This window comes from Bradyrhizobium sp. URHC0002, assembly GCF_054059515.1.
The window spans coordinates 5,718,666-5,830,215 of record NZ_JBSSCF010000001.1 but is presented as its reverse complement, the minus strand read 5'-3'; the positions used below and the strand labels follow the sequence as shown (position 1 = coordinate 5,830,215).

109 protein-coding genes, 1 tRNA gene and 6 pseudogenes (2 of these 116 only partly in view) are annotated in these 111,550 nt (G+C 62.5%); 32 read left to right on the top strand and 84 right to left on the bottom strand.

The window, feature by feature from the left end:
• Positions 1 to 118, top strand: a pseudogene (locus ACVWVY_RS28505) (hypothetical protein); its annotated part reaches 158 nt to the left of the window's first position; the annotation flags it as partial.
• Between the two features lie 49 nt (positions 119 to 167).
• Positions 168 to 599: a hypothetical protein gene (locus tag ACVWVY_RS28500; protein ID WP_456632498.1), complete on the top strand. Its 432-nt coding sequence runs from the start codon at positions 168 to 170 to the stop codon at positions 597 to 599.
• Between the two features lie 16 nt (positions 600 to 615).
• Here ACVWVY_RS28500 and ACVWVY_RS28495 read toward each other — a convergent pair whose 3' ends face one another.
• The 3 genes from ACVWVY_RS28495 to ACVWVY_RS28485 all read right to left on the bottom strand — a co-directional run bounded on the left by ACVWVY_RS28495 (position 616) and on the right by ACVWVY_RS28485 (position 2,156).
• Complete coding sequence (locus ACVWVY_RS28495) at positions 616 to 1,248, bottom strand: antibiotic biosynthesis monooxygenase family protein (protein WP_456629487.1); 633 nt, start codon at positions 1,246 to 1,248, stop codon at positions 616 to 618.
• Between the two features lie 160 nt (positions 1,249 to 1,408).
• On the bottom strand, positions 1,409 to 1,648 hold the full coding sequence (locus ACVWVY_RS28490) for a helix-turn-helix domain-containing protein (RefSeq protein WP_456629486.1): 240 nt from the start codon (positions 1,646 to 1,648) through the stop codon (positions 1,409 to 1,411).
• Between the two features lie 10 nt (positions 1,649 to 1,658).
• Complete coding sequence (locus ACVWVY_RS28485; RefSeq protein WP_456629485.1) at positions 1,659 to 2,156, bottom strand: DUF2975 domain-containing protein; 498 nt, start codon at positions 2,154 to 2,156, stop codon at positions 1,659 to 1,661.
• A gap of 195 nt (positions 2,157 to 2,351) precedes the next feature.
• On the opposite strand from ACVWVY_RS28485, the gene ACVWVY_RS28480 reads away from it, so the two are divergent.
• Complete coding sequence (locus ACVWVY_RS28480; RefSeq protein WP_456629484.1) at positions 2,352 to 2,876, top strand: hypothetical protein; 525 nt, start codon at positions 2,352 to 2,354, stop codon at positions 2,874 to 2,876.
• Here the strand turns inward: ACVWVY_RS28480 and ACVWVY_RS28475 are convergent.
• From ACVWVY_RS28475 to ACVWVY_RS28450, 6 genes are read right to left on the bottom strand one after another with little or no spacing between them, the layout of a single operon-like run.
• Positions 2,873 to 3,670 carry an MBL fold metallo-hydrolase gene (locus ACVWVY_RS28475; protein ID WP_456629483.1) on the bottom strand — a complete coding sequence of 266 codons (798 nt, stop codon included), beginning with the start codon at positions 3,668 to 3,670 and terminating at the stop codon, positions 2,873 to 2,875. The two genes, ACVWVY_RS28480 and ACVWVY_RS28475, sit on opposite strands and share 4 nt — an antisense overlap.
• Complete coding sequence (locus tag ACVWVY_RS28470; RefSeq protein ID WP_456632329.1) at positions 3,667 to 4,458, bottom strand: TatD family hydrolase; 792 nt, start codon at positions 4,456 to 4,458, stop codon at positions 3,667 to 3,669. Before ACVWVY_RS28470 ends, ACVWVY_RS28475 begins: the two co-directional genes overlap by 4 nt.
• Before the next feature lie 14 nt (positions 4,459 to 4,472).
• A complete protein-coding gene (gene metG / locus ACVWVY_RS28465) occupies positions 4,473 to 6,419 on the bottom strand; it encodes a methionine--tRNA ligase (protein ID WP_456629482.1) in 1,947 nt (648 codons plus the stop codon).
• A 52-nt stretch (positions 6,420 to 6,471) separates the two neighbouring features.
• Positions 6,472 to 7,512 carry a DNA polymerase III subunit delta' gene (locus ACVWVY_RS28460; RefSeq protein ID WP_456629481.1) on the bottom strand — a complete coding sequence of 347 codons (1,041 nt, stop codon included), beginning with the start codon at positions 7,510 to 7,512 and terminating at the stop codon, positions 6,472 to 6,474.
• Complete coding sequence (tmk, locus tag ACVWVY_RS28455) at positions 7,509 to 8,195, bottom strand: dTMP kinase (protein WP_456629480.1); 687 nt, start codon at positions 8,193 to 8,195, stop codon at positions 7,509 to 7,511. The genes ACVWVY_RS28460 and tmk overlap by 4 nt, the downstream gene beginning before the upstream one ends.
• Before the next feature lie 2 nt (positions 8,196 to 8,197).
• Positions 8,198 to 9,394 (bottom strand): D-alanyl-D-alanine carboxypeptidase family protein, encoded by a 1,197-nt coding sequence (locus tag ACVWVY_RS28450; RefSeq protein ID WP_456632328.1) that lies wholly within the window; start codon positions 9,392 to 9,394, stop codon positions 8,198 to 8,200.
• Between the two features lie 322 nt (positions 9,395 to 9,716).
• Here ACVWVY_RS28450 and ACVWVY_RS28445 point away from each other — a divergent pair, with 322 nt between their 5' ends.
• Positions 9,717 to 10,661 (top strand): alpha/beta fold hydrolase, encoded by a 945-nt coding sequence (locus ACVWVY_RS28445; protein ID WP_456629479.1) that lies wholly within the window; start codon positions 9,717 to 9,719, stop codon positions 10,659 to 10,661.
• Here the strand turns inward: ACVWVY_RS28445 and ACVWVY_RS28440 are convergent.
• Entirely contained in the window at positions 10,658 to 11,581 is a 924-nt protein-coding gene (locus ACVWVY_RS28440; RefSeq protein ID WP_456629478.1) for a septal ring lytic transglycosylase RlpA family protein, read from the bottom strand. The genes ACVWVY_RS28445 and ACVWVY_RS28440 overlap by 4 nt on opposite strands.
• A 792-nt stretch (positions 11,582 to 12,373) precedes the next feature.
• Positions 12,374 to 13,002, bottom strand: a pseudogene (locus tag ACVWVY_RS28435) (acetyl-CoA C-acyltransferase); the annotation flags it as partial.
• Between ACVWVY_RS28435 and ACVWVY_RS28430 the strand changes: the two are divergent.
• Together ACVWVY_RS28430 and ACVWVY_RS28425 are read left to right on the top strand one after the other, a co-directional pair.
• Positions 13,002 to 13,304: pseudogene (locus tag ACVWVY_RS28430) on the top strand (LysR substrate-binding domain-containing protein); the annotation flags it as partial. The pseudogenes ACVWVY_RS28435 and ACVWVY_RS28430 overlap by 1 nt on opposite strands.
• Before the next feature lie 182 nt (positions 13,305 to 13,486).
• A pseudogene (locus ACVWVY_RS28425) lies at positions 13,487 to 14,314 on the top strand (LysR substrate-binding domain-containing protein); the annotation flags it as partial.
• A 90-nt stretch (positions 14,315 to 14,404) separates the two neighbouring features.
• Here ACVWVY_RS28425 and ACVWVY_RS28420 read toward each other — a convergent pair.
• From ACVWVY_RS28420 to ACVWVY_RS28385, 8 genes are all read right to left on the bottom strand, one after another.
• On the bottom strand, positions 14,405 to 15,862 hold the full coding sequence (locus tag ACVWVY_RS28420) for an amidase (protein ID WP_456629477.1): 1,458 nt from the start codon (positions 15,860 to 15,862) through the stop codon (positions 14,405 to 14,407).
• 8 nt (positions 15,863 to 15,870) lie between these two features.
• Positions 15,871 to 16,674 carry an FAD binding domain-containing protein gene (locus ACVWVY_RS28415; RefSeq protein ID WP_456629476.1) on the bottom strand — a complete coding sequence of 268 codons (804 nt, stop codon included), beginning with the start codon at positions 16,672 to 16,674 and terminating at the stop codon, positions 15,871 to 15,873.
• Positions 16,675 to 16,686: 12 nt separating this feature from the next.
• The gene (locus ACVWVY_RS28410; protein WP_456629475.1) at positions 16,687 to 19,074 is read right to left on the bottom strand and encodes a xanthine dehydrogenase family protein molybdopterin-binding subunit; all 2,388 of its coding nucleotides are present in this window, start codon (positions 19,072 to 19,074) and stop codon (positions 16,687 to 16,689) included.
• Between the two features lie 2 nt (positions 19,075 to 19,076).
• Positions 19,077 to 19,565, bottom strand: coding sequence for a (2Fe-2S)-binding protein (locus ACVWVY_RS28405; RefSeq protein WP_456629474.1), 489 nt, complete (start codon positions 19,563 to 19,565; stop codon positions 19,077 to 19,079).
• A 25-nt stretch (positions 19,566 to 19,590) separates the two neighbouring features.
• The gene (locus ACVWVY_RS28400) at positions 19,591 to 20,697 is read right to left on the bottom strand and encodes an ABC transporter ATP-binding protein (protein WP_456629473.1); all 1,107 of its coding nucleotides are present in this window, start codon (positions 20,695 to 20,697) and stop codon (positions 19,591 to 19,593) included.
• A gap of 10 nt (positions 20,698 to 20,707) precedes the next feature.
• Positions 20,708 to 21,574: an ABC transporter permease gene (locus ACVWVY_RS28395; RefSeq protein ID WP_456632327.1), complete on the bottom strand. Its 867-nt coding sequence runs from the start codon at positions 21,572 to 21,574 to the stop codon at positions 20,708 to 20,710.
• A gap of 23 nt (positions 21,575 to 21,597) precedes the next feature.
• Positions 21,598 to 22,458, bottom strand: coding sequence for an ABC transporter permease (locus tag ACVWVY_RS28390; protein WP_456629472.1), 861 nt, complete (start codon positions 22,456 to 22,458; stop codon positions 21,598 to 21,600).
• Positions 22,459 to 22,549: 91 nt separating this feature from the next.
• Positions 22,550 to 23,896, bottom strand: coding sequence for an ABC transporter substrate-binding protein (locus ACVWVY_RS28385; RefSeq protein WP_456629471.1), 1,347 nt, complete (start codon positions 23,894 to 23,896; stop codon positions 22,550 to 22,552).
• Between the two features lie 401 nt (positions 23,897 to 24,297).
• Between ACVWVY_RS28385 and ACVWVY_RS28380 the strand changes: the two genes are divergently transcribed.
• Positions 24,298 to 25,158 (top strand): alpha/beta hydrolase, encoded by an 861-nt coding sequence (locus ACVWVY_RS28380; RefSeq protein WP_456629470.1) that lies wholly within the window; start codon positions 24,298 to 24,300, stop codon positions 25,156 to 25,158.
• A 12-nt stretch (positions 25,159 to 25,170) separates the two neighbouring features.
• Here ACVWVY_RS28380 and ACVWVY_RS28375 read toward each other — a convergent pair whose 3' ends face one another.
• From ACVWVY_RS28375 to ACVWVY_RS28330, 10 genes are all read right to left on the bottom strand, one after another.
• Complete coding sequence (locus ACVWVY_RS28375; RefSeq protein WP_456629469.1) at positions 25,171 to 25,536, bottom strand: Rieske (2Fe-2S) protein; 366 nt, start codon at positions 25,534 to 25,536, stop codon at positions 25,171 to 25,173.
• Positions 25,526 to 26,230 carry an ABC transporter ATP-binding protein gene (locus ACVWVY_RS28370; RefSeq protein WP_456629468.1) on the bottom strand — a complete coding sequence of 235 codons (705 nt, stop codon included), beginning with the start codon at positions 26,228 to 26,230 and terminating at the stop codon, positions 25,526 to 25,528. The genes ACVWVY_RS28375 and ACVWVY_RS28370 overlap by 11 nt, the downstream gene beginning before the upstream one ends.
• Positions 26,223 to 26,999, bottom strand: a complete 777-nt coding sequence (locus ACVWVY_RS28365; RefSeq protein WP_456629467.1) for an ABC transporter ATP-binding protein — start codon at positions 26,997 to 26,999, stop codon at positions 26,223 to 26,225. Before ACVWVY_RS28365 ends, ACVWVY_RS28370 begins: the two co-directional genes overlap by 8 nt.
• A complete protein-coding gene (locus tag ACVWVY_RS28360) occupies positions 26,999 to 28,045 on the bottom strand; it encodes a branched-chain amino acid ABC transporter permease (protein ID WP_456629466.1) in 1,047 nt (348 codons plus the stop codon). Before ACVWVY_RS28360 ends, ACVWVY_RS28365 begins: the two co-directional genes overlap by 1 nt.
• Positions 28,042 to 28,914 carry a branched-chain amino acid ABC transporter permease gene (locus tag ACVWVY_RS28355; protein ID WP_456629465.1) on the bottom strand — a complete coding sequence of 291 codons (873 nt, stop codon included), beginning with the start codon at positions 28,912 to 28,914 and terminating at the stop codon, positions 28,042 to 28,044. The genes ACVWVY_RS28360 and ACVWVY_RS28355 overlap by 4 nt, the downstream gene beginning before the upstream one ends.
• 74 nt (positions 28,915 to 28,988) lie before the next feature.
• Positions 28,989 to 30,143, bottom strand: coding sequence for an ABC transporter substrate-binding protein (locus tag ACVWVY_RS28350; protein WP_456629464.1), 1,155 nt, complete (start codon positions 30,141 to 30,143; stop codon positions 28,989 to 28,991).
• A gap of 80 nt (positions 30,144 to 30,223) precedes the next feature.
• Entirely contained in the window at positions 30,224 to 31,429 is a 1,206-nt protein-coding gene (locus ACVWVY_RS28345; protein WP_456629463.1) for a xanthine dehydrogenase family Fe-S subunit, read from the bottom strand.
• Positions 31,426 to 32,262, bottom strand: coding sequence for an FAD binding domain-containing protein (locus ACVWVY_RS28340; RefSeq protein ID WP_456629462.1), 837 nt, complete (start codon positions 32,260 to 32,262; stop codon positions 31,426 to 31,428). Before ACVWVY_RS28340 ends, ACVWVY_RS28345 begins: the two co-directional genes overlap by 4 nt.
• Positions 32,259 to 34,550, bottom strand: a complete 2,292-nt coding sequence (locus ACVWVY_RS28335) for a xanthine dehydrogenase family protein molybdopterin-binding subunit (RefSeq protein ID WP_456632326.1) — start codon at positions 34,548 to 34,550, stop codon at positions 32,259 to 32,261. The genes ACVWVY_RS28340 and ACVWVY_RS28335 overlap by 4 nt, the downstream gene beginning before the upstream one ends.
• Before the next feature lie 127 nt (positions 34,551 to 34,677).
• Positions 34,678 to 35,955 (bottom strand): amidohydrolase/deacetylase family metallohydrolase, encoded by a 1,278-nt coding sequence (locus ACVWVY_RS28330; protein ID WP_456629461.1) that lies wholly within the window; start codon positions 35,953 to 35,955, stop codon positions 34,678 to 34,680.
• Between ACVWVY_RS28330 and ACVWVY_RS28325 the strand changes: the two genes are divergently transcribed.
• Positions 35,939 to 36,613: a MarR family winged helix-turn-helix transcriptional regulator gene (locus tag ACVWVY_RS28325; RefSeq protein WP_456629460.1), complete on the top strand. Its 675-nt coding sequence runs from the start codon at positions 35,939 to 35,941 to the stop codon at positions 36,611 to 36,613. The genes ACVWVY_RS28330 and ACVWVY_RS28325 overlap by 17 nt on opposite strands.
• A 132-nt stretch (positions 36,614 to 36,745) precedes the next feature.
• Here the strand turns inward: ACVWVY_RS28325 and nikE are convergent, their stop codons facing one another.
• The 8 genes from nikE to hydA all read right to left on the bottom strand — a co-directional run bounded on the left by nikE (position 36,746) and on the right by hydA (position 46,724).
• Entirely contained in the window at positions 36,746 to 38,413 is a 1,668-nt protein-coding gene (gene nikE / locus ACVWVY_RS28320) for a nickel ABC transporter ATP-binding protein NikE (RefSeq protein WP_456629459.1), read from the bottom strand.
• Positions 38,410 to 39,258: an ABC transporter permease gene (locus tag ACVWVY_RS28315; protein ID WP_456629458.1), complete on the bottom strand. Its 849-nt coding sequence runs from the start codon at positions 39,256 to 39,258 to the stop codon at positions 38,410 to 38,412. The genes nikE and ACVWVY_RS28315 overlap by 4 nt, the downstream gene beginning before the upstream one ends.
• Positions 39,255 to 40,286: an ABC transporter permease gene (locus ACVWVY_RS28310; protein WP_456629457.1), complete on the bottom strand. Its 1,032-nt coding sequence runs from the start codon at positions 40,284 to 40,286 to the stop codon at positions 39,255 to 39,257. Before ACVWVY_RS28310 ends, ACVWVY_RS28315 begins: the two co-directional genes overlap by 4 nt.
• A gap of 12 nt (positions 40,287 to 40,298) precedes the next feature.
• Positions 40,299 to 41,885, bottom strand: a complete 1,587-nt coding sequence (locus ACVWVY_RS28305; RefSeq protein WP_456632325.1) for an ABC transporter substrate-binding protein — start codon at positions 41,883 to 41,885, stop codon at positions 40,299 to 40,301.
• A 167-nt stretch (positions 41,886 to 42,052) separates the two neighbouring features.
• Positions 42,053 to 43,489, bottom strand: coding sequence for an NAD(P)-binding domain-containing protein (locus ACVWVY_RS28300; protein ID WP_456629456.1), 1,437 nt, complete (start codon positions 43,487 to 43,489; stop codon positions 42,053 to 42,055).
• Positions 43,486 to 44,247, bottom strand: coding sequence for an SDR family oxidoreductase (locus ACVWVY_RS28295; RefSeq protein WP_456629455.1), 762 nt, complete (start codon positions 44,245 to 44,247; stop codon positions 43,486 to 43,488). Before ACVWVY_RS28295 ends, ACVWVY_RS28300 begins: the two co-directional genes overlap by 4 nt.
• A gap of 1 nt (position 44,248) precedes the next feature.
• Entirely contained in the window at positions 44,249 to 45,226 is a 978-nt protein-coding gene (locus ACVWVY_RS28290) for an NAD-dependent epimerase/dehydratase family protein (RefSeq protein WP_456629454.1), read from the bottom strand.
• Positions 45,227 to 45,254: 28 nt separating this feature from the next.
• Positions 45,255 to 46,724: a dihydropyrimidinase gene (gene hydA, locus ACVWVY_RS28285; protein ID WP_456629453.1), complete on the bottom strand. Its 1,470-nt coding sequence runs from the start codon at positions 46,722 to 46,724 to the stop codon at positions 45,255 to 45,257.
• Positions 46,725 to 46,947: 223 nt separating this feature from the next.
• On the opposite strand from hydA, the gene ACVWVY_RS28280 reads away from it, so the two are divergent.
• Positions 46,948 to 47,610: an aspartate/glutamate racemase family protein gene (locus ACVWVY_RS28280; RefSeq protein WP_456629452.1), complete on the top strand. Its 663-nt coding sequence runs from the start codon at positions 46,948 to 46,950 to the stop codon at positions 47,608 to 47,610.
• Here ACVWVY_RS28280 and ACVWVY_RS28275 read toward each other — a convergent pair.
• The 16 genes and pseudogenes from ACVWVY_RS28275 to ACVWVY_RS28200 all read right to left on the bottom strand — a co-directional run bounded on the left by ACVWVY_RS28275 (position 47,604) and on the right by ACVWVY_RS28200 (position 64,346).
• Positions 47,604 to 48,263, bottom strand: coding sequence for a flavin reductase family protein (locus ACVWVY_RS28275; protein ID WP_456629451.1), 660 nt, complete (start codon positions 48,261 to 48,263; stop codon positions 47,604 to 47,606). The two genes, ACVWVY_RS28280 and ACVWVY_RS28275, sit on opposite strands and share 7 nt — an antisense overlap.
• Positions 48,264 to 49,196 carry an N-carbamoyl-D-amino-acid hydrolase gene (locus ACVWVY_RS28270; RefSeq protein ID WP_456629450.1) on the bottom strand — a complete coding sequence of 311 codons (933 nt, stop codon included), beginning with the start codon at positions 49,194 to 49,196 and terminating at the stop codon, positions 48,264 to 48,266. It abuts the gene before it with no gap.
• Between the two features lie 153 nt (positions 49,197 to 49,349).
• Positions 49,350 to 50,336, bottom strand: a complete 987-nt coding sequence (locus ACVWVY_RS28265; RefSeq protein ID WP_456629449.1) for an ABC transporter ATP-binding protein — start codon at positions 50,334 to 50,336, stop codon at positions 49,350 to 49,352.
• Positions 50,333 to 51,322, bottom strand: a complete 990-nt coding sequence (locus ACVWVY_RS28260; RefSeq protein ID WP_456629448.1) for an ABC transporter ATP-binding protein — start codon at positions 51,320 to 51,322, stop codon at positions 50,333 to 50,335. The genes ACVWVY_RS28265 and ACVWVY_RS28260 overlap by 4 nt, the downstream gene beginning before the upstream one ends.
• 4 nt (positions 51,323 to 51,326) lie before the next feature.
• Positions 51,327 to 52,178: an ABC transporter permease gene (locus tag ACVWVY_RS28255; protein ID WP_456632324.1), complete on the bottom strand. Its 852-nt coding sequence runs from the start codon at positions 52,176 to 52,178 to the stop codon at positions 51,327 to 51,329.
• Between the two features lie 68 nt (positions 52,179 to 52,246).
• Positions 52,247 to 53,188 carry an ABC transporter permease gene (locus ACVWVY_RS28250; RefSeq protein ID WP_456629447.1) on the bottom strand — a complete coding sequence of 314 codons (942 nt, stop codon included), beginning with the start codon at positions 53,186 to 53,188 and terminating at the stop codon, positions 52,247 to 52,249.
• 17 nt (positions 53,189 to 53,205) lie between these two features.
• The gene (locus tag ACVWVY_RS28245) at positions 53,206 to 54,810 is read right to left on the bottom strand and encodes an ABC transporter substrate-binding protein (protein ID WP_456629446.1); all 1,605 of its coding nucleotides are present in this window, start codon (positions 54,808 to 54,810) and stop codon (positions 53,206 to 53,208) included.
• Between the two features lie 158 nt (positions 54,811 to 54,968).
• Entirely contained in the window at positions 54,969 to 56,138 is a 1,170-nt protein-coding gene (locus ACVWVY_RS28240; RefSeq protein WP_456629445.1) for an amidohydrolase/deacetylase family metallohydrolase, read from the bottom strand.
• A gap of 75 nt (positions 56,139 to 56,213) precedes the next feature.
• A complete protein-coding gene (locus ACVWVY_RS28235) occupies positions 56,214 to 57,587 on the bottom strand; it encodes an amidohydrolase family protein (protein WP_456629444.1) in 1,374 nt (457 codons plus the stop codon).
• The gene (locus ACVWVY_RS28230) at positions 57,584 to 59,167 is read right to left on the bottom strand and encodes an ABC transporter substrate-binding protein (RefSeq protein WP_456629443.1); all 1,584 of its coding nucleotides are present in this window, start codon (positions 59,165 to 59,167) and stop codon (positions 57,584 to 57,586) included. The genes ACVWVY_RS28235 and ACVWVY_RS28230 overlap by 4 nt, the downstream gene beginning before the upstream one ends.
• Before the next feature lie 37 nt (positions 59,168 to 59,204).
• A pseudogene (locus tag ACVWVY_RS28225) lies at positions 59,205 to 60,090 on the bottom strand (polysaccharide deacetylase family protein).
• Positions 60,077 to 60,892 carry an ABC transporter substrate-binding protein gene (locus ACVWVY_RS28220; protein ID WP_456629442.1) on the bottom strand — a complete coding sequence of 272 codons (816 nt, stop codon included), beginning with the start codon at positions 60,890 to 60,892 and terminating at the stop codon, positions 60,077 to 60,079. The pseudogene ACVWVY_RS28225 and the gene ACVWVY_RS28220 overlap by 14 nt, the downstream one beginning before the upstream one ends.
• A gap of 13 nt (positions 60,893 to 60,905) precedes the next feature.
• Positions 60,906 to 61,670 carry an amino acid ABC transporter ATP-binding protein gene (locus tag ACVWVY_RS28215; protein WP_456629441.1) on the bottom strand — a complete coding sequence of 255 codons (765 nt, stop codon included), beginning with the start codon at positions 61,668 to 61,670 and terminating at the stop codon, positions 60,906 to 60,908.
• Positions 61,667 to 62,524, bottom strand: coding sequence for an amino acid ABC transporter permease (locus ACVWVY_RS28210; protein WP_456629440.1), 858 nt, complete (start codon positions 62,522 to 62,524; stop codon positions 61,667 to 61,669). The genes ACVWVY_RS28215 and ACVWVY_RS28210 overlap by 4 nt, the downstream gene beginning before the upstream one ends.
• Positions 62,521 to 63,345 carry an ABC transporter substrate-binding protein gene (locus ACVWVY_RS28205; protein WP_456629439.1) on the bottom strand — a complete coding sequence of 275 codons (825 nt, stop codon included), beginning with the start codon at positions 63,343 to 63,345 and terminating at the stop codon, positions 62,521 to 62,523. The genes ACVWVY_RS28210 and ACVWVY_RS28205 overlap by 4 nt, the downstream gene beginning before the upstream one ends.
• Positions 63,342 to 64,346: an N-carbamoyl-D-amino-acid hydrolase gene (locus ACVWVY_RS28200; RefSeq protein WP_456629438.1), complete on the bottom strand. Its 1,005-nt coding sequence runs from the start codon at positions 64,344 to 64,346 to the stop codon at positions 63,342 to 63,344. The genes ACVWVY_RS28205 and ACVWVY_RS28200 overlap by 4 nt, the downstream gene beginning before the upstream one ends.
• Before the next feature lie 149 nt (positions 64,347 to 64,495).
• Here ACVWVY_RS28200 and ACVWVY_RS28195 point away from each other — a divergent pair, with 149 nt between their 5' ends.
• Positions 64,496 to 65,395: a LysR family transcriptional regulator gene (locus ACVWVY_RS28195; protein WP_456629437.1), complete on the top strand. Its 900-nt coding sequence runs from the start codon at positions 64,496 to 64,498 to the stop codon at positions 65,393 to 65,395.
• 74 nt (positions 65,396 to 65,469) lie between these two features.
• Here the strand turns inward: ACVWVY_RS28195 and ACVWVY_RS28190 are convergent.
• A pseudogene (locus ACVWVY_RS28190) lies at positions 65,470 to 65,637 on the bottom strand (GMC oxidoreductase); the annotation flags it as partial.
• Positions 65,638 to 65,751: 114 nt separating this feature from the next.
• On the opposite strand from ACVWVY_RS28190, the gene ACVWVY_RS28185 reads away from it, so the two are divergent.
• Positions 65,752 to 66,327, top strand: a complete 576-nt coding sequence (locus ACVWVY_RS28185; protein ID WP_456629436.1) for a hypothetical protein — start codon at positions 65,752 to 65,754, stop codon at positions 66,325 to 66,327.
• 115 nt (positions 66,328 to 66,442) lie between these two features.
• A tRNA-Ser gene (locus ACVWVY_RS28180) sits at positions 66,443 to 66,532 on the top strand.
• A 174-nt stretch (positions 66,533 to 66,706) separates the two neighbouring features.
• On the opposite strand, the gene ACVWVY_RS28175 is transcribed toward ACVWVY_RS28180, so the two are convergent.
• The 12 genes from ACVWVY_RS28175 to ACVWVY_RS28120 all read right to left on the bottom strand — a co-directional run bounded on the left by ACVWVY_RS28175 (position 66,707) and on the right by ACVWVY_RS28120 (position 78,377).
• Positions 66,707 to 66,988 carry a hypothetical protein gene (locus ACVWVY_RS28175; protein WP_456629435.1) on the bottom strand — a complete coding sequence of 94 codons (282 nt, stop codon included), beginning with the start codon at positions 66,986 to 66,988 and terminating at the stop codon, positions 66,707 to 66,709.
• A 430-nt stretch (positions 66,989 to 67,418) separates the two neighbouring features.
• Positions 67,419 to 67,583, bottom strand: coding sequence for a cbb3-type cytochrome oxidase assembly protein CcoS (gene ccoS, locus ACVWVY_RS28170; RefSeq protein WP_456629434.1), 165 nt, complete (start codon positions 67,581 to 67,583; stop codon positions 67,419 to 67,421).
• Positions 67,583 to 69,775 (bottom strand): heavy metal translocating P-type ATPase, encoded by a 2,193-nt coding sequence (locus ACVWVY_RS28165; RefSeq protein WP_456629433.1) that lies wholly within the window; start codon positions 69,773 to 69,775, stop codon positions 67,583 to 67,585. The genes ccoS and ACVWVY_RS28165 overlap by 1 nt, the downstream gene beginning before the upstream one ends.
• A gap of 89 nt (positions 69,776 to 69,864) precedes the next feature.
• Positions 69,865 to 70,365: a FixH family protein gene (locus ACVWVY_RS28160; protein ID WP_456629432.1), complete on the bottom strand. Its 501-nt coding sequence runs from the start codon at positions 70,363 to 70,365 to the stop codon at positions 69,865 to 69,867.
• 19 nt (positions 70,366 to 70,384) lie between these two features.
• Complete coding sequence (gene ccoG / locus ACVWVY_RS28155) at positions 70,385 to 71,848, bottom strand: cytochrome c oxidase accessory protein CcoG (protein ID WP_456629431.1); 1,464 nt, start codon at positions 71,846 to 71,848, stop codon at positions 70,385 to 70,387.
• A 99-nt stretch (positions 71,849 to 71,947) separates the two neighbouring features.
• Positions 71,948 to 72,820, bottom strand: a complete 873-nt coding sequence (ccoP, locus tag ACVWVY_RS28150; RefSeq protein ID WP_456629430.1) for a cytochrome-c oxidase, cbb3-type subunit III — start codon at positions 72,818 to 72,820, stop codon at positions 71,948 to 71,950.
• 7 nt (positions 72,821 to 72,827) lie between these two features.
• The gene (locus ACVWVY_RS28145; RefSeq protein WP_456629429.1) at positions 72,828 to 72,992 is read right to left on the bottom strand and encodes a cbb3-type cytochrome oxidase subunit 3; all 165 of its coding nucleotides are present in this window, start codon (positions 72,990 to 72,992) and stop codon (positions 72,828 to 72,830) included.
• A gap of 12 nt (positions 72,993 to 73,004) precedes the next feature.
• Positions 73,005 to 73,739, bottom strand: coding sequence for a cytochrome-c oxidase, cbb3-type subunit II (ccoO, locus tag ACVWVY_RS28140; protein WP_456629428.1), 735 nt, complete (start codon positions 73,737 to 73,739; stop codon positions 73,005 to 73,007).
• A gap of 10 nt (positions 73,740 to 73,749) precedes the next feature.
• Positions 73,750 to 75,399: a cytochrome-c oxidase, cbb3-type subunit I gene (gene ccoN, locus ACVWVY_RS28135; protein ID WP_456629427.1), complete on the bottom strand. Its 1,650-nt coding sequence runs from the start codon at positions 75,397 to 75,399 to the stop codon at positions 73,750 to 73,752.
• 642 nt (positions 75,400 to 76,041) lie between these two features.
• Complete coding sequence (hemN, locus tag ACVWVY_RS28130; RefSeq protein ID WP_456629426.1) at positions 76,042 to 77,376, bottom strand: oxygen-independent coproporphyrinogen III oxidase; 1,335 nt, start codon at positions 77,374 to 77,376, stop codon at positions 76,042 to 76,044.
• Between the two features lie 48 nt (positions 77,377 to 77,424).
• A complete protein-coding gene (locus ACVWVY_RS28125; protein ID WP_456629425.1) occupies positions 77,425 to 77,565 on the bottom strand; it encodes a hypothetical protein in 141 nt (46 codons plus the stop codon).
• Between the two features lie 92 nt (positions 77,566 to 77,657).
• Positions 77,658 to 78,377 (bottom strand): Crp/Fnr family transcriptional regulator, encoded by a 720-nt coding sequence (locus ACVWVY_RS28120; RefSeq protein WP_456629424.1) that lies wholly within the window; start codon positions 78,375 to 78,377, stop codon positions 77,658 to 77,660.
• Positions 78,378 to 78,585: 208 nt separating this feature from the next.
• Between ACVWVY_RS28120 and ACVWVY_RS28115 the strand changes: the two genes are divergently transcribed.
• Positions 78,586 to 78,885 (top strand): c-type cytochrome, encoded by a 300-nt coding sequence (locus ACVWVY_RS28115; protein WP_456629423.1) that lies wholly within the window; start codon positions 78,586 to 78,588, stop codon positions 78,883 to 78,885.
• Positions 78,886 to 78,901: 16 nt separating this feature from the next.
• Here the strand turns inward: ACVWVY_RS28115 and ACVWVY_RS28110 are convergent, their stop codons facing one another.
• Genes ACVWVY_RS28110 through ACVWVY_RS28100 form a run of 3 tightly spaced genes read right to left on the bottom strand, consistent with a single transcriptional unit; the run spans position 78,902 to position 81,921 of the window.
• Positions 78,902 to 80,005, bottom strand: coding sequence for an ABC-type transport auxiliary lipoprotein family protein (locus ACVWVY_RS28110; protein WP_456629422.1), 1,104 nt, complete (start codon positions 80,003 to 80,005; stop codon positions 78,902 to 78,904).
• Positions 80,006 to 80,008: 3 nt separating this feature from the next.
• A complete protein-coding gene (locus tag ACVWVY_RS28105) occupies positions 80,009 to 80,782 on the bottom strand; it encodes an ABC transporter ATP-binding protein (protein ID WP_456629421.1) in 774 nt (257 codons plus the stop codon).
• A 2-nt stretch (positions 80,783 to 80,784) separates the two neighbouring features.
• On the bottom strand, positions 80,785 to 81,921 hold the full coding sequence (locus tag ACVWVY_RS28100) for an ABC transporter permease (RefSeq protein WP_456629420.1): 1,137 nt from the start codon (positions 81,919 to 81,921) through the stop codon (positions 80,785 to 80,787).
• A 167-nt stretch (positions 81,922 to 82,088) separates the two neighbouring features.
• Here ACVWVY_RS28100 and ACVWVY_RS28095 point away from each other — a divergent pair, with 167 nt between their 5' ends.
• The 6 genes from ACVWVY_RS28095 (at position 82,089) to ACVWVY_RS28070 (ending at position 87,421) form a co-directional block, all read left to right on the top strand.
• The gene (locus ACVWVY_RS28095; protein ID WP_456629419.1) at positions 82,089 to 82,364 is read left to right on the top strand and encodes a hypothetical protein; all 276 of its coding nucleotides are present in this window, start codon (positions 82,089 to 82,091) and stop codon (positions 82,362 to 82,364) included.
• 1 nt (position 82,365) lies between these two features.
• A complete protein-coding gene (locus ACVWVY_RS28090) occupies positions 82,366 to 82,851 on the top strand; it encodes a phage holin family protein (protein WP_456629418.1) in 486 nt (161 codons plus the stop codon).
• 57 nt (positions 82,852 to 82,908) lie between these two features.
• Positions 82,909 to 83,334 carry a hypothetical protein gene (locus ACVWVY_RS28085; RefSeq protein ID WP_456629417.1) on the top strand — a complete coding sequence of 142 codons (426 nt, stop codon included), beginning with the start codon at positions 82,909 to 82,911 and terminating at the stop codon, positions 83,332 to 83,334.
• Positions 83,335 to 83,482: 148 nt separating this feature from the next.
• A complete protein-coding gene (locus ACVWVY_RS28080) occupies positions 83,483 to 86,038 on the top strand; it encodes a cation-translocating P-type ATPase (protein ID WP_456629416.1) in 2,556 nt (851 codons plus the stop codon).
• Between the two features lie 83 nt (positions 86,039 to 86,121).
• Complete coding sequence (locus ACVWVY_RS28075) at positions 86,122 to 86,961, top strand: universal stress protein (protein ID WP_456629415.1); 840 nt, start codon at positions 86,122 to 86,124, stop codon at positions 86,959 to 86,961.
• Positions 86,962 to 87,214: 253 nt separating this feature from the next.
• Positions 87,215 to 87,421, top strand: coding sequence for a YgaP family membrane protein (locus ACVWVY_RS28070; RefSeq protein WP_456629414.1), 207 nt, complete (start codon positions 87,215 to 87,217; stop codon positions 87,419 to 87,421).
• Between the two features lie 22 nt (positions 87,422 to 87,443).
• Here the strand turns inward: ACVWVY_RS28070 and ACVWVY_RS28065 are convergent, their stop codons facing one another.
• The 5 genes from ACVWVY_RS28065 to ACVWVY_RS28045 all read right to left on the bottom strand — a co-directional run bounded on the left by ACVWVY_RS28065 (position 87,444) and on the right by ACVWVY_RS28045 (position 93,513).
• The gene (locus tag ACVWVY_RS28065; RefSeq protein WP_456629413.1) at positions 87,444 to 89,300 is read right to left on the bottom strand and encodes a PHA/PHB synthase family protein; all 1,857 of its coding nucleotides are present in this window, start codon (positions 89,298 to 89,300) and stop codon (positions 87,444 to 87,446) included.
• A gap of 18 nt (positions 89,301 to 89,318) precedes the next feature.
• Positions 89,319 to 89,681, bottom strand: coding sequence for a hypothetical protein (locus ACVWVY_RS28060; protein ID WP_456629412.1), 363 nt, complete (start codon positions 89,679 to 89,681; stop codon positions 89,319 to 89,321).
• Between the two features lie 158 nt (positions 89,682 to 89,839).
• Complete coding sequence (locus tag ACVWVY_RS28055; RefSeq protein WP_456629411.1) at positions 89,840 to 90,673, bottom strand: universal stress protein; 834 nt, start codon at positions 90,671 to 90,673, stop codon at positions 89,840 to 89,842.
• 285 nt (positions 90,674 to 90,958) lie between these two features.
• Positions 90,959 to 92,533, bottom strand: a complete 1,575-nt coding sequence (locus tag ACVWVY_RS28050) for a bifunctional aminoglycoside phosphotransferase/ATP-binding protein (RefSeq protein WP_456629410.1) — start codon at positions 92,531 to 92,533, stop codon at positions 90,959 to 90,961.
• Entirely contained in the window at positions 92,530 to 93,513 is a 984-nt protein-coding gene (locus ACVWVY_RS28045; protein WP_456629409.1) for a zinc-dependent alcohol dehydrogenase family protein, read from the bottom strand. The genes ACVWVY_RS28050 and ACVWVY_RS28045 overlap by 4 nt, the downstream gene beginning before the upstream one ends.
• A 134-nt stretch (positions 93,514 to 93,647) precedes the next feature.
• Here ACVWVY_RS28045 and ACVWVY_RS28040 point away from each other — a divergent pair, with 134 nt between their 5' ends.
• On the top strand, positions 93,648 to 94,118 hold the full coding sequence (locus ACVWVY_RS28040; RefSeq protein WP_456629408.1) for an Hsp20/alpha crystallin family protein: 471 nt from the start codon (positions 93,648 to 93,650) through the stop codon (positions 94,116 to 94,118).
• Between the two features lie 72 nt (positions 94,119 to 94,190).
• Positions 94,191 to 94,919, top strand: coding sequence for a CBS domain-containing protein (locus ACVWVY_RS28035; RefSeq protein WP_456629407.1), 729 nt, complete (start codon positions 94,191 to 94,193; stop codon positions 94,917 to 94,919).
• A 42-nt stretch (positions 94,920 to 94,961) separates the two neighbouring features.
• On the opposite strand, the gene ACVWVY_RS28030 is transcribed toward ACVWVY_RS28035, so the two are convergent.
• Positions 94,962 to 95,387: a CBS domain-containing protein gene (locus ACVWVY_RS28030; RefSeq protein ID WP_456629406.1), complete on the bottom strand. Its 426-nt coding sequence runs from the start codon at positions 95,385 to 95,387 to the stop codon at positions 94,962 to 94,964.
• A gap of 28 nt (positions 95,388 to 95,415) precedes the next feature.
• Positions 95,416 to 96,243, bottom strand: coding sequence for a universal stress protein (locus ACVWVY_RS28025; protein WP_456632323.1), 828 nt, complete (start codon positions 96,241 to 96,243; stop codon positions 95,416 to 95,418).
• Positions 96,244 to 96,515: 272 nt separating this feature from the next.
• Between ACVWVY_RS28025 and fixL the strand changes: the two genes are divergently transcribed.
• The 5 genes from fixL (at position 96,516) to ACVWVY_RS28000 (ending at position 100,266) form a co-directional block, all read left to right on the top strand.
• Positions 96,516 to 98,051: a sensor protein FixL gene (gene fixL / locus ACVWVY_RS28020; RefSeq protein WP_456629405.1), complete on the top strand. Its 1,536-nt coding sequence runs from the start codon at positions 96,516 to 96,518 to the stop codon at positions 98,049 to 98,051.
• A complete protein-coding gene (gene fixJ / locus ACVWVY_RS28015; protein ID WP_456629404.1) occupies positions 98,038 to 98,655 on the top strand; it encodes a response regulator FixJ in 618 nt (205 codons plus the stop codon). Before fixL ends, fixJ begins: the two co-directional genes overlap by 14 nt.
• A 43-nt stretch (positions 98,656 to 98,698) precedes the next feature.
• The gene (locus ACVWVY_RS28010; protein WP_456629403.1) at positions 98,699 to 99,136 is read left to right on the top strand and encodes a response regulator transcription factor; all 438 of its coding nucleotides are present in this window, start codon (positions 98,699 to 98,701) and stop codon (positions 99,134 to 99,136) included.
• 120 nt (positions 99,137 to 99,256) lie between these two features.
• Positions 99,257 to 99,961: a helix-turn-helix domain-containing protein gene (locus ACVWVY_RS28005; RefSeq protein WP_456629402.1), complete on the top strand. Its 705-nt coding sequence runs from the start codon at positions 99,257 to 99,259 to the stop codon at positions 99,959 to 99,961.
• A gap of 92 nt (positions 99,962 to 100,053) precedes the next feature.
• The gene (locus ACVWVY_RS28000) at positions 100,054 to 100,266 is read left to right on the top strand and encodes a hypothetical protein (protein ID WP_456629401.1); all 213 of its coding nucleotides are present in this window, start codon (positions 100,054 to 100,056) and stop codon (positions 100,264 to 100,266) included.
• Between the two features lie 190 nt (positions 100,267 to 100,456).
• Here ACVWVY_RS28000 and ACVWVY_RS27995 read toward each other — a convergent pair whose 3' ends face one another.
• Positions 100,457 to 101,632, bottom strand: a complete 1,176-nt coding sequence (locus ACVWVY_RS27995; RefSeq protein ID WP_456629400.1) for an NnrS family protein — start codon at positions 101,630 to 101,632, stop codon at positions 100,457 to 100,459.
• A 143-nt stretch (positions 101,633 to 101,775) separates the two neighbouring features.
• On the opposite strand from ACVWVY_RS27995, the gene ACVWVY_RS27990 reads away from it, so the two are divergent.
• Positions 101,776 to 101,967, top strand: coding sequence for a hypothetical protein (locus ACVWVY_RS27990; protein WP_456629399.1), 192 nt, complete (start codon positions 101,776 to 101,778; stop codon positions 101,965 to 101,967).
• A gap of 54 nt (positions 101,968 to 102,021) precedes the next feature.
• On the opposite strand, the gene ACVWVY_RS27985 is transcribed toward ACVWVY_RS27990, so the two are convergent.
• Complete coding sequence (locus ACVWVY_RS27985; protein ID WP_456629398.1) at positions 102,022 to 102,477, bottom strand: pseudoazurin; 456 nt, start codon at positions 102,475 to 102,477, stop codon at positions 102,022 to 102,024.
• Between the two features lie 181 nt (positions 102,478 to 102,658).
• On the opposite strand from ACVWVY_RS27985, the gene ACVWVY_RS27980 reads away from it, so the two are divergent.
• The gene (locus ACVWVY_RS27980) at positions 102,659 to 103,360 is read left to right on the top strand and encodes a Crp/Fnr family transcriptional regulator (protein ID WP_456629397.1); all 702 of its coding nucleotides are present in this window, start codon (positions 102,659 to 102,661) and stop codon (positions 103,358 to 103,360) included.
• Positions 103,361 to 103,456: 96 nt separating this feature from the next.
• Here the strand turns inward: ACVWVY_RS27980 and ACVWVY_RS27975 are convergent, their stop codons facing one another.
• The gene (locus tag ACVWVY_RS27975; RefSeq protein WP_456629396.1) at positions 103,457 to 103,660 is read right to left on the bottom strand and encodes a DUF1858 domain-containing protein; all 204 of its coding nucleotides are present in this window, start codon (positions 103,658 to 103,660) and stop codon (positions 103,457 to 103,459) included.
• Positions 103,661 to 103,823: 163 nt separating this feature from the next.
• Between ACVWVY_RS27975 and nirK the strand changes: the two genes are divergently transcribed.
• The 3 genes from nirK to ACVWVY_RS27960 all read left to right on the top strand — a co-directional run bounded on the left by nirK (position 103,824) and on the right by ACVWVY_RS27960 (position 106,532).
• Positions 103,824 to 104,945: a copper-containing nitrite reductase gene (gene nirK / locus ACVWVY_RS27970; protein ID WP_456629395.1), complete on the top strand. Its 1,122-nt coding sequence runs from the start codon at positions 103,824 to 103,826 to the stop codon at positions 104,943 to 104,945.
• A 54-nt stretch (positions 104,946 to 104,999) separates the two neighbouring features.
• On the top strand, positions 105,000 to 105,881 hold the full coding sequence (locus tag ACVWVY_RS27965; protein ID WP_456629394.1) for an SUMF1/EgtB/PvdO family nonheme iron enzyme: 882 nt from the start codon (positions 105,000 to 105,002) through the stop codon (positions 105,879 to 105,881).
• A 447-nt stretch (positions 105,882 to 106,328) separates the two neighbouring features.
• Complete coding sequence (locus tag ACVWVY_RS27960; protein ID WP_334387317.1) at positions 106,329 to 106,532, top strand: cold-shock protein; 204 nt, start codon at positions 106,329 to 106,331, stop codon at positions 106,530 to 106,532.
• 16 nt (positions 106,533 to 106,548) lie between these two features.
• Here ACVWVY_RS27960 and ACVWVY_RS27955 read toward each other — a convergent pair whose 3' ends face one another.
• A complete protein-coding gene (locus ACVWVY_RS27955; RefSeq protein WP_456629393.1) occupies positions 106,549 to 106,731 on the bottom strand; it encodes a hypothetical protein in 183 nt (60 codons plus the stop codon).
• A gap of 154 nt (positions 106,732 to 106,885) precedes the next feature.
• On the opposite strand from ACVWVY_RS27955, the gene ACVWVY_RS27950 reads away from it, so the two are divergent.
• Entirely contained in the window at positions 106,886 to 107,119 is a 234-nt protein-coding gene (locus tag ACVWVY_RS27950; RefSeq protein WP_456629392.1) for a hypothetical protein, read from the top strand.
• Between the two features lie 217 nt (positions 107,120 to 107,336).
• Here the strand turns inward: ACVWVY_RS27950 and ACVWVY_RS27945 are convergent, their stop codons facing one another.
• The 4 genes from ACVWVY_RS27945 to pflB form a co-directional block, all read right to left on the bottom strand.
• Positions 107,337 to 108,218, bottom strand: coding sequence for a formate/nitrite transporter family protein (locus tag ACVWVY_RS27945; RefSeq protein ID WP_456629391.1), 882 nt, complete (start codon positions 108,216 to 108,218; stop codon positions 107,337 to 107,339).
• A 144-nt stretch (positions 108,219 to 108,362) separates the two neighbouring features.
• Positions 108,363 to 109,964 (bottom strand): aspartate:alanine exchanger family transporter, encoded by a 1,602-nt coding sequence (locus ACVWVY_RS27940; RefSeq protein ID WP_456629390.1) that lies wholly within the window; start codon positions 109,962 to 109,964, stop codon positions 108,363 to 108,365.
• Between the two features lie 25 nt (positions 109,965 to 109,989).
• Complete coding sequence (gene pflA, locus ACVWVY_RS27935) at positions 109,990 to 110,817, bottom strand: pyruvate formate-lyase-activating protein (protein WP_456629389.1); 828 nt, start codon at positions 110,815 to 110,817, stop codon at positions 109,990 to 109,992.
• A 13-nt stretch (positions 110,818 to 110,830) separates the two neighbouring features.
• A protein-coding gene (gene pflB, locus ACVWVY_RS27930) for a formate C-acetyltransferase (RefSeq protein WP_456629388.1) crosses the window boundary here: on the bottom strand, positions 110,831 to 111,550 show its 3' portion. It continues 1,551 nt past the right edge of the window; only the last 720 of its 2,271 coding nucleotides appear in the window; its start codon lies off the right edge, out of view — the gene reads right to left on this strand; its stop codon occupies positions 110,831 to 110,833.

Here is a 111,550-nt window from a genome sequence, read left to right as displayed (position 1 = left end):
CGGCGTGCTGCTGTCGATCAACCGCGTCGTTCGCATCATCGGCTATGGCTGGGTGGCGCCACTGGCGCGCACCTATGGTTCGAACGTCCTGACGGCGGCAGCCTGTGCGGCAGGAGCCCTATCCACCCTCGCCTACGGCCTGCTCAGCGGCTTCGTGCTGCTGTTCAGTGGCATCGGCGATCATCAGCGCCGCGGCGCTCTTGGCATTGCAGCGCGTGGTGATCATCGTGCTGGCGCTGTTCAGCGGGCCGCTGACCGATCGCCTCGGAGCGGAACGATTGCTGCTGCCGTGCAGTCTGGCGGTCGCAGCAGGTCTGGCGACCATTGCAACCGGACACGTCTATTTCGGAACCATCGTCGTGATCGTTTCGCGCGCACTGCTGGCGACGGTGGGGCCAGTCCTCGCCGCACAAAAATCGACCGACCGCATCGCGGCGCTCGCCTCCTTCGCGACCTGGACCGATGTCGGCCTCGCCGCCGGCGCCTTCTTCGGTGTGGTCGGCATCGTCGAGATCGGCTACGCGACGAGCTATTGGCTGCTCGCGGTTTTGTCGGCGGCGGCCGTGCTCTGGTATTCGCGAAGCGTGAAGCCCGTCTGAATGGTGGGCACGGCGCTTACGCGCCCACACTGCTGACCGGCGGATAGTACTGCGGCGCTTCGGTCCGCTCGTACATTCCGTAATCGCGCATGACCTCGAAGATGCGAAAGTACTGGGTTGTCGGATCGGCAAACAGGCGTGCGCCGAATTCGATACCGGCTCGATCGTCCGGTAAATCGACCAAATGCGCAAAATGCTCCTCGCGATAGACGCTTGCGAAAGCGTCACGGCGCCAATCGGTCTCTGCCGCCAGCGTGGCATGCTTCGATTCCGAGGCGAGGATATAGGTCGGCTTGCGCCTTGCGGGGTCGTTATAGGGCGTGCGCCGCTCGGGCTGCCAGACCGGCTGTCCGGGCCTTTGTTCATGAATGACCTGGGCGACGCGGATGCGATAGTCGGAAAAGACCCTCTCGCGGCCGATGGTCTGAACATCATGATGGCGCGCGTGGGCCCGCCACGCCGTCAAAACTCCCTCGTCCTGCCAGATCTGGTAGGACAGCAGCAGGTTCTCCCGCGTCAAACTCCTGAAGCGATCGATGAAGCGGCAGCCGCCCATCGCCTCGAGATCTGGCTTCAGCGACGCCGCGAGATCGAGATATTGATTGCGGTGCCCGGGCCTTGTCTGAACTTCAAAGAACAGGCCAATCATCAAACTCCTCCGCGGCCTGCGATCGTGTTTGGATGCGCGACCTTCTCTGTCTGAGTTCTCAAGCGCCAGCTTCATTCCGTCATAGGCCGGTATGACGCCAGGCGAAAGGGCCTGCCGGGGTGTCATTTAGTCTAGAATGTGTGTCGGCGAGGACGGCGCGTTAGCCGCGCGCGCGACGGGCGGGCTCGGTGCCCGCGGCATCGCGATATTCCAGTATGTCGCCGGGCTGGCAGTCCAGCGCCTCGCAGATCAGCGCGAGCGTGTCGAAGCGCACGCCCTTGACCTTGCCCGACTTCAGCAGCGAGACGTTCTGTTCAGTGATTCCAATGCGTTCGGCGAGCTCCTTCGAGCGCATCTTCCGCCGCGCCAGCATGACGTCGAGATTGACGGTGATCGGCATCGCTATCCCCTCAGACGAAGGACGCATTTTCATCAGCGATACGGGTTGCTTCCACCATGACCCAGGCGACCGCCAGCAGCACGCCGCCGACAATCAGCGCCAGATAGTCGTGCACCGACAGGGCGATAACAAGCTGGCGGCTGCCCGGCGGATTGTTCAATGTGAGCGCGATTGACAACGCCGTCGACGAGATCGGTCCAAGGACGGCTTGCGCCAGCACGGCCCCGGCAAAATCACGCAGCAGGCGGGCGCTCGCCAGCGTGAATACTTGACCATTGGCGAAATTCAGGAAGAGCGCGCGGACCTGCCACAGCCCGAACAGCAAGACACCGACCGGAACGGCGGTGATGGCTGCAGCGGCGATCAGGTGCCCCGGCGACAATGAAAGGTCGTGCCCTGCCTGGCCCAGTCGCGCCAACAGGAGGTTTCGCGTCCAGTCGGGAACGAGAAATACCAGGATCATGGCGACGGCGATCAGCAACATGCCAAGCGTGGTCAGCATCGCCATAGCCTTGGAGAAGCGTCGGAGTCGATCCGAGTGGTTGAATGGGGTCATTGGGCCAATCCTATTGACGCGAGACATAATTATCGTATTACGATAAATTATCATCGTCAATATGGTTGCTCCCAATGAACTCCAGATTTCTGCTGCACCGTCTCCCGCGCGTTCTGTCGATATTGGCGATGGCTGGCTGCAGCCCATATGCCTGTCACCTCGATGGTCAGGCTCGCCCGCGTCGACTTCGAGACCTCGGACCCCGTGCAACTGCGCGCCGCGATCAAATTGCCGCGCACCCTGCGGCCCCGGCCAAATGGTGTTGCGTTGCGGATTGCGGTGCAGGTCGGGCGCACGCCTGAGGAAGCGCGCGACTTCATACTGCGTGAGATACCCGAACCAGCCGAGCTGACGCGTGAGGCCAGCGCCGATAGCCACATCTTCGCCTATCGCATCGACGATTCCGATCTCGCCCGCCTCGCGGCCTTTCGCGCTGAGCTGATTGCCAGGAAAAGTTCGGCCCAAAGCTCGGGCCAGAAAGGCTCGATCTCGATTTCGGTACGGCCGCAAGCATGCAAGGCGGGCGAGCTGCCGGACGGCGCGATCTACTTCACCACCTATCTGAGAACAGCGGAGACGAAAGACTATGTGGCGCTTGCCCGCGACGTCGATCTGCGCTCGATCGTACCGAACGCCGCCGTAGTCGCCGAGATCCCGCGCTGTGTGTCCTAGCCGAGCTCCAGCCGCATTCCGTCATAGGCCGGGATCACGCCGGCCGGCAGGCTCTGGCGCAGCACCTCGTAATCGAGATCGGAATGCATGTTGGTGATGACGGCGCGCTTCGGCTTGAAGCGATCGATCCATGACAGCGCGTCGCTGACGCTGAAATGGCTGGGATGGCCGGCATAGCGCAGCCCGTCGACGATCCAGAGATCGAGGTTCTCCAGCGCCGGCCAGCTCTCCGCAGGGATGTCGTGGAGGTCGGGCGTGTAGGCGGCGGCCCCGACACGGAAGCCCAACGCGGGAATCCTGCCGTGATGAACCAGGAAGGCGGAGAGTTTCACCGGTCCGCCCTTCCCTTCGACCTCATGACTCTCGCCCGCTTCGATCGAATGCCGCGTCAGGATCGGCGGATAGTCGCTGCCCTCGGGCGCGATGAAGCAATATGAGAACCGCGCCATGATGTCTTTGGCGGTCGACTGGTTGAAATAGACCGGAATGCGCCGGCGCTGGTGCAGCACGACCGAACGCAGATCGTCGATGCCGTGGGTCTGGTCGGCATGTTCATGTGTCAGGTACACCGCGTCGATGTGATCGACATTGGCGTCGATCAACTGCTCGCGCAGGTCGGGCGAGGTGTCGATGACGATCCGTGTGGTGCCGTGCGCGCCGGTACGCTCGACTAGCAGCGAGCAGCGGCGACGGCGGTTTTTTGGATTGTTGGGATCGCAGGCGCCCCAGCCGAGGGCCGGACGCGGCACGCCTGCCGAAGAACCGCAGCCGAGGATTGTCAGCGTCACCGTCATGCCGCGGCCTTTCGTGCCGGCACTTTTGAAAATAGCCGGAAGAAGTTTTCAGTGGTCTGCCGCGAGATTTCTTCCAGCGAGACGCCGCGCGTTTCTGCCAGCACTTTTGCGACTTCGACGACGTAGGACGGCTCGTTGCGCTTGCCGCGAAACTTGCCGGGCGCCAGATACGGCGAGTCGGTTTCGACCATGATGCGATCAGCCGGGAGCTCGGCGGCGAGCTCGCGCAAGGCTTCGGACTTCTTGAACGTCAAAATGCCCGTGAACGAAATCGACAGGCCGAGACCAATCGCCTTCATCGCCAGTTCGCGCCCGCCGGTGTAGCAATGCAGTACCGCGCGGAACGCTCCCTTGGCCACTTCCTCCTCGAGAATGCGGCCGCAATCTTCGTCCGCCTCGCGGGTGTGGATCACGAGCGGCAGTCCGGTGGCGCGGGCGGCTGCGATATGCGCACGAAAACCGCGCTCCTGCGCTTCGCGGGAGCCATGCTCATAGAAATAATCCAATCCCGCCTCGCCCAGCGCCACGACCTTCGGGTGCCTGGTTAGCTCGATCAGCTCGCTCGCTGGAATGCCGTCTTCCTCATCGGCGTGATGCGGGTGGGTGCCGACCGAGCAATAGACGTTCGGAAATCGCTCGGCGATAGCCAGCAGCCCGCCGAGCCGCTTCACCCGGGTCGAGATGGTGACGATGCGGCCGATCCCGGCGGTCTCGGCGCGCGCAACGATGCCGTCGAGATCTTCGGCAAAATCCGGAAAGTCGAGATGGCAGTGGCTGTCGACGAGCATGGCTTGCAAACGGTTCAATCCGCCTTTGGTTCGACGTAGCGCGGAAACACGCCGACCGGCGGCGGCAGGGTTGCGCCGGCTTTGATCCGCGTGCTGAGCGCTGCGAAGTCTCGCGCGTCCTGGGGAACGGCGAGGCTGTCGAGCAGCTTGCTCGAGGCATCCGGCATCACCGGCTGGGTCAGGATGGCGACCTGCCGCACGACTTCTGCCGTCACATACAATACGGTTTTCTGTCGTGCCGGATCGGTCTTGGCCAGCGCCCACGGCGCTTCGCCCGCGAAATAGCGGTTGGCTTCGGCGACCACGGACCACACCACGTTCAGCCATTGATGGATCTGCTGGCTGGCCATCGCGGTCCGCGATGCCGCCAGCATGGCGTCTGCCTCCGCCAGGATCTCCTTGTCGTTGTCGGTGAATTCGCCGGGCTCCGGCAGCACGCCGCCAAGTTGCTTTGCGATCATCGACAGCGAGCGCTGCGCCAGGTTGCCGAGATCGTTGGCGAGGTCGGCATTGATGCGCGCAACGATGGCCTCATGGTTGTAGTTGCCGTCCTGTCCGAACGGCACCTCGCGCAGGAAGAAATAGCGCATCTGGTCGACGCCGTACTGATCGGCCAGATTGAAGGGATCGACGACGTTGCCGACCGACTTCGACATCTTCTCGCCCCTGTTGAACAGGAAGCCGTGCGCATAGACCCGCTTCTGTACGGGAATGCCGGCCGAAATCAGAAACGCCGGCCAATACACCGCGTGGAAGCGGATGATGTCCTTGCCGATGATGTGCACATCCGCCGGCCAGTATCGCCAGTTCGAAGCGCTCTCGTCGGGGAAGCCGACCCCGGTGATGTAGTTGGTCAGCGCATCGACCCAGACATACATCACGTGCTCGGGATCATCAGGCACCTTGACGCCCCAATCGAAGGTGGTGCGCGAGATCGAGAGGTCTTTCAAGCCACCCTTCACGAAACTGATGACCTCGTTGCGGCGCGAATCCGGTCCGATGAAGTCCGGCTGGCTCTCGTATAGCGCCAGCAGGCGGTCCTGATAGGCGGACAGCTTGAAGAAGTAGCTCTTCTCCTCGACCCATTCGACCGGCGAGCCCTGCGGGCCGCGGCGCACCTGGTCCTCACCGAGGACGGTTTCCTCTTCGGCGTAATAGGCTTCGTCGCGCACCGAATACCAGCCGGCATAGGTGTCGATGTAGATGTCGCCGTTCTGCTGCATCCGGCTCCAGACCACCTGGACCGAACGATGGTGCTCGGGCTCCGTGGTGCGGATGAAGCGGTCGAACGACACATTGAGCCGCTCGTCCATTTCCTTGAACCGCCCGGCATTACGTGCGGCGAGTTCGGCGACGCCAAGCCCCTCGCTCTCGGCGGTCTGCACCATCTTCAGGCCGTGCTCGTCGGTGCCGGTGAGGAAGAACACATCCTTGCCGTTGAGCCGCTGAAACCGCGCCAGCGCATCGGTCGCGATCGCCTCGTAGGCGTGGCCGATATGCGGAATGCCGTTGGGATAGGCAATCGCGGTGGTGATGAAATAGGTGTCGCGCTCGGCAGCCACCGCCGGTTGGGCGGCGGCAGCCGGCTTCGCGCGCGGCGTGGTTGGTTTTGCACGTTTAGCTACGGGGGCCGCCGGTACGACGGGATTCGTTTCTTGCGCCGCTACCGCGCCCGTCTTCGTCGTCTTGTCCGCGGATTTCTTTGCCGATTTTTTGGCAGGCTTCTTGGCAGACTTCGTGACTGTTTTCTTCGCAGCCTTTTTGGGTGACTTCGGCGCGGCTTTCTTTGCAGCCTTCTTCGACGCCTTGCCGGACTTCTTCACGACGCGCTTGCTCTTCGTCGCACCCTTCTTGGCGGCACGCTTTTTCGCCGCGGCCTTCTTGCTGGCGCGGGCGGGCAGCGCTTTACGAGTCTTCTTCGCCTTGCCCTTTTTCGAAGCTTTCTTTCCAGCCTTCGCCACCACGAATTCCTTTTCAACTCAACGATATCAGGGATTATTGTTGGACGGAGCGTTACCGCGTCGCTTCCGCGAGCATCCCAAACACCGAGAAAACCAGCGGTTTTCGCTCCAGATTATAGGATTCGGTGTCGCGCGCGGCGCGGACGATCTTTTCCCATACCTCAGCCAGCCGTGCAAGGCGGGGCAGATTCGCGTTGGCGTCGCCAGTGCGCAGCTTTTCGCCGATCCAGCGATCGATGCCGTCAATGAAAGCCGCCAGCGCCACCCGGTCGCTGGTGCCAAGCGCGTCGCCCAGCGCGTGCAGCTCGCGCGGGTCGACCTGCGGCAGCGTCGCCAGCAGCGCTGCGGTCCGCTGCTGCAGCTTCAGCGCATCGCCGCCGAGCAGCGTCAGCGCGCGCGACACGCTCCCCTCCGAGGCATCGGCCGCCTCCGATAGCGCCGGATCGTCGGGTGCAATGTCAGCGGCCCGCACCGCCGCGCGAATGACGTCGTCGGTCGCGAGCGGCCTCAGTGGCAACTTCCGGCAACGGGACAGGATCGTCGGCAAGGCCCGCGCCGGCGAATGGCTGACAAGCAGGAACAGCGATCGTTGCGGCGGCTCTTCGAGGATCTTGAGCAGCGCGTTGGCGGCGTTCGGATTGAGCTCGTCGACGGTGTCGACAATGCAGACCCGCCAGCCGTCCACCGCCGCGGTCGAGCCGAAGAACGAGATCGTCTCCCGCGTCTCGTCGACGGTAATCACGGTCCGCATCACGCCGCGATCGTTGAGGCCGCGTTCCAGCACCAGCAGTCCGCCATGCGCACCAGCCCTGATCTGACGCGCGACGGGATCATTCGGATCGAGCGCGAGCGTCTCGGCCTGTTGCACCGAAGGCGCCATGGGCCTGGAATTCGCGAGCACGAAGCGGGCCATGCGATAGGCCAGCGTCGCCTTGCCGATGCCCTGCGGACCGCCGATCAGCCAGGCATGCGGAATGCGCCCACTGCGATAGGCATTGAGCAATGCCATCTCGGCCTCGTGATGGCCGAACAGATCGGCGGTTACGCGGGGATGCCTGACCGCCACTTCCTGCTCGGTCTTGCGCGCGCTCATGCTGTGTCCGCCGGGCTCGGGGCCGCGAACACATGATCGCGCAGTGCAGTCCAGACGCGGGCAGCGACCGTGCCGGCATCGGCGTTGGCGTCGATCAGCACGCAGCGCTGCGGGTCTTCGGCGGCGATCTGCCGGTAGGCGTCGCGAAGATCCTGATGAAACTGGAGGTCTTCCGACTCGAAACGGTCAGGCACGCCGCTGCCGCGGCGCGCGGCCGCGCGCTGTAGACCTACTTCAACCGGGATATCCAGAATGATGGTCAGGTCCGGCTTGAGATCGCCGATGGTGACGCGCTGCATGGCGTTGAGCACGCCCGGCGCTACCTGCCCCAGGCGGCCCTGATAGGCGCGGGTCGAATCCGAGAAGCGGTCGCACAGCACCCACGTTCCCTGCCCGAGCGCCGGCTGGATGACGGTGCGAACGTGATCGTCGCGGGCGGCTGCGAACAGCAACGTCTCTGCGTCCGGTCCAAGCAGCTTGCCCATTCCCGACAGCACGAGATGCCGCATGATTTCCGCGCCCGGCGAGCCTCCGGGCTCCCGGGTAACGATGGCGCGCAGCTTTTCCGCCCCGAGACGCTCGGCGAGCTTCTTGATCTGCGTAGACTTTCCGGAGCCCTCGCCGCCTTCAAACGTGATGAACTTCCCGCGTCCGGAGGGCCGCTGCAGCGTTGCCTGGGTCATGCTCAGAGCTTCTCTGCGCTCGCGCGGAACATCCCGATGACGAGCTCGCTGGCGCCGTCGATCGCGCGGCGCATGGTCGAACCGGTGCCGACCGCTTCCGCGGCATAGACCGGCGCCTCCACCGCGATATTGGCGCCGCGCCATACCTTGACGACACCGACCGGCTGGCCAGCCTTCACCGGCGCCCGCACCGGGCCACTATAGACGATGCGCGCGATCAGCTTCTCGCTGCCGTTCTTCGGCACCATCACCTTGATCGGCTCCGGGCTTGCAAGCTTCACCGAGCGGCTTTCGCCGCCGAATACTTTGGCAAAGCCGACCTGCTGGTTGGCCGCGAACAGCGTGCGCGTCTCGAAACTGCGAAAACCCCATTCCAGCATCTTCTTGGCCTCGGAGGCCCGATCGTCGGGATCCTCGAGCCCGTTGATCACGACGATCAGCCGCGTGTCGTTCTGCACGGCGGAGCCGACCATGCCGTAGCCGCCCTCCTTGGTGTAACCGGTCTTCAGCCCGTCGGCGCCGTTGAGCGTGTTCAGCAGCGGGTTGCGGTTCTGCTGCCGGATCTTGTTCCAGGTGAACTCCTTCTCGCCGAACAATTTGTACATGTCGGGATAGGTCAGGATCAGGTGGCGGGCCAGTTTTCCCAGCTCCCGCACCGTCATCTTGTTGGCGGGATCGGGCAGGCCGTTGGAGTTTCCGAAGGTCGACTTCGTCAAGCCGAGTTCGCGGGCGCGCTTCGTCAGGAAGTCGGCGGCAAAGATCCGCTCGTTGCCGGCCATGCCCTCGGCCAGCGCAATGCAGGAATCATTGCCGCTCTGGATGATCGCGCCATGCAGCAGGTCGTCCACCGACACCTTGCTGTTGAGAATGGCAAACATCGTCGAGCCGCCGGCCGGCGCACCGCCCTTGCGCCAGGCGTTCTCGCTGATCCGGTATTCATCCGTCAGCTTGACCTTGCCTTCCTTGAGGGCGTTGAAGACGACCTCGACCGTCATCAACTTCATCATGCTGGACGGCGCCCGCAATTCATCGGCGCTCTTCTCGAACAGCACGCTGCCGCTGGACGCCTCGATCAGGATCGCGGTCGGCGCGTCGCCGTCAAAGCCGCCCTCTTCCTTCTTCGGCGCGCCCTGCACGCTGTTGTTGGCGGCGTACACGATCCCGCCCCAACCGACCGCAAGCGCTACGACGGCGGCCATCAGGCCGCGCCACGGGACGGCAGCCGCGGCGTCGGCTTTGCGGGAAACGAAGGTCTCGATTGCCATCGGCGATGTCCTGAATCCCTGCGTTCTCCAGCGCGATGGCGCCGCCATCGCGCTCTCGTTCATATCTGGAGCATGACCTGATCGGAAAACTGGCGTCCACTTTTCCGGGTCATGCTCTACCAGTTGGAAGTATCGCAAACAACACAGGCGTTGGATTGTCCCGCCGTGCCGATCCGATTGCGGCGCCGGACGAAGGAACGTATCGTGGCGATGCTGCAACTTCCCGACAAGATACGAAAAACAGGGCGGAAACGCGATGCCATCCTCACGCACCATTTCCGCCAATGGGCTGGACTTCTTTGTTGTCGAGGAAGGACAGGGTCCGCTGGTGCTGCTCTGCCATGGCTGGCCCGAACTATCCTATTCCTGGCGGCACCAGATCGGAGCCATCGCGGAAGCCGGATTCCACGTCGTCGCCCCGGATATGCGCGGGTTCGGCCGGACCAGCGCGCCAGCCGATGTCGGCGCCTACACCATCTTGCATAATGTCGGCGACATGGTCGGGCTGGTGGCGGCGCTTGGCGAAAGGCAGGCCGTCATTGTCGGCCATGACTGGGGTGCGCCGGTTGCCTGGCACGCGGCGATGTTCCGGCCCGACGTCTTCACCAGGGTTGCGGGCCTCAGCGTTCCACCCCCCTCCCGCGGACGCGGCCTGCCGCTCGAAACCTTGCGGCAGAACGGCATCACCAATTTCTACTGGCAATATTTTCAGCCGCCTGGCGTGGCTGAAGCCGAGTTCGAGCGCGATGTCGCTGCGACAATGCGAATCGTGCTGGCCGGGCGCGGGTTCTCCGATCCGGCGGCCCACCAATATGTTCAGGAAGGCAAGGGATTCCTCGCCGGCGCCGATCCGAATCGGCCTTTACCGAATTGGCTGACCGAGGCCGACCTCGCCTATTTCGCGGCCGTCTACCGGGACTCCGGCTTTCGCGGCGGGCTCAACTGGTATCGCAACATCGACCGCAATTGGGAACTGACCGCGCCGTGGCAGGGCGCGCAAATCCATCAGCCCTCCCTGTTCATCGCGGGATCGAAGGATGGCGTCATTACCGGGTTGATCGGCGCCAAGCTGGTCAAGGAGATGGAGCGCGTGCTGCCGAACTTGCGGCAAAAACTGATTCTCGACGGGGCCGGTCACTGGATCCAGCAGGAGCGGCCCGACGAGGTCAACGCCGCCCTGATCGACTTCCTGAAGGGTTAGTACAGCCCCCGCCCGCTCAGCACTTCGCTTGGGCCCCGCGGATCGACCGCTAGGTAAGCCTGGCTCGGCGCCGCATAGCTGGCATCATTCTCGTAGGACACGGCGCGCGGGTTTTCCACGGCACGGCCCCGGGAACGGCTGGAGGCCGACATTTCGGAAGTCGCATTGATCGAGGCGTAGTCGGCCGAGCTATTGCCGAGGCTATAGGGCCGCCCCTCCGGCATCGGAACTTCGCCCCGGATGCGGCCCGCGGACGACGATACCTCGGGCACAAACGGACGGGCCGAAGCGACCCGGACCGTGGACGGGGACGGCGCGGGCTCGCCGGTCCGGAGCGTTGCCAGCAACTGGCGGTCGTCGGAACCCTCCAGCGGCGCCCGGCCGACATATTCAACGCGGACCTGAGCGACGCCATTTGCTTTGAATTCAAGGAGTTCCGCGGCCTTGTTCGAGACGTCGATGAGGCGGTTGCCGTGGTAGGGGCCGCGGTCGTTGACCCGCACGATCAGCGATTTGCCGTTCCGGACATTGGTGACGCGGGCGTAGCTTGGGATCGGCAGCGTCGGATGGGCTGCCGTCAGCGAGGTCATGTCAAAAACCTCACCATTGGCTGTCAGCCGGCCGTGGAAGTCGTCGCCATACCAGGAAGCCATTCCCTCGGCGCGATAGTTCGGATCCTCTTCCGGCACGTAGACCCGGCCTGCGACGGTGTAGGGCTTGCCGACGCGGTAGGTTCCCCCGCCCTTCGGAACGGTTTCCCCGAGCGCCACCACGCGAGGGCTCGAGGAGACGCCATATTTGGGATCGACGCGGCTGGCGAATTTGCTGGATGAGGCGCAGTTGGCAAGGAGCAGGCACGTTGCCACGGCAACAGTACCACGCGCCGCCAGGACGATCGCTTTTGGCCGTCGAATCCCCATCGCCCCAATTACCATTTTCAGCGGCCGACTGCCTACGTTGAAGCGGTTGCGGCCATTCCCCACGATGCGGCCCACCTCCGCATCACGACGTGAAGATATCGCAACCGGAACACGGCGGAAATGGGGTCCGCTCCCGCGTAGTAAATGAATGGTTGATTTGCGTATCCGTTGATTTACGGGAACAGCGCCTCGATTCACTGTGTATGCGCCCTCGTCGCATCCGTCCTTGTGCCGCTTTCAGACAATCTGTTGCAGCAAATCATCACTCATGACCGATCTGCAATTCCAGCCCGTGAATCTTTTTGACTGTGCAACGGTGGAGTCGTTTTGTGGATTGCAGGGGCGCAAAGGATTTGTGCGATGATCGAGACGGTTACAACGTTGATGGGCCTGGTGAGCGCAGGCATTTTTCTTGCCCATGCATTTGAAGGCTATCGTTCCAGAGCTTGAGGTTTGAACACTTGGCGGTTCTGGGGGACCGCCGGCTTCAGACAGAGAAATATCCTGGTAGTTGCGACCAGGGATTCGGAAAGCTTTAATAAATTCGAGCGAGCATCTGAGTGGTAGGTGTAACATGCGCAACCACGACATCGTCTCCAACGGATTTCTTGCCCTGACCACGGCAAGCTTCGTCCTCCTGTGCTCGAGCCTGCTGGCTGTCGCTTTCGGCTAAGCAAAACGTCCGAACCGATTGCGGCAACGGTACCGGGGACGGTGCCTCCCCAGCCAGAACCAGCGTCCGACCGACCGTAGGCGAAGGCGTTGCGGCCGAAATGGCGCGCAATGGCGTCTCTAGACCCGCTCAATTATTATCGCTGGGGCCATGCCGCCGGCCGCGCACATTGTCACCAGGCCGCGCTGCAAGCCCCTTCGCTCCAGCTCATCCAGAATGGTGCCGATCAGGATAACGCCGGTTGCCCCGATCGGATGACCAAGCGCAATCGACCCGCCATTCACGTTGACTTCGCGCGGTCGACGCCGAGATCTCGAATGAATTTCTCGACGACCACGGCGAAAGCCTCGTTGACCTCGAAGAGGTCGATGTCGTCGATGGTCAGGCCCGCCTTGGCTAGCACCTTGCGCGTCGCGGGCACCGGCGCGTTCATCATCAGCGTCGGCGAATCCCCCATGTTCGCCATCGCGACGACGCGGGCGCGCGGCTTCAGGCCGTGCGCGTTGGCGTAGGCCGGCGACGCCAGCAGAATCGCGGCCGAACCGTCGACCACGCCGGACGAGTTGCCGGCATGGTGGACGAAGTTGATATCGAGGTCGGGGTATCGCTGCAAAATCAGGCTGCGATAGGTCGTGCCCTTGTCGTCGAGCGGATAGTCGGCGAGTGCGGGAAACGCAGGCTTCAGTGCCGCCAGGGCTTCGAGCGTGGTCTGCGGCCGCGGATATTCCTCGCGGTCGAGGGCAAGGCTTGATCGACCAGGCCTTCAATCGCGATGACGTCCGCCGGGTGCTTCGGGTCGAGACCAGCCTGTCTGAAATCATGTGCGGGTTAGTGTCATCCGGGCTAGGCGTCGCAATCTGCGATCCCTTCACGGCGCGCGAATTCGAGAGCCGAGGCGTCGTAGCGCGTCCTTTCTCACCGCGGATCGATTTCGAGTTCGCCGCCGTTTTTCCACCGCAGCGCAGCCCTTCGCCGGTGGCCCTGGATTTGGTGGAGGTCATGCGGCGGGAGCTTGATGAATTGAACGGACTGCCGATCGCTCAAATCTAACGGCGATCGGCAGGTAAACTTCCCGCGCGAACACCGTGCTATAACTGATTGAAAATATTGAACTCTCGCCCCATCCATCCGATCGCAGACGCTGCGCCTCTTTTACTGGCACTGGTGTCGTGCCGGCGTTTCCAAGCACGAAAATTGCATGGAAGTGTCCTGCCTGCACAGCGAGTACCGCCATGAACCTGATCAATCTGGACATACGCATGCTGCGCTCGCTGATGTCGGTCGTTGAAACCGGCAGCATCACCGAGACCGCGCGGCGGCTCGGTCGTACCCAACCTGCGATTACCCTTCAGCTGCAGCGGCTTGAGGAACTCACCGGGAAGGCGATCTTCATCCACGAGGGCCGCCGGCTGTTTCTGACGGCGGAAGGCGAGACAGTCCTGAGCTACGCACGTTCGATCGTCGGATCTCACGACGAGATGTTGTCGCAACTCGCTTCTCCGGACATCGAAGGCCACGTCGTGCTCGGCACCCCCGACCTCTATGCCGCCTTTATGCTCCCCTCGATCCTGAGGATTTTCCGCAAAGCCTTTCCACGCGTTCAACTGGAGCTGAACTGTTCACTGTCGACGCCACTTGTCGGGTGCGTGAAGCGCGGCGAAGTCGATATCGCGCTGGTGACCCGCATGAACGATTTCACCGGCGGACAGGTGGTGCGGCAAGAGCAATTGATCTGGATGACCGGGGAGCAATCCACGGCGCATAACGAAAAGCCGATCCCGCTGGCGTTGCTGCCGCCGGGCAACATCTTTCGCGACCATGCCATCGAGCGGCTGGAAGCCTCGCGACTCCGATGGCGGATCGCCTGTGTCAGTCCGAGCGTCGGCGGTTTGCAGGCCGCCGCTTTCGCCGGCATGGCGGTCACCGTCCTCGGCCGCTCCGCACTGGTACGCAACATGCGCGAGATCGGTGACAATGAGGGGCTCCCGCTGCTCCCGAAGGTCGATCTTCTGCTCTATAAATCGCCGACCGCAACGTCAAAGGCCGCAAGCGCGCTGCACGACTATCTGGCGCACTATCTCAATCTCGACGATGAACTCCTGCTGGGCAAGGAGCTGCCTCTGTCTACCGCTGACAGCGACGAACCCCGGTCAGGACATGCGGGGACGAAACGGGCTCCAGGGCCGCGCGCACTCGAAGGCGGCAGCGATACGCACAATCAAGCCCTCGTCGAGCCAGGGCGCAACAATCTGAAGTCCAATCGGAAGCCCCTCGGCGTCGAAACCGCAGGGAATCGTGGCAGCCGGCAGTCCGGTCAGATTTATCGGCCAAGAGAACGGCGACCAACCTAGATGGCGGTCGACGGCGATGCCGTCGATCTCGTCAACGCCGAGGGTGCCCGCGGGAAACGCCGTCACCGCAACCGTTGGGGTGACGATCGCATCGACCTTTCCGAATACCTCCAGGAACGACATGCGCAGGCCGTTACGACGATAGCCGGCCGCGACATAATCAATGCCGCTGTAGGAAGCGCCCTTCGCCACCACATCGCGATAGTCGCTGTCGGAGGCCACCAGCGCCTCGGCACCGCGGGCCGAGATGGCCGCCGCCTGCTCGGTATAAGCGATTGGTTTCAAGATCCGCTCGAGCATGTCGGGTTCAAGCCGGATGCAATCGGGAACGATGCTGGCGCCAAGTGAACCGAGCGTCTCGACCGCCGACTGAAATGCCTTGCGAACATCCGGCGCCACCGCCGCATAGCCGAAGTCGGCGCTGGCTCCAATCCTGACCCCGTCGAGTTTTATTGGTGTCGCGTCAAAGCTCCGCGCCGGCACCGGCAGACTGGCGGCATCGCGCAAATCGTGGGCCGCAACCGCTTCCAGAAGAAGGGCTGCGTCGGCAACGGTGCGCGCGATTGGACCGGTGTGCGCCAGCGACGCCCACGACGGCGGCGAAAAGCCGGGCGATCTCGGCACCAGCCCGAAAGTCGGCTTGATACCGACCACGCCGCAGAACGCGGACGGCACACGGATCGAGCCGACCCCATCGGTGCCGATCGCAAGCGGACCGCATCCGGCGGCAATCGAGGCCGCGGCACCGCCGCTCGATCCGCCGCTGGTCCGCTCGCGGTTCCAAGGGTTGCGGGTGATGCCAGACACCGGGCTGTCGGCCGTCAATTTGTAGCCGGACTCGCAGGTGGTGGTCTTGCAGGTGACGATCGCGCCCGCCGACTTGAGCGCCGAAACCGCCGCCGCATCGACATTCGGCATCAGACCCTTGTTGGCAGGCGCGCCGCCCAGCGCCGGCATCCCGGCGACGTAGACGAGATCCTTGATGCTGACCGGCACACCCGTCAATTTGCCCTGCGGCCGCCCGGAGGACCAGGCCACCGTGGCGCGGTCAGCAGCGGCTCGCGCCTGTTCGTATGCCGGGGTCACGACCACATTGCAGGCGGCATTGGTTACTTCCAGCGCTGATATCACGTCCTCGATGACGTCGCGCGGCGTGAACCTCCTGGTGCGATAGCCTTCCAGCAATTCAACGGCCGAAAGCCTGGCCAATTCATTTGCCTTAACGACACCTTCGGCGCGGACGCTTCCTGCTTTCACCACGCGCCTCACGATGCTTGAAGGGCTGACATCACGGCCTTTTTCGCCATGACGGTCACGAGATGGGCGCGGTATTCCGCATCCGCGTGGATATCGGAACTCAGGTTTTCAGCATCCAGCTTGATCCCCGCGACTGCATCAGGCGTGAACGCGCGCTCCAGCGCGGCTTCCATTGCGGCGACGCGAAAGACGCCTGGTCCGGCGCCGGTTACAGCGACCCGAACCTTTCCGGCTTTCTTCGCCACACACACGCCGACCACCGCATAGCGTGATGCCGGCGATTTGAATTTGGCATAGCCCCCGGCGGACGGCACCGGGAAGCGCAAGGCGGTGATGATCTCGCCCGGGTCGAGCGCCGTTTCGAATAGCCCCCGGAAGTAAGCGTCGGCGGCGATCTCCCGGCGGTCGGTCACGACAGTCGCATCGAGCGCGAGCACCGCGGCCGGATAGTCGGCCGAGGGATCGTTATTGGCGACCGAACCACCGATCGTGCCGCGGTTGCGAACCGCGGGATCGCCAATGCCGGCTGCAAGGCCGGCAAGCAGCGGTATCTTGCTGCGAACCAGTTCCGACTCCGCGACATCGACATGGCGGGTCATCGCACCGACCGTCAGGATGTCGCCTTGAGCTGAAATCCCTGATAGCTGCGGGATCTTGGACAGGTCGATCAGCGCCGCGGGCGCCGCCAACCGCTGCTTGATGGTCGGCAGCAACGTCATCCCGCCGGCCAGCGGCATGCCGTCAGCAACGCCGCCCATCAGCGCCGACATTTCATAAAGGGTAGTCGGCCTGTGAAATGCAAATGATCTCATCTTCGCCTCCTCTTACTCTGCGGCGCGCGGCATCGTGGCGTTCTGAATGACACGCCAGATCCGGTTCGGCGTCGCCGGCATATCGACGTGAAGCACGCCGAGATGGGACAACGCGTCGACGACGGAGTTGATAACGGCCGCAGGCGATCCGATGGTGCCGACCTCGCCACATCCTTTCACGCCCATCGGTGTATGCGTGCAAGGCGTGGAATGGGTCTTGATCGTCATATTCGGCAGGTGATCGGCACGCGGCATGGTGTAATCCATGAACGAGCCTGACAGCAGCTGCCCCGAGACGTCGTCATAGACGGCGTTTTCATACAACGCCTGGCCGACACCCTGAACGATGCCGCCGTGCAATTGTCCCTCGACAATCATCGGGTTAATGACGGTGCCGACGTCGTCGACCGCAGTGTATTTCTCCAGCGTCACGATCCCCGTCTCGGGATCGATTTCGACCTCGGCGATGTGACAGCCGCCCGGATAGGTGAAATTGACCGGATCGTAATAGGCCTGTTCCTCCAGTCCGGGCTCGAGAATTTCTAGCGGATAGTCGTGCGGCACATAGGCAGCGCCGGCGATTTCCTGGAACGTCTTGCTGCGGTCGGTCCCCGCAACCGAAAACAGCCCGGCCTCGAACTGGATATCCTGCTCGCTGGCCTCGAGCAGGTGCGCCGCGATCTTCTTGCCCTTCAGGACCACCTTGTCGCTCGCCTTCGAGAGCGCGGCACCGCCGACGACCAGCGATCGCGAGCCATAGGTGCCCATGCCGAACTGCACGCGGTCGGTATCGCCGAACACGATGTCGACGTTATCGAAGGCAACGCCGAGCTTCTCCGACACGATCTGCGCGAAGGTGGTCTCGTGCCCCTGCCCGTGATTGTGGGTGCCGATCAGCACCGTCACCTGTCCGGTCGGATGCACGCGGACGGTGGCGCTTTCGTAGAGGCCGCCACGGGCGCCGAGACGTCCGGCAAAGCGCGACGGTGCGAGGCCGCAGGCTTCGACGTAGGTCGAATAGCCGAGGCCGCGGAACTTGCCGTCACGTTCCGACGCCGCCTTGCGTTCCGCGAAGCCTGCGACATCCGCCGCCGCAAGCGCGCCTTCGAGGCAGCCCATAGGATCGCCGGAATCATATTCGACGAGGACCGGCGTCTGATACGGATAGGCTTCCTTGGCGATGATGTTGCGACGGCGCAATTCGACGCGATCGATCCCCATTTCCTTGGCCGCGACATCCACCAGCCGTTCGACCACGAACGTCGCTTCCGGTCGCCCGGCGCCGCGATAGGCATCGACCGGCACCGTGTTGGTGAAGACCACCTTCACGTTGCAATAGATCGCAGGCGTCGTGTAGACGCCGCTCAACAATGGCCCATAGAGATTGGTCGGGATGTTGGGGCCGAAGGTGGAGAGATAACCACCCATGTTGGCCAAAGTGACGACCTTCAGCGCGAGGAATTTTCCATTCTCGTCCAGCGCCAGTTCGGCCTCGGTGACGTGATCCCGGCCGTGCCGGTCCGAGATGAAACCCTCGGTGCGGTCCGCCACCCACTTGACGGGACGGCCGACCCGCTTCGCCGCCCAGGTGATCACGGCCTCCTCGCCGTAGTGGAATTGCTTGACGCCGAAGCCGCCGCCGACGTCGGGCGCCACCACGCGCATTTTCTGCTCGGGAATCTTGAGCACCAGGGCGCTCATCAGGAATCGCACCACATGCGGAAACTGGCTCGTGGTCCACAGCGTATAATGGCCGGTCCCGCCGTTGTACTCGGCGACCGCCGCGCGCGGTTCCATTGGGTTGCCGATCAGCCTGTTGTTGACGAGGCTAAGACGCGCCACATGCGCGGCCTTCCTGAACGCCGTCGCAACGGCGGCCTTGTCGCCGAGCTCCCAGTCGCAGCAGAGATTGTTTGGAACGTCGTCGAACAGTTGCGGTGCGCCCGGACGAACGGCTTCGAGTACGCCGACGACGGATGGTAGCACCTCATAATCAATGACCACCGCTTCTGCCGCCGCGCGCGCGAGCTCCAGCGTATCGGCGACCACAAAGGCGACCATATCGCCGACGAAGCGCACCTTGCCCTGCGCCAGCATCGGAAACGCCGGCTCCTTCATCGGCAGGCCATCCGAGCCATGAATGCCCCAGCCGCAAGGCAGCGAACCGAGGCCGTCGGCCGCGACATCGTCACCGGTCAGCACGGCCTCGACACCCGGCAGCGCCAGTGCCGGCGCCTTGTCGATGCCACGGATCGCCGCATGGCCATGCGGCGACCGGATGAACACGCCGAACGCCATGTCGGCCCGCTTGATGTCGGCGACGTAATTGCCGCGGCCGGTCAGAAAGCGGAAGTCTTCCTTGCGGCGCGGCGCAGCGCCAATCCCGATCACGTTCGACATGGCTATTCTCCGCTTCCCGACGCATGCATGGCGGCCGCACCGGCCAGCACCGACGCCACGATGTTCTGATACCCGGTGCAGCGGCAGATATTACCCTCGAGGCCGTGGCGGACCTCGGCCTCGGTAGGCGCTGGATTTTTCGTCGCCAGCGCCACCGCTGTCATCACCATGCCCGGGGTGCAGAAGCCGCATTGCAGGCCGTGATTTTGATGAAACGCTTGCTGCATTGGATGCAGCGCGTTCGAACCACCCGGCCCGGAGAGGCCTTCGATCGTCGTCAGCGTGCCTCCGTCGAGCATCGGCGCGAGCAAGGTGCAGCTCTTCACCGCCTCGCCGTTGAACAGCACGACGCAGGCGCCGCACTGGCTGGTATCGCACCCGACATGGGTCCCTGTCAGGTTTAGGTTCTCGCGCAACAGATCGGCGACCAGCGCCGATGGCTCGATGTCAACCGTCCGCGACCGGCCGTTGAGCGTAAAACTGACTATCATGGGTGACCTCCCGTCATGAGCGACATCAGGCGAGAACACGGGCGCGGCCCGCCGACCAGGTGGCCAGCAGCACGTCGCCGACATTGAAGGGATCGCGGAAGAAGGTTCGTTCCGGAACGTAGGCGACAAAATCCTCGTCAGGGACCGTGTCGAGCATCACCTTGACGAACGAGCCCTGATATTCGATCGCGGTCACCCGGCTTGGCAACGCTGTCGCGCCGTCGCCAGGGTTACCGGCATCGGCCCGCACCAATTCGATATCGTCGCGCCGCACTGCCAGATCGATGCGGTCGCCCACAGCCACCCGTGCCTCGGCACCCAGCCGGACCTGGATTCCGCTGCGGTTCGGCTGCGACAGCACGACGAGCCCCTCGCCGACCTTCTCGACCTTTCCAGACAGCACATTCTGCCCGCCCAAAAACTCCGCAACATAGCGGTCGCGCGGATAGGCGTAGACGTCGCGCGCCGGTCCCGATTGCTTGATCCTGCCTTTTTCCATCACCACGACGATGTCGGCGAGCGCAATCGCCTCGAGCTGAGTGTGGGTGACGTGAACGAAGGTGATCCCAAGCTCGCGCTGCATTCGCCGGAGCTCCTGCCGCATCTGCACCCGAAGCTGTTCGTCCAATGCAGACAGCGGCTCGTCGAGCAGCAGCACCCGCGGCTCAGTGATCGCCGCGCGTGCCAGCGCCACACGTTGCTGCTGGCCGCCCGACAGATCGGCCGGCAACCGGTCCGCCAGCTCTGTCAGGCGCACCTTTTCCATCATCCGATCGGCGGCCTTGTAGCGCTCGGTCTTCGACTGCCCGCGCACCCGCAGCGCAAATGCGATGTTATCACGGACGGTGAGATGCGGAAACAGCGCGTAGGACTGGAACATCATCGCGGTGCGCCGCTCGACCGGCGCCATTCCTGCGACATTCTCGCCGCCGATCACGATCTCCCCTGTGGTCGGCTCCTCGTGGCCGGCGATCATCCGTAGAATCGTCGTCTTGCCGCAACCGGAAGGCCCGAGAAAGCAGCAATAGGCGCCGTCGGGAATCTTCAGATTGACGCCATCGACCACGTTGGTGACGCCGTCATAGCTCTTGCAGAGACCTGCCAATTCGATATCGCCAGCGCCCGCGCGCATTCCAAAGACCTCAATGACCTGTCGCGCGTACGCCACGGCGCTTGCTGATGACAATGATGGCGCCGATGCAGGCGCCAATGATGATGAACGACACGATCGTAGTGACGGTGCCGAGCGCGTATAGCGACGGCGAAGTCACGTTGAGCGTCATGCTCCATATCTCGAGCGGCAGGGTATTGAGCGAGCCCGAAGTCTGCAGCGTGCGGGCGAATTCATCATAGGACAGCGTGAAGCCGAACAGCGCGACCGCGACGAGCCCCGGCGCCAGCACAGGAATCACCACCAGCCTGATGGTTTGCCAGCGGGTGGCTCCGAGATCCCGCGCCGCCTCCTCCCACACGCTGTCGAAGCGGGACATCACGGCGAACATCACCAGCACGCCAAACGGTAGCGTCCAGGACAATTGCGCACCGAGCGCCGACGTGTACCAGCTCGGGCTGATGCCTATCCACTGGAACAAGAGGCCAACGCCGAGGCCGAGCACCAGCCCGGGCGCCACGAGGCTGCCGATCATCAGGTAGAACACGAGCGTGTCGCCGAAAAAGCGGCGACGAAACGCCAGCCCGGCCATCAGCGAGACCACGAGCGTGATCACCGTGACCAGCACCGCAAGCTTGATCGAGCGGTCGAACGATCCTTTGACGTCGCCGGTGCGCACCTGCGTGAACAGATCGATGAACCAGTGCAGCGAATGCCCCTTCATCGGAAACACCAGCCCGCCGCGGATGTCCTGGAACGACAGGATGTAGATGCAGATCATCGGGCCGTAGAGGGCGGCGACGTAGAGGATGAAAACGGTCGCGAGCGCGTAGAAGGTCCAGGGACGGCGGTCGCCGCGCGCGACCGCGGAAATACGCCGGGTTCTGATCATGGGCATATCGGCCTCGCCGAGAGCGACCGTCATTGCGTGATCTCCCGGCGGATATCGACGACGCGCAGGATCAGGGCAATCATGGCAATGAGAACGAGGGTCAGCAGCATGGCACTCGCCGCGGCGATCGGATATTGCAGCACGCCGACATTTTCGTAGAACGCACTGACCACCGAGGCGGAACCGCCGCCGGACATCACCTTGACCACGAAGAAGTCGCCCATCACGATCGAGATCACGAAGGTCGATCCGAGAGCAATGCCGCTTTTCGACATCGGGATGATGATGTAGCGCATCACCTCGAGCCGGCTGGCGCCGGAATCGAGCGCCGCCTCCACCACCCGCTTGTCGATGCGCGCCAGCGAATTGAAGATCGGCACCACCATGAAGATCGTCAGCTGGTGCACATAGGCGATGACGACCGCGAGGCCCGAATAGAGCAGCACCTCAAGCGGCTCCCGGATCACGCCGATACCGAGCAGCGTCGAGTTGACCAACCCTTCCTTTCCCAGCAGCGGAATCCAGGAAATCATCCGGATGATGTTCGAGGTCCAGAACGGGATCGTGCAGATCAGAAACAGGCCGATCGCGAGCAGCTGGTTCTTGACGTGAAAGACGAGAAAGTATGCGACCGGGAACCCGATGATCAGCGTGAAAAGCCAGGTCAGGATCGCAAATTTGAGCGTCGTCACATAGAGCAGGAAGGTCTGCGCCGATGTGAGCACATCGACGTAGTTCGCCAACGTAAACGTCGGCAACAACCCGCCGAAGCCATCGGTCTCGAAGAAACTCGCGACCAGTACGACAAGGGTCGGCAGCAGGAAAAACGGGACTAGCACCAGCATCAGCGGCGTCACGTATAGCCATGCACTCAAATTTGGTCGCTGCATTACCTGGCCTGACTGGACTTCATTCTGGATCTCCGGAACGGTAGTTCACCGCCTGCCGGCGCTTGCCCCGCGCCGGGCAGGCCAATTGGTCTCAGGCGACCTTGAAATCGTTCCAGCGCTTGTTCATGTAGGCCGCTTCATCCATCAGCGTATTCCAGCAGGAGATGTTCTTGACCCGGTCGAGGAATGAACCGCCGTCCCGCTTGGTGCCGGCCTTCTCCATCGGCACACCATAGGGGTCGTTGATGACCGAGGGCGCGGGCTTGCCGTCGTACCAGAAATCCCACTCCGCCTCGGTCAGGAACTTCTTCGCGGTCGACGGCACCGGGCTGTAGTAGCCGTAACGGCCGACGAAGCCGCCCTGCCAACCCGACAGATACCAATTCAGATATTCGTAGGCGGCATCGAGTTTCTTGCCGGACAGGTGCTTCATCAGCCCCATGCCGTTGCACCAGCCACGATAGCCTTCCTTGCCGTTCTTGACGTTGACCGGCGCGTAGACGCAGGGAATTTCCTTGACGCGAACGGCGGCAACCGCTGGTGACCACATCGACTGGATCACGACCTCGCCCGCGGCCATCAACTGCACCGACTGGTCGAAGGTGGTCCAGGTCGCGCGGAACTGGCCCGCCTTTTTCAGTTCAATCAGCTTGTCGCAGGTGAAGTCGATCTCCTGCTTGGTCATGTTGCCCTTGTTGCCGTACTTGATCAGGCCAGCGCTTTCGAAGCAGAGCGCGGCGTCCATGATGCCAATCGCCGGGACGTCGAGAATTGCAGCCTTGCCCTTGAATTTCGGGTCGATCAGATCCTTCCATTCGGTCACCTCGTGACCGACGAGATCGGGACGATAGCCGATCGAGTCCGCGTTATAGACTTGCGGCAGGAAGGTCGCCCATTCGGTCACGCCATCATGCAGGTCGGTCGCGTTGGGCTTTGCGATATACATTGCCTCATAGGGAGAAATGCCCTGCCGCGGAATCTTGTGGCCGTCGATCTCACCCTTGGTGAAGATCGGCAGGATGTTGTCGAACTCCTTGATCTTCTTGACCTCGATGCCCTGGATCACGCCGCGCTTGGCGGCGAGCTTGGCCTGCCATCCCTCGAGATCGGCGATGTCGACCGAGTCAGGCTGGCTGATGAAACGGTTGATCGCAGCCGACGTGTCGAGGTTCTGCATCGTGACCTTGAAGCCAAGGTCTTTTGCGGCCTGGTCCCCGATCGCTTTGACCACCGAGTAGGACACACCGACGTGCCGGAGTTCGATGTCCTTGATCTCCTGCGCCCAGATGGTCGGAAATCCGCTGATGGCTCCGGACCCGATCGCCGCACCTGCTGCAGCTGCTCCACTCTTGAGCAGTGCCCGCCTTGAAATTCCTTTCTTCTTCGCCGAGCGCTTGGGCGAAGAGCCGTTCGCGTCGCCATTGTCATCATCGAACATCGTTTTCTCCGCTCGCGTTCATGGACAAGCTTGCTCTTCCAACCGGCTCGTTCGTCGTGCGACCGGGTTGATGGATGAAGCGTAGCGGCGGAGAAATCGGATTGTAAAATCGGAAGTTAAAATGCCACGCATAAGGGCGACTAATGGAAATCCCAGCCTGCCCAATGTGGCAGCACGCCGACCTATAATTTGACCTTTACTTTCGGGAGTGTAGCCGGCGGCAGATCGACGTGGCTCCCGCTCCCACTGCTGCATATCCTTGACTTTATCGAAGATCTGGAGGTGCTCTTGATCACTCGTTCTTCTTTCGATTGCGGGACTGGCAGCGCCAATATACTGGTGGTCGTCGCTGGACGACTTGAACAACAACGGGCGCTTTGGTTTCTGCGGGAGTGACGTGCGTGATTGATATCTCGGCGACGAAAGATGTGCGGCTTGATCCCAGGCTGAACTGGGTAGCGCTTTCCCAAGCGGAGCGCGATGCTGCCTATGACAACAATGCGGCGGTCAAGAACAGCGCAGCGCTGATCGCCGAAAGAAACCAGATGTCCGAAACGCTGCGCGCCAGCCACAAATCCTTTCTTGATGTGCCTTATGGCGACCGCGAAAGGACAAAGATCGATCTCTATCCGGCCGCCGATAAGGCAGCACCCTGCCTGGTGTTCCTGCACGGCGGTTACTGGCAGCGCAATTCGCGCGAGCTATTTGCCATGCTGGTCGAAGGCGTCGCAGCCCACGGCTGGTCGGTTGCCATTCCCGGGTATTCGCTGGCACCCGATGTTTCGTTGACGGAGATCGTGGCCGAGATATCCCTGTCGCTCGATTGGCTCGCCAAAAACGGAGAGTTGTACGATATCTCAGGGCCCGTCCTGCTCTCCGGCTGGTCCGCCGGCGCCCACCTCGTCGCAATGGCACTCGATCACCCGCGCGTTGCCGCAGGACTGGCGATTTCCGGTGTGTACGATCTTGGGCCCATCCGCGATACGGGCCTGAACAATGCGCTGAAGCTGACCAGCGCGGAAGTCACGGCCTTATCGCCGCTTCGCCTGCCCGCCGTCCACAAGCGACTCGACATCGCCTACGGCACGGCCGAACTGCCGACGCTGGTTTTCGATTCAATCAAGCTTCATGAAATGCGCGTCGCCGCTGCCGCGCCCGGCAAGCTCTTCCCGATCGAAGGCGCGGATCATTTCAGTATCCTCGCGGAACTGCGACGCGCCGACGGCGCGCTTGTCGATATTGCTCGCACGCTTGTCGGGTAGCACTGGCCCACGTCATAGCGACTTGATCGCCGCAGGGTCGATCCAGACCTGATCGTCCCTGATCCGGACCGGGTAGAGCCGCAGCGGCCGGCTCTGCCAGCCATAGGAAATTCGCCCGTTACGGAGATCGAACGAAGCCGCGTGACGGGGGCAGAACAAGCGTCCTCCCGACAGGTGTCCAAGACTGAGGTCGGCCTGTTCATGCGGACACAACCGCTCGCAGGCGACCGCGCGTCCATCGCTCCAGACCAGGATCAGATCGATACCGATGACGCGGATACAGACGATCGTCTGCGAAATCAGCCGGCTAAGCCCGCAGACCGGCATCCATTGCTCATCGCCTGACGGCGCCGCCGTCTCAAGCCGCTCATCCGCCAAGATAGGCCCTTTGCACGTGCTCGTTCTGGATCATCTCGGCGCCTGGCCCGGACAGAACGATGCGACCGCCTTCCAGCAGATAGGCGTGGTCGCACATCTCGAGCGCCGCAAAGGCATTCTGCTCCACCAGCAGGACCGTCGTTCCGGCATCGCGGATGCCGCGGATGATCGCAAAAGTCCGCGCGACGATGTTGGGCGCAAGCCCAAGGGAAGGCTCGTCGAACATGATCAGGCGCGGCCGCGACATCAGCGCCCGGCCGATCGCCAGCATTTGCTGCTCGCCGCCCGACAAAGTGCCGGCGGCTTGCCGCTTGCGGTCGGCCAGGCGAGGAAATTCCGCATAGATGCGATCGCGGTCCGCCAATATCTCGGCCGCACTGCGGCGGAGATAGGCACCCATGTCGAGGTTTTCCTCGACCGTCATATGCGGGAATACCCGCCGCCCTTCCGGACAATGCGCGATCCCGCTGGCCACCACGCGCGGCGGCTTGGCGCCCGCAATGTCCTTGCCTTCGAACAGCATCGATCCCGAACGTGGCGCCACGAGCCCCGAGATCGCGCGCAGCGTCGTGCTCTTGCCGGCGCCGTTGGCGCCGATCAGGGCGACGAGCTGCCCGGACTTGACCTCCAGTGAAATACCGCGGAGCGCCGTGACCCCGCCGTAGTCACACACCATGTCGCGGATCTCAAGCACGTGTCGCTCCCTGCCCGAGATAGGCCTCGATGACGGCCGGGTCGTTCCGGATCACGTCCGGCGTTCCTTCGGCAATGATCCGGCCGTAGTTCAGCACCACGATCCTGTCCGAGACGCTCATCACCATCGGCATGTCGTGCTCGACCAGAAGGATGGTGACGCCGCGGTCGCGAATGTTGCGGACCAACTGCACGAAGGTGTGGGTTTCCGAAGCGTTCATGCCGGAGACCGGCTCGTCGAGCAGCAGCATCGACGGCTCTGCGGCCAGCGCCAGCGCCACGCCGACAAGCCGCTGCTCGCCATACGACAACGAGCCGGCCAGATCGTGGGCGCGGCGTTCGAGGCCAACCCGTTCGACCAGTTCGCTGGCGCGTTCCCGCAAGCGCCGCTGCGAAGACCGCGCACGCGGCAGGCCCAGAATGGCTTCGAGCAGGCTCACCCTGCCCTGACGGTGCAGCCCGACCAGCAGATTGTCGTAAACGGTGTCGTTCGGAAACACGCTGGTGCGCTGGAAGGTGCGGATCAAGCCGAGGTCGGCGATCTGGTGCGGCTTCAGTCCGTTGAGCGCCGTCCCGCGATAGCTTACGGCGCCGTGGGTCGGATCCAGGAAGCCGGTAACGATGTTGAACGCCGTGGTCTTGCCGGCGCCGTTGGGGCCGATCAGGCTGACGATCTCGCCTTCGCCGACCGCAAAATTCATGTCCGAGAGCGCAACGAGCCCGCCGAAATGCATGGCCACCTTCTCGACCTTCAGGGCGGTCGCTGTCATTACGCGTGCTCCTTGGCATCGCGTTCGGTAAAAGCAACCGGGGCACGTGTTTCGATGTGCTTCCGCCGTTTCGCAAACCGTTGTGCGAGCGACGGCACGATGCCGCGCGGCAAGACGAACAGGATGACGATCAGCACGCCGCCATAGGCGATCCATTGCGCCTCCGGCGCCATGATCGGACGCAGGAACACGGGCAACAGCCCGAAGATCATGCCGCCGACGACAGGTCCAGCGAGCGACCCCTTGCCACCGGTGATGACCATGATCACCATCGTCACCGTGCTGATGAAGGCGAATACCTCGGGATCGATGATCCGGATATAGTGTGCGTAAAGACTGCCGGCTGCGCCCGCGATCCCGGCCGAGATCACCGCGGCCAGCGTGAGGGTCCTTGTCACGTCGATGCCGACCGATACCGCCAGCGCTTCGTTTTCCATCAGCCCGCGCATGGCCCGGCCGAAATGCGAGTGGACCAGGCGCGAGATCAGCAGATAGGTGACGACCGCGACTGATAGCACGAGGTAATAGTTCTGCAGCTTGGTGCGGAGGGTCAGATCGCCGAGACCCGGCAATCCGACCGTCATCGAGGGGATGTTGGTCAACGCCAGCGGGCCCTGCGTCAGCTCGACCCAGTTCAGCGCCACAAGGCGGACCACTTCGGCAAAGGAAATCGTCACGATCACGAAATAGGCGCCGCGCACGCGAAACGAGAGCAGTCCCACGAGATATCCGCACAATCCCGCAATGACGATGGCCAACACGAAGCCGGCGATTGGCGGCCAGGGATCGTGAACAATGCGGAAGCCAACGGGCAAGCCGACATCGAAACCAAGCGACGTCAATGCGCTGACGTAGGCGCCGATTCCGAAGAACGCGATATGACCGAGGCTGAGCTGGCCGGTGAACCCGAGCAGCAGATTGAGGCTCATCGCGCCGATGATGAAAATGCCGGTCGTGATGAGGGCGTTCATGAGATACGGATCGCGTAACCAGAGCGGCACCGATGCGAACGCGACGACCGTGAGAATGGCGACACCCAACTTCATCCGACGCGCTCCGAGCGCGCGAAAAGTCCAGTCGGCTTGAAGATCAGAACCGCGATAATGATCAAAAAGCCCATGGCGTCGCGGTACCCCGATGAAACATAACCGGCGCCCAGTTCCTCCGCCAATGCCAGAATGAAGCCGCCAATGACCGCGCCGGTGATGTTGCCGAGCCCGCCGAGGATCACGATCGCGAATGCCTTGACGGCCGCGAGATCGCCCATTTGCGGAAAGATCACGTAGACCGGGCCGAGCAGCGCGCCAGCGGCGGCGGCAAGGCTGGAGCCGATCGCGAAGGTCGAGGTGTAGATCAGGTCGACATTGACGCCCATCAGCGAGGCGGTGTCCTGATCCTGAAACGTCGCCCGCATCGCGCAACCAAGTTTTGTCCTGTTGATCAGGAGATAGGTGACGACGATCAGCACCGCTGCCGCGGCAAGCACGAACAGCCGCAGCCAGGACACGGAAACCGGTCCCAGCACCAGCGGCGCCTCGGGGAACGGCGTTGTCACCGATTTCGCCACGCCGCCCCATATCCACAACGTGCCGGACTGCATCGCGATCCAGGCGCCGATCATGACAAGCATGGTCGTGTCGATGTCGGAGCCGCGCAGCGGCCGCAGCAGAGTCAGTTCTATCGCCGCGCCAAGCAGCCAGCCGGCGATGACCGCGAGCGGCAGCGCCAGGAAGAAGTTAACTCCGAGCTGATGCACCACGATGAACATGATGTACGCGCCGAATGTGTACAGCACCCCATGCGTGAAGTTCACGACATTCATGATGCCGAAGATCAAGGTGAGACCGATGCCCAGCAGGGCATAGGTGCCGCCGAGCACCAGCATATTGATCAGATGTTGCAGAAACTCGCTCAAGGGGGCCCCCGGATATCCCGATTCCGGCGAGGCCAGCGGGTGCGCCGCGGCCCTCGCCGATCACTATTGTGACGTCAGAGCGTCTTCATGCCGATCTTGCCGTCGGTGATTTCGATCAGATAGACGTTGGGCTGGCTCTGGCCGCTCTCCTTGCCATCGGGACCGGACTTGCGGAACACGATGTCGCCGTTCAGGCCCTTGATCTTGATATCCCACAGCGCCGCCTTGATCGCTGCAGGCTCTGCCTTGCCCGCCTTCTCGATTGCGGCCGCCACGGTGCGGATGCCGTCATAGCCACGAAAACTCTCGGTGCAGCCGGCGAAGTCGAAGCCGCGTTTCCTCCATTCAGCGATGAAGTAGTTGGTTGCTTCGGGGTTTGGGGTCTTGTCGGGGAACCAGGGCAGGAAGGTGGTGAGGTGCATCGTGCCGTTGGCGGCGGCTCCCGCCTGCGCGATGATCTGATCGGGGTTCTGCGAGCCGCCGGTGGTGATGATGCGTTTCTTGAGGCCGAGGGCTGCGGCCTGCTTGAAGATCAGCGTCAACTGGTCCACCGCGGTGGTCACGATGATGGTTTCGGAATCGGTGCCCTTCAGCTTGGAAAGCTGTGCGCTCATGTCCTGCGCGCCCTGATCCATGGTCTCGACGTTCCCGACCGCGATCCCCTTTTCCTTCATCATCTTGCTGAAGTCTTCAGCCGTGCCGCGACCCCAGTCGTTGTTGATGACGAGGAAATCGACCTTCTTCAGTTCGAGCTTGTCGACGATCCCCTTGAAGGCCGCGGCCTCGATCGCCGACGGCGGCGAGATGCGGAAGATGTAGGGATTGCCAGTCGTGGTAATCTTGCCCGACGAGGACGTCTCGACCACCATCGGCGTTTCGTACTCCATCAGCTTGGGCATCACGGCAAGCGTCAGGCTCGAACCCCACGCCCCCATCAGCACCGGCACCTTGTCGCTCGTGATCAGCTTTTCGGCGACGGCGGCTGCTTCAGTCGGATTGCTCTTGTTGTCCTCGATGACGAGTTCGAGCTTCTTGCCGAGAATGCCGCCCTTTGCGTTAATCTCATCAGCAGCGATCTTGGCGCCGTTGACGACGTAGGTACCCGACGCGGCGAACGCACCCGTCAGGGGCTCATTGACGCCGATCTTGATGGTTTGAGCGTTGGCGGCACCACCCAGCAAGGCGACCGCCAGCGCAACCGTCGGAACAAGTCTGAAAGTCCGTGTCATGTGGTTCTCCAATCTCACGCTGTTCATCTATCCGCAGTCCAACTCTCGTCGCTTCCGCCTCGCGCGGAGACTTCGATTCATCACGTCGCTCCATCATTCTTCGACAAGAAACGGCCAACCCAACCCGCGACCCGCGCGCGCAAGAGGCCGACGACCAGCGCCATTCCGTTCAGTTCAGCCGCCGTAGCAACGCCCGGTGACACGCCCGAGAGGCGGCGGTCGAGATTGCTGGCAAACTCCGCGATCAATCGCGCTGCGAGATCGCGCACCAGCCCTGGCCTTCCGACCTGCGCCAGCATGCCCGCAAGCGTGTAGCCGATGGAAAGTTCGACACGTGTCCCCTGCTCGATCGACACCAGCCGATAACGAATTTCGCCCCGCGTCGACGACCGGCTGCGCCGGTCATTGCCGATGCCGACGATGCGGCCGGACATATCGGCCGGATTACGTTCGACGCGCGCGGCACCCTGGAACGTCGCGGCAATCGGGCCAATCCTGACACGGATGGCACCTTCGACACGCTCCGGCTTCGGCGGCGTCGTCAACGATGCGCCAGGAAGACAGGCCGCGACGGCCGCGATGTCGTCGAACATCGCAAAGACCCGTTCGGACGGATGCGCGACGCTGAACTGCTGCTCCAGGACGGTGGCCGGGATGAAATCCGGGATCGAAGGGGCCGGACCGACCGCTTCGGGCGACGTTTGGTCGCTTGCTTCCGGCCGGATGTGTTCGGCCCGGTCGGCACCGTCGTGCACGCTTCGACCTGAGCCAACAGGACCCAGGATCTTTCGCCCTCCATCCGGCATCGGCGCGATATCGCGGGCACGCCGCGCTTCGATTACCGATTGCACCGCGCGCACGATGCCGACATAGCCGGTGCACCGGCACAGATTGCCGCTCAAACCAACACGGATCAGACGCTCATCGGCTTGCGGCAGGCGCAGCACGAGATCGCGCGCCGAGACCAGCATTCCCGGCGTGCAGTAACCGCATTGCAATGCATGCTCGCGGGTGAAGGCTGCGCGAAGCTCCGTCGTAATGTTGTCGTCGTCGAGGCCCTCGATCGTGGTGACCTCAGCCCCTTCGCAGGCCACCGCATAGGTGATGCACGAACGCGCCGGAACGCCGTCGAGCAGCACGGTGCACGCGCCGCAGACGCCGTGCTCGCAACCGAGATGGGTACCGGTCAGGTCGAGTTTCTCGCGAACAACGTCCGCAAGATTGGTGCGCGCTTCGGCTGATACCTGCACGGCGCGCTGGTTTACGGTGAGTGCGATCATGTTCATGCCGCAGCCTCGCTGACCGCTCGCTTGAGCACGTTCACATGAATATGACGATGCGCCGCATTCGAGACGCCCGCCTTTGCCAGCAGGACATCAGCGACACGCGCATCGAAGCGTTTCTTGTAGTCGCCGGTAATACGTCCGCCGAACAATTCCACCGCATTCGTGATGACAACGGGCGCGGAATCGATCGCACCAATCACGACGCGGGCGGTCGCCGCGCTTGGATCAATCAGGATTGCGCCTATTGCATGCGCGAACTCCCCCGTCTTGCGGCAAGTCTTGGCGTAGCCCCAGTGCGCCGATGCCGGCATCGCCGGCACATGGATGGTTTCGACGATCTCACCATCGCGCAGCGCGGATTCGAGCGCGCCGACGATAAAGTCCTCCATCGCCATCATGCGCGCGCCTGAAAGGCTTCGCAGCGTCAGCCGCGCACCCAACGCCGACAGCGCGGATACCCAGTCTGCCGCGGGATCGGCATGGCTGAGGGATCCACCGACCGTGCCGCGATTACGCACGGCGCGGTAGGCGATGTTGGTGGCGACGCCCTGCATGGCACCGCGCGTGACGTCCGGAATGCGCCCGTCCTCGATGTCGGCATGGGTGACACAGGCTCCGAGCACGAGTTCGTCGCCGCGGCGCTCGACCTGCTTGAGCTCGGCAAGACCGGTGATGTCGACGATCAGCTGCGGCTCCACCAGCCGCAGATTGAGCATGGGACCCAGCGACTGGCCGCCGGCAATGATCTTGGCGGAAGTTTTGGCCTCGCCGAGCACGGCAAGTGCTGCCGGCAAGTCGCGTGGACGTTCGTAGCCGAAAGGCGCCGGTTTCATGCCGCCGGCCTTTCTGCGTCGCGCGCGGCCAGAACCGCCGCAACGATGCGATATGGCGTAATCGGCGACTGCATTAGTTCCACACCGAGCGGCCGCAGCGCGTCGTTGACGGCGTTGGCGATCGCGGCCGGCGGCGCGATGGCGCCGCCCTCGCCGATGCCCTTCACGCCGAACTGCGTATAGGGCGACGGCGTTTCCATGTGATCGAGACGTGGCGCCGGCACTTCGGTCGGTCCCGGCAAGAGATAATCCGCAAGCGTCGTCGCCAGCGGCTGGCCGGCCGCATCGAACGGCATCTCCTCGTACAGCGCGGTACCGATGCCCTGCGCCAGACCACCATAGATCTGGCCATCCACCACCATCGGATTGACAAGAACGCCGCCGTCTTCGACGATGACGTAGTCAAGGATCTCGACCTCGCCGATGTCAGGATCGACGGCGACGACCGCGGCATGCGCGGCATAGCTGAAGGTCCCGGTATCGCGCTGCGGCTTGTAGCCGGACGTTACCTCAAGCCCGCCGGGATCAACGTCAGCCGGCAGATCCTGCGGGCGGCGATACCAGGTGTGGGCGATTTCCTTCAGGGTGACGCTGCCGTCGACGCCGCGAACCTCGCCGTTCTGCAGGACCACCGCAGCCGGATCGTGCTGCAACAGCTTGGCGCCGATGCGTCTGGCGCGTTCGCCCAACTCGCGGCAGGCGGTTGCGACCGCGCCGCCCGCCATCACCATCGAACGCGATCCCCAGGTGCCTGTGGAGTACGGCGTCATCGCCGTGTCACCGAGGATGATGCGGACCTTGGCAGTGTCGACACCGAGCATTTCGTGCGCGACCTGGGCGAGCGTCGTTTCCATCCCCTGACCGTGGGAATGCACCCCGACGCGGAGTTCGAGGCCGCCATCCGGCGTCAGCCGGGCGGACGCCTGTTCGTGACCGGGCACCATCGGAATGCCCCAGCCGGAATAGACCGACGTGCCATGCGCGGCCTGCTCGCAATAGATGGAGATGCCGACGCCGATCCTGCGCCCGTCCGCCTCGCCCTTGCGCTGACGCGCGCGCACGCCTTCGACGTCGATGGACGCAAGCGCGCGGCGCATCGCTTCGGGATAGTCACCGCTATCGAAGTGCTTGTTGGTAATATTGTCGAACGGCATCTGCTCCGGTCGCACCAGATTGCGCAGGCGCACTTCGCCCGGCTCCAGCCCGGCTTCCGCCGCGACCAGATCGAGCATCAATTCCAGCGCAAAGCAGACGCCGGTACGCGCCACGCCGCGATAGGGCAGGATCGGACACTTGTTGGTGGCGACCGAAAACGTCCGGCAACGATAGGCCGGCATCAAATAAGGTCCCGGCAGGATGCTGGCGACCTGCGCCGCCTCAAGGCACGCCGAGAACGGATAGGACGAGTAAGCGCCGGAATCGACGGTTGCTTCGCAGTCGATGCCGCGCAGCCGGCCGTCGCGGCCGGCATAGACGGTGATCTTGTAGTGGTGTTCGCGGCAGTTGGAGCTGGCCGTGAGATGCTCGCGGCGGTCCTCGGTCCAGCGCACCGGATGGCCGCGACGCATCGTCAGCCAGGAAAGGCAGACTTCTTCCGGCAGCAAAATTCCCTTATGTCCGAAGCCGCCGCCGACGTCGGGCGAAACGATACGTATCCGGCCCAGCTCCATGCCGAGGCATTCAGCAAGGCCGCTGCGCGTGATGTGCGGCATCTGGGCCGAGGAATAGAGCGCAAGTTGATCAAGGCGGTGATCGAAGGTCGCGACCACGCCTCGCCCCTCAAGCGGTGACATGCACTGCCGCGCGGTCGATATCTCGCGCGACACCTTGATCGGCGCATCGAACGCCCTGGAGATATCGACCTCGAAATTGGTTTCGAGAAAGACGTTATCGCCCCAATGCTCGTGCACCAGCGCCGAACCCGGCTCGCGCGCTCTTAGCATGTCATAGACGGCAGGAAGCTCTTCGAGATCGAGCGTCACTGCCGCCGCGATGTCCTCGGCTTCGGCACGCGTCGGCGCCACGCACATGGCGACGAGTTCGCCGACCTGGCGCACCTTGCCGGTAGCAAGCACCGGTTGCTCGGAAATCTTGAATCCCGGCAGCCCTGAAACCGCGCGGATCGGATTGACGCCGGCGAGATCCGCCGCAGTGAAAACGCTGCCGCGATAGCGCTCCGGGATGTGGATGCCGCGGATCAGCGCATGCGCCAAAGGGCTGCGCACGAACGCGACGTCCTGCAGCCCGGCGAGGCGGATGTCGGCGACGAACCGGCCGCGGCCCCGCATCAGGCGATCGTCTTCTTTTCGCGGCAGCCGGGCGCCGACGCCTTGTCTGGCGCCCGCTCCGCCTGCGGAAGGAAACTCGCGCTCATTGCGCACGGTGACGTTCTCCCCGATCGAACTGACGCTCCCCCTACGCCGCAACGGCCTGCGGCAGAATTGGCGCCACTGCGTCGTATCGCGCACCGCCGCGCAGACAGAACTCAGGCTGCAGCAGACGCTCGGCGATGACTTCATTGTTCTCGTTGTCGCGAAGGACAAATCGTCCGGTCCGCTCCCCGATCACCGAGACGTCGGCGTCCCTGCCAATCTTGAGGGCGCCGATTTCGTCAGCGCGGCCGAGCATCCTCGCAGGGTTGGATGTGACCATCGGCACGACCTGCTCGAGCGTCAGACCGAGCGCCATCATCGAACTCATCGCCTGGACCAGGCTAAACTTGGCCTGGCCGGCGAAGGGATGATTTTCGTCATCCTCATGCTGGTCGGGCGTACCGGCGGGCGCCGGCACATGGGTATTGTAGCCGTGAATGTCCGCGCCGAGCGTGGTCGGAATGATACCGGCGGCAATCGCTTTTTTGGCGAGGCGATAGGAGAAATGGCTGCCGTGACCGACGTCGACCTTCAGGCCGCGATCGAGCGCCGCCTGAATCACTGGGTGCACTTCTCCCTCACGATTGACGAAGCCTCCGGGATGGCGCGTGAACGGATGTGCCAGCACATCGCCTTCGCGCAGCAAAGGAATCACGCGCGCCAAAATCGTATCGACGTCTTCACCGTTGGTGCCGCTTTCGGGCAGGCCCCAGAGTTGACCGAAATGCACATAGACCGGCAGATCGGCGCGGCGTCCGATCTCGGCCGCCATTTCGATGACGCGAATGCCCCAGCGCGCGAAACCGCCGATCTCGGCGTGGGCCTTGATACCGCGGACGATGTCGAGATTGGCCGTCGCCGCCTTCACCGTGGCATCGATATCAACACCATCAGGGCTATAGAGCTTGGGATAGTAATGGCCCTCGAGCCCACCCACCAGATAAGCCGACAGGAATGCATAAACGCGTGATTTCGCGGGCTCGGCGACGAAGTGCCGGAAGCCGGGCAGCGTCATGCAGGACGGGCCACCCTGATCGACCAATGTCGTCACGCCGGACTGAACGCCCACCATGTCGGCATTCATGCCGAAGCGGCCGGTGACATACTGATAGACATGCGCGTGGGTATCGATGAGGCCGGGCAATACCAGCTTGCCGGTGACGTCGATCACCTCTCTGGCGCTGGTCGGCAAAATGTCACTTTGCACCGCCGCGATCTTGCCATTGCGGATGGCGACGTCCCTGATCCCGTCGATGCCCGAGGCCGGGCAGATTACGCGGCCGCCGCACAGAAGCTGGTCGAAGGTGGCGCTGATCGACATGAACAATCTCTCCTGTCTTCGCCGGCGGCGTTATTCCCGCCTTGCAAAAATACGAAGCATACTTCGTATTTCACAAAAGCAAACTTCATGCCATGATCGTCCCGTGGCGAAGCCCATCGAATCGAGCTACTCGCATCGATGTTCCGAGGCTGGGAGAAGTGTGTTGCGGAAGGCAAAAAAGCGTCATGGCGAGACCAGACATCACCCGTGGCCGCTATCAGAACGACCGGGCTTTCTGATTCGGCGGCTGCATCAGATTCACGTCGCGCTATTCCAGGAAGCGTGCGGAGAATTCGAGGTGACACCGCTGCAATACAGCCTGCTTTCGGCGCTTGCGGTCCGGAAAACCGCCGATCAGACCACGTTGGCGGCCGATATCGCGCTCGACAGGACGACGACGACGGGAGCGCTCAAGCGGCTGGCGGCTCGCAACTTTGTCGAGCGAGCCGTGGATGACGAGGACCGCCGCGCACGGCTCTGCAGATTGACCCCGGCAGGAGCAGCGCTTCTGGCGAAAATCGAGGCCTCGGCGCGGGCCGCGCACCGCGCTACGCTCGATAACTTGAGCGAAAGGGAGCAAGCCGTATTCGTCGATATGATGCAGCGCATCGTCGCGGCCCACTACAATCGCGACAGCGCTACTGCCCTATTCGATTGAGCCCCACGGTGCGATCTGCCGCCTTTTTAATTCGATCTGCATAATTTGTAATCACTCGACACGCAGGCGCTGTATTTCAACGGACGCAGCGGCGAGCGAAAGCGGCTCCTTGCGATCGTGCCGTCAATGATCTCAGGTCGCGAACGCAGCCAGCTCTGGCTCGATATGCGGCACGGCGTCGACCAGTTCGCGTGTGTAAGCGGTTTTCGGATTGTCGAACATCGCCCGGCTCTCGCCCTGTTCGACGATGCGGCCGTTCTGTAACACGATCGTTCGATCGCACATCATGCGAACGACGTTGAGGTCATGGCTGACAAAGAGGAAAGCCAAATCATCCTCACGCCGCAACCGGTCGAGCAGTTGCAGCACCACCGCCTGCACCGAGACATCCAGCGCCGCCGTCGGCTCATCCAGCACCAACAGGCGCGGCCGGCAGGCGATGGCGCGGGCGATGCCGACACGGGCCTTCTGGCCGCCTGAAAGCTGATGCGGAAACCGCATCAGCAATTCGATTCCCAGTCCCACGCGCTGCGCGCACTCCTCCACCCGCTGCCGCAAGGCGTCGCCCGGGCGCATGCCGCCAAGCCGCAGCAGCGGATGAGCGATGCAGTCGAAGGCGGTGAAACGCGGATTGAGGCTGTCGTTCGGATCCTGAAAGACGATCTGGATATCCTTGCGAAACGCTGACCGGTGAAAATCACGCGCCGGGATGTGGCCGATCGACTGTCCCTCGAACGTGATCTCGCCCTCGCTCGGATCGATCAGCCGGCAGATGATGCGCGACGTCGTGCTCTTGCCGGAACCGGATTCGCCGACCAGACCGACGCTCTCGCCGGCGCCGATCGTCATTGAAAAGTCCGCCACCGCCGCGGCACCCTCATCGAACCACTTGGCGAGTTTCTGAACCTCCAGCAGCGGCGGCGAACCCGGCGCTGGTTCCGGCCGAGGCGCGACGTGCATTGCAACGTACCGCCCCCGCTCCTCTTCCGGCACCAGGTCCCCAATCCGCGAGCTCGCCGTGGGCGAAGCCGCCACCAGACGTTTGGTGTAAGGGTGCTGTGGTGCATGGAAGAGAGTCGTTGGTTCGGCCTCCTCGACCAGCCGGCCCTGCTCCATCACCACGACGCGACGACAGTAACGGGCGGCGAGACCGAGATCATGGGTGATCAGGATGGTCGCCATGCCGCGCTCGGCCGCAATCCCGCTCAGAAGATCCATCACGACCTTCTGCGTCGTGACGTCAAGGCCGGTCGTCGGCTCGTCGGCGATCAGCAGCGCCGGGTTGCAGGAAATTGCCATGGCGATCATGACGCGCTGGCACATGCCGCCGGAGAGTTCGTGCGGGTAAGCGGCCATCCGCTTTTCGGGATCGCGGATTTGCACGGCGCGCAGCAGCTCCAGCGCCTGCGCGCGCGCCTGATCTCGCGGCATTCGCTTGTGGGCCAAGATCGCATCGGCGATCTGGTCGCCGACAGCGCGGATCGGATTGAGCGCAGCGCGCGGGTTCTGGAAGATCATGGCCATCGCCGCGCCATGCAGATGACGGAAATCACCCGACGGTATTCGCGTAATGTCCTGCCCGCGAAACCGGATGTCGCCTGCCGTGATCCGCCCGGCCGCATCGAGCAACCGCGTGATCGCAAAGCCAGTGACGGACTTGCCCGAGCCGCTCTCACCGACAAGGCCGAGCATCTCGCCCTCGTCGAGCGACAGCGTGACACCACGCACCGCCTCGACAAGGCCACGCCGTGTCGAGAAGGTGACGTGCAGGTCGCTCAAGGCCAGCAGCGGTTGGGTCATGTTCGCATGCGGGGGTCGAGAATATCGCGTACCCCGTCGCCAAGCAGGTTGAAGCACAGCACCGTCAGCATTAGCGCCAGGCCCGGAAAGGCGACCAGCCACCATTTGCCGGTGGAAATGAAGCGCGCTCCCTCCGCAACCATGATGCCCCACTCCGGGGTCGGCGGCTTGACGCCAAGACCGATAAAGGAAAGTCCGGCGGCGTTGAGGATCGCCCAGCCGAGATTGAGCGATATCTGCACCGCCATGGCCGGCAGCACGTTAGGCAGCAGGAAGCGCAGCACGACCGAGAGGTGGCTGTCGCCGCAGGCGCGCGCCGCTTCGACCCAGCCGACGTTGCGCCGAACATTCACCTCCGCCCGCGCAAAGCGGATGTAAAACGGCAGATTGATGATGGCGGTCGCGATGACGATATTCTCCACCCGATTGCCGAGTGCCGCGACCATCGCCATGGCCAGCACGAAAAGCGGAAAGGCCATCACGACGTCGACGAAGCGGCCGACGCCGCGGTCGAGCCGGCCACCGGTATAGCCGCAGATCGCGCCGATGACGGCGCCGATGGCAAAGGAGATTCCGACCGCCGAGATGGCGATGGCAAGATCGAGTCGCGCCGCGACGATAAGGCGGCTGAACACGTCGCGGCCGAGCTGATCGGTGCCGGCGATGTGCGCCGCGCTCGGCGGCATCAGGGCCTGCGACACGTTCGAGACGATCGGATCATATGGCACGATCCACGGCCCGAAAATCGCGATCAGCGTGAGCAGGAAGACCCCGGCAGCGGCAACGGCGGTGAGCGGGTTGCCGCGCAGAATCCAGCCGGCATGGCGAAGCGTCGTTGAGGTCATCCGATGGTCACCCGTGGATCGGCGATGCCGTAAAGGATATCCACCAGCAGATTGACGATCACAAAGACGGTCGCCATCAGCAGCACAAACCCCTGTACCGGCGCATAATCGGAAGAGAGCAGCGCATCGAGCGCGTAGGAGGCAACGCCCGGCCAGGAGAAAACCTTTTCAACGAGGACATTGGCGCCGAGCATGGTCGAGAACACGATGCCGGCGATGGTGATGACCGGCAGGATGGCGTTGCGCAGCGCATAAGTGACGACGACCCGCCACCAGGGAAGACCCACGGAACGCGCAGTGCGCACGAAATCGCTGCCGAGCGAGACCAGCATCGAGGCCCGCGTGATGCGCGCCAGTGGCGCCACCACGAACAGTGCCATGCTCAGCGCCGGCAAGATCAGTTGCCGGAAGGCAGCCCACCATCCATCGAAATCGCCTGCGAGCAGAAAGTCAATCAACAGGAAGCCGGTCCGTCTTGGCGGCAGCGACGCAAAGATATCGACGCGTCCGGTCGGGTCGGGCGCAAGCCCGAGCAGGTAATAGAAGACATAGATCAGCAGCAGGCCCGAAACGAACGTCGGTACGCAGACGCCGAGCGCGCAGAAAAACCGCACGCCGTGGTCGATGATGGAGCCCGGTCGCAGCGCCGCCAACACACCGAGCGGCACCGCCGTCACCAATGCGATCAGCAATGCCGTGAAAGTGAGTTCCAGCGAGGCCGGCAGCCGCTCGCGCAGATCTTTCGTAACCAACTGCCCGGTCATCATCGATCTGCCGAGATTGCCGCTGCCGACATCATGGAGATACAGCATCAATTGTTCCGGCACCGGCTTGTTGAGGCCCATCTGCTTGCGGATGACCTCGATCTCATCCTTGCCGGCATTCGGCCCCGAGGCGAAGAACACCGCGGGATCTCCCGGCAGGACCCGCATCAGCAGGAAGGTGAAGACGAGCACACCAAAGAGCGCCGGCAGCGAGGACAGGAAGCGCCTGCCCGCCCGTATCACCGTTGCTCCAAGGGCCTGCATCTGACTGACCTGTTACTTGCGATTGAGATCGCGATAATCGACCTGGCGGTGAAACTGGTAAGTGTAACCTTCGACCGAGGGCGCCATCACGGCGTCCTGGCTCGGCTGCCAGAGCGGTATCTGCGGTATCTCGCTGAAATGGATGGCGTTGAGCTTTACGCCGTCTTCCTCATACTTGGCCGCATCAGGTTCGAAACGGGCTTTCTGCGCGATCTCCACCAGTTCCGGATTGTTGATCGATGAGTAGTTCCAGCGCTGATTGCCGGTGTAGAAGTTGCGGTAGAAGTAATCGGTCGACGGCAGCCAGGCGACGATGCCCTCGGTGAAGAACGGAAGCTTCTTCTCATTGATCTGCGTCGACATCTGGGCGTCCGGCAGCTTCTGGATATCGACCTTGATGCCGATCTTGGCCAGCGATTCCTTCACCAGGGCGGCCATCGGTTCGGCGGTCGAGGCCTGGCCGACATTGAAGCTGAACGTGGTCGAGAAGCCGTCAGGCATGCCTGCCGCCTTCAGATATTCCTTGGCCTTCTCGAGGTCGAGCTTCACCGGCTGCGGGATCGGATAGGCGCCGCTCGAAGGCTTGCCGTCCGCCCATGTCGCGCCGAACAGCGGCGAGCCGCGGCCGAACAGCGCTGCCTTGAACATGTCGTCGTAAGGCAAAGCAAAGCCGATGGCGCGACGCACATTGACGTTGTCGAACGGCGGGATCTGATTGTTCATCGAGATGAAAGTGACGGCATTGTACTGGGGTGTCGAGGTCACCTTCAGCTTGCCCTTTGCCTCGAGCGACTGCACATCGCTCGCCTGCAGATCGATGACGAGATCGGCATCGCCGCGCTCGACCAGGTTGGCGCGCGTTGCCGGCTCCGGCACCGACTGCACGATGACGCGCTTGAAGAACGCCGACTTGTCGGCTGTACCGCGATTCCAGTCCGCGTTGCGAGACATGATCACCTGCTCGCCGGGCTTGAATGTCTCGATCTTGTAGGCGCCGCTACCGGCCGTGTTCTCCTTCAACCATGCCAACGCCCAGGGATCGTCCGCCGTCGCATGCGCCTTCGCAACCTTGGAGTTGAAGATGATCGGATAGACGGTCGCGAGATTGGGAAGCGCCAGCTTGTCCGGTTTTGGCAACGTCACCTCGATGGTCAAGGGATCGATCACCTTGAATTGGTCGGCCGATGTCATCGATCCCGTGAGGAGTTGTGCCTTGCCGAGCACCGGCGCCGTGACGACCCGGTCAAGCGACCATTTGACGTCTTCCGCCGTGACCGGCGTGCCGTCCTGGAACTTGGCGTCCTTGCGCAGGCGAAATGTCATCTTCAACCCGTCCGGGCTGACCTCGTAGGATTCCGCCAGCTCCCCCGTGATCGTGCCGAGGTCAAACACCCATTTGCCGTTGAGTTGTTTGCGGCCGAAGGAAACCAGCCGGTCGTAGGTGCTCAGACTCACCGCGAAGGCTTCGCGGGTCGAACCCGGAATATTGGGATCAAGTGTGTTGACCGATGCTCCGGTCACGTAGCGCAACGTTTCGGCGCGCGTTTGCGCCTGCACCGGTCCAGCCGCCAGTGAGAACGCGATGGAGGCAGCCACCATAAGCAGACGCCTGGATCCTGTAACGCTCATCGGACTAATTCCCTGTTTGCCACGTTTATTTTCTGAATGAGAACATCAACTTAAAGCAAGGGATATGCCAACCGGGCCCGTCGAAGACACAAGCATAGTAGGTATGAGCCAAGCTTCCCAGCGCCATCGAAAACCGTTCACCGTTCTTCGCCCGTAGCGGTCGTTTGCCGCGCGACGACGGCCTGAGGCACGTCATACGCCTTGAACGAAGTCCAATGCCGCTCGATGTCCGCGCGAAACAGCCCGCGTGTCAGCCCATACACGAGCTTCGGCACAGCCGTAGTCATCGCATTGATCGATGAGCCCGACGCGCCGAAGCTCATGGTGGAGGCGATTGCGAAGACATGGATATCCGCAATCCAGGGTGTCTCGCCGGCGATGCGCTCCGTCAGCGCGTAGTCGTCAGCGAGATAAGGAAAACGCCCGAGCCGCGGGCTGCGCTCGTCCGGCGGCGGCTGGTAGCGGTCGGCCCAGGTCGCAATGTTGGCGGCACAGTTTCGCAACTCGGGCCGGCCCGCAAAATTCATGTCGATTCCCGTGCCGCAAATCACGAAGTCGGCCGCGAACACGCCCCTCGGCGTCTGCAATTCGATGCCACACGCCGCTTCCTTGGCGGCGTCGATCGGCGCGCCCTCCTGCAGACGAAAATTGGAATGACGGGCACAGCGATCGTAGGTCGCTTGCGGAAAGCCTTCCCGCATCTCCAGAACGGCGCGCATGAAGCGCCAGCGCCAGGCATCATCCAGATCGCAAAAATGCCGAAGGAAGCCGCGGAAGGTGAGCCAACGGTAGGGCTGGATCACCTGGATCTCGGCCCTGCGGCAAAACAGATGCACTTCAGCTGCGCCTGCCTCCAGTGCGACCGCGGCATTGTCAAAGGCCGAGGCGCCCGCGCCGATCACCGCAACCCGCTTCCCGCGCAAGCGCGCGAAGTCGATCGGCTGTGCCGCGTGCACGCACACGGAAGGCGGCAGATGGCGCAGCGGCTCCGGAACGGTCCAGTCACCCGTGCCTTCCTGCCCCGTCGCCAGCACAATTTTGCGCGCAAAGACAATGTCGATGCCATCGGCCGACTGCACCTTTGCCGCGAGCAATCCACCGGCCGCAGGTGAGATCTCGATGACTTCGCAACCATTGCGCACCGGCAGGTCAAGGACGCGCCTGAACCAGAGCAGATATTCCGCCCAAAGCTCGCGCGAAATCAGGTCGAGATTCCTCCAATCCTCCTCACCAAAGCGCGCGTCGTGCCAGGACTGGTAGGTCAGGCTCGGCATATCAAGATCGGGCCCGGTGAAATGCTTCGGACTACGCAGCGTGTGCATGCGGGCATAGGTGAGCCACGGTCCTTCCTGCCCCTCCTCGGATTTGTCGAGCACGAGGATGTTGCTCACTTGTGAGCGCATCAGCCCGAACGCCGTCGCGAGACCCGATTGCCCGGCGCCCACCACGAGCACGTCCAGCGCCGGCCTGCCGTCCGGCCCGGGCCTGGGCGTAAGCCACGCAGCATCTGGATGCGCGGTCTTGGCAAGATCGGCGCGAACCTGGGTTTCGAGAGCGACAAGGGGACTGTTCATGCCGCGAGCCAACCGCCATCGACCACCATCACGGTACCGGTCGTAAAGGACGACGCATCGCTGGCAAGATGGAGTGCGGCCTCGGCCACCTCTTCCGCCCTGCCAAATCGCTTCATGGCGTGGCGGTTGCGCGATGCTTCACGCACCGGTTCGGGGTCGGCGTGACGGGCAAAACTGCGCCGCAGCATCGGTGTGTCGATGGCGCCCGGCGCGATAGCATTGACGCGGATTCCGTCCGTGGCGAAATCGAGCGCCATCGTCCGGGTCAGGCTGATGATCGCCCCCTTTGCGGCGATATAGGCGCTGTTGCCCTTGCCGCCGGCGATCGCTAGCTGAGATGCCAACGTGATGATCGAGCCGCCACCCTGCCGCTGCATCTGTGGCACCGCTGCGCGCGACCAAAGCCAGGTGCCGCCGACATTGGTGCGGAACACCGCGTCCCAATCGGCGGGATTGGTGGTCAGCACCGTACCGCCGCAGGAAAAGCCGGCAGCGGTCATCAGCACATCCAGCCGGCCGCGCCGCGCCGTGACATCTCCCACGGTACCTTTCGCGAAATCGGCCTCGCTGACATCGCCGACATGCACCGATGCTTCGCCCTTCGCGCCGTGGATCGCCTCCAACGTCTCCTGCAAGCCCGCGCCGTCGCGGTCGACCAGCGCAACAAAGGCGCCTTCTCTAGCAAACAGCACCGCGCTGGCCCGGCCGATGCCGGAGCCGGCGCCGGTCACGATCGCAGTCCGCCCTGCCAGTCTCATGTCAGGTTCCCCCTCGATGCTCGGTCCACCAACGGTTCAGGTCGGCCGCCGAGTCAGCGCAGCCGAACCGCGCGCGCCAGCCGAACTCCTCTGCCATGCGCGCGACCGAGAGCGGTGCGCGGTCGGCCGGACTATGCAGGTCGACCGTTGCCACCTCACCGGCATCGGCTAGTCGACAAACGAAGCCCGAACGCAACGCGGCAAGCTCCTGGCCCCATTGCAACGCCGACCATTCAACGCCGGTTGAAATGTTATAGAGCCGGTGCTTCGGCTTCACGGCCTCGATCAGCAATGTCACGGCTTCCGCGACATCCACGGCATAGATCCAGTCCCTCACGCCCGGGCGCGACAGAACGGCCTCGCGCCCGTCTTGCATCGCGGCCAGAACCTGTGCCTGCGGGCTTGGCGTGTCGCGCACGTCGTTGCTCCGCTCCCAGGGCCCGAACACCGCGCTCAACCGCACGCTGATGATCTCGCATTGCCAGAGACTGGCCAGCCGCGCGACAACTTTCTCGGACGCAAATTTTGTAATGGCGTAGAGCGAGGTCGGATCGCAGAGAGTCTCTTCATCGAGCAGCACGTTCCGGAATGCGCTCGCGCCGTAGGCTGCCGCGGACGACAGGTTGATGATCCGTTTAACGCCGCTGCTTCGCGCCGCGATCAGGATCGGCGTCTTAGCCAGCAGGTTTACCCGCAAAATGATCTCGGAATCGTTCGCCTCACGTTCTGGTCCGGCGGTGATCGCGGCCGCCAGAACGATCGCGTCATAACTTGCGGCGATCGCCGCTTCCACGGCTCGACTATCCCTGACATCGCCCTGGATAGCCGTCAGCCGATCGCCATGAGAGGCAAAATCCTTCTGCGCGTCAGGCGGCAAACCCGCGCGGTCGAACAATGTCACCGCATGGCCGCGCGCCAGCAATGCAGCGGCGATATTGAGCCCGACAAAACCGGTGCCGCCGAAGACAAGGATTCTCATCGCTCCATCCGGCATTGCGGCGGTCGAATCACAGCAGGGTCGCGCCAAAATTCTGTTCGGGATCCATGTCCGGCATCAGGCGCCCGGTCGGCTTCGCCGCCTCTCCTCCCGTGCGAGGAAGGAAGCGGCCCGAGCCTGCTTCGACCGAACGTTTCCCGTCCGCCACGATGACGCGCCCGCGCGACAGCACGGTGACCGGCCAGCCGCGCAGCTTGCGGCCGGCGAAGGGCGTATAGCCCGCCAGATCATGCATCATCGCGTCGCTCAGCGTGACCTCTCGCGCCGGGTCCCAGATTGCGATATCCGCATCGGCGCCGACCGCGATCGAACCCTTGCGCGGATGCAAATTGTAGATCTTTGCCGGCGCGGTCGCGGTCAGTTCGACGAATTTTTCGAGCCCCAGACGGTCTTTGGAGATCATGGCGTCGAACAGCAGCGGCAGGCGGACTTCGAGGCCAGGCAAACCATTCGCCACCTGCTTGAAATTGGGATTAGGGCCGGCGCGCAGTTTTCCTGTCTCGTCGAACCGGTACGGCGCGTGATCGGACGAAACGGTCTGGAGATCGCCGAGCGCAAGCGCCTGCCACAGCGCCTCCTGGTCGGCGGCGCGGCGCGGCGGCGGGCTGCACATCCATTTGGCGCCTTCCACGCCGGGCTTGTCGAGATCCTCGGCCGTGAGAAACAGATATTGCGGGCAGGTCTCCGCGAACACTTTCAACCCCTGCCCACGCGCATCGCGGATCACCTTGGCGCCTTCCGCTGTCGACACGTGAAAGATCATGATCGGCTGGTCGATCAGCGCGGCCATGCCGATCAGCCGGTTGAACGCTTCCGCTTCCGAGACGCGGGCATGGCTGATGGCGTGATATTTCGGATCGGTATAACCGCGCGCCAGCAGCCGCCTCACCATCCAGGAGATGATGCCGTGGTTCTCGGCGTGCGCGCAGAGCATCGCCCCGCCGTCACGCGCCGCAAGCAGAATGTCGAGCAGCGGCTCGTCGTCGATTTTCAGGCGATCATAGGTCATGAAGATCTTGATCGAGCCATGGCCCTTCTTGATCAGCGCGGGCAGATCTTTCTCCAGCGTCTCCTTGGTCGGATCGGCGATGATCATGTGAAAAGCATAATCAATGACAGCGCCCTTTCTCGCGAGCGCGTGATATTCCTCGAGCACCTGCGGCAGCTTCATGCCGACGTGCTGGGCCGCGAACGGGATCACGGTGGTGGTGCCGCCGAAGGCCGCCGAGACGGTCGCACTCTCGAACGTATCGGCATTCACGATGCCTGCGGCCGAAAGCTGCTCGATATGGGCGTGGCTGTCGACACCGCCGGGCAGAACCAGCTTGCCCCGCGCGTCGATCTCGCGCCGTGCCCCCGGCAGCCCGCGGCCGACGGCTGCGATCGTCTCACCGGAAATGGCGACGTCGGCCTCGAACACGTCGCTCGCGGTCGCGACGCGTCCGCCGCGAATGAGAAGGTCGTAGACGGGCTCGGTCATGGCAAACTCTCCAAATATAGCGTCCTGAATTCCAAGTCTTGTATTCACCCGACACTTGCACTCACCGCACAAAAGCACAGATCGTGCCGTTACGCTCCCTTGCGCTTTCGCAGCAGACAGTGGACCATGCATCACTGGATGGCATGGTCATTGCTTCCATTGTCGTCTCATTACGCGCCGATCTCGCCATATCATCCGACGCGTCATCCCGCAGGAAAATACCATGTCCCGGCCACGCATTCTCGTCATCAATCCCAACTCCAACCAGCTCGTGACACAGGGGCTGGAGCAAGCCTTGAAGCCGCTCAATTTTGAGGGCGGACCCGAGATCGTCTGCGAGACGCTGACCGAGGGTCCCTACGGCATCGAGAGCCAGGCTGACGTCGATGGCGTGGCGATGTCGCTGCGCCGCCTCGTCGAAGGCGACAACCATTCGGCCGCCTTCGTCATTGCCTGCTACAGCGATCCGGGCCTGCATGTCTGCCGCGAAGCAACCGACCGACCCGTGTTCGGCATCGCCGAATGCGGCGTGCTGACGGCGCTGGCGCGCGCTGAAACCTTCGGCGTCATTGCGATCGCGCAGCGCTCGATTCGCCGCCATGTCCGTTATCTCAGGCAGATGGGCCTGATGGATCGCCTGACCAGGGAGCGGCCACTCAACATGAGCGTGGCAGAGACCGCATCGGGCGAAGGAACACTCGCGAAGATGATCGAGGTCGGGCGTGCGCTCAAGGAGGAAGATGGGTCCGGCGCCATCGTGATGGGCTGCGCCGGCATGGCGCGTCATCGCCGGCCGCTGGAGCAGGCGCTCGGAATTCCCGTGGTGGATCCGACCCAGGCGGCCGTGACCATGGCGCTCGGCACGGTGCAGTTCTCGCATCACTGACTTTGCTCGGACGTTTCGGCAGTGCCGTTGCGCGCGAGCCACTCCGCGTGGCTTTCGCGCGCCAGCGCGAAAGTGTCGCGCTGCGCAGCGTAGAGATTGCCGAACAAGCGCCCGATTGGCCGATAGACGTCGAAATCGACATACATCTTTTCCTGGTCGATCAGTCCGTCGCGCGCGTGAAGGCGCAGCACCTCACCGACAAGAAGTTCGCGGCCGGGCCCGAAGGCGAGTGCGACGTGCTGCCGGCACTCGAGCGCGAAGGGTGCTGCAGCCAATCGCGGCACGTCGATGTCGATCGACGGCAATGTCTTTAGCCCCGTTGCCTCCACCTCGCTGTCACCGGAGGGAAAGTCGATCGCGCAGTCGTTCATGGCTGCGGCCAGCGCTTCGTCCACCAAATGCACCACGAACTGCCCGCTGCGGTGGATGTTGCGCGTGGTGTCCTTGGGGCTGAAATCGGCCTTGTGCTGCAGGCCGAGCACCAGAAGCGGCGGATCCTCTGAGAAGACATTGAAGAAACTGAACGGAGCCGCGTTGACGCTGCCGTTCTCGTCGAGCGTCGTGACCAGCGCGATCGGCCGCGGCACGACCACCCCGCACAACAATTTGTATCGGTCGTGCGGATCAAGTTCGCGGAAGGAGATGCCGGACATCTAGTTTTCCGGAGGCGGCACCGCGCCGGTGCGGCTCGTGATCAGGCCGTAGTGCTCAATGCGGCGGTGGAGCGCGAAATTGAAGATCGTGTTCTTGCCGAAGATGGTGGCGTCGAGATCGCAGGGGTGAACCAGGAGTTCGTCCTCCTCGGTCTTGGCCTCGACGACAATCTCGCCGTCCGGATCGACGATCAGGCTGCCGCCGATCAGGGGGTGGCCATCCTCGACGCCGGCCTTCGCAACGCATACGACCCAGGTCGAATTCTGGTAAGCGCCGGCCTGCGCGGAGAGCCGGTTGTGGAACAGCCGCTTCTCGGGTCCCTCCTCGCTCTTCTCGGCATTGACCGAGGGCGTGTTGTAGCCGATCAGCACCATCTCGACGCCTTGCAGCCCCATCACGCGATAGGTCTCCGGCCAGCGCCGGTCGTTGCAGACGGCCATGCCGAAGACGCCGCCGAGCGCACGCCAGACGTTGAAGCCAAGATCGCCTGGTTCGAAGTAGCGCTTCTCCAAATGCTGGAACGCGCGCTTCGTGTCGAACTCCGAATGACCGGGCAGATGAACCTTGCGGTACTCGCCGACAATTTTTCCGGACTTGTCGGTGAGGATGCAGGTGTTGAAATGATGCCCTTCCGGCGTTAGTTCGGCATAACCGAAATTCATTGCGATCTGGTGGTAGGCGGCCCGCTCAAACAACGGCCTTGTCGCCGCATTCGGCACCTCGCGTTCGAACCACATATCGACCTCGGCCTGATCCTCCATGTACCAGCGCGGAAAGAACGTGGTCAGTGCTAGCTCCGGATAGACGATCAGATCAGCGCCTCTCGCCTTGGCTTCATCCATCAGCGCGATCATGCGCTTGACGACGGCCTCGCGGCTGTCGGCTTTCTGGATCGGACCCAACTGGGCGGCGGCAACATTGATGATGCGCATGGATAACTTTCTGGATGCTTCCATTTAAGGCGATGCTTGCATGAAGGTGAGGCAGTCTGCGGAGATCAGATTCCCATCCGGCTCAATCGAAACCGGCAGTTAAAGTTTTGGTTCGCGCCAAGTCAATTCCACAGACAGTCCGCGACACGCGCATCAGTTCTGCTCCGGCAGCGCGTCGAGATGACACGCCGCCCATTGACCGCCTTCGGTCAACCGAAGCTCCGGCTCTTCCGTCCGGCAGCGATCGAACACGTATGGACATCTAGTGTGAAAGCGGCAGCCGCTGGGTGGATTGATCGGGCTCGGCACGTCGCCCTTCAGGATGATGGGGTTGCGAATGGCGCCGGGCTCCGGCACCGGCACCGCTGACAGCAGAGCCTTGGTGTAGGGATGCCTCGGCGCGGTGAAGATCTGTTGCTTCGGCGCCATCTCGACGATCTTGCCGAGATACATGACGGCGACACGGTGCGTCATGTGCTCGACAACAGCCAGATCATGACTGATGAAAAGCAGCGCAAGGCCGAACTCGCGCTGCAGATCCTGCAACAGGTTGACGATCTGCGCCTTGACGGAGACGTCGAGCGCCGAGACAGCCTCGTCGCAGACAATCAGTTCGGGTTCCGCGGCAAGCGCCCGGGCGATACCGATGCGCTGACGCTGGCCGCCGGAGAATTCGTGCGGCCGGCGGCCGAGCGCGTCGCGCGGCAGGCGCACGGTGTCCATCAGCGCAGCAACCTTGGCCTCGAGTTCGGCTGAGGATTTGGCGAGGCCGAAATTGCGGATCGGCTCGGCCAGGATATCGCGTACGCGCATGCGCGGATTGAGGCTGGAGAACGGATCCTGAAACACCACCTGGACGCGGCGGCGCATGCTGCGCAGGCCGCCGGGCGAAAGGCGGTCGATCCGCTGGCCATCCAGCACCACCTGACCGGCGGTGATGTCGAACAGCCGGAGGATGGCCCGGCCGACCGTCGACTTGCCGCAACCAGACTCGCCGACGAGCGACAGCGTCTCGCCGCGCTCGACCTCAAAGGACACGCCGTCCACCGCGTAGACCCAGTTGGCCTTGCGGCTGAACAGGCCCCCGCGGACCGGAAAATGCTTCTTGAGGTCGTTGACCTGGAGCAGCGGAGCGCTCATGCGGCGGCCGCCTCCTTGCGCGCGTAATGGCAGGCGGCGGTGTGACGAGGCCCCTTCTCTTCGAGACCCGGGGCAACCTGCCGGCAGAGATCGGTCGCCAGCATACAGCGCCCGGCAAAGACACAGCCCTCGATCCGTCCCTTGAGGCCAGGCACCTGGCCTGGAATCTCGGCGAGCCGCCGCGCCGCACCAGTCAGCGACGAGCCGAGCTTGGGCACGGCGCCGAGCAGGCCCTGTGTGTAGGGATGACGGGGCGAACGGAACAGCTCCGCCACCGGCGCCTCCTCGACCTTGCGGCCCGCATACATGACCATGACGCGCTCGGCAATTTCAGCGACCACGCCGAGATCATGGGTGATCAGAATAATCGCCGCGCCGACGCGGCGCTTGAGGTCCAGCATGAGTTGCAGGATCTGCGCCTGAATCGTGACGTCAAGCGCCGTGGTCGGCTCGTCGGCAATCAGGAGCTTTGGATTGCAGGCGAGCGCCATCGCGATCATCACGCGCTGGCGCATGCCGCCGGAGAGTTGATGCGGATATTCGCGCACGCGACGCGCGGGTTCGGGGATACCGACCAATGTCAGCATCTCGATAGCGCGCGCCTCGGCGGCCTGCTTGTCGAGCCCCTGATGCATCCGCAGGGTCTCGCCGATCTGACGGCCCACCGTCAGCACCGGGTTCAGGCTTGTCATCGGTTCCTGGAAGATCATCGAAATGTCGTTGCCGCGGATGGCGCGCATCTCGCGTTCGGACAGTTGCAGCAGATCCCTGCCCTGGAAGCGGATAGAACCTGCGATCTTGCCCGGGGGCTCGGCGATGAGCCGCATCAGCGACATCGAGGTGACCGACTTGCCGCAGCCGGACTCCCCGACGATGGCCAGCGTCTCGCCTTCGTCGACATGGAAGGACACGCCGTCGACCGCCCGGTTGATACCCTCGGGCGTTCGAAAATGGGTCTGCAGATTATCGACTTCGAGCAATGCCATCGGATCAGAGACTCTTGGCCAGTCGCGGATCGAGCGCATCACGCAGGCCGTCGCCAAGCAGGTTGACGGCGAGCACTGTGACGGACAGAAACGCGGCGGGAAAGAACACGATGTAGGGCTTGACCTGCCACAGCGCCCTGCCCTCGGCCATGATGTTGCCCCAGGACGGAATGGTGGGCGGCGTGCCGGCGCCGATGAAGGAGAGGATCGACTCCACGATCATGGCGCTGGCGCAGATATAGGTTGCCTGGACCAGCATCGGCGCCAGCGTGTTGGGCAGGATGTGGCGCAGGATGATCATCGGCGTTTGCGTGCCTGAGGCTGTGGCAGCGTCCACATAGGGCTGCTCGCGCAGCGACAGCACGACGCTGCGCACCAGCCGCGAGACGCGCGGGATTTCGGCAATCGTGATGGCCAGGATGACGTTGCCGACGCTCGCGCGCGTCAAAGCCATCAGCGCGACGGCGAGCAGGATCGGCGGGATCGACATCAGCCCGTCCATGAACCGCATCAGGATGCTGTCCGCCCATCGCACAAAACCCGAGATCAGGCCGATGGCGAGGCCGGCGAACGAGGAAAGCACTGCTACTGACAGGCCAACGGTGAGCGAGACGCGGGCGCCGTAAAGCACGCGGGAATAGATGTCGCGGCCCAGCAGGTCGGTGCCGAACCAAAAATCCGCGGAAGGCAGGCGCGTACGCTTGGCGGGCGCGAGCGCGGTCGGATCGACGGTCCCGAGCCAGGGCGCGAATATCCCGACCAATACGAGACAAAGCAGCAAGGCGCCGCCGATCGCAACCGTCGGATGATTGCGCAGGAAGCCGAGGATACCGCGCCGGATTGCCACCGGCACCATCAGATCCGGCAGTTGCGGCGCGATGACGAGTCCCGGCGGCACCGGTGCCGTGCTTGATGTGGAGATGCTCAATAGCGGATCCTCGGATCGACCAGGGTGTAGGTGAGGTCGACCATCAGGTTGACGAGCACATAGAGGAAGCTGAACAGCAGCACGATGCCCTGGATGACCGGGTAATCGCGGCGCAGGATCGCGTCGATCGTCAGCCGGCCAAGGCCGGGAATGGCGAACACGCTTTCAGTTACCACCGCACCGCCGATCAGTAGCGCAATGCCGATACCGATCACCGTCACGATCGGAACGGCGGCATTTTTCAGCGCGTGAACGAACAGGATATTGCGCTGGCCAAGGCCCTTGGCGCGGGCGGTGCGAACATAGTCCTGCTGCAGCACCTCGAGCATGGAGGCGCGGGTAATGCGCGCGATCAGAGCGATATAGACGGAGCCGAGGGCAAGTGCCGGCAGAATCAGGTTCTTCAGCCATGGCCAGACGCCCGCGCTCAACGGCGTGTAGCCCTGCACGGGAAGCCATTCGAACTGCAGCGCAAACACATAGGCAAGGACGTATCCGACAACAAAGACGGGAAGCGAGAATGCGAACACGGCGAATGCCATGATGGTGCGATCCACCCAGCTTCCCGCCTTCCAAGCCGCCACCACGCCGAGCGGCACCGCAACAAGGATGGTCAGGACCAGCGTAATCGCCATCAGCGAGAATGTCGGCTCGATGCGCTGCGCAATCATCTTGGCGACCGGCAGATTGGTGAAGATCGAGGTGCCGAGATCGCCGTGCACGATGCTCCAGAGCCAGCTGCCGAACTGGATCAGGAACGGCCGGTCGAGGCCGAGGCTCTGGCGAATGCGCTCAACGTCGGCGGGGCTCGCCTGGTCGCCTGCGATCACCGCCGCCGGATCGCCCGGCGCGATGTAGAGCAGGCTGAAGACGAACAGCGCGACGATCCCCATCACGGGCAATGTCGAGAGTACACGCCGGAGGATATAAGAGACCATGTGGGTTTACTGCGCCATCATGCGGTCTTCGACACGCCCCAGAAGAAGGGCAGCGGCCCCTTGGCGACACCGGAGACGTTCTTGCGCCACGCGGTGTAGCTCAGGAAGAAGCCGGTCGGGGCATAGACGACGTCCTCGAGCGCCGCCTTGTTGAGGCGCTTCACCGCAGCCTTCTCCTCATCCAGATTCTTCGCTTCGAACCAGGCCGTGACTTCCTTTTCCACCGTCGCGCTCGTGGGCCAGCCAAACCACGCCTTGTCGCCAGTGCCACGAACGGCATTGTAGACGGCCGGATTGACGCAATCCGCGCCCGCGTGCCAGGTGTGGAACATCCCCCAGCCGCCCTGGCCCGGTGGCGTCTTCTGGGCGCGACGGGAGCCGACTGTCCCCCAATCGGTCGCGACGAAGTCGACATTCATACCCATCTGCTTCAACAGATCCGCGGTGACGTCGCCTTGCGCCTTGGTGATCGGCTGATCCTGCGCCACGACGCACGTGACCGGCTGGCCCGAATAGCCGCTCTCGGCCAGCAGCTTCTTTGCCGCTGCGAGATCGCGTTTGCCTTTCAGGATCTCGCCACCCTCCTCCGTGTAGAGCGGCGTATCCGGCGTGAAGAAGCCCGGCAGCGGCTTCCAGAGCGCGTTGTCGTCGCCGACCAGCGCGCGCATGTAGTCTTCCTGGCTCAGCGCCGTAAGTACGGCACGTCGCACCTTCACATCGTTGAAGGGCGGATGCAGGTGGTTCATCCGGAATGAGCCGATGTTGCCGAGGGGATCGGCGATGTCGACATCGATGTTGCGGTTCTTCTTCAGCGACGGCACCAGGTCGGTGATGGGGCTTTCCCACCAATCGACCTCGCCGTTTTGCAGCGCGGCCGCAGCCGTCGCAGGGTCCGGGATCACCACCCATTCGATGCGGTCGACCAGCATCTGCTTGCCGCCGGCGAGCCAGGACGCCTTCTCCTGCCGCGGCGTGTAATCGGCAAACTTCTCGAACACCGCCTTGGCGCCGGGCACCCATTCGCCTTTTGCGAATTTCATCGGGCCCGAGCCGATATAGTCGGGGATCTGCTTGAACGGGTCGGTCTGGGCGATGCGCTCCGGCATGATGAACGCGCAGGGCGTGCTGTTCTTGCCCAATGCCAGCAGCATCTTCGGATAGGGCGACTTCAGCGCCCATTTGAAAGTGCGGTCGTCCACAGCGGTCAGTTCGTTCTGGATCGCCTTGAGCATCAGGCCCATGGGATCGCGCGCCGACCAGCGCGTCAGGCTCGCCACCACATCCTTAGCTAACACCGGCTCGCCGTCGTGGAACTTGAGCCCCGGCCGGAGCCGGAAGGTCCAGACCAGCCCGTCATCGGACACTTCCTCCGACTCGACCATCTGGCGCTGCGGCTGCAGCGTGGCGTCAAGGCCGTAGAGGGTGTCCCACACCAACGCGGCGGCGTTGCGCACGACATACTGGGTGCCCCAGATCGGATCGAAATTCGCGAGGTTCGCCTGAGGCACAAAGCGCAAGGTACGCGCCGCAGCGCCTTGGGAAAGCGCCGGCATCGAAAGGCCGCCCGTCGCCGCCAGGCCGCCGACCCCGGCCAATCCCTTCAACACAGTCCTGCGATCCATGGAGCTCTCCCTGTTTTCGGGTTGTCATGGCGGGTCCGGCCAATGGCCGGAGGTTCGACGCCACGCGGGGTGAAACGGGCCAGTCAAACCGATGCCAATCAGTCTCCTTTTGCTTGCAAGCGGTATGCCAGCACGGCCGGCCCATCCATCGGTTCTGCCTAACCCGCGAGCTGCTTGAATTTCGGCGATTCCTTCGGGTGCCACCAACGCCCGGCAATGACCACGCCCTCGGACACGATCTTGCGGTCGCCGATCAGGTGCTCGCCGACGGCGTCGACGTAGTCGAACCGACCTTGCGGAATCGAGATGAGGGTGGCGTCCCCAACGCTGCCCGGCTTGAGGCTGCCGAGCTCGGGGCGTCGCAGCGCCATCGCCGCATTGACCGAGGAAGCCGCGACCACATCGCGGAGCGGCATGCCCATACACAGGAACTTGGACATGGTCGTCACCTGATCGAAGGCCGGCCCGTCGATGCAAAGGGCGTGGACATCAGAGGAAATGGTGTCGGGATAGAAGCCGTTAGCAAGCATCGCGCGGGCAGTCTTGAAGGCGAATGAGCCTTTACCGTGGCCGATGTCGAACAACACGCCGCGTTCGCGCGCCTCGAGCACCACCCGCTTCACCGTGCCCTGGGCGGTAGCTGGCGTATTTGGAAACGGCCGGAACGCGTGCGTGAGGACATCGCCCGGACGCAGGCGGGCAAGCACCTCCTCGTAGCTCGGCGGCGGATGGTCGATATGCGCCATCAGCGGCATGCCGACCTCTTCGGCGACCTCCAGCGCAATGTCGAGTGGAACGATCCCCGAGGTGCCCGAGGCGTGGAGCCCTACCCGCACCTTGATACCAACAATGAGGTCGCGGTTGGCCTCTGCCACCGCAACGGCGTCGATCGGGTTCATCAGCCGCATCTCCTCGCTCTCGCCGACCATGACGCGCTGCGAGAAACCGTAGATGCCGGCGTGGGAGACGTGCAGATAGGCCAGAATGCGGACCTGGCTCGGCTCGATGACGTGCTTGCGGAAGCCGGCGAAATTCCCTGGGCCGGCGCTGCCGGTGTCGACCGCCGTGGTGACGCCGGAGGTGCGGCAGAACTCCTCGGCATCGATGCCGAGCGAGGTGCCACCCCAATAGACGTGGGTGTGCAGATCGATCAGGCCGGGGGTGACGATGTAACCTGACACGTCGCGCACATCGGTTCCGGGATCGGCCTTGAGCTCGCTTCCGACCATCGCCACCTTGCCGTCCGCAAAGGCGACATCCGTCACGGCGTCGAGCTTCTGGGAGGGGTCGATCACCCGGCCGCCGCGCAGGATCAAATCGAAAGGCATCCTTATCTCCTGAAATGAGGGAAGCAGCGCGAAAGCGCCTCGCCCATCCACGAAAGCGCCTGCGCCGATGAGCCGTCAACCATTGAAGGCCGCCTGGGCTTCCGGCAGATCCCAGATTTTACCGATTGCCGCTGACGCGGCCGAGATCATCGCGGTCTCGTCGCCATGAATGTACCGGCCTGCGTCGATCAGCACACGCCCGTCAACGATGACCTGATCGATGTTGGCTCGGTTCCCGAGCGCGACGAGCCCGCGCCGCGGATCGAACAGCGGCTGCAAATGGGGATGGGTCAGGTCGACGACGGTGAGGTCGGCGGTTGCGCCCGGCGCGATCGTCCCGAGGTCCGGCCGCCTGATGACCGTCGCCGCCGTGGCAGTGACCGACTCGATCAGCTCAGGTGCATTGGCTACATCCGCGCGGGCGGACGCAATCTTCGAGATCATCGACGCCGCATTGAGCTCGCCGAGCAGGTCCATGTTGTAGCCGTCGGTTCCGACTACGGTCCGGACGCCGTGCTCCGCGAACCGGCTGAACGCCGCGGTAACGCCTGCGCGCGCAAACACGCGCGGGCAGTTCAGCACCGTGGCGCCCTTCGCCGCCATCAGCTTCAAATCATTATCGGTGCTCGCGATGCAGTGCGCGGCCATGAGATCGGGCGCCAGAAGGCCAAGCCAGTCGAGATATTCGGCCGGCGTACGGCCGCCGTGGCGGCTCCCGATCGTCGCGACTTCGGCCTGGCTTTGCGCGAGATGGATGGTGATGGCAACGTCGAGTTCACGCGCGCGGACCGCACACGCCCGCAGCAGCTCCGGACCACAGGTGTCGGTCGCGTGCGGACTTATCGCAAGACCGATCCGGCCATCGCCTCGTCCATTCCAGCGATGATATAGCGCGTTCCAGGTATCCATATCGGCCTGGCCATCATCGCCCGCGTAATGCACCACGCCGTCTGGCCCCGCCTTGGCATCCGAGGTCGAAAACAGATACGGCGCGCCATAGAAGCGGATTCCCATTTCCTCGGCGGCGTCGAACATCTCCGGAATGGTGTTACGGAACGGCTCCATGACCGTGGTGGCGCCGCCTTTCAGCAATTGCAGGATGCCGAGCCGCGCGATGGCCAGCCGCTCCGACGGCGACAATAGATCGGCGCCGCGCTTGGTCAAAGGCAGCAGCACCGTATAGACGATGCTCTGGTTGTTCCGGCGACCGTTGCCGTCCTCCGTATGCGTCCGGGCGACGGCTTCGCTGAAGCAGTGATTGTGCAGGTTCAGAAGTCCGGGCAGCACGAAGCGGCCCGGTCTGTCGAAGACCTCGGTGGCGGAAGGCCGGTCGTGTGTGACGGCAGCGATCCGTTTGCCCTCCAGCAACACCCAGTGATCGCGCAGCACCTCCTGCGCGCCATCCTTTCGGGACAACACATAGCTGCCAAAGATCGCGATCGTGCTCATGCTGGTTTCACATTCCAGAATACGGCCGTGCCGTCGAGGATACCAGTGATGTTCGAGCGGTAGGCGGTCGGTTGCTTGTACTGGCCGATCGGGAAGTAAGGAATTTCCTCGAACGACAATGCCTGGATATCGCGGCAGATCCGCTGTTGCTCGGCAAGGCTGGCGGCGGCGAGCCACTGGCTTCTCAACGCCCCCATCTTCTCGCTCTTGTACCAGCCGGCCACTTTGCTGTCGCCGCGCAGGTTCGAATTGCCGGCCGGGTTCAGCCAATCGATGCCTTGCCAGTTGCCGACGCCGGCGCTCCAGCCACCCTGGGCGACAGGGTCCTTTTTCAACTGCCGTTGCAGCACCACGCCGAAATCCAGTCCGGCATATTCGACGTTCATGCCAGCCTGCTGCAGCATGTCGGCAGCGATGTCACCGAGCGGCTTTTGCGCGACCGAGTTGGTGGGGACGAGCAGCACCACCTTCTCACCATTGTAACCGGCGGTTTTCAAATCGGCCTTGACCTTCGCCACGTCGCGCGGCCCGCGAAACACATTAAGGCCGACATCGCTCGCCATTGGTGTGCCGGGCGCAAAGAAGCCAATCGGCGAGGATTGATAAGTGGGATCGTCGCCCGCGACCGCCGTCATGAAGGCGGACTGGTCGATCGCGCCCAGCAGCGCCCGGCGAATGGCGGGATTGTCGAACGGCGGCTGCAGGTGGTTCACGCGCAACATGCAGGTATAACCCCGCGGATCGAGAATCCGCGTGGTGATGCCGCCGGTACGCTTCAGCACGGGCAGCAGGTCGTGCGGCGTTGTTTCCTGCCAATCCTGCTCGCGCGTTTGCAGTGCGGCCACGCCAGTCGCCGCATCCGGCATCGTCGTCCAGACCACGCGGTCGTAATGAACGATCTTGGGACCGGCGGTCCAATCGGGCTTGCCGTCCTGACGGGGCTGATAGCGGTCGAAACGAGCGTATACATTGCGCGCGCCCTGTACGCGCTCGTCCGCTACGAAGCGGAACGGTCCGCTGCCCACCACCTCGCTCAGCGGCTTGAACGGATCCTGGCTCGCCAGCCGCTCCGGCATCATGAACGGCGCCTGGATCGCGGCCTTGCCGAGCGCCGCGGGCAGCAGCGGGAAAGGCCTGCTCAGCCGAAAGCGGATGGTGCGGTCGTCAGGCGCCGACAGCTCGTCGGTTGCGGCCATCAGTTCGGCGCCGAACCCGTCGCGGGCCGCCCATCGGCGAATGCTCGCGACACAATCGCGCGCCAACACGCGCTCGCCGTCATGCCATAGCAGGCCGTTGCGCAGCGTCAGGTCCCACTGGCGCTCGTCGTTGGAAACGACATGCCCAGACACCATCTGAGGCGAAACCTCGAGCGCCGAATTCATGCCGTAGAGCGTGTCGTAGACCATGAATCCGTGGTTTCGGGAGACCTGCGCCGTGGAGTAGATCGGATCGAGAAAGGTCAGGTCGATCACCGGAATAAAGCGCAGCGTAGTCTGCGACTGTGCCCGCAGGATTCCCGGCAGCGACAACGCCGACGCGGCGGCAGCGGCCTTTAGCAGTGAACGACGGGAAACGAGCATCGAGGACTCCTAGAACAATATGTGGTTCGCGCGTCTCTCAGGTCACCGCGGCTTCGTGACCTTTGAAATTCGCCGCGATCGCCTCTCCGGTCGTGATCCACAGATCGGGGCAGGATTTGGCATAGGTGAGAAATTCCCGCAGCAGCCGAAGCCGCATCGGACGACCGCTGCATTGCGGATGCAGCACGGTCGTGACCATCGCGCCCCAATCCCTGACCTCGTCGAGCTCATCCTTCCAGATCGAGAGCACATGCTCCTTCGGAAAGATCGGTCGCGGGCTGAATCGGGCGGACAGTCCGTGCATCCAGTCGTCGTAGCTTGCGGTCACCGGAAGCTCGATCGTGCCGGGCTTGCCATCCGCGAGACGATGGCGATAAGGCCGCACGTCGTCACGAAATGACGAGGTGTAGACGAAGCCGTGGCGGACCAGCGCCACGCGCAGATCTTCGGTAAATTCGCCGTAAGGCGCCCGATAGCCGGTCGGCTTGACGCCAAGCCGGCGCTTCAGCGCCTCGAAACCCCCGCTCAAGCTCCTCCTCGATCCAGGGGTCGCCCGGATCCGGCAGCAGATGGTGGTAGCCATGATGGCCGATCTCGTGACCCGCCTTAAGGATGGCCTCTGCCATCGCGGGATGCGCATCCACCGACCAGCCGGTGACGAAGAAGGTCGCTTTGAGATCGAGCTGATCGAGCAGCTCCAAAAGTTTCGGTGTGCCGACGCGCGCCTCGTAGCCACCATAGCTCATCGTAATGAGGCGCTGGGCGTGAGCTGCGTCCTTGCTGGTCCAGGCGCTCTCCGCGTCCACGTCGAAGGAGAGGAACATCGCCGACGTATAGGGCTTGGGCCACGGATAGTCCGGCGCCGGCGGCGCGGTGTTCGCGGGGATAAGCGGAATGCTCGCAAGCGCTTTACTGTCCAGCATTGATGGTCGCCTTCTCTACACCGTAATCGGTCAATTTCCACTTCGCCAGCAAGGCACGGTAGGTGCCATCAGCGATCAAGGAGTCCAGGGCCTCCACGACCGCCTGCTGCAGCACCTTCTCCTTGACGCCCAGCGCAAGCCCGGTGAACTGGGTGGCGAACACGTCGCCGACCGGGACATAGGTGCCCGGCTCGAGGTCCATCATGTAGGGAAGCGTCTCGCCACCCTGGACGGCCGCGTCGATCCGTCCCTGCCTTAGCTGGGTCCGGGCATCGGCCGATCCTTCCGTGCCGACGAATTGAATCGGGTTGCCGCCGCAATGGGCCTCGCTCCAGGCAGCGATCAGCTTCGGAAAGGACGTGCGCCGACTGGCACCGACCTTTTTCCCGCAGAATGCCGTCGTGTCCTTGAACTCCGCGGCGCGCGATTGCTGCACGAAAAATCGAGGCCCATTGCGGAGATAGTCGACAAAGGTCGCCGTGTCCTGCCGGCTCGCCATATCCGTCATGCCGGACAGGATCGCATCCACCCTCCCCGTCGAAATCGCAGGCATCATCTGGTCAAAACTGGTTTGCTGCCAGTCGATCTTGACGCCGAGCTTATTGCCGAGCGCCTCGCCAAGTTCGACGTCAAAACCAGTCAGCGTGTTCGTCGCGGGATCGCGGAATTCCAGGGGCGGATAGTTCGGTACGATGGCAACCTTGATACTGCCCTGCTTGGCGATTTCCGGAGGCAGTTCGATCGCCATGGCTGAAGTGATAGCAACGTAAGTGAGCGCGGCAGCGAGAAACCATTTCGTCATAACAATCGCCCCATCAGATCACTGCGGAAAGAAAGGATTGAGTACGTACTTCACGAGGCCTGCCCAGAACCTCCGCCGCAGGCCCGGACTCCACGATCGCGCCATGATCCATATAGACGACCGTATCCGCCACCTCGCGCGCGAAGCCGAGCTCGTGCGTCACCACCATCATCGTCATGCCGCTGCGGGCGAGCTCCTTCATGACGGTGAGTACCTCGCCGACGAGCTCAGGATCGAGCGCACTCGTCGGCTCGTCGAACAGCATCAGCATCGGCTTCATGGCGAGCGCGCGCGCAATCGCCACCCGCTGCTGCTGCCCGCCGGATAGCTGCGAAGGATAGGCGTCGGCTTTCGCTGCCAACCCCACGCGCTTCAGCAGCTCCATCGCCTCCGCCTTCGCTTCCTCTTGCCGGCGATCCTGCACTTGCACCGGACCTTCGGTGACATTTTCAAGCGCGGTCTTGTGCGGGAACAGGTTGAAGCGCTGAAACACCATGCCGGTCTTCAGGCGCTGGCGCGCGATCTGCCGCTCGGTGAGGCGATGCAATCGCCCGCCCTCTTCGCGGACGCCCAGCAACTCGCCGTCCAGCCAGATACCGCCGCTATCAATCGACGTAAGCTGATTGATGCAGCGCAGCAGCGTCGTCTTGCCCGATCCGGACGCCCCGATCAGGCAGAGCACCTCGCCTGCCCGGACGTCGAGCGAGACCCGAGCGAGGGCTCGAAACTCCCCAAAATTCTTGCTGATCGAGCGGATGGCGACAAGGGGGCGGGTCATCGGGTGATCTGCAATGCACCACGCGCGAAGCGTCGTTCGAGGAGCATCTGCAAGGGTGTCAGGATCGACACGACGAGCAGATACCAGGAGCCGGCGACGATCAGGAGCTCGATGACGCGTGAGTTCGCGTAGTAGATATTCTCGGCGTTATGCAGGACCTCCGGATACTGGATGACGCTGGCCAGCGAAGTGGCCTTCACCATGCCGATGAATTCGTTGCCGAGCGGAGGGATCACGACCCGCATCGCCTGCGGCAGGATGATGCGGCGCAGCGCACGCAGCCGTCCCATGCCGATCGCCTTCGCGGCCTCATATTGCCCGACATCGACCGACAGCATGCCCGCCCGCATCACCTCGGACGTGTAGGCGCCCTGATTGATGCCGAGGCCGAGCAGCGCGGACAGAAACGGCGTCATGACATCGACCGCCCGCGCCGACCACAGGCCCGGAATGCCGATCGTCGGAAACACCAGCGCGAGGTTGAACCACAGCAGCAATTGCAGGATCAGCGGCGTACCGCGGAACAACCACGTATAGCCGGCGGCGACGGACGCCAGAACTGGATTGGACGAGAGCCTCATGATCGCGACGACGACGCCCAACACGATGCCGAGCGCCATCGCAAGCACCGCCATCACCATGGTGTTGGTGATGCCTTCAAGGATCACCTTCGCGGTCAGGAAGCGGCTGACATAAGTCCATTCGATCTGACCGTTGACGAAAGCGCGACCGATCGCGGTCAGCACAACGAGAATCGCCGCCGCGGCGAGCCAGCGCCCCCAATGCGCCTGACGCGCAACCGTCATCCCCGAGAGATCGGGAAAGCCCTCCGCAAGTGTGGGCGCCACTCTCATTGCGGGGACGCATTCATCATCGGCTGGGCTACCGCGTTCGCGCCCAACCCGTATTTGTCGAGAATCGCCTTGTAGGAACCGTCAGCAATCATGGCCGCGAGATGTTCCGTCACCACTTCGCGCAACGCCACATCGTCTTTCCGGAACATGATGCCCTGATAGCCGGTGGAGAACGGTTCACCCACAATGCGGTACTTCCCGGCCTCCTGCCCTTGGGCGTAAGGCAACGTTTCACTGCCCTGCACCGCGCCGTCGATGCGGCCCTGCTTGAGCTGGTTGCGGACGTCGATGCTGTTCTCGCCCGGAACATATTGAATGGCCGGCTTGCCGTTCGTCTCGCAATTCTGCTTGCTCCACTTCTCGATCTCGACCGGAAAGCTGGTGCTACGCGTCGTCCCGACCTTCTTGCCGCAGAGCTCGATGGGAGACTTCACCTCATTCTCGGTCAGGACGAAGAACTGCGGACCCGTCGCCAGATAGTCGATGAAATCAGCGACCTCGCGCCGCGAGCTGCGGTCCGAAATGCCGCTGATGATGAAATCAGCGCGTTTGGTCTGCAATGAGGGAATGAGCTCGGCGAACGGCGTTTCGCTCCAGATGATCTTCACGCTGAGCCGTTTGGCGAGTTCGTTGGCGAGATCGATATCGAGTCCGACGAGCTGGTTGGTTGTCGGATCGCGATATTCCATCGGGGCGTAGGTCGAGTTGACCGTCAACCGCAATACGCCCGCCTGCTTGATCGCATCAGGCAATTCGGCGGCTTGCGCGGATGCGGCAGCAACGAGCGCGGCGATAGCAATGGAGAACCAGAGACGCGTCATATCAGCTCCTTCGGCCCGCGCCGCGACCGGCCGCTTGATGTTTTAACCGCATCGAGCGTGGCCGGCTCGATGACACCGGCACGCTCCGTAATCGCTGAGTATTGTTCCGGCCGCCGGTGCGCGGCGAAATTGAACATCTTGTCCTTGCCCTGGCGACAGAGATCGAGGTCGAGGTCGGCGACGACGATTTCGTCCGCGAGCGTTTGCGCCTCAGTGACGATCCGGCCGTTGGGATCCACGATGCAGGAGCCCCCGATCAGTCCGGAGCCGTCCTCGTTCCCCGCCTTGGCGACCGCGATCGCCCAGGTGGCGTTCATGTAGGCGTTGGCCTGAGTCACCAGCTTGGAATGGAAAGTACGCAGCGCTGCGTCTTCGGAGACACCGCCGTTTGGATCGTACGCCGCGGAATTGTAGCCGACGCAAACCAGTTCGACGCCCTGCAGGCCCAGGACGCGCCAGCCTTCCGGCCAGCGGCGATCATTGCAGATCATCATGCCCATGATCGCGTGGTGCCAGTCCGGTCCCGCCCGAAAGGCAGGAAATCCCAGATCGCCATATTCGAAATAGCGCTTTTCGAGCTGCTGGTAGGCTGCGCCGGCACGCGGCTCGACCGAGCCCGGCAAGTGCACTTTGCGATAGCGTCCGAGAATTTCGCCGTCGCGATCGACCAGGATCGAACAGTTGAAACGTCGACCGTCCGATGTCAGTTCGGCGTAACCGACATAGAAGCCGATGCCGAGCGTCCGAGCACGATCGAACAAGGGCTGCACGGCTGGGCTCGGCATCCCGCGCTCGAAGTAATGATCGAGTGCGTCGCCTTCGATGAGCCATCGCGGGAAGAAGGTCGTGAACGCCAGTTCGGGAAAAACAACCAGTGTTGCCCCGCGCGCAGCCGCCTCCTCCAGCAACGCCAACATCCGGCCAAGCGTATGCTCTCGCGTATCCGCTTTTTGCGTCGGCCCCATCTGGGCGGCGGCCGCGCGGAGAACCCGAACCAACATTGCCTCCAATCTGAGCGAGCTGCTCATTCGAGAGGCGGACGATCCCGCTCCGATAGCGCTCCGATGCAGGGGTGATTACGCGGAAGCGCAGCCCTAAACGCAATCACTCGTGCTATGATATTTTCGATGAGACAATAACCGGTAGTTATATGAACCTGCGCCAATTGGAGATCCTCCGTGCGGTCATCCGTCATCGGACCACGGTCGCGGCGGCCGACGAACTGGCGCTGTCGCAACCGGCGATCAGCAACGCGCTAAAGTCGATGGAGGCGCAGGCGGGTTTTGCGTTGTTCGAGCGTGTCAACAACCGGCTGTTCCCGACATCAGAGGCGATGGCGCTTTACAAGGAAAGTGAGGCGATCTTTGCGCTCCACGCCAAACTCGAAAATCGCGTGCGCGACTTGAGGGAGTGCCGCACAGGGCTTCTATCGATCGTGGCGACGCCGCCGCTGGCCTACAGCATTATTCCACATGCTCTATCGGACTTCCTGCGCCGCCGTCAGCAGACGCGCGTCTTCTTCGATGTGCGGCGCTACGAAGGAATCATCGACGGCGTATCGAGCAGGGTTGCAGAGCTCGGCTTCGCGCTCGGGCTGTCGCATCATCCCGGCATCGCGCATGAGGTGGTTCATACCGGCGAAATGGTCTGCGTTTTGCCGCCGAACCATCCGCTGGCCGAACGGCCGCTCATTTCCGCTTCCGACCTTGTCGGCCTACCCTTCATCGGGCTGGAGCGCGGCACGCGATTGGGCGAAGCCGTGCGCGAGAGCTTTGCGCTGGCCGGCGCACCGTTCCAGCCAACCGTCGAGGTGCGATACTGCAACACGGCCTGCGTGCTCGCGGCTGCCGGCGTTGGCGCTGCGGTCGTCGATCCGTTTTCGCCGCGCCAGGGCGGCGGCCAGGGCCTGATCGTTCGACCTTTCACGCCCAGAACAGTGGCCATGGCCTACATGCTGTGGTCGGAGGCCGAACCTCTGTCACGTCTCGCCAAGGCGTTCCTGAATGAAGTCCGGCGGGCGAGCCGCTTGCTGGGCCAAGATGCCTCTTGAGCGTTGCGAGGCTTGAGCTGCTTGGGCATTTCCCACAGCGCCAGGGCGGCAGCGTTGTTCGAGACGTCCGTCTTCCGCATCATCATTCGCGCGATGGCTTCACCAATCACCATCGTGGCGAAGTGAGTGTTGGCACGACAATCAGACGACATGATTGAAGCATCTGCAACGCGCAGCGCAGCGACGCCTTTCACGGTGCCGTCCGGGTTCACCACACCATTGGCATCGTTGAAGCCCGCCATGGCGAAGGTCTCAGCGAGGCTGATCTGGCTAAACTGGTAGCGGGCTTCAAGTCTTCAAGCCTATACCCCGTCGTCGCCCTCGCCGCCGCATGCGGCGCGCGCCGCAACGAGCTGTTGGCGCTGCGCTGGTCCGATCTCGACGTCTCGAAGAAGACAATCTGGATCGAATGGGCCTTGGAGCAAACCAAGAAGCACGGCATCCGGCACAAGCGTCCCAAGACCAAGCGCGGCTGGCGCACCATCGACATCGACGACGCCATTGTGGCCGAACTGCTCGCCGAGAAGGAGCGCCACCTGCGCATTCAGGCGGGTATCCCTGATGGGGTCGACGTTGACCTCGGTCTGATCCGCCTGCCAGCCGGTGCGCTGATGTTCCCTGCCATCCCGGAGAGGGGCGAGCAGTTCGACTTAACCGCCTCGCGCAACCCGCGGAACTTCAGCAAGGAGTTTGCCCGGCGCGCCGGGAAACTCGGCTTTGGCAAACCCCGTTTCCACGACCTGCGTGGCATCCACGCGACTGGCCTGCTTGATGCCAACCCGCCCATCCCGATCCACACCATTGCTCAGCGAATCGGCGACGATCCCGCCGTCCTCCTGCGCAACTACGCCAAGCGGAAGCGGACGCAGGAAGCCGACAACAGGCTGTCGCAGGCGATTAGTTCGTTGACGGCGAGCTTCTTGGGGACATGAGGCGAACGGGCTGGACCAACTTTACGAGGCTTTGTCCCCAAGTTGGCCCCAAGACCATCTTTGTTCTCATCTCGCCTTGCTTTTCCAACCTCTAACTGATTGATGTCGCTGCAACGGAAGGGTGGCCGAGTGGTTTAAGGCACCGGTCTTGAAAACCGGCGTGCCTGCAAGGGTACCGTGGGTTCGAATCCCACCCCTTCCGCCACCACTCAATAATTTCAATGGCTTAGCGCCTGTTTTACCTTCGCTGTTTTACTAGTTTGGTACTTTTTCCGTTCGTTTGTCGCGGGTCTTGGTGCCACCTTTGCACTCCTTTTCCCTACCCCGGCGACAAAGCCACCGCGCCTTCGCTTCTGCTTCGGGATCGCGAGAACCCTCTTTAGGCGCGTAGCTTTGTGACGTTTCCGGCCAAGTCGATCATGGTGTCGAGCCGCTCCCGTTTGTACATGGCATCGCGCAAGTCTTGCGCGCCGCGCGCCAGCAACCATTGCTGCGCCTGCGCGACATCGATCGCTACCTGCTTCATCGTACGGAGGACACTCCGTATCTTTGTCGCGCACTTGCCGCCACACACCGAACAATTGATCCACGTCAATGCGGATACGGCGAAATGGACGAATGGTTGGCTCACATGATGCCTGACAATGTTGTCCTGCATCATCCGGCGATCTCGCCGTTTTCTCCTAGACTGCCCCGCCCTCGCCGGTCACGGACTCGGCGTTGCGGGGCATTTTATTCAGTGGCAGGCCGCACATTCCAGATCGGCCCTGGCTTTCGCGGTCATCATGTCGGGCTTCCACGCCGGCTCGAAGCTGATCCGGACAATCGACCAACTCGACGTCTGGAACGTTCCAGACGCTGTTTGCGACGCCGTCCTTCAGGTAGCCGGTGGCCGGACAAACCGGCATGGTCGCAGCCATAGTGATGCGTACCAACGCCGCCTCGGAGAGCCCCCGCTCTTCATCGGGGGCCGCGATTCCTGGCGCGCGTATGGGCCAAGTGCGGCGGCGATGTTCCCAATTTACGACCAAGCCGGCTGCAAAGCATTAGTCCCTTACGATTTTCGCAGAATCAGAGCCAAATCGGGGACTTCACGGATCGGGCTTGCCGGAAGCCGGCTCATCATCCGCAATCGCCCGCCATCCAGCCCCCTCGAGGTCGTCGTACTGGCCGTTCTTGAGCGACCAGAGAAACCCCATCAGGCCGATGAGACCGAGCGTCAGCGCCAACGGCACGAGAAATACCAGGACCTCCATCAGCCGAGCTCCCTCGCGCCGTGATGAGCGCGTAGCGCGTTCAATATCACCAGCAGCGACGAGCCCGACATTGCGGCGGCCGCGACCAGCGGCGTGGCGAGGCCTGCAACGGCCAGCGGCACGGCAAGCAGGTTGTAGCCCGCGGCGAGCCACAGGTTCTGCCGCATTAGTCGCAGCGCCTTTCGCGAGAAGCCGATAGCGGAGACGACGGGCGCGAGGCGATCTCCTAGGAACACCAGATCGGCGGTCGCCTGGCTCAGATGGGTCGCGCTGACGGGCGACATCGAGACGTGCGCCGCAGCGAGCGCCGGTGCGTCATTCATGCCGTCGCCTACCATCAGGGCCTTGACGCCCCTCCGCTTCAATTCGTCGATGCGCGCAATCTTCTCCGCCGGAGTGACGCCCGCGCGCCATTCATGAATTCCGAGCGACTCGGCCGCATGTCGCACCGCGGGCTCGCGATCGCCGGACAGTATCTCGATTTCGACACCAGCCTTGAGCAGCACGGCAATCGCGCCGGTAGCATCAGGGCGCAGCCGCTGCCGCACGGCGAACACATTCCGCGTCTCGCCGTGACGGAAGGCGACGACGGATGCCTCGGGATCCCGGCACAGGATCTCGTTGGCGATCTGCTCCGCGCCGCAAAATGACGGCCGGCCCAGTCTAACTTCCTGTCCGTTGACGAAGCCGCGGACGCCCTGGCCTGCCACCTCTTCGATGCCAGCCAAGGGCGTTCTTGCGCCGGCCGCCCGCGCCACCGCTGATGCAACGGGATGATGGCTGGCAAGCGCAAGCCGCCCGGCGAGTTCAAAGACCGCTGGCGGAACGCTCGCTGCGTTGGTGACATCGAGTTCGGGCAAGGTCAGCGTGCCCGTCTTGTCGAATACGATGCGGTCGACGACGGCCAGCCGCTCGATCGCATCGCCGGAATTAAGCAGAACGCCGCTCCGAAACATTCCGCCGGATACGACGGTTTGCACCGCCGGTATCGCCAGGCCCAACGCACAGGGACAGGTGATGATGAGGACCGATATCGCGGTGACGATGGCATCGTGCCAGGTGGCGCCGTAAGCGGCCCAACCCAGCATGGTCAAGAGCGCCGCCGTATGCACGACGGGGGCATAGAGCTGCGACGCCCGGTCGGCGAGTTGCACATATCGAGAGCGCGTCTGCACGGCGTTGTCGAGCAGTCGGGTGATTTCCGCCAGCAGCGTGCCTTCGGCTGCCGCCGCCACCCGCACCCGTAAGGCGCCCGACAGATTGAGGGTGCCTGCATAGACGGCGGTGCCCGGCCCGGCCTTTGCCGGCAGGGTTTCGCCGGTGATCAGGCTCTGGTCGATCTCGGACTGCCCTTCGATCACGGAGCCATCAACGGCGGATCGCTCGCCCGGCCGCAGCAAGACGATGTCGCCGGCCTGCACCGCGGCAATCGGCACGACGCTGATTTCGTCGGCGCCGACGAACTTTGTCGCGGTTTCTCCCTTGAGCGCGGCCAGGTTTCCGGCCATCGCGCGCGTCTTGCGGCGCATACTCTGGTCGAGGTAGCGGCCGGACAGCAGAAAGGCGAGCAACATCAGTGCCGCATCGAAATAGGCATGCTCGGCGTGGTGGACGGTTTCCATCACCGACATCGCAAGCGCCAACACGATGCCGATGCTGATCGGAACATCCATATTGGTGCGGCGCGCCCGCAGCGCACGGAAGGCGGACCTGAAGAATGGTTGTCCCGAATAGGCTACCGCCGGCAACGCAATCAGCGCCGACAGCCAATGGAAGAAATCGCGCTGCTCCGGGATCATGTCCGACACATTGCCGGACCAAACCGGGATCGACAGCATCATGACGTTCATCGCGCCAAAGGCTGCGACGCCGAGACACCGAAGCAGGAAGCTCGCCTGCTCCGTCTCCACCGCTTCGGCGCGAACCGGCTCGAACGGATAGGCTTTGTAGCCAAGCTCCGCCAGACGGTCGATGAAGCGAGCCGGATCGAGTGTCCCCTCTTTCCATTCCAGCGCGACGCGGCGGTCGGTCAGATTGACCCGCGCCAGCGTCACGTCCGGAAGCGCGGAAAGGCCGCGCTCGATCTTCGACATGCAGCCGGCGCAACTGACGCCTTCCACCGCCAGATCGATATGCGATAGGCCCGAGCCGAGATGACGGACATAGTGTGAAAAGTCTCGCGTCGCCTGCATGATGCGGTCTCTGTTTGTGTGAGCATGATCTTTTCCGAAAACCGGTTTCCGCTTTACGCCAACGCGGCCGTCCCGGTCCGGATCATGCCCTAGTTCAACAACACGCGGTTCCTGGACAGAAACAATCGCTGTCCTGCCGCGACGCCTTCCAGCACCAGATCCCATTGTCCCGGCGCGATGGCTGACGCGCTTCCGCGATAGATGCCGATGCCCACTTCGGCGAGCGTTACCGGCTGATCGGCGCGACGGTCGGTCGGCCGCTCGAACCGCCCTTGAAACGCCAGACCGGACATGGGCCGGCCGAAGTTGTCGCGCGCCTCGACCTGCAGCATCGCACCGCCCTGCCCGCTGCGCTCGACATGGGCATCGACTTTCCAATTGCGCGTGCCCTGGTCGCGGGCGGTCGCGATCTCCTTCTCATAAGCGAGGCTGGCGCTATAGGCGCTGTCGACCTCGGTGCCGGGCAAGGTCTGGATCGCGAACCGCATCATGACGAGATTGATCCCGATCACGACGCCGAAAAACGCCACCAGCATGAACAGCACCTTGCGCCCGGTCAGCGGCTTTGGCGAGCTGGACGGTTTCATCATGCGAATTTCTCCCAGCATCTCACGGGCTGACAAAATTGTCGCTCGCCGACGCAACTTCGCCGAGGCCGATGTCGGTCACCCGGAATTTGACCAGGATCGATTTCTCCGGATTGTCTTCGGACGGCGCGGTAACGAGCAGCCGCAGTTCGGTGGTTGTGTCCTTAGCAATGACGATCATCGGCCGATCGGGTGTCACCGAGTCGACGCCAACCACATGCATTGTCGCGTTTTTCGGACCGTCGATATCGATCGCAATGACGCGATCGAAGCCGCGCTTGTTCAGGAGCCGGACGGTATAGGCGTTGCGGATCGATCCGTCGGCGAGCTTCACCGCAATCGGATTGCGGTCGTGCAGGACGTTGATGTCGAGCAACGACCGCGTCAGCAGCGCATAGAGCATGATTGCGCCGACGGCCAGGATCATGGCGGCATAGGTGATGGTGCGCGGCCGCACGATGCGATAGATCGGCGGCTTGCCGGACTCGCGCCGGTGAATGTTGATGTCGTTGTCGTACCCGATCAGGCGGGTTTCCCGGCCGATCTTCGTCATGACGGTGTCGCAGGCATCGATACAAAGGCCGCACTGGATGCAATCGAGCTGCGCGCCGTTACGAATGTCGATACCGGTCGGGCACACTGCGACGCATTGATAGCAATCGATGCAGTCTCCAACGGATTCGCCGAGCGCCCGCAGCTCGTTCGCCTTCTTCAGCGACGTGCGTGCCTCGCCGCGATCGTATTTGTAGGTGACGTTGAGCGCCCACTCGTCGGTGAGGGCTGCCTGAATGCGCGGCCACGGGCACATATAGACGCAGACCTGCTCGCGCATCCAGCCCGCGAATACATAGGTCGTAGCCGTCAGGATTCCGATCCAGATGTAGGCGATCACCGGCGCCTGGAAGGTGATGAGCTGCATCACCAGCGTTGGCGCGTCATTGAAATAGAGCACCCAGGCGCCACCGGTCCACCAGGCGATCATCAGCCAGATCGAATGTTTCAGCAGGATTTCGGCGAAGCGCTCGAGCTTCATCGTGCCCTTGGCCGCATCCTTACGCATGCGTTCCCGCCGGTCGCCTTCGATCAGGCGCTCGACGGCATAGAACAGGTCTGTCCAGACGGTTTGCGGGCAGAGATAGCCGCACCAGATGCGGCCGCCGATCGCGTTCATCAGGAACAGCGTCAGCGCCGCGACGATCAGCAAGCCGGTGAAATAATAGACTTCCTGCGGCCACAACTCGATGAAGAAGAAATAGAATCGGCTGTTCGGAAGGTCGACCAGCACCGCCTGATCCGGCGCGCCCAGGCCACGGTTCCATCGCACGAACGGCAGCAGATAGTAAACGCCGAGGCAGAACGCCATCAGCCCCCATTTGGTGCGGCGGAAGGATCCGGAAACGCTCTGCGGGTAGACCTTTTTTTGGGCCGCATAAAGCGGTCCATCGTCGTCAAGCTGCAGTTCGGTCGGATTCACGGACTTGTTCATCGCTGGGGTTGATCTCGCATCAGGAGTTCACTGTAGACCCAGCCCCGCGCCCGCGTTTGATCCACCTCAAACAGGACGTCGACTTGCCCCGCCCGGCAGTTATTTGCCTCCGCCGAGCGAGTGGACAAAGACCGTCAGCGCCTTGATCGTGGAAGGGTCGAGACGGCCGACCCAGGCGGGCATGACGCCGGCGCGGCCGTTGGTGATGGTCTCGACCAGCGTCGCCTCGTCGGAACCATAGAGCCAGATCTTGTCGGTGAGGTCGGGTGCGCCGAGCTCCTGGTTTCCCTTGCCGTTGTCGCCGTGGCACGAGGTGCAATTATCCGCAAAGATCCTCGCGCCAGCCGCTGCGTTGTAGCCCGCGGCTGTCGGAAGCCCCGAGAGGGAGCGGACATAATTGGCGACGGTGACGATCTCATCCTTCTTCAGGATCCCCTCTTTGCCGAACGCCAGCATGGCGCTCTCATGCGCCTTCGCGTGGCCGGAACGGGCGCCGAACTGGATCGTCTGCATGATCTGGTCGAGGCTGCCGCCCCACAGCCATTCGTCGTCGTTCAGATTGGGATAGCCCTTGGCGCCGGCGCCGCCGGTGCCGTGGCATGGCGCGCAATTGTCGCCGAATACCGCCTTACCCCGAGCGCGAGCAAGCGCGAGCAAGGCCGGATCTTTCTCGATGTCGGCCAACGGCGCCGCACCGAGCGCCACCATCTTGTCACCGCGGACCTTTTCCAGATTGGCGAGTTCGGTGGCGACCTCCGCACGGGTCGAGTAGTTCCATATCCCGGTCGTGTGGCTCCAGAGCAGCGGCCACGCCGGATACACGATCCAGTAGCCGATCGCCCAGAGAATGGTTGCATAGAAGGTGATCACCCACCACCGCGGCAGCGGCGTGTTGAGTTCCTTGATGCCGTCCCACTCGTGCCCCGTCGTCGACCTTCCGGAAACGTGGTCGATGTCGCTGTGTTCGGTCATGATCGGCTCACTCCTCGCGCAAGGGCATTTTCGCCGCTTCGTCGAAGGCGGCCCGGTTGCGCGGCCAAAACGCGTAGGTCACGATGGCGATGAAGATTGCAACGAAGAGAGGCGTCCAGAACGACGTGACGAACTCCGACGCAATATTATGGACAGTGAGAATTGCTTTCATCGTTCTGCCTTCTCAGCGGAGATTTGCTTTTTCGTTGTAGAGTTTGAAGTCGACCAGCGTGCCGAGCATCTGCAGGTAGGCGACCAGCGCATCCATTTCGGTCGGCGCACCACCTTTGCCGTCAAAATTGCGGGCTGCCGCCTTCGGATAGCGCTTGGTGAACCCATCCACGCCCGCATTGTCGGGATCGACCTGCGCCTTGAGATCGGCGACGGCATTGGCAATCTGATCGTCCGAATAGGGTACGCCGACGGCACGGTTGGTGCGCAGATGGGCCGTGACGGTCGCCTCGTCGACTTCCGTCTCCGACAGGAAGGCATAACCGGGCATGACCGATTGCGGCACGATCGCACGCGGATTGTTCAGGTGCGTGACGTGCCATTCGTCGGAATATTTGCCGCCGACACGCGCCAGATCGGGACCGGTACGCTTGGATCCCCACTGGAACGGATGGTCATACATGCTCTCGGCCGCAAGCGAGTAATGGCCGTAACGCTCGACTTCGTCGCGGAGCGGCCTGACCATCTGCGAGTGACAGAGATAGCAGCCTTCACGGACGTAGACGTTACGCCCGGCAAGCTCGAGCGGTGTGTATGGCCTGACGCCATCGACCTTCTCGATCGTGCTCTTGAGATAGAACAGCGGGGTAATTTCGACGAGCCCGCCGATCGCAATGACCGCGAGAATTCCCGCAATCAGAACGATCGAGTTCTTTTCGAAGATTTGGTGTCGCGTCCAGAAAGACATCGAGAGCTCCTCATTCCGCCGGCTGAAGAGCGACGCGCGGCTGCACTTCCGCCTCGCCTGCGCGCACAGTCATCCAAAGGTTAAAGGCCATAATCAACGCCCCGATCAGGAACAGCGCTCCGCCTGCGGCGCGAATGACGTAGAACGGATGCATCGCTTCCACGGTCTCGATGAATGAGTATTCGAGGAAACCAAGCGAGGTGTAGGCGCGCCACATCAGACCCTGCAGGATGCCCGACACCCACATCGCGGAGATGTAGAGCACGATCCCGATCGTCGCGATCCAGAAGTGCCAGTTGACCAGTTTGAGGCTGTAAAGCCCCTTCCGGTCCCATAGCCAGGGGATCAGGCAATACAGCGCGCCGAACGAAACGAAGCCGACCCAGCCCAGCGCACCCGAATGCACATGACCGATCGTCCAATCGGTATAGTGGCTGAGAGAGTTCACCACCTTCACCGACATCAACGGACCTTCGAAGGTCGCCATGCCGTAGAAGGCGACCGATACCACAAGCATGCGGAGAACCGGATCCGTCCGCAGCTTGTCCCAGGCGCCCGACAGCGTCATCAGACCGTTGATCATTCCGCCCCAGGACGGCATCCAGAGCATGATCGAGAACGTCATGCCCAGCGTCTGCGCCCAGTCAGGCAGCGCCGTATAATGCAGATGGTGCGGCCCCGCCCAGATGTAGAGAAAGATGATCGCCCAGAAATGGATGATCGAAAGCCGGTAGGAATAGACCGGCCGTTCGGCACGCTTCGGAATGAAGTAGTACATGATGGCGAGGAAGCCGGCGGTCAGGAAGAAGCCGACCGCGTTATGGCCGTACCACCATTGGAACATCGCATCCTGCACGCCACCCCAGGCAATGTAGGACTTTGAGCCGAACACCGATACCGGGAGTGCGGGATTATTGCCGAGGTGGAGCACGGCGATGGTGACGATGAAGGCGAGATAGAACCAGTTGGCAACGAAGATGTGCGGCTCTTTGCGCTTGATGATGGTCACAAGGAAGACCAGCAGATAGACCACCCAGACGATCGTCAGCCAGAGATCGGCGTACCACTCCGGCTCGGCATATTCCTTGGATTGGGTCACGCCAAGCAGATAGCCGGTACCGGCGATCAGGATAAAGAAGTTGTAGCCAAAGACGACGAACCAGGGCGCGAGATCGCCCGCGAGACGCGTGCGACAGGTCTTCTGAACAACATAGAGCGATGTTGCGATCAGTACGTTGCCGCCAAAGGCAAAGACAACCGCCGACGTATGCAGCGGCCGCAGTCGACCGAAGCTGGTCCACGGCAGGTCGAAATTGAGCGCGGGCCACGCAAGCTGACAGGCGATCAACAGCCCGACCGCGAATCCAGCGATGCCCCAGAACACCGACATTGCGGCCGAGAACTTGATCGGACCCATGTTGTAGTTCGGCCGGCCATTGATTTCCTGGACCGGCAACGTCGCGGATCGGTCGTAGTACCGATTGAAAATCGCAAAGGCCGCCGCGAGGCTGGCAGCGGCACCGAGCGAGGCGTGAAACGTGAAGGCAGGATCAAGCCCTTTCGCAGCGGCAAATGCGCATAAAAGAGCCGTACACGCAAACAGTGGGCCAAGGACGGCTTCGCCTATTGTCATCGACTTGGCAGGGATTGATTGGCTCATGCTGGGCTTCTTTTCTGGAGACACCAATTTCCTTGATCATAACTTTGCCTCGGCCGGCTTGATCGAAGTCAAACCCCGCGCCCGCTTGCGAGGCGTTCAACAGCAGGACGGACCCACCGGCAGCGACGCCTGCAACCTGGATTGCCGATCTTCATCCATCAGGGCCTGCAGGGTTGGCGTGTTGGGGCAGTAACTGGACCAATCTGGCGAAGCACTGCCGCGCCTGAACTCTGCTGCGCACCTCTTCGTCGACGTGCAGTGACCGCAAACGCGCTCCAGATCCCGAAGCACCTCGGGTTGGCGGGTCTTCAGTTGATCCGTCGACAGACCGCACTCCGCGATTCGCTTCCGCAGAAGGTCTCCCGAGCGATCGTTCCTGGCGGACAGCGCAAAAAGCTCGGAGGAAGAGAGATTTAGATCCCGCGCGATCTGCTCGGACTCCTTGCTCCCGAGATTTTGTAGCTCCCCGCTGCCGGCAAATCTGGACGCGATAGCCCTTACCCATCCGTACAAGAAGCCGTCCGTCGGCGCGCTTTCCACACTCTTGGGAATAGTCATGGGACACCCTCGCTATCTGATCGTTTCATCAGAGCGGGTTCTGGTCGCCAGGGCTTTGCGCTGGATCAACCACAGCCGGCTTTTTCATACAGCCTTGCTGAGGCGGGACGCATTGGCACGCGTGTGCGAATCGAATACGGCGGCAATGACGCGAATGACGGCACGGCCGGCCTCGGTTGCGGTCACGACACGGCCATCGATCTGAACCAGGCCATCGCGGACCAGCGGCCGCAGCAGCGCGAGTTCTTCATCGAACACCATATCCGGCGCGGTCACGTCGAGATCGACCCCGAACTGGCACATCAGGCCCTCGATGGTGCGGGCACGCTGCCTTTCGGCAGCATCCAGCCGGCAACCGCGGGACGGCGCGAGGCGGCCGGCCGAAATCGCGCGCACATAGCTGGGGACATCGGAAATGTTCTGGACGTAGCCGTCCGTAAATCTGGAAATCGAAGACGCGCCAAGACCGATCAGGGTTTCCCTTCCGTCATCCGTATAGCCCTGGAAATTGCGGTGCAGCCGTCCCGACCGCGCGGCGCGGGCCAGCGCGTCGTCCGGCTTTGCAAAGTGATCGATGCCGATCTTCCGGAAGCCATGGCGGAGGAATTCTTCGGCAATGGTTCCGGCTTGATCGATGCGTTCCTCTAGGCCAGGCAACTTGCTCTCGTCGATGCGCCGCTGGTTGGCCTTCAGGTACGGCATGTGGGCATAGCCGTAGCAAGCGACGCGATCCGGCTGCAGCGCGGCCACGATCTCGCAGGTCCTCCGAAGCGAGGCGATGGTCTGGAGCGGTAAACCGTAGATCAGGTCGAAATTCAGATTTTGAACGCCGGCGCCGCGCAGGTGCGCCACGGCCGCTTCGACGGCCTGCATCGGCTGCCAGCGGCCGATCGCGGCCTGCACCAGCGGATTGACGTCCTGCACTCCCAGGCTTGCCCGATTGACACCGAGCGCCCTCAAACCTTCCGCCAGCTTTTCCGTTACATATCTCGGATCAAGCTCGATCGCGTGTTCGTAATCGGCTTCGAAAACGAAGCGATCGTGCAGAACCCGCATGACGGAGGCGAGCCCATCCGCGCCCAGAATGCTCGGCGTTCCGCCGCCCCAGTGCAGCCGGGCGATCCGGACCGGCCCGGACATCACGTCGCTGACGAGGCCGATCTCGCGCTCGAGCGCTTCCCGGTAGGCCGAGATGACGTCGACGCGCACCGCCTTCTTGGTGTTGCAGCCGCAATAGAGGCAGAGCTCGCGGCAGTAAGGTACGTGCAGATAAAGCGAAAGGGCCTCACGCGCATCGATGCTCGTCAGCCACCGGCGTTGGTCGGTGGCGCCGACGTTGGTCGTAAACTCGGCGGCTGTCGGATAGGACGTATATCGCGGTACCTGCAGACGGGCATAATGGCGGACAGCATCGTTCACGGCAGCACTCTCTTCCTGCAGATCATCACGCCGGCCGAATGCTCGATGTCAGAAGGCCCAGCGCCTTGCGGTGGACTGCTGGGCCAGCTGCTCCGGATGGGTCTGCATGTCGCTCCAGAACAAGACCCCGGCAAAGACCGCGAACATGGCGACGACGCAGTCGGCAGCAATCAACGAATCGACCGGCATGCGGCTGACCTCCTGCGATGGAGGAAGCATGCCAGCGCGCTTTTCTTCCGACTTTGACCTGAATCAAATTGATCGCGACGCCACTGGAATTTTCACGCAGCCGCCATGGCTGCGGCCCGGCCCGGATCCAGCATGCGGACACCACCGGCTATGATGATGAGCATCTTTTCGCGCTCGAACCGGGTCAGCGTCCGGCTCACGGTTTCGATCGTCAGCCCCAGATAATCCGCAATATCCTGCCGGCTCATCGGCAGCGCGATTGTTTGCCGCTGATCGCCGACATGAGCCAGACGTTCTCGCCAGCCAACGAGGAAGGCCGCGACCTTTTCTTCCGCAGTACGCCGGCCCAGCAGCAGCATCTGCTCCTGCGCCAGCATCAGTTCCCGCGCCGCGAATTCATTAATTCGAATCAGAAAATGCGGCCTCTGTTCAATGAAATGCGTGAACGCCTCCCGGGACAGGCGGCACACCGTCACGGAATCGATTGCGTCCGCCGAAAAGCTGTAGCGATCGGACGGCGCGATGCCGAGAAAGTCCCCGGGCAGCGCAAAGCCAATCACCTGACGCCGTCCATCCGGCAGCAGCTTGTATAGACGCGCAACACCCGCCGTCAGACTGTGCACGGAATGCGCGATCTGGCCCGCCGTGAACAGCGCCTCATTGGGAGCGAGCTGAACGTGGCGTGCGATCCGCCCGAACTCAGCGAGATCGGACTGGTCGAGCGCGCCGCAGATGCTAAGCGATCGGACGGTGCAAGCCGAGCAGCGACCGAAATTTCCCCGATTTGGATTCACTGAGATGGTTCGTATCATGGCCACTGCCGCTTGAGCGTCGGATTGTCCCCGTCTCCCTGCCACGACCGGTGCTCAAGGACCCGGAGATATAGTTCATTCTAGCGGATCCGTGACCGGCCGGTTGATCCAGATCAAACTGGCTGACGAATAAACCCTCACTGTACGATTCCGGGCTGGATACCGCATTCTTCCACGGAGTTGAGCTGCAATGATCGTACGAATTTTAATGCCTCTGGCGTTCGCGCTCGTCACCTTGACGCCGGCAGCAGGGGCTTCGCCTCAAGAGCAGCGCGGCAAGACCTTCGCGCTCAACAATTGCGCGAAGTGCCATTCGATCGACAAGGTATCACCAAGCCCGCTCAAGATCGCGCCGCCGTTCCGAACGTTGCACAAGCGCTACCCCATCGAGACCATCGGAGAAGCGCTGGCCGAAGGCATCTACACCGGCCATCCCACCATGCCGGCCTTCCAGCTCGAGCCGGACCAGATTGGTGACCTGCTGGCGTATTTGAAGACCCTCCAGTAGACGGCCCCCGCGGCGCCTAATGCGCCTGGGCCGTCCAGGCAATCACGCTCTTCGCCATCCGGCCGAATGCCTCGCTGAACGCGGCGACGGCTTCGGGCGGTGCGAGAGTCGCGATTTTCTCGCTTTCCTCAAACAGCCGCGAGGCGACGACCTTGCCATCCTTGTCGACGATCCGGGCGGACAATCCGATTTCGGCTACCGGCCCGGATTCGATGGCGATGCGAAATCGCCTGACATCGATCAGCAATTGGAATTCGGTCTGACCGACATCGGCCGTGCGCAGCGGCGCATGTGCGATGTCGTAATTCTCAAAGCTTTCGATCAGCCGCGCTTGGATCAGTTTTGGCAGCGCATCGGCCCACATCGCTTCCGCAAAGCCGGGATATTCCTGTGCGGGCGAGAACAGGAAGCGCTGCGTCTCCAGCATCGCTACTGCCGTCGGCTCCGGGATCGCCCATTGTACATTGACGACCTTACCCACGGGTCCCGGATTCTGCAACGCGCGCAGATCATATGTGATCTTCTGCGGCGGAGCGGTCGCACCGGTCATGCGTTCGAGGCCGGCGACGATGCCGTCGAGCTTGCCGGTATTGCGCGCGAGGCCTTCCGAAAACACCTTGAAATTGGCGATGGTATCTTTCAACGCCTCTGAATTTTCCGACAGCACCGAATCCACCTTGCGCAGGGCGTCACGGGCAACCTGCGTCATGCCCTGCCCCGCACCGAGCTCGGCCACGAGCGTCCGCACCTCGGCGCTCTTTGCGACCAGCGTGCCGCCTTCGAGCGCGATCACGGGAACGCCGGTCAAGCCCTGAAACTCAAGGCCGACCTTGGTATCGGCACGCACCGGGGTCATCGAAGCGACCGAAATTGTCGCATTGACGCCGCGGGGATTATCGGGTGCAAGCCCGAGACCGGTCACTTCACCGACCCGGATGCCGTTGAAAAGCACCGCGGCGCCCACCAGTAGCCCGGGCACCGAGCCCTCGAACTGCACATGGTAGCTCGTGCGCGGGCCAAGCCCACCGGTGTTCTGCAGCCAGTAGACGAAGCCGAACACAGCGACGATGGCCGCCAACACGAAGGCGCCGACAATGACGAAGGGAGCGCGCGTTTCCATTTTTCAACTCGCTTTGGGTTGCAGCATCTGGAAGCGCTTGCCGTGAAAATAGGCCCGCACCCAAGGATGCTCGGATTGAAGCAGCTCATGCATCGGTCCGATGGCGACGATCTTGCCATCGGCAAGCGCCGCGACGCGGTCGCAGACGGTATTGAGGCTGGCGAGATCATGGGTGACCATGAACACCGTCAACCCCAGCGTCTTATGCAGGGTCTTGATCAGGGCATCGAAATCACCCGCCGAAATCGGATCCAGCCCCGAGGTCGGCTCGTCGAGAAACACGATCGCGGGATCGAGTGCGAGCGCGCGCGCAAGAGCCACGCGCTTCGTCATGCCGCCGGACAATTCGGAAGGAAACTTGTCGCCGTCCTCCGGCTTGAGCCCGACCATTTCGAGCTTGGCGGTGGCGATCTCGTCCATCAGGCGGTCCGACAATTCAAGAGTTTCGCGCAGCGGAAACTGGATGTTCTGCCGCACCGTCAGCGAGGAGAACAGTGCGCCCTGCTGGAACAGGATACCCCATCGCCCCGCCGCGCTCCGCGTGGTGCGGTCGTGATTGATCGGCGAACCCATCACCTCGATCTCGCCACCCTGCCGCGGTATCAGGCCGATGATGGTCCGCATCAGCACCGACTTGCCACCGCCGGAAGCACCGACCAGACCGAGGATTTCGCCCCGGCGAACATCCAGCGCGAGGTGATCGATCACGACATGGCGGCGGAAGCCGACCACGAGATCATGCACGCGAATGGCAAACGGCTCGGCAGCCTGCTTCATCGCTACATTCCGATCGATGCAAAGAACACGGCAAACAACCCGTCGAGCACGATCACCAGGAAGATCGACTTGACCACCGAGGTGGTGGTCTGCTTGCCGAGCGACTCCGCGCTGCCCTTCACGCGCAGGCCCTCGCTGCAGGCGACGATGCCGATCACCAGCGCCATGAACGGCGCCTTGATGATGCCGACTTCGAAATGGGTGACGGAGACGGCCTCATGCAGCCGCGCGATGAAGATCGCCGGCCCCATGCCGCCATAGAACCAGGCGACGAGGCAGCCGCCGTAGAGCGCCGCCATCGAGCCGATGAAGCTCAGGATCGGCAGCGCGCATATCAGCGCGAGGATCCGCGGCAGCATCAGGACTTCGATCGGGTCCAGCCCCATGGTCGAGAGCGCGTCGATCTCCTCGCGCATCTTCATCGAGCCGAGCTCTGCAGTGTAGGCGCTGCCCGAACGTCCCGCGACCATGATGGCGACGATCAGCACGCCGAGTTCCCGCAGCACGAGAATGCCAACCATGTCGACGACGTAGGAATCCGCGCCGAATTTTCGGAAATGGAAGATGCCCTGCTGGGCGATGATAGCGCCGATCAAAAAGGTGATCAGCACGACGATCGGTATCGCCTGCCAGCCGACACGATAGAGCTGGTAAGTCAACGACGTCAGCCGCAGCGATCTCGGCCGGCGCACCACGCCCAGGATTGCGATGCACAGCGACCCCAGCATCTGAAGGAATGCCGTCACGTCTTCGCTAGCGCCGATGGTGCCCCGGCCGATATCGCCGAGTTTCGCCACGATGGGGTTACGCGCCGCGGCCGGCGCCGGCTTTTGCCGGTTGACCTGGTGAACCTCCTCGATCAGCCCTGCATGATTATCTGCAATGCCTGTGATATCGGCGTGGTGACCCGAGGAAGTCGCCCGCCGCGACATTCTCTCGAGCAGCCAGGCGCCGAGCGTGTCGAGTTCGCGCACCCCGGCCATATCGACCTTGACGACGCCGGCCCGATCGAGCTGCGGCGCAACGTTGTCGGTAAGCCGTTCGAGCTCGGCGGCGTTGGCCGCTGTCCAGGACCCACCCGGACGCAGTTCGAGCGTGTCGCCCGACGGTATGGCCGTTAACAGCGGTGCGGTCGCCAAGATGATGTCCCCACGGTTACGTTGCCCTCGATTCTAGGGCGGCGCGCTTGGCCTCGTATTGACCTGCCTCAAGGCAGCAAAGCCGCCTTGAAGGTTGAGCCAAATCAAATGACGGAGCCGTCGCCTCACCTAGAGTTCAGTCGATAGAGCCAACGAGAACGGGCGCGATGTTCAAATCAAGCGAACTAGGTAACGAGCTGCACGCGATCAAGAGCGAGCTGTCCAGCCTTATGACTGCGTCCGCCGACGACATGCTCCATGCCGCCAAGAACCACAGCGAGGTGCTCGTCGAGCAGATCAAGGACACCCTGAACGAACTCGGCGAGATCCTGAGCGCGGAAGAAGAGCATGTCGGGAAACTGATCGCGGAACGGCCGATTGCGGCGCTGGCTTCTGCCTTTGCGCTCGGCGTCGCCATCGGTTTCATGTTGAGGAGGCACTAACGTGAACAGCGAGAATGTCGTCACGCAGCTGCGCGCACTGTGGCGGACCGACCGTATCATCGCCGAAATCCGGATGCGGCACATGCTGGTCGGGCTTGGACTGCGGGCGTTTGCAGCACTGATCGCTGCCTTCGGCCTGTTGATGCTGGAGTTGTCGGCCTATTTCGCGCTGGTGCAGATCTGGAGCGCGATTTCAGCCGCGGCGATTCTTGGCCTCGTCAATTTTATGATCGCGGCCGTCCTGTTCGTCATTGCCGGCAGGCCGCCTGCGGGACGCGAACTCGAACTCGCGACTGAGATTCATGGATCGGCAGTCGAGGCGCTGCAGACCGAGGCCCGGGGGCTGCAATCGCAATTCACCGGCATGGTGCATCATCCCCTGAACAGCGTGCTGCCCTCTGTGCTGGTGCCGCTGATCACGGTCATAGTCAAGAGTCTGAAGAAATCCACGACACCTGCGTCTGCGGCGAAGGCCACGGCAGAGTAACGCTGATAACGGCGGAGGCAGTAACCTCATGCCAGCATAACCAAGGAGACGTACGAAATGTCCAAGACCAGATCCAAGACCCAGCCGCAGCCGATCTTGAACGCTTCCCTGCCGGCGCAATTCCGGCAATTCCGTCTAGCGCTGGCCCGCGAGCCTGGCCATCCCGAAGGCGATGCCGAGGTGTCCTATATCATCGTGGCGCCGCTCGACTCCGAGAGCCGCATCGATGCAAGACTGTGGCGCGAGCATCGCGATGCCTGCCGGGTCGCGCGCCAGCGCCCGCACCAGCAGAGCAAACATGGTCACCTGGTCCACCGGCCAGGCGGCGGCTGGGCCTTCCACTATGACGACGGTGAGACCAACTTGCCTGACGAAGTCGGCTATCACTTTGCGGATGAACGTTTCCTGGTCGGCGAATATGTTTCGGTCAACGAAGGCGGCAAGATGCACACCTATCGGGTGACGACAGTGTCGTACCTTTAACACCACGTCTCACAGGCCGCTTCCGCGATCCAAAAACTCCGGCCAGGTCAACCTCGAGAGGGATTACGATGCGAGTTTATTCAACTGAGCTAATGCCCTGGCTCTAGATTGGTCGGGATGACCTTTGCGCATGTATCGAACCTGAGGCATGTCATATTTTCTGAGATCCCAGCAACAAGTCCGTGGCCTCAGTGAAGCCGATGCCGCGGCGCGGCTGCAGGCCGAAGGGCACAACGAGCTTCCCCAACCCGATCGACGCACGCCGATACGAATAGCGATCGAGGTGCTGCGCGAGCCAATGCTGGCGCTGCTTCTGGTCGGCGGCATCGTTTACCTGGCGCTCGGCGATCTGAAGGAGGCGATCATCCTGGTCGCCTTCGCCACCATGTCGATCGTGATCACAGTGGTGCAGGAGACCCGGACCGAGCGCGTTCTGGAGGCTTTGCGCGACCTCACGAGCCCACGTGCGCTTGTCATTCGCGACGGCGAGCGCAAGCGGATCGCCGGCCGGGACGTCGTGCGGGGTGACATCATCGTCCTTTCCGAAGGGGACCGGGTGCCTGCCGACGCCGTGCTCCTGCAGTGTCAGGATCTGCAAGCCGACGAATCAACCTTGACCGGCGAATCCGTACCCGTGCGCAAGGTCGCGTGGGACAATCGCGCCGGATCCGGACCTCAGCGGCCGGGAGGCGACGACCTCCCACTGGTGTTCTCAGGCTCCCTGGTGGTGCGAGGCTCGGGACTGGCGGAAGTCACCGCCAGCGGCCCGCGAAGCGAGATCGGCAAGATCGGCCAATCACTGGCTGGGCTCAAAACCGAACCACCGCGCCTGCAGGCGCAAACCCGGCGCGTCGTCAGGCTGTTTGCCGTCTTCGGCGGCGCGGTGAGCGTGCTGGCGGTTCTGCTTTACGGAACGATGCGCGGTGGCTGGCTCGATGCCGTGTTGGCCGGAATTGCGCTCGGCATGTCGTTGCTGCCGGAAGAGTTTCCGGTCGTCCTGACGGTCTTCATGGCGATGGGCGCGTGGCGGATTTCGCTGGCGCGCGTCCTCACGCGGCGCGCGGCGGCCATCGAGACGCTGGGATCGGCGACTGTATTGTGTACCGACAAGACGGGCACGCTCACCGAAAACCGGATGACGATCGTCGAACTGCGGAAGGGCGAGAACGTATTTCGCCCGCATGACGCAACGGGAATGCCGGCGCAGTTACGTGATCTTAGCGAGGTCGGCCTGCTGGCGAGCGCCCCGGAGCCGTTCGACCCGATGGAGCGAGCATTTCATACCCTTGCGCACGAGCGGCTGACCGAAAACTCGTATCGGCACCCGCATTGGAAGCTGGTGCATGCCTATGGACTTCGGCCGGACCTACTCGCTGTAACCCATATCTGGCAACCGGACGGAAATCGGCAGGAATACGTCGTCGCCACCAAGGGTGCTCCCGAAGCGATCGCGGGCCTTTGCCGGCTTGGCGCCTCTGAGCGCGCGGCGCTGACACAATCCATCGATGCGATGGCCTCCGCCGGCTTGCGCATATTGGGTGTCGCACGCGCCACGCATGCCGGGCCGGATTGGCCGGCTTCGCCGCGCGAATTAACCTTCGAGCTCCTTGGGCTTGTCGGCCTCGCCGATCCGCTGCGTGCCAGCGTCGTCGAGGCTGTCCGCGAATGCCGGTCGGCCGGAATAAAAGCTGTCATGATCACCGGCGACTATCCGGCGACCGCAAAAGCGATCGCGCATCAGGCCGGCCTCGAACGCGGCGAGCTCATTACTGGCGAACAACTGGAGAAGTTAAGCGAGGCGGAATTGGCCGGACGGGTGGAAACGGCGACTGTCTTCGCGCGGATCATGCCCGAGCAGAAGCTCCGTATCGTCAACGCTTACAAAGGCAATGGCGAGATCGTTGCGATGACCGGCGATGGCGTCAACGATGCGCCTTCGCTGAAGGCGGCCCATATCGGCATCGCGATGGGCGGTCGAGGAACGGATGTCGCGCGCGAAGCCTCGGCCATCGTGCTGCTCGACGACGATTTTGGCTCGATCGTCAAGGCGATCCGTCTGGGCCGCCGCATCTATGACAATTTGCGCAAGGCCATGAGTTTCATCTTCGCCGTTCACGTACCCGTTGCGGGACTGGCGTTGCTGCCACTGCTGTTCGGTCTCCCCCTGCTGTTCGGGCCGATCCATATTGCCTTTCTCGAAATGGTCATCGATCCCGTCTGCTCGCTGGTATTCGAGGCCGAAACTGAGGAGGACGATGTGATGCGCCGGCCGCCGCGCGCTCCCGACGAACCGCTGTTCACCCGGGCGCTGATCGTCTGGAGCCTGCTGCAGGGGGTACTGGCTTTTGCAGTGGTCGCGGCCATTTACCTCCTGGCGCTCCAGTCGGGCATGCCAGTGCCGGAAGTGCGAGCGCTGGCATTCTTCTCGCTCGTCGTGGTGATCGTCAGCCTCATCCTGGTCAACCGCTCCTTTAGTGCGTCACTGCTGACAGCCCTGCGGCGTCCAAACCGGACCTTGGCCGCGGTGCTCGCCGCCGTTGCCGCCATCCTGGCCCTCAGCCTGCTTTGGCCGTTTGCAAGCAAGCTCTTCGCCTTCGGACCTCTGCACGCCGACGACCTCGCCCTGACGCTCGGCGCGGGAGTCATCGCGCTGATCACGCTCGAACTCCTGAAGCCGATGTTGCGCCCGCGCCTGCAATCCTAGAGCCGGCAAATCCTGCCCCTTGCGATGGATCAAACGCGCATGCCAACGGGACGCTAGATTGCGTCTCGGAAAAGGAGAGTCTGATGGCATTCAAGGACATTTTGCTGACACTGACGAGTTATCCCGATCCGACCCCGGTCTCGGTAGCGGAAGATGCGATCTCGATCGCCGCCGCCCTCGGCGCTCACCTTGCCGCCGTTGCCTGCGAGGTGCACGTCGAAATACCCGGGCGTTTCCTTTCCGGATCGATCGCCAATATCCCAGGCATCATCGCGGGTGAAGCCGAAAAGAGCCGGAAGAGTTCCAAGGAAATGCTCGCCGCATTCGAGGTCGCCGCAGACAAGGCCGGTATTCTGCACGAAACCTATCTCGAAAAATGCCCGACCTTCGCCGTGCCGGACCTGCTGGTCGATTATGCGAGGCTACGCGACCTCACCATCGTGCCCGTGCCGGAGAGCTACGACCAATGGTACGCTGAATCGGTGATATTCGGATCGGGCCGGCCGACGCTCGTTCTACCCGAGAGCCCCCGCCCGCGTCCGTTCGAACTGCGGACTGTTGCGATCGCCTGGGACTTCAGTCGCGCGGCCGCCCGTGCTGTTTCAGATGCGCTTCCGCTGCTGGAAAAGGCCAAGAAGGTGCGCATTGTCACCGTCACCAACGAGAAGAAGCTGGATACCAAACATTCCGCCGAAGAACTGGCAAAGAACCTGGCGCGCCACGGCATCGACGTGGTGCTGGACAAGGTCGATGCAAAGAGCCGAGGGATTGGCGAGGTTCTTGAAGCCTACGCTGCTTCGCACCAAGTCGACGTCCTCGCGATGGGCGCCTATGGGCACGCGCGATGGCGCGAGTTCATCCTGGGTGGCGCCACCAAGAGTCTGCTGTCGAAGCCGCCGCTGCCGATCATGTTCTCGCATTGACGGCCGATTATAGGACGCCGCGGACGACGACCGCGCGGCGTCATTATCCGGGAGCTGAGGCGGCCTTGGAGAACGACTAAAAATTCCTTCATCGGCTAATCCGGCAAGGGCTCGGCCCGATGACGAATCCGACCTCGCCTTGCTTGCCTTTGATTGCCAACCCATCGTTGAGACAGATCAAAGCCTGCACCGGGATCGCATGACACGCTCGCCGCGGTTCATTCACCAAGGTTCAGCTGAGGGAGACAGTGCCATGCCGATAAACATGGGAACGGTTGATCAGTATGTGCGGATCGTGCTGGGGTTTGCGCTAATCGCCTATGCGTTCCAGGATGGCCTCGCCATTCAGGGTTGGCACTGGGCTGGGTTTTTTGGCGTGGTGCCGCTCGCGACGGCGTTCTTCAAGAGCTGCCCGCTTTATACCGCTTTGGGCATTTCGAGCTGCCCGGTCCGCCAATAATCACCGGATTTTTTACGGCGGATCAGCGACGAACATAATCGCCGGGCGCATCGGGCAGGCTCTTCTCCTCGGCGGCCTCCACGCCCATGCGCGGCGGTCCGGATGCCTCGCCGGATCGCGCCGCCAGCCACGCCGTCCATTCCGGCCACCACGAGCCCTCGACCAAAGGCACCGTCTTCAGCCATTCGTCCGGGCCGGTATACGTGGCATCGGCTGCCTTGGTCTTGATCCGATAGGTGTGGCCCTGCTCACCCGGAGGCGCCACGATTCCCGCATTATGGCCGCCGCTAGTGAGCAGGAAGCTCACGTCGGCATCAACCTGATAGTGGATCTTGTAGACGGACTTCCAGGGCGCGACGTGATCGCGAAGCGTCCCAACCACGAACATCGGCATGTGAATATCCGACAGCGAGATCGGCTTGCCCTCGACAAGGTATCGGCCCCCGGCAAGGTCGTTGTTGAGAAACAGCTTGCGCAGATACTCCGAATGCATCCGGTATGGCAGGCGGGTAGCATCCGCATTCCAGGCCATCAGGTCGCTCGGCACCGCCCGCTCTCCTAGCAGATAGTCGCGGGTCAGACGCGACCAAATCAGATCATTGGAGCGCAGAAGCTGGAATGCGCCCGCCATCTGTGTGGTGTCGAGCACGCCGCGCTCCCACATCATATCCTCGAGGAACGCGACCTGGCTTTCATTGATGAACAGCGTCAGCTCACCGGCCTCTGTGAAATCCGTTTGCGCGGCAAGCAAGCTGATCGACTTCAAGCGCTTGTCGCCGTCGCGCGCCATGGTCGCGGCCGCGATCGAGAGCAGCGTCCCGCCGAGGCAATAGCCGAGCCCATGAACCTGATCGCCAGGAACGATACCGCCGATCGTATCGAGGGCGGCTTCGACGCCCAACTTTCGATAATCGTCGAAGGCGATGTCACGATCGGCTGGCTCCGGATTTCGCCACGAGATCATGAAGACGGTGAAACCCTGGCCGATGAGATACTTCACCAGCGAGTTCTGCGGCGACAAATCGAGAATGTAGTACTTCATGATCCAGGCCGGCACGATCAGGATCGGCTCCGGACGCACTGTTTCCGTGGTTGGATAATACTGGATCAGTTCGATCAGCGCATTGCGGAACACGACCTTGCCGGCCGATGTCGCGACGGTCTCGCCGACGAGGAACTCGTCGGTCTTGACGGGTCCGAGGCCCGCCGACGCCACGCGGACCCAGTCGTTGCAGAAATTTTGCCAGCCACGCACGAAATTTGCTCCGCCGCTCTGGAAGGATTTCCGCAACACCTCCGGATTGGTCGCGGCAAAATTTGAAGGTGACAGCACGTCGAGCATCTGCCGCACCAAGAACTCGACGATGGCTTCGTTCTGCTTCGCAACGCCTCGCCCGCCTGTCGTCGCATTGTGCCACCATTGCTGGCCCAGCAAAAATGCTTGCGCCATCAGATTGAACGGCGGCTGTTCCCATTCCGGCCGATCGAAGCGCCTGTCCTGCACTTGGGGCTTGATCAGCGACCACGGCCCCTGCCCAGGCGCGAAGAAGTTCTGCGCGGCTTCGAAAAACCGCTTTGCGTCCACCAGGACTTCCTGCGAGATCTCCATCTGCCGCTGCGGCGACGAAGCCAGATGCGAAAGCCAGTCGGTACAGGCCAGGAGCAGCGCCGCCGGCGAAATGCCCCCGGTCAGGCGCGCCAGCATCGCATGAAGCGCACGATCGGCCTGATATGTCTCGCCGTCCGATCCTTGCGTTACCGGAGCAACTCGCTGTTCGATCGGCACGGCGGACGGCCGGTCGCCGCCCTGGTCCGCTGCACGGGCACGAAGCGGCAAGACGGTCACTTCCGCCGTTGGCTGTGTTGATTTCGGCTGCATGCTTTTTGGCCGATCAGTTCAGCGACGACCGCTGATTAAGTTCGAAGTGGTAGCGATCATCCGTTCGCCATGCCTGAACAACCGTTCGGAGTCGCGGCGAAGGAAGTCGAGCTGATGCTGCCCGCATTCCTGACACATCGTCTTGACGTCCTTGACGGAATGCGCGCCCGCCATCTTTGCCGCGAACTCCGTCAAAAGATGCATTTCGGTGCGGGTTCGCTCCAGCATCTCGTCGGTGAAGAAAATGAACTCCTCAAACATCATCCTTTGGGCGCCGAACGAGAACTCCAGTGCACTCTGGTTCAGTCGGGAGGCTTCCGCCTCTCCATTTGCGGCTGATTGAGAAGGACCGGATTCGACCCGTTCAGACAGTTCTGCCATGAAACTCTCCTATCTCCTGGCCTCCACGGAACCGACAACTAGCATCGGGCTGAACATTGAGGTGCATCAAGCTACCGGGATTGCGACCGTCCGTCCCGGCGATTGGACGCAAGACAAGGGCCCACGGAGACGGAGGATCGCATTCCTACCAGCCCTAATCAGTGCGACATCAGCACAGGAACCGTCATCGAGTTGAACATGCCCCGGGTGACGCCGCCGAGAATGCGCTCCTGCAATCGCGAATGACCATATCCACCCATCACCAGGAGGCCGATATTGCTTTCGGCCGCGATCGACAGAATGGCTGCTTGAACATCGCCGCGTTCCGTGGCGAGCCGTTGGACCCTCGCTGCGATGCCACGCCGGGCCAGATGGGCAACGAGTTGGTCCGAGGATGCCTCGCCCGCCTCCTCGTTAACCGCAATCACGGTCACGGCCTTCGCGCCTATCAGAAACGGCATCGCATCGCGCAACGCACGAGCGGCGACACGGCTGCCGTTCCAGGCGATGCCCACGTGGTGAGTGTCGAGCGGTCCCTTGTGGATGTAGGGAACCATCAACATCGGTCCGCCGGAATTGAACAAAATCTCCCGCGAAATATCATTGTCGTAGCTGGATTTCGACGAGTCGGGCTGGAGCACGATTGTCATATCGTAAAGCCTCGCAAGCGTTCCGATGGTTTCTCCGCCTTCGGCTGGGATCGCCGTTAAGCTCCGGACGCCGTAGGCAATTTCGGCCAGCTTGGCCTCGACCTCGAACACGGAAATCGCCGCGTCGGCCCTTTCCTGGGCACGCTCCTGTTCGGCCTCCACTACGGCAGCAACGGCGGATCCACCGCTCCCCACCAACATTCCGACGCCGCCCATCGATTCATAGCCGATGGCCACAGCATCGAGATGCGACCGGCGCGCCATCGCCAGTGCGATGGCGACCTCAATCACGGGCCTGACCGGACGCTCCGAGGGAATATGAACCAGAATGTTCCTGAACATCGCCGTTCTCCCAAACATTTGCGAGGACGCTCGGCCCTTGGTGTCTGCTTGCAGCGTAACCGACGATTGCGCGGTCGAAGTTGATGCACATCAAACTCCGGATTGTCGTCCGGCAGCGCCCGCGAAGGGCGACGTCAACGTGCTACGGCCTGCCTGAAGCCGTGATACGCCTGCGGCAACCTTCAACTTTTCCGTTCGCCAGCCATAGTCCGGTGGATGTTTCGTGCTCGTTCGCCCTCCCCTTCCTGCGCCGGCTGGACGCCTTGGTTGGGCTGCTTGCCATCGTCAGCCCTCGCCCGGCGCCGGTTCAAGCAACAAAACTCGCGCGCTGCGCAACGACTGGTCCGGTGTACCCGAGGCATCGACCATGTGCCAATCAACGGCGCCGATCGCGAAGGTCTCTTGCATCAAAACGACATCCCGGGTTGCATCGGATGCATCGCTCTTGCGCTGCTCGACCCGCGCCAGCCGTGTCGCCCGATCCGCAGTCAGGAACAGGCCGACGAAACACGCGCCGTGCTTACGGGCCAGGGGGGCGGGCTCTGCCCGCTCCGATTCCTGCAGGAACGCAGCATCGAGCACGACCGAGCAGCCCTGGGCGAGCAAACGCTGTGCGATATTCGAAAGCATGTCATACACCTGTTCCGTGGTATCCGCCTGATACGCCGCCTCCGGCAACGCGGTCGTTTCGCTGACGCCAAAAAGGTGCTTGCGAACGACATCCGAGCGGACAATGACGGCGCCGGGCGGCGGCTCGATTAGGCCTGCAAGCCCGCGCGCGAGAACCGACTTTCCAGTCCCCGAGAGGCCGCCGATCGCAACCAACATCGGCGGCTTCGGCATGATGAGGCGTCCGGCCAGATCGAAATAGCGTCTGGCCTCTTGCCAAACCGCTTCGCCATCCTCGGCATGCTCGCTCTTCATGAACAGCACATGAGCGCGAATCGCTGCCCGCATCGACAAGAATAGCGGCAACAGGCGGAGGCCATCGATATCTTCAACCCCTGCCTCCGCAAGGTAGCGATTGAACACCGCGTTTGCCGCCGCACCCTGATTGAAATGGATCAGGTCCATCAGCGTAAACGCCATATCGTAGAGAATGTCTGTGGTCGCGATTACGGGATCGAATTCGATGGCATCGAACAGCAGCGGCCTGCCGTCCACCAGCGCGATGTTGGCGAGATGCAGATCGCCGTGACACCGCCGCACGAACCCTTGCGCTGCGCGCTGGGTGAGCAGGGGCTGAAGTTTCGTCAAACAGTCGCGGCTGGCGGCATCGAGTTGATCAATGGCGGCGGCGTCAAATTCGCGCACGGTACGAAATTTTGCGGTGTTGCGGTCGATGAGGGTTGGAATCGAACCGAGCCAAGATGCACCGCCGGCGCGCGGCGCATTTTCATGGGATCGTAGGATCGCATCGGCAATGGCGATCGCGAGGGATGGTTCGACTATCCTGGAGGCAGCGACACGGTCGAGCGATTGCTCCTCATCGAACCGCATCATTTCGACCGCCCATTCGACCGGGGCGCCCGCTCCACCGATTTCGAAGGCCCCATCGGAATTGCGCGTGATGGCAACAACGCGGCGGTACAGCTCTGGCGCATTGCCGGCGTTGACCGTCAGTTCCTCCTCGCAGGCTCGCTTGCGCTTCTCCAGCGTCGAATAATCGAGGAAAGGCAGCCGAACGGCGCGCTTGATCTTCAATGCCCGGTCGCCGCCGAGAAAGACCATGGAGGCATGGGTGTCGATGCGCTTGCCGCCCTTTGCCGCACCGAAGCTGGAGCCATCGAGAAAATCGAGCACGCGCTGTTGATCAACCTCGGCCGCTACGGTTCTATCGATTGGCGGCTGTTCGGTCATGGTTGCAGCACGGCAGCGCCGGTGATCTGCCCGGCGCGCAACTTCGACAGGACTTCATTCGCCTCCCGCAACGGAAACGCGCTCGTATGCGTCCTGATGCCGGCCTGCGCGGCGACCTTGAAAAACTCCGTTCCGTCACTACGCGTGAGGTTGGCGACCGAAAGCAGCTGCCGCTCCTCCCAGAGGATGTGGTAAGGGAACGATGGAATATCCGACATATGAATACCGGCGCAGACCACTCGCCCGCCCTTCCGCACGGCGCGCAACGCCAGCGGAACGAGAGCACCGACCGGCGCATAGATAATCGCGGCGTCGAGTTGCACCGGAGGCAGGTCTTCCGACGCTCCGACCCAATCGGCCCCAAGCGATTTCGCAAGGCGCTGGGCCTCGACGTCGCCCTGACGCGTGAACGCAAAGACCGAACGCCCCTGCCAGCGGGCCACCTGCGCAATGATATGCCCGGCTGCGCCGAAGCCAAAGATGCCGAGATGCGTTCCGGCCCCCGCCATGACCAGCGAGCGCCAGCCGATCAATCCTGCACAAAGCAGAGGTGCAATCGCGACGTCGTCCCCGGCTTCGCCGAGCGGAAAGCAATAGCGGGCGTCTGCGACGAGATGCGTGGCAAAGCCGCCGTCGCGCGTGTAGCCGGTGAAGCGTGGACGGTCGCACAAGTTCTCCCGGCCGCTCCAGCAGTAGGAACATTCGCCGCAGGTGTAACCGAGCCAGGGAACGCCGACCCGTTCGCCGATACTCAGAGACGTCACGCCGGCGCCAAGCGCATCTACCCGGCCGACCACCTCATGACCGGGAACGACCGGATAGGCAATATCAGGCAATTCTCCGTCGACGACGTGCAGATCGGTCCGGCATACGCCGCAGGCGCTGACCTTGACGCGCACATCTCCGGGCCCGGGCGCCGGATCCTCCCGCGGTTCAAACCGGAGCGCCGCGCCGGGCGCTGCCAGGACCATGGCGTGCATCTTCTTTCTTGCCTCGCGCTACCGTCTCTAGCCTATCGGGGACAACGTTGCCGGAGTTTGATCCTCATCAAACAGGCACGGCTCACGCTCTTCTAGCATGCAGTTGCCAGTACGGCTTTAACCAGGAGGCACACATGAATACGAAATCCGTGATCCCGGTTGGAACCCAGCGTGCCATTATCCGCCGCGAAACCAACCCATTTTCCCTTCTGCAGCAGGAGATCGACCGGCTGTTCGAGGGCGTCACGCGCAATATTCCCGGCTTCGCCACAACGACGATGCCCAGCATGGATATCAGCGAGACCGACAAGGTGATCGAGATTACCGCCGAACTCCCGGGACTGGAGAAGAAGGATATCGAGCTTAACGTAGCCGACAATCTCCTCACCATCCGTGGCGAGAAGAAGAATGTGCGCGAGGAGAAGAACAAAGATTATCACCTTGTCGAACGCAGCTATGGCTCGTTCTCGCGCTCGGTCGAACTTCCCTCAGGCGTGAAGGTCGAGGATATCTCGGCCGAAATAGCTAACGGCGTGCTGAAGGTGACCGTGCCGAAGCCAGCGCCGAAGCAGGCCAAGCAGATCGAGATTAAGTCAGCCGCCTGACTGGAGTCGGCGGAGCGCCGTGCAATCGGCGGCGTTCCGCCAGATCCGAGGGCATGAAACAAGGAGATCGTCATGCGCGCCCATCAGATCATGACCCGCGGTGTCATTACCGTCACGCCGGACGCCCCGATCCTCGAAGCGGCCAATACCATGCTGCGGTGGCACGTCAGCGGACTTCCGGTGGTCGATGCGGCCGGCAAGCTGGTCGGCATCGTTTCGGAGGGCGATTTCATTCGCCGCAGCGAAATCGGCACGCAGCGCAAGCGTGGCCGCTGGCTCAAATTCCTGCTTGGCGCCGGCGCGACCGCGACCGATTACGTTCAGGAACACGGCCGCACGGTCTCGGATGTCATGACCAGGGATCCACTCACCATCACCGAGAACGCAACGCTCGAGGAAGTTGTGGCCTCGATGGAGACCAACGGCATCAAGCGCCTGCCGGTGATGCGCTGCGACAAGATCGTCGGCATCGTGTCCCGTACCAATTTGTTGCAGGCGGTTGCTGGCCTCGCCCGCGAAATTCCCGATCCAACGGCCGATGACGATCACATTCGCAGCCGCGTCATCGCCGCGATTGAGAAGAACGACTGGAGTCCGTTCGCGCTCAACGTCATGGTGCGCGACGGCATTGTCCACCTCAGCGGCGTGATTACCCAGGAGCGTTCGCGCAAGGCTGCAATGGTGGCCGCGGAGAACGTCGCAGGCGTGAAGAAGGTTCACGACCATCTGTGCTGGGTCGACACCATGTCCGGGATGTACCTGGAGTCGCCCGAAGACGTCGAGATGGCGAAGACCGGTTAGGCGCCAGGGAGCAGTCGCGGTCCGCGACTGCACAGCGCCAGCTTATCCGCGCGCACTGTCGGCCAGCGCGCGCATGATATCTCTCCGCGCAATGATCCCCGCGAGCCGCTGTTCGGCAGCCAGTACGGGGATGCTCTTCATCCGATGGTCCACCATCAGTTGCAGTACGCGCGTCAGCTTCGTCACCGGGTCGACATAGATGAATTCCGCCGTCATGACATTGGCGACCATCCGGGACAACAGGTCGTCATAGGCTGGAACCATGCGGCCGGGATTGAACGCAAAGCACTTCAGAAAGTCGAACTGACTCACGATGCCGACGACGTCGTCGCCATCGCGGACCGGGTAACAGTTGAAATCGTCCGCGTCGAACATTCGCTGCAATTCGCGCATGGTGGTCTCGCGCGCGACGGTCTTAACCGTGCGCGTCATGTATTGCCCGGCGGTAGCTTCGAGAAATCTATGCACGGCAGTTCCCCGTCATGGTCAATTTTTCCTAGCGCGACAGAAACGCGCAGCGGCGCGATTCAGTTGCGAGGTGGCGCGTAACGCCGCTGAGTACCCATTCGCGGAAGCGCGAGTGGCCGTAGGCGCCGGCGATCACTGCACCGGCCCCGACGTTGGCGGCGATCGTCTCGAGTTGGTCGGTAACGCCATAAGCCTTTTCGGGAACGACGGTGTTGGCCGCGATTCCGTGGCTGCGCAGCCACGCGGCCACGTCGGCGACGTGCGATACCGCATCGGCCCGATCGCCTCCTTGCTCGGGAATTTCGGCGATCGTGACTTCCTTTGCCGCAGCCAGGATCGGCAGCGCATCGAACACTGCACGGCGGGCTTCCCGAACATCCTTCCACGCGACCAGAACGCTTCTCAAATCGAGCCACTGCACGGCTGGTGGCACGACTATGAGCGGACGGCCGGCCTGCATCACCAGATCGCTTGGATCCGCAGCCGCGGTGGGATCGACCATGGTCTCGGAGCGTGTGCCCACCACGATGATATCAGCCGCCCTCGCCTGCCGAAGCATGTAGGGCACGGGCAACGCCCGGGCGGAACGCCACTCAACCGATGGTGCGCGTGTCCCGACCGAATCCCGGAATTCCGCCTCGAGTTCCAATAGTCGCTTCTGGAGGGCGGCCATCTCCTCATCGAGCAGTTTCTGCGCAAAATCGCCGTCTGCGAAGTACATCGGCGGCCTGAGATCCGATGCCGCAACGCCGATGATCCGCGCCCCGAATCGTTCGGCGATATCTCCGGCTACCCGGAGGCAGGCATCGTTGGGCCGATCCAGCGCCAAACCGACCATGATGGTTTTGTAGTCCATAACCTGCTCCACGCCTTGGGACGAAATGCCGTATGAGCTTCCGTCCACGAAGCTGCATCCTAGAGGCCCGCCGGCGGATCGAAACTGACCTAGATCAAGAACCTTCAGGTCTCTCAGACGCTTCATCGGCAACGCGTGCCACCCTGCGAAGTTCGCGAAAATTTCTTTCTATTTCAATGAGGTAGGTGCTAGTAATAATTTTGCCGCGCGTCCTTTCACCGGTTCGATTGGATGCGATATCTGGCATGCAGGAAGGCTCTCGAAAGCGAAGCATGATTGGCGCCGACCGACCGTTTCGGAATCAGGATCCGCTCGACGAGAACGTGCGCAGCGGTGCCGAGGGATCGGGCGTCGGCACCTGGGATCTGGATTTTTCAACCCGGCGGTTGAATTGGTCCAACGCTACCCGAAAGCTCTTTGGCGTCGCGCCCGATAAGGCTGTCGACTACGAACTTTTCCTTTCCGTGCTGGACCCGCAGGATCGCGATCGCACGGCGAAGGCCGTGCAGCAGTCGCTCGACACCGGGTGCAATTTCGACGTTCAGTACCGGTTGCCCCGGTCGGATGAAGGTCACTGGGTGCGCGCGCTCGGCGCCGTCGTCAATGGTCCCGGTGGCGGCCCTGCGCGGCTCAGCGGCGTCGTGATCGATATCGACCGTGAGAAGCGCCTTGAGGACGCCGTCAGGATCCGCGAGGGGCACTTTCGCTCGATCCTCGATACGATCCCGGATGCAATGATCGTGATCGACGAGCATGGCATCATGCAGTTCTTCTCCAGCGCTGCCGGGCGTCAATTCGGCTACACCGAACCTGAGGCGATCGGAAGAAACATCAGCGAGTTGATGCCGGAGCCGGATCGCAGCCGTCATGACGGCTACATCGCCCGCTACCTCAAGACCGGCGAGCGGCGCATCATCGGCATCGGGCGTATCGTCACCGGCATGCGCAAGGACGGCACGACGTTTCCGATGCATCTCACCATCGGCGAGATGCATTCGGGCGGAAAGCCCTTCTTCACAGGCTTCGTCCGCGATCTCACCGAGCAGCAACAGACCCAGGCACGGCTGCAGGAGCTGCAATCCGAACTGGTCCACGTCTCGCGCCTGAGCGCGATGGGCGAGATGGCTTCCGCCCTGGCCCACGAACTCAACCAGCCGCTGTCGGCCATCAGCAATTACATGAAGGGATCGCGCCGCCTGCTGGCGGGCAGCACCGACGCCAACGCGCCGAAGATCGAGGCGGCGCTCGACCGTGCCGCCGAGCAGGCGATCCGCGCCGGCGACATCATCAGGCGATTGCGCAACTTCGTCGCACGTGAAGCCTCCGAGAAGCGCGTCGAGAGTGTTTCGAAACTGGTCGAGGAGGCCGGCGCGCTCGGCCTCACCGGCGCCCGCGAACAGGGGGTAATCCTGCGCTTCAACCTCGATCCGGACCATGACCTCGTGCTCGCTGATCGGGTCCAGATTCAGCAGGTCCTGGTCAACCTGTTCCGAAATGCGCTGGAAGCCATGGCCCCTTCGACGCACCGCGAGTTGATTGCCTCAAACACCAGGGCCGCAGATGATATGATTGAAATAGCCGTTTCGGACACCGGAGCTGGATTCGCCGGCGATGCCCTGGCGAACTTGTTCCAGCCATTTTTCACGACGAAGGAAGCCGGCATGGGCGTCGGCCTTTCGATCAGCCGCACCATCATCGAAACCCATGGCGGCCGGATGTGGGCAGAAACAAACAAGTCCGGGGGTGCGACGTTCCGTTTCACCCTGCCGGCTGCGCCCGCCAAGGATCTGATCGATGTCGCAGAGTAATAGAGTTTTTGTCATCGATGACGATCCGGCGATGCGCGATTCGCTGGATTTCCTGCTGGGCTCGGCCGGCTTCAGCGTGCGTCTTTTCGAGTCCGCGCAGGTTTTCCTGAACGAGCTCGCAAAGCTGGAGCCCGGCTGTGTGGTCACGGACGTGCGCATGCCGGGCATCGACGGCATGGAGCTGCTGCGTCGGCTGAGTTCGGGCCCGCGTAAGCTTCCCGTGATCGTCATGACCGGTCATGGCGACGTTCCGCTGGCCGTCGAAGCGATGAAGCTGGGCGCGATCGATTTCCTCGAAAAGCCGTTCGAGGACGACCGGCTGATCGGCATGATCGAGAGCGCCCTCGCCGAGCGCGAGAGCGGCTCGAAAAGCGAGGCGTTGTCGGCCGATATGGCCGCCCGCGTCGCCAGCCTTACCCAGCGCGAACGCCAGGTGATGCAGGGGCTGGTGGCCGGGCACTCGAACAAGACGATCGGCAGGGAATACGATATCAGCCCCCGCACAGTGGAGGTCTATCGGGCGAACGTCATGACCAAGATGCAGGCCGGTAACCTTTCCGAACTGGTCCGCTTCGCGATCCGCGCCGGAATGGTCGAGGATTGAGCCAAGTCAATTTGGAGATGGGCAAACCGGCTAATTTGCCGGGATGATTGACACCCGAAACAACTCCATCGGTGAAGCCGGGACTGGCCCTCCGCCTCGGAAATCAATGATTTACGTCGTTGATGATGATTACGACGTCCGGACATCGTTGCGATTTCTCCTGGAGACCGAGGGGTTCGACGTCCGAACCTTCCGTAGCGGGAGCGCGTTGCTCGGCTCTTCAATCCGGCACCGGGCGGATTGCCTTGTCGTGGACTACAAGATGGCTGAGATCGACGGTTTGGAACTGGCCCAACGGCTGCGACGCCTCGACGTCTCAACGCCGATCGTCATGATTACGGGGTACCCGGACGAAAACATCTCGGCCAAGGCGAGCTCGGCGGGGGTACGCCAAGTGCTTTTGAAGCCCAATCTGGAGGACAATCTGGTCGAATGCGTGCGAAACGTGATCGACGCGCGCCGCGACATGGGCCAGCCCTGAAAGCAGGCCCGGTCGCCTCCGTAAAACCCCGTAAGGGGGTGTCCTTAGGATATCGACCGAAATATCCGAGAACAAAAATCCACCGTACACCACGCCATCCCGCATCGAGGAGATGGCAAAATGCTCACCCAGACGATCACCACACCGGCAGTCCCTGCAGCCAAGGTTTTCAGCGCCCCGCGCACCCCGACTGCCCCGGCCATCGACCAGTTCGGCGTGATCGCCCGTTGTGCAGGCGTAATCGCCACCGAATTTTCCTACCGGAAAGACGAGGAAATTTACGGCGAAGGTGAGCCTTCCGAATACGTCTATCAGGTGATCCGCGGTGCGGTTCGTACCTACAAGCTTCTCAACGACGGACGGCGCCAGATCGGCGCGTTTCATCTCCCCGGTGATGTGTTCGGTCTCGATGCCGGTTCGACGCATCGCCTGACCGCCGAAGCAATCGCCGATACCACCGTCCGCCTGGTGAAGCGCCGAAGCCTCGAAGCCGCCGCAGGATCAAACGTCCAGGTTGCTCACAATCTCTGGACCATGACCGCAAGCGATCTCCGGCATGCCGAAGACCATATGCTGCTTCTCGGACGCAAGACTGCGCGGGAAAAGGTTGCCACCTTTCTGCTGGAAATGGACGGTCGGCTCGCCAAGGCCGGCATGATGGCGCTGCCGATGTGCCGCCGCGACATCGGCGATTATCTCGGCCTTACGCTGGAAACCGTGTCGCGGACACTTTCACAACTCGGCGACCAGGGTATCCTGGTATTTTCGAGCGCGCGTCAAATCGTGCTGCGCAATCGCCAGCGGCTGGTCGACATGGACGCCTGAACAATGTGCGCGACAGAATGAGGAAGGCTGGGAGGACAAGATGAACAGTTACCGCGTCTTCTTCTACAAGGATCTCTTGAATTCGGACGGCCATGGTTTCAAGTGCCTTCAGCGTCAGGATCGACGTCCAGTCGGACGGCCCGTCTCAGGCGCTAGTGCTGGCGGAACGGCTGGTCGACAACGAGCGCCTTAACGCCGATTGCGTCGAGGTGATGCACCTCGCAGGCGGCCATCATGAATTCGCACATCCATCGAGCCATTCGCCCGAACCCATCAAGCTTACCCGGAACCGTGTCGCACCATGAACTGGCTGCGTCGAAATCGCCATCCTCATTCGGGGCGCTGGTCGCTCGATCTCGGCATCAGGCTGTCGGCGACCGATGCTGTAAACATCGAGGCTCCGATCCTGCTCAGATGAACCGGGGCTCGCGAACATATCCCGGTGTGGCCTCGACTGATCGGTGCGCCTCTGCAAGCACAAACCTTATCAGATGATCAGAACCGGCGCGGCGACCAGAACGCCACCGAATAGGCGGCGGCAAATCCGAGAAATGCCGCAGCCCAGGCAATGCCGGCAACCGCCAGCAACGCACTCGTGTGATCAACTTCCAGCGCCGCGCAGACCCTCGCCAGAGCGGCGACGATGACCGATAGGTAGATCAGATGCGTCGTCGGGGACGCTTCGAGCCGCCGCCCGGTATGACCAAGGGTTGCACGGCTCATCACGGCGAGCGTCATGGTGCCGATCGCGCCACCCGTCCAGGCATGGATCCCGGCGCTCGGCGCAATCAGGTCGAGCGCTGAGAGTGCGGAGAGGACGAAGCCGGCCGGAATGAATGCATAGGCGACGTGCAGGATCAGCACCAGCCGGTCCGCGAACGTGCGGTAGCCGGTCCAGCGCACGAGGCGAACGATGTGTATGAAGCCGCATGCCAGCAGCAGCCCGCCGGTCGTCCGGTCCAGCGGACGCACCACCCAGAGTGCAAGCACGAACACGGTAAAAGCCATCGTCACGACATCAAAGCGGCCGAACGGCGATGGCATATGACCCGGCGCCTGCTTCGCCAGCCAGTTGCGGGTAAAGCTCGGAATGATGCGCCCGCCGATCAATGCGATCAGCATGATCACCATGGCGACCCCGCCGCGGGTTGCGTATTCCGCCAAACCTGTGAGATGCGCCTCCAGGTGAAACGCGAGGTTTCCAACGGCCAGAACGCTGACAATGACGACAATCTGGAGGTTTCCCCACTTCCTGCCGGCAATGATCTCGCGTGCGGCTGCAGCCGCAAGCAAGATGAGGAACAGCGAATCGATGGCCGCGGCCGGGCCCCAGCCGATCGATGCCGAAATGCTGACGGCAATTCGTCCCGCGACCCAGGTCGAGAACAAGAAGACGAGCGGCCTGCCCTGCAGCGGCAGCCTTCCGGTCCAGTTCGGCACCGCCGTCAGCAGGAAGCCGGCAACGACGGCCGCGATATATCCAAACAGCATCTCGTGAACATGCCAGTCCCGCGGCGCGAACGCCGTGCCGAGTTGGAGTGTCCCGTAAAAGGCCGGCAGCCACACCAGGATGATGGCGCCGGCATAGACCGACCCGAAGAAGAAGAACGGCCGGAAGCCGTACGAAAACAAGACGGGGCCCCGGTAATCTCTCAAGCGCGCAATGGACATGACGTGGACCCTGCTTTGGACCGTAATCTGGCTCTACTGAAGCCCATCCTAGTCGCACCGGCCGCAGCTTCTTTGTCCTGGCGCAAAGACCGGCTGCCAGGGCGAGCCGTATGCAGGGAAAGGTCCAGCAAACGGAGATTGCGATGCGGATATTTGAGCGGATACGGCTGAACTTCTTGCCGACCAAACGTCAGAAGGAATCGAGAGAGACGCGCGAGCTGGCCGATGTGGCCGCTGCAACGCCTTATGTTCCCACCGCGACTGAGGGCATGTGCTGCGGCCATTGCTCGGGCAACGCGGAGGGACACATTGCGGAATTCCCCACCGCGCGCTGAAAACAAGAAGAGCGGCCCCGGCGGGGCCGCTCTTTCTTCTCTGACGACACTTGTCTACTTCGCAGCCGTCTTGTTGGTGGCGAGCCGTTCAAACAAGGTTGCGAACACCTGCTTGGCCTTGCCGACCTGAGGCACCGCCCTTGCCTGCTCCTCATTGGCGGGTGTCCCCACCACGACCATCGCCACCATGCCCATGCCGTAATGCGGCGCGCATTTGACGCCATAGATTCCAGCCTGGTCAAATTTCACGGCGACATCCTCGCCCATCTTGCCGATGAAGGTCGTTCCACCGTCCGGGAGCATGCCCTTGATGGTCTCGGCATTGTGGCCCTTGTCGGTCGACACGAACTTGACGGAGTCGCCCGGCGCAATCTTGACCAGAGCCGGCTCGAAGACCATCAGGCCCTCGGCTCCCTTGTTCAGCATCTTGACTTCGACCTCGGCCGCCGTTGCACCACCGGCCATCGCCATGGCTACGCCAACCGCAGCCGCCACCAAACATCTGCGCATTCCTGTCTCCCGTTGATCGATTGGGCCGCCAAGCGGACCCCATGCGCGAAAACCTAGTCCCCGACCGCCGGATGGAGTTTGTTTTATCGCAAGCCCACGGCCGATTTTTGCGATGTATAATGTGCCCGCGCCCGTAGTTCCCCCTGCCCGCCATTTCGCGGGCGGGCACCCGGAAAGCCCAATGGCCTCTCTTGACCGTTCCATCGTCGCCAACGTTCCCATCTTCAGCGGGATGAGCGCGGCCGATCTTGAGGCCATCCTGCGCGAAGCCCGATCGGTCCGGTATCCGAAGGACAGCAGCGTGTTCGACCAAGGCACGGAAGCGCAATCGTTCTTCGTGCTGCTTCATGGACATCTCAGGGTCGAAAAGATGACCCCGCAGGGACAGCAGATCGTGGTTCGCTACGTCTCGGCAGGCGAACTGTTCGGCGTGGCGCAGGCAATGGGACTTAAGGAATATCCGGCGACCGCAATTGCGGTCGTCGACAGTGTCGCCCTGTCATGGCCTTCGAAGGCGTGGCCGCAGCTCATCGCGGAATTTCCTGCGCTGGCAGCCGGCGCGCTGCAGACCGTTGGCAGCCGATTGCAGGACACGCAAACCCGCGTCCTTGAAATGTCCAGCGAACAGGTCGAGCAGCGTGTCGCGCATGCGCTGCTGCGGCTGGCCAAGCAGGCCGGCCGCAAGGTCGAACAGGGCGTCGAGATCGATTTTCCGATCAGCCGCCAGGACGTCGCCGAGATGACCGGCACCACCTTGCACACCGTGAGCCGGATTCTCAGCGCATGGGAGCAGCAGGGGCTGGTCGAGGGCGGACGGCAGCGCATCGTGCTCCGCGACCCCCACAAGCTGTTCGGCCTCGCAGAAGGTCGCGGCAAGGAATGACGATTAACAAACGCCGGCCGTGACGAGATCTGCAATCCGAGGTCCGATGCATTGGCACGTCTGGCGTCCACAAAAGCTGCGGCTGGTCCGCCAATCCTAGCTGACCACCGAGCGTAGCGACGCCAGGAGCGCATGCCCGTCGATCCGGTGTTCGCGGCTCGCCTCGTCAACGCTGTGAAACGTCGCGATCGGGCAGCCGACGCAGCCCATCCTGAAATCCAGAAAAACCCGAATGGAAGCGGGCCAGCGTTTCATCACCTGGTCGACCGTCATGTCTAACGTGAGTGTGCTCTTCTTCATGCTGCCATGTCTAAGCGTATCACCGGGCCGCTTCGTTGTCCGGAAGCAAACAGCACAATCATTTTGCATTTCGGGAAATGGTTGCGCTGGAACAAAGAGAACTTGCTGCACCTGACGCATAAGGGTGACACGAATTCAAAGCAGACACCGAAAGGAGCGTGTCATGATCACCCGCCGTACCGCGTTGCTGGGCGCTGCCGTCGCCGCCCTCGTCGCCACCGCACCCGCGCTGGCCGCCGACGACCTCAAGCTGCCGCGGCAAGCCGTCGAGCTGGTCGCCCCGCCCTTTGTGCATCCACACGAACAGGCCACCAAGGAAGGTCCGAAGATCATCGAGTTCAAACTGACGATCAAGGAGAAAGAAGTCGTCATCGACGATGCCGGCACCAAATTCCAGGCCATGACGTTCAACGGCTCGATGCCGGCGCCGATGATGGTGGTCCATGAAGGCGACTACGTCGAGGTGACGCTCGTCAATCCGGAAGCCAACACGATGCCGCACAATGTCGACTTCCATTCCGCGACCGGCGGATTGGGCGGCGGCGCGCTGACCCACGTCAATCCCGGCGAACAGGTGGTGTTGCGCTGGAAGGCAACGCGCACCGGCACCTTCGTCTATCACTGCGCGCCGGAAGGCATGATCCCCTGGCACGTCGTGTCCGGCATGCACGGTACCGTGATGGTTCTGCCGCGTGACGGATTGAAGAATCGCGAGGGCAAGCCGCTGCGTTACGACCGCGTCTATTATATCGGCGAGAACGACCTTTACGTGCCGAAGGACGAGAACGGAAAATACAAGAGCTACGACACTCCCGGCGAAGCCTTCGCCGACACTACGGAGGTGATGCGCAAGCTGATACCGACCCACGTCGTGTTCAATGGCAAGGTCGGAGCATTGACCGGCAAGAATGCGATGACCGCGAAGGTCGGCGAGACCGTCATGATCGTGCATTCGCAGGCCAATCGCGACACGCGCCCTCATTTGATCGGCGGTCACGGCGACTATGTCTGGGAGACCGGCAAGTTCATCAATCCGCCGGAGAAGGATCTCGAGACCTGGTTCATCCGCGGCGGCTCGGCGGGGGCGGCGCTCTACACGTTCAGGCAGCCTGGCATCTACGCCTACGTCAGTCACAACCTGATCGAGGCCGTCGAACTCGGCGCGAGCGCCCACTTCAAGGTCGAAGGTGAATGGAACAACGACCTGATGAAGCAGGTAAAGCCTCCCGGACCGATCCCTCCCGGCAAGTCCAGCGCGGCTGACGCGTCGGTGCAGACCAGATGACCACCTTGCGGCCTGCAGCAAAACTGCAGGCCGCAATTACAAGGAAGACCTGCGATGCTGCTCGTCATGAAAATCAAGGTCGCAATCACAGCCGCCGCGCTGGCAAGCCCGGTCGCGCTGACGATCACTCCCGTCACTTCCGGTAACCATCGCTCCGCCGACGGCGCGTTCACCGAGATTGCGGCAAGGCCGTTTCAGTATCGGGCCGCCGGCGACTTTTCGCGCGACGGCAAGCCGGCGGAAGCCCCGATGCGTGAGGCGCGGCTGTCAGGCCACATCAAGATCATGACGAGCCAAGTCACATCGCGCGAGTATGCACGCTGCGTCGATGACGGCGGGTGCCCCCGGGTCTCGCACGCATCCGCGATATCCGATCGTCCAATGGTCGGCGTGAGCTGGCGCGATGCAACGGCCTACGCCGAGTGGATAACCAGCACGACCGGTGTGTTACATCGCCTTCCGACCGATGAGGAGTGGGTGTTTGCGGCCGGCGAGAAAGCACTCGACGAAGCGCTTCCGCTGGCCGATCCGGTCGATCCGGCACAAGCCTGGATCGCGCGCTACGAGGCCGAAGCCAACCGGGCCCGCCCCGTTGCACTCGACCCGCAGCCGGCCGGCACGTTCGGACGGAACGAGAACGGCCTCAACGACATCGGCGGCAATGTCTGGGAATGGACCAACACCTGTTTCCTCCGCATGACGCTGCAACCAAACGGGGCCAATCAGGTCACCAACACCAATTGCGGCGTTCGCGTCGTGCAAGGCGCGCACCGGACCTACATGACCGACTTCATCCGGGATCCCCGCACGGGCGGCTGCGCCGCCGGGGTGCCGCCCGCCAATCTCGGCTTCCGCCTGGTGGTCGAGGATGAGCAGCTACCTGCATTGCGCAGGATGGTCGAGAAGGTGGAGCTCAAGCTTCGCATCAGGTTCTGACAACGCGAAGGCGTTCTTCCATAACCGAACTCGCTTTCCACGGCATCCACACCTCGCAGAACAAGCGGAAAGTGTAACCCATGTGTCCGGTACGTTTTGTCACCTATGTCTCGGGCCGCTCAGATCGCTCTGCATCTTACCGTTTCGAATCCACAGCAAAAACAAGGCCTAACGTCGAAAACCCGTCTCGTTCGGTTTCTCGAAAATACCCGTTGTTTCGGTGCAAACCGTAGGGAAGCGCCAGCGCCGATCGATGAGAAGGCGCAACCGGCAGCGACTGACCTGCACGCGCGACGCGCTCAAACGGTAATGATCGCTTAACGCCTGGGGCAAGTAGCCATCGCTAAATCGTCATAGCGACGGCTTTTTGCCACCAAACTGCCACCAGTTTGGCCGACGAATCGTGCGTGTTTGAATCCTATCTTTTCATTAGCGGGAGATACTGAAGTGGCGATAGGGACAGTGAAGTGGTTTAACGCAACCAAGGGGTACGGGTTTATCCAGCCGGACAACGGCGGCAAGGATGTTTTCGTGCACATTTCAGCTGTTGAGAAAGCCGGCCTGAGCAGCCTCAATGAGGGTGCCAAGGTGAGCTATGAAGAAATGAGCAACCGGGGCAAAACGTCGGCGGAAAATCTGAGAGTCGGGTGAATTCAAGCCCGCCGGTTCACGCCGGTGGGCTTTGTTTTAGCGAATTGTTCGCAGACTCACGTGACCGACGGTTGAGTGCGCTATGCTCGGTCATCGCTTTCACTGCCTCGTTCTCGTCGGCGCAAAAAGCAATGCTTTGCCGATCCGCAAACACGAGCCATTGATGATGGCCAACTTCCGTGACGACGTATTCGGTCATTCCGGCCTCCGGCGAGTAGATTTATCTTAGGACCGCAGCCTTGCTGCTTTGTTAACCACAATCCGCCACGATCCTCGTGACCTTCTGGTGGTCATGCGTATTGAGTAGAGCCGTCGCTGGGAATACTTGCGACGGCTTTTTTGCAGGAGAGTCGATGGATTATCCGGCTTTCACGAATGACAGCCTCACGATGATGTACGCTGCCGTCCGTGGTGCTTTGGCTGCCGATGACGCGGCCGAACGTCAGGGCGACGAACCCAAGTTCAAAGTCCGCGATACGCGAGAGTGGAAGAAACACGCAGCGGACTTGGAATCCGAAATGCTTAGACGGGGCATGCTGTTCGAGGTCATCGATTGGGCCGAAGGACAAGGATCCCTGCCGCTTTAGAGTTTCCGGGTCGCTGGCCTTCCGTCCCGCGCACAACCCGCCGGTCCGTGGCAGAGCACCCTCCTCCGGTACTTGAAAAAGGCGCTGGAATTTCAGCCAGGTGGCCCGTCACCATCAGTAAAGCCACCGTCGCAAGCCACGGTGAAGGGTTCTTGCCTCTGGATTTCAAACGATCGCACCGACAGCCGCGCTCTAAGTGCCTGCTCCCCCAGCTACTTCAAAATTCTCCTTTGCCCTGTGCAGCGTTGCGCTTGCCGAAGGCGGCTCGATAGATGATCCAATACATTGCGCCGACGAGGCCGGCACCACCGACGATATTGCCGAGTGTGACCGGCACAAGATTGTGAATGATGCCCGTCATTGTGATGACCGACGCGTCGAAATCAGCTGGGACATTGCCTGTTCGTGTCATCAACCAGGCCATAGGCAGGAAATACATGTTGGCGACGCAGTGCTCAAAGCCGGCGGCTATGAAGGCGGAGACCGGAAACAGGAGCGCGACAATCTTGTCGGTAACCGACCGGCCTGCATACGCAAGCCATACCGCCAGGCAAACCAGCAGGTTACACAACACTCCCTTGAAGAATAGCGTGACAACGTCGGGCTGGATCTTGGCGACGGCCGTATTCAGTATCGACTGGCCGACGCGGCCGCCATTCATGTTGAGATGATGCGAAAGGAAGACCAGGACCACAAGTCCGAGCGCGCCGATCAGGTTACCGAAATAGACCACCACCCAGTTGCGCAGCATTTCCTTCGTCGTCACGTGTCCGCTCGCCCAAGCCATCACGATCAGATTGTTTCCCGTGAAGAGTTCGGCTCCGCCAACCAGAACGATTGCCAGGCCAAGCGAAAACACCACTCCACCCATCACGCGCGCCGCGGCGAAGCTTAGCTCCGCATCGCTGACGACGACGGTATAGTAGAGCGCGCCCAGCCCGATGCTGCCACCTGCGATCACCGCCAGCATGAAAGAAGCCAAAAAGGGAAGGTTCGTCTTCTTGACTCCGACCTTCTCGACGGCCTCCTTGATCTCGGCCGGGCTGTAAGCATTTAAGCTGAAGATGGGTGGTTGCGGCGGGGATCCCCGATCAGCCATGCCGTGTCTCCCGTGCCTGATCTATCAACGAGCGTAACCTTCGGGCGCGCCCCTGGTCCGGCGACCAATCTTCACCAAAGCCGCCGATCTGCGATATCCCGTTCATGAATGAACCATGGCAAGGGCCCCGGTTCTGATCGGTCACTAACCGGCGCTGCTGCCAGCCATCAGGAGGCCCACGATCTGCGCTGCGATCACCTTCACCAGCGTCATGGAAGGAAAGATCATGGCGTAGCCGATGTCCGGCCGTTCGGTGGGCGCCATCTTGGTCGAATAGACGAGAATCGCCGGATTTCCTGTCGCGCCGGAGGCGATGCCGACGAGATCGTCGTAGGGAATCCTCATCAGGTAATGGCCGACGAGCAGGACGATGAACACGGTCGTCAGCAGAACTGCGACGCCGATGAACAGCATCGTCAGTCCGGACTCCGCGACGGTCCGGACGAAAGGCTGTCCGGCGTTGACGCCGACGGTGGCGAGGAACATGGCGAGGCCAAAATTTCGCAACACGATGTTGGCCGGCAACGGCATGGTCCAGAGCATTGGACCGGTGCGGCGCAGCTTGCCGAGGATCAGCGCGACGATCAGCGGTCCGCCGCCGATGCCGAGCGTTACGATGCCCACACCAGGAATCGGGATCGGAATGAGGCCCAGAAGAACGCCCATAACCATGCCGAGCCCGAGCGAGACGTAGCTGAATTCCGCGGTGGCCTTGACCGTGTCGCCGAAGTGACGCCGGATCTCCTCTTTCCGATCCGGAGGCGCCAGCACGCCGACCCGATCGCCAAACTCCAGCATCAGGTCGGGCGCAGGGACCAGGTCGGCGTCATAGCGACGAACGTGCAGCAGATGGGTCGGATAGCCGGCGGGCATCGGAAGCTGGGCAAGCGGGATGCCGACCGCGCTGGCCTTACCGACGAAGACGCGGATATAGTCGAGGTCCGCGCGGTCGCTGGCCAATTGACCTGGTGAGAGTTTTCCGAGCTTGGCCGCGGCGGTTGCGATCGCCTCATTGTCTTCGGCCACAACCAGGACGGCGTCTCCGTTCTCCAGAATCGTATCGTCGGTCGCGACAATATTGTGCCCGCCCTTGCGAACCATCGTCACCTGCAAGCCGGCTGGCGCTTTCGCGATCAGATCGCCCAGGCGTCGACCGGCGAAACGTTCGCCAACCGAAATCTCGCCCATGTGGAAGCGCTGGGTCTTTGCAGGGAATTTTGGCTTCACGATTCGGGTCATGAAGTAGATGCAGAGAATGGGGCCGATGACGCCGAAAGGATAGGCGATAGAGTAGCCGATCGAGGGATCCTTGTTCTTCATCACGTCGAGGGCGGCCTGAAGGGTTGCGGTACTCGTCATCGATCCGGCGTACAGGCCCAGCGTATGCCCGATCTTGATGCCGAAGATGTGCCCCAGGAGCAGTGCGACAGCCAAGCCCGCAAGACAGCCGACGAGGGCGAGGAGGTTGTACTTCTGCCCTGCGCCGACCATTCCCTCGAAGAATTGACGTCCATATAGAATGCCGATCCCGTAAAGAAACATGATCAGGCCCGTCAGTCCGATCGGCCCGATGATCTGAGCTTTCGGTGCGAATGCGCCGATGGCGAGACCGACGAAAAGGACGGCGCCGACACCAAGCGAGAAGCCGAAGATGTTGATCTGCCCAACGAGGTAACCCACGCCAATCGCCAGGAAGGCAGTAAGGATCGGCTGGCTTCCGATGATGTCGCGAGCAAGGTCCAACATGATGTCCGGTCTCCCCAGCCTGTCGTCAGCGCACCCGGCAGCCTGCCGCGCGGAATTGCCCGATCACCCGATCCACCAGCTCCCGGCCGGCTGTCGGGGTATCGATAAGCTTGTAGTCGAGCCCCAGCGCCTTCCACTTGAAGGCGCCCATCTGGTGGAACGGCTGCACCTCGACCCATTCGACGTTCTTCATCGGCGCGACGAACCGGGCGATGCCGTCGACGTTGGCGGGATCGTCGGTCTCGCCGGGGACGAGCGTGAAGCGGATCCATGTCGGCTTCGACAGCGAAGCGAGCCGCTCGGCGAAGCGCAGCGTCGGCGCCAGATCGCGGCCCGTCACCCGCCGGTACGTCTCAGGATCCGAACTCTTGATGTCGAGCAGGACGAGGTCGATGTTCGACAGGTAGTCTTCGTCGGCACGATCCCCCAGAAATCCCGAGGTCTGAATGGCCGTATGCAAGCCCATTGCCTTCGCTCCGGCGAATATCCGCCGGGTGAATGCAAGCTGAACCATCGGTTCGCCGCCGGAAATGGTGAGTCCTCCGCCAAGCGGAAGAAGTGCTGGCGCGAAATCACCAAGGCGACCGAGCACGTGATCGGCCGAAACGTAAGTCCCGTCCTTCAGATGCCACGTATCCGGATTGTGGCAGTATGTACACCGCAACAGGCAACCGGAGACGAACAGCACGACGCGCAGACCCGGCCCGTCATATCGAGACGAGGTTTCGTAGGAGTGACAATAGCCGAACGCGCCCTCCTCATCCCTGAGCTGGCTTTCGTCTGGCGCGTCGGGTGAAATTCCCGCCCGGAAATCATAACGACTTCCGGGTTCAAGTGCCTGCACCGTCGACATGGTGCACCTCGATTCAGATCTGGCCGTGGAAAGTACGGCTGATCACATCTCTCTGCTGTTCCGGCGTCAGACGAACGAAGTTGACGGCGTAGCCGGAGACTCGAATGGTGAGCTGCGGATACTTGTCCGGATTCTTCATGGCGTCTTCGAGCGTGTCCTTGTCGATCACGTTCAGGTTCATGTGGAACCCGCCCCGATCGAAGTAGACGTCGAACGCCTTGACGGCCTCATCGATCAGCTGGGTTTCGGACAGGTGCGCCTTCTGCGGAGCGACGGAGACGGTGTAGCTGATGCCGTCCTGCGCGTCCTTGTAAGGTAGCTTTGCAACGGACAGGCAGGAGGCGAGCCAGCCATGGCTGTCCCGGCCGTGCATCGGATTTGCGCCCGGTCCGAACGGCTCGCCCTTGCGGCGGCCATCGGGGGTGTTTCCCGTCGCCTTGCCGTACACCACGTTCGAAGTAATGGTGAGCACGCTCTGGGTATGCGTCGCGTTGCGGTAGGTGGGGTGCTTTCGTATCTTCCCCATGAAGCTGGTGACGATTTCCGACGCGATTTGATCGACGCGGTCGTCGTTGTTGCCGAATTGCGGCGTCGCCTTGTTGCCCTCGTTTTGATAGTCAACCACCAAACCTTTTTCATCGCGGGCAACGCGGATCTTTCCGTACTTGATCGCGCTGAGGCTGTCGGCCACCACCGAAAGACCGGCGATGCCGAATGCCATGGTTCTGAGAAT

Excerpts from the sequence above, each read along its gene's own strand:
- ACVWVY_RS27955 (WP_456629393.1), bottom strand. The coding sequence starts at position 106,731 with ATGACCGAATACGTCGTCACGGAAGTTGGCCATCATCAATGGCTCGTG.
- ACVWVY_RS27985 (WP_456629398.1), bottom strand. The coding sequence starts at position 102,477 with ATGCGCAGATGTTTGGTGGCGGCTGCGGTTGGCGTAGCCATGGCGATG.
- nikE (WP_456629459.1), bottom strand. The coding sequence starts at position 38,413 with ATGACCCAACCGCTGCTGGCCTTGAGCGACCTGCACGTCACCTTCTCG.
- ACVWVY_RS28310 (WP_456629457.1), bottom strand. The coding sequence starts at position 40,286 with ATGCAGGCCCTTGGAGCAACGGTGATACGGGCGGGCAGGCGCTTCCTG.
- ACVWVY_RS28410 (WP_456629475.1), bottom strand. The coding sequence starts at position 19,074 with ATGTCGAACGTGATCGGGATTGGCGCTGCGCCGCGCCGCAAGGAAGAC.
- ACVWVY_RS28360 (WP_456629466.1), bottom strand. The coding sequence starts at position 28,045 with ATGAAGTTGGGTGTCGCCATTCTCACGGTCGTCGCGTTCGCATCGGTG.
- ACVWVY_RS28040 (WP_456629408.1), top strand. The coding sequence starts at position 93,648 with ATGAATACGAAATCCGTGATCCCGGTTGGAACCCAGCGTGCCATTATC.
- ACVWVY_RS28250 (WP_456629447.1), bottom strand. The coding sequence starts at position 53,188 with ATGGTCTCTTATATCCTCCGGCGTGTACTCTCGACATTGCCCGTGATG.
- nirK (WP_456629395.1), top strand. The coding sequence starts at position 103,824 with ATGATCACCCGCCGTACCGCGTTGCTGGGCGCTGCCGTCGCCGCCCTC.
- ACVWVY_RS28205 (WP_456629439.1), bottom strand. The coding sequence starts at position 63,345 with ATGACGCGTCTCTGGTTCTCCATTGCTATCGCCGCGCTCGTTGCTGCC.
- ACVWVY_RS28405 (WP_456629474.1), bottom strand. The coding sequence starts at position 19,565 with ATGATAGTCAGTTTTACGCTCAACGGCCGGTCGCGGACGGTTGACATC.
- ACVWVY_RS28000 (WP_456629401.1), top strand. The coding sequence starts at position 100,054 with ATGGTTTCAAGTGCCTTCAGCGTCAGGATCGACGTCCAGTCGGACGGC.
- ACVWVY_RS28450 (WP_456632328.1), bottom strand. The coding sequence starts at position 9,394 with ATGGCCGCCGTCGTAGCGCTTGCGGTCGGTTGGGGCGGGATCGTGTAC.
- ACVWVY_RS28085 (WP_456629417.1), top strand. The coding sequence starts at position 82,909 with ATGTCCAAGACCAGATCCAAGACCCAGCCGCAGCCGATCTTGAACGCT.
- ACVWVY_RS28390 (WP_456629472.1), bottom strand. The coding sequence starts at position 22,458 with ATGCAGCGACCAAATTTGAGTGCATGGCTATACGTGACGCCGCTGATG.
- ACVWVY_RS28440 (WP_456629478.1), bottom strand. The coding sequence starts at position 11,581 with ATGGGGATTCGACGGCCAAAAGCGATCGTCCTGGCGGCGCGTGGTACT.
- ACVWVY_RS28400 (WP_456629473.1), bottom strand. The coding sequence starts at position 20,697 with ATGCGCGCGGGCGCTGGCGATATCGAATTGGCAGGTCTCTGCAAGAGC.
- ACVWVY_RS28065 (WP_456629413.1), bottom strand. The coding sequence starts at position 89,300 with ATGCAGCCGAAATCAACACAGCCAACGGCGGAAGTGACCGTCTTGCCG.
- ACVWVY_RS27980 (WP_456629397.1), top strand. The coding sequence starts at position 102,659 with ATGGCCTCTCTTGACCGTTCCATCGTCGCCAACGTTCCCATCTTCAGC.
- ACVWVY_RS27945 (WP_456629391.1), bottom strand. The coding sequence starts at position 108,218 with ATGGCTGATCGGGGATCCCCGCCGCAACCACCCATCTTCAGCTTAAAT.
- ACVWVY_RS28480 (WP_456629484.1), top strand. The coding sequence starts at position 2,352 with ATGCCTGTCACCTCGATGGTCAGGCTCGCCCGCGTCGACTTCGAGACC.
- ACVWVY_RS27965 (WP_456629394.1), top strand. The coding sequence starts at position 105,000 with ATGCTGCTCGTCATGAAAATCAAGGTCGCAATCACAGCCGCCGCGCTG.
- ACVWVY_RS28245 (WP_456629446.1), bottom strand. The coding sequence starts at position 54,810 with ATGGATCGCAGGACTGTGTTGAAGGGATTGGCCGGGGTCGGCGGCCTG.
- ACVWVY_RS28460 (WP_456629481.1), bottom strand. The coding sequence starts at position 7,512 with ATGAGCGCGCGCAAGACCGAGCAGGAAGTGGCGGTCAGGCATCCCCGC.
- ACVWVY_RS28110 (WP_456629422.1), bottom strand. The coding sequence starts at position 80,005 with ATGGAAACGCGCGCTCCCTTCGTCATTGTCGGCGCCTTCGTGTTGGCG.
- ccoN (WP_456629427.1), bottom strand. The coding sequence starts at position 75,399 with ATGAGCCAATCAATCCCTGCCAAGTCGATGACAATAGGCGAAGCCGTC.
- ACVWVY_RS28165 (WP_456629433.1), bottom strand. The coding sequence starts at position 69,775 with ATGCAGGCGACGCGAGACTTTTCACACTATGTCCGTCATCTCGGCTCG.
- ACVWVY_RS28115 (WP_456629423.1), top strand. The coding sequence starts at position 78,586 with ATGCCTCTGGCGTTCGCGCTCGTCACCTTGACGCCGGCAGCAGGGGCT.
- ACVWVY_RS28475 (WP_456629483.1), bottom strand. The coding sequence starts at position 3,670 with ATGACGGTGACGCTGACAATCCTCGGCTGCGGTTCTTCGGCAGGCGTG.
- ccoG (WP_456629431.1), bottom strand. The coding sequence starts at position 71,848 with ATGAACAAGTCCGTGAATCCGACCGAACTGCAGCTTGACGACGATGGA.
- ACVWVY_RS28350 (WP_456629464.1), bottom strand. The coding sequence starts at position 30,143 with ATGACACGGACTTTCAGACTTGTTCCGACGGTTGCGCTGGCGGTCGCC.
- ACVWVY_RS27950 (WP_456629392.1), top strand. The coding sequence starts at position 106,886 with ATGGATTATCCGGCTTTCACGAATGACAGCCTCACGATGATGTACGCT.
- tmk (WP_456629480.1), bottom strand. The coding sequence starts at position 8,195 with ATGACCCAGGCAACGCTGCAGCGGCCCTCCGGACGCGGGAAGTTCATC.
- hydA (WP_456629453.1), bottom strand. The coding sequence starts at position 46,724 with ATGACCGAGCCCGTCTACGACCTTCTCATTCGCGGCGGACGCGTCGCG.
- ACVWVY_RS28365 (WP_456629467.1), bottom strand. The coding sequence starts at position 26,999 with ATGACAGCGACCGCCCTGAAGGTCGAGAAGGTGGCCATGCATTTCGGC.
- ACVWVY_RS28255 (WP_456632324.1), bottom strand. The coding sequence starts at position 52,178 with ATGGTGCCGGTGGCAATCCGGCGCGGTATCCTCGGCTTCCTGCGCAAT.
- ACVWVY_RS28075 (WP_456629415.1), top strand. The coding sequence starts at position 86,122 with ATGGCATTCAAGGACATTTTGCTGACACTGACGAGTTATCCCGATCCG.
- ACVWVY_RS28220 (WP_456629442.1), bottom strand. The coding sequence starts at position 60,892 with ATGACGAAATGGTTTCTCGCTGCCGCGCTCACTTACGTTGCTATCACT.
- ACVWVY_RS28125 (WP_456629425.1), bottom strand. The coding sequence starts at position 77,565 with ATGCCGGTCGATTCGTTGATTGCTGCCGACTGCGTCGTCGCCATGTTC.
- ACVWVY_RS28275 (WP_456629451.1), bottom strand. The coding sequence starts at position 48,263 with ATGTCCGGCATCTCCTTCCGCGAACTTGATCCGCACGACCGATACAAA.
- fixL (WP_456629405.1), top strand. The coding sequence starts at position 96,516 with ATGATTGGCGCCGACCGACCGTTTCGGAATCAGGATCCGCTCGACGAG.
- ACVWVY_RS27940 (WP_456629390.1), bottom strand. The coding sequence starts at position 109,964 with ATGTTGGACCTTGCTCGCGACATCATCGGAAGCCAGCCGATCCTTACT.
- ACVWVY_RS28295 (WP_456629455.1), bottom strand. The coding sequence starts at position 44,247 with ATGAGACTGGCAGGGCGGACTGCGATCGTGACCGGCGCCGGCTCCGGC.
- ACVWVY_RS28485 (WP_456629485.1), bottom strand. The coding sequence starts at position 2,156 with ATGGCGATGCTGACCACGCTTGGCATGTTGCTGATCGCCGTCGCCATG.
- ACVWVY_RS28200 (WP_456629438.1), bottom strand. The coding sequence starts at position 64,346 with ATGTTGGTTCGGGTTCTCCGCGCGGCCGCCGCCCAGATGGGGCCGACG.
- ACVWVY_RS28025 (WP_456632323.1), bottom strand. The coding sequence starts at position 96,243 with ATGGACTACAAAACCATCATGGTCGGTTTGGCGCTGGATCGGCCCAAC.
- ACVWVY_RS28305 (WP_456632325.1), bottom strand. The coding sequence starts at position 41,885 with ATGGTGGCTGCCTCCATCGCGTTCTCACTGGCGGCTGGACCGGTGCAG.
- ACVWVY_RS28290 (WP_456629454.1), bottom strand. The coding sequence starts at position 45,226 with ATGAGAATCCTTGTCTTCGGCGGCACCGGTTTTGTCGGGCTCAATATC.
- ACVWVY_RS27990 (WP_456629399.1), top strand. The coding sequence starts at position 101,776 with ATGCGGATATTTGAGCGGATACGGCTGAACTTCTTGCCGACCAAACGT.
- ACVWVY_RS28160 (WP_456629432.1), bottom strand. The coding sequence starts at position 70,365 with ATGATGAAACCGTCCAGCTCGCCAAAGCCGCTGACCGGGCGCAAGGTG.
- ACVWVY_RS28195 (WP_456629437.1), top strand. The coding sequence starts at position 64,496 with ATGAACCTGCGCCAATTGGAGATCCTCCGTGCGGTCATCCGTCATCGG.
- ACVWVY_RS28055 (WP_456629411.1), bottom strand. The coding sequence starts at position 90,673 with ATGTTCAGGAACATTCTGGTTCATATTCCCTCGGAGCGTCCGGTCAGG.
- ACVWVY_RS28490 (WP_456629486.1), bottom strand. The coding sequence starts at position 1,648 with ATGCCGATCACCGTCAATCTCGACGTCATGCTGGCGCGGCGGAAGATG.
- ACVWVY_RS28080 (WP_456629416.1), top strand. The coding sequence starts at position 83,483 with ATGTCATATTTTCTGAGATCCCAGCAACAAGTCCGTGGCCTCAGTGAA.
- ACVWVY_RS28280 (WP_456629452.1), top strand. The coding sequence starts at position 46,948 with ATGTCCCGGCCACGCATTCTCGTCATCAATCCCAACTCCAACCAGCTC.
- ACVWVY_RS27995 (WP_456629400.1), bottom strand. The coding sequence starts at position 101,632 with ATGTCCATTGCGCGCTTGAGAGATTACCGGGGCCCCGTCTTGTTTTCG.
- ACVWVY_RS28010 (WP_456629403.1), top strand. The coding sequence starts at position 98,699 with ATGATTGACACCCGAAACAACTCCATCGGTGAAGCCGGGACTGGCCCT.
- ACVWVY_RS28230 (WP_456629443.1), bottom strand. The coding sequence starts at position 59,167 with ATGCTCGTTTCCCGTCGTTCACTGCTAAAGGCCGCTGCCGCCGCGTCG.
- ACVWVY_RS27975 (WP_456629396.1), bottom strand. The coding sequence starts at position 103,660 with ATGAAGAAGAGCACACTCACGTTAGACATGACGGTCGACCAGGTGATG.
- ACVWVY_RS28235 (WP_456629444.1), bottom strand. The coding sequence starts at position 57,587 with ATGAGCACGATCGCGATCTTTGGCAGCTATGTGTTGTCCCGAAAGGAT.
- ACVWVY_RS28060 (WP_456629412.1), bottom strand. The coding sequence starts at position 89,681 with ATGGCAGAACTGTCTGAACGGGTCGAATCCGGTCCTTCTCAATCAGCC.
- ACVWVY_RS28210 (WP_456629440.1), bottom strand. The coding sequence starts at position 62,524 with ATGAGAGTGGCGCCCACACTTGCGGAGGGCTTTCCCGATCTCTCGGGG.
- ACVWVY_RS28050 (WP_456629410.1), bottom strand. The coding sequence starts at position 92,533 with ATGACCGAACAGCCGCCAATCGATAGAACCGTAGCGGCCGAGGTTGAT.
- ACVWVY_RS28045 (WP_456629409.1), bottom strand. The coding sequence starts at position 93,513 with ATGCACGCCATGGTCCTGGCAGCGCCCGGCGCGGCGCTCCGGTTTGAA.
- ACVWVY_RS28415 (WP_456629476.1), bottom strand. The coding sequence starts at position 16,674 with ATGAGATCATTTGCATTTCACAGGCCGACTACCCTTTATGAAATGTCG.
- ACVWVY_RS28270 (WP_456629450.1), bottom strand. The coding sequence starts at position 49,196 with ATGCGCATCATCAATGTTGCCGCCGCCCAGTTGGGTCCGATCCAGAAA.
- ACVWVY_RS28070 (WP_456629414.1), top strand. The coding sequence starts at position 87,215 with ATGCCGATAAACATGGGAACGGTTGATCAGTATGTGCGGATCGTGCTG.
- ACVWVY_RS28005 (WP_456629402.1), top strand. The coding sequence starts at position 99,257 with ATGCTCACCCAGACGATCACCACACCGGCAGTCCCTGCAGCCAAGGTT.
- ACVWVY_RS28095 (WP_456629419.1), top strand. The coding sequence starts at position 82,089 with ATGTTCAAATCAAGCGAACTAGGTAACGAGCTGCACGCGATCAAGAGC.
- ACVWVY_RS28105 (WP_456629421.1), bottom strand. The coding sequence starts at position 80,782 with ATGAAGCAGGCTGCCGAGCCGTTTGCCATTCGCGTGCATGATCTCGTG.
- ACVWVY_RS28120 (WP_456629424.1), bottom strand. The coding sequence starts at position 78,377 with ATGATACGAACCATCTCAGTGAATCCAAATCGGGGAAATTTCGGTCGC.
- ccoS (WP_456629434.1), bottom strand. The coding sequence starts at position 67,583 with ATGGAGGTCCTGGTATTTCTCGTGCCGTTGGCGCTGACGCTCGGTCTC.
- ACVWVY_RS28260 (WP_456629448.1), bottom strand. The coding sequence starts at position 51,322 with ATGGCATTGCTCGAAGTCGATAATCTGCAGACCCATTTTCGAACGCCC.
- ACVWVY_RS28315 (WP_456629458.1), bottom strand. The coding sequence starts at position 39,258 with ATGACCTCAACGACGCTTCGCCATGCCGGCTGGATTCTGCGCGGCAAC.
- ACVWVY_RS28495 (WP_456629487.1), bottom strand. The coding sequence starts at position 1,248 with ATGATTGGCCTGTTCTTTGAAGTTCAGACAAGGCCCGGGCACCGCAAT.
- ACVWVY_RS28470 (WP_456632329.1), bottom strand. The coding sequence starts at position 4,458 with ATGCTCGTCGACAGCCACTGCCATCTCGACTTTCCGGATTTTGCCGAA.
- fixJ (WP_456629404.1), top strand. The coding sequence starts at position 98,038 with ATGTCGCAGAGTAATAGAGTTTTTGTCATCGATGACGATCCGGCGATG.
- ACVWVY_RS28175 (WP_456629435.1), bottom strand. The coding sequence starts at position 66,988 with ATGATGCAGGACAACATTGTCAGGCATCATGTGAGCCAACCATTCGTC.
- ACVWVY_RS28300 (WP_456629456.1), bottom strand. The coding sequence starts at position 43,489 with ATGAACAGTCCCCTTGTCGCTCTCGAAACCCAGGTTCGCGCCGATCTT.
- ACVWVY_RS28340 (WP_456629462.1), bottom strand. The coding sequence starts at position 32,262 with ATGAAACCGGCGCCTTTCGGCTACGAACGTCCACGCGACTTGCCGGCA.
- ACVWVY_RS28330 (WP_456629461.1), bottom strand. The coding sequence starts at position 35,955 with ATGTCGATCAGCGCCACCTTCGACCAGCTTCTGTGCGGCGGCCGCGTA.
- ACVWVY_RS28215 (WP_456629441.1), bottom strand. The coding sequence starts at position 61,670 with ATGACCCGCCCCCTTGTCGCCATCCGCTCGATCAGCAAGAATTTTGGG.
- ACVWVY_RS28035 (WP_456629407.1), top strand. The coding sequence starts at position 94,191 with ATGCGCGCCCATCAGATCATGACCCGCGGTGTCATTACCGTCACGCCG.
- ACVWVY_RS28145 (WP_456629429.1), bottom strand. The coding sequence starts at position 72,992 with ATGAAAGCAATTCTCACTGTCCATAATATTGCGTCGGAGTTCGTCACG.
- ACVWVY_RS28395 (WP_456632327.1), bottom strand. The coding sequence starts at position 21,574 with ATGCCCATGATCAGAACCCGGCGTATTTCCGCGGTCGCGCGCGGCGAC.
- pflA (WP_456629389.1), bottom strand. The coding sequence starts at position 110,817 with ATGTCGACGGTGCAGGCACTTGAACCCGGAAGTCGTTATGATTTCCGG.
- ACVWVY_RS28445 (WP_456629479.1), top strand. The coding sequence starts at position 9,717 with ATGCCATCCTCACGCACCATTTCCGCCAATGGGCTGGACTTCTTTGTT.
- ACVWVY_RS28385 (WP_456629471.1), bottom strand. The coding sequence starts at position 23,896 with ATGTTCGATGATGACAATGGCGACGCGAACGGCTCTTCGCCCAAGCGC.
- ACVWVY_RS28345 (WP_456629463.1), bottom strand. The coding sequence starts at position 31,429 with ATGAACATGATCGCACTCACCGTAAACCAGCGCGCCGTGCAGGTATCA.
- ccoO (WP_456629428.1), bottom strand. The coding sequence starts at position 73,739 with ATGTCTTTCTGGACGCGACACCAAATCTTCGAAAAGAACTCGATCGTT.
- ACVWVY_RS28240 (WP_456629445.1), bottom strand. The coding sequence starts at position 56,138 with ATGCCTTTCGATTTGATCCTGCGCGGCGGCCGGGTGATCGACCCCTCC.
- ACVWVY_RS28335 (WP_456632326.1), bottom strand. The coding sequence starts at position 34,550 with ATGCGGGGCCGCGGCCGGTTCGTCGCCGACATCCGCCTCGCCGGGCTG.
- ccoP (WP_456629430.1), bottom strand. The coding sequence starts at position 72,820 with ATGACCGAACACAGCGACATCGACCACGTTTCCGGAAGGTCGACGACG.
- ACVWVY_RS28265 (WP_456629449.1), bottom strand. The coding sequence starts at position 50,336 with ATGAGCGCTCCGCTGCTCCAGGTCAACGACCTCAAGAAGCATTTTCCG.